Origin of the sequence: Pseudomonas marincola (assembly GCF_900682675.2) — a bacterium.
Lineage (GTDB): Bacteria > Pseudomonadota > Gammaproteobacteria > Pseudomonadales > Pseudomonadaceae > Aquipseudomonas > Aquipseudomonas marincola.
Genome location: NZ_LR215729.2, coordinates 4,568,921 through 4,683,715, shown reverse-complemented (window position 1 = coordinate 4,683,715; position 114,795 = coordinate 4,568,921). Strand labels below are relative to the sequence as shown.

General features: G+C 55.6%; 101 protein-coding genes and 4 pseudogenes (2 of these 105 only partly in view). 62 read left to right on the top strand and 43 right to left on the bottom strand.

What is annotated here, in order from left to right; genetic code table 11:
* The 3 genes from PMYSY11_RS21445 to PMYSY11_RS21435 form a co-directional block, all read left to right on the top strand.
* On the top strand, positions 1-123 hold the 3' portion of the coding sequence (locus PMYSY11_RS21445) for a hypothetical protein (RefSeq protein ID WP_069899976.1). It extends 237 nt beyond the left edge of the window; 123 of the gene's 360 nt are visible here — the last part of the coding sequence; the start codon falls outside the window, past its left edge; its stop codon occupies positions 121-123.
* 20 nt (positions 124-143) lie between these two features.
* Positions 144-320: a hypothetical protein gene (locus PMYSY11_RS21440; RefSeq protein ID WP_172970645.1), complete on the top strand. Its 177-nt coding sequence runs from the start codon at positions 144-146 to the stop codon at positions 318-320.
* A gap of 273 nt (positions 321-593) precedes the next feature.
* Positions 594-1,865 carry a serine hydrolase domain-containing protein gene (locus PMYSY11_RS21435; RefSeq protein ID WP_150549626.1) on the top strand — a complete coding sequence of 424 codons (1,272 nt, stop codon included), beginning with the start codon at positions 594-596 and terminating at the stop codon, positions 1,863-1,865.
* A gap of 78 nt (positions 1,866-1,943) precedes the next feature.
* Here PMYSY11_RS21435 and PMYSY11_RS21430 read toward each other — a convergent pair whose 3' ends face one another.
* The gene (locus PMYSY11_RS21430) at positions 1,944-4,850 is read right to left on the bottom strand and encodes an autotransporter family protein (protein WP_150547932.1); all 2,907 of its coding nucleotides are present in this window, start codon (positions 4,848-4,850) and stop codon (positions 1,944-1,946) included.
* A 144-nt stretch (positions 4,851-4,994) separates the two neighbouring features.
* Between PMYSY11_RS21430 and PMYSY11_RS21425 the strand changes: the two genes are divergently transcribed.
* Positions 4,995-5,405 (top strand): GFA family protein, encoded by a 411-nt coding sequence (locus tag PMYSY11_RS21425; RefSeq protein ID WP_150547931.1) that lies wholly within the window; start codon positions 4,995-4,997, stop codon positions 5,403-5,405.
* A 34-nt stretch (positions 5,406-5,439) separates the two neighbouring features.
* Here the strand turns inward: PMYSY11_RS21425 and PMYSY11_RS21420 are convergent, their stop codons facing one another.
* The 3 genes from PMYSY11_RS21420 to PMYSY11_RS21410 form a co-directional block, all read right to left on the bottom strand.
* Positions 5,440-5,898, bottom strand: coding sequence for a GNAT family N-acetyltransferase (locus PMYSY11_RS21420; protein WP_090512399.1), 459 nt, complete (start codon positions 5,896-5,898; stop codon positions 5,440-5,442).
* Between the two features lie 132 nt (positions 5,899-6,030).
* Positions 6,031-7,023: an asparaginase gene (locus PMYSY11_RS21415; RefSeq protein ID WP_150547930.1), complete on the bottom strand. Its 993-nt coding sequence runs from the start codon at positions 7,021-7,023 to the stop codon at positions 6,031-6,033.
* A gap of 67 nt (positions 7,024-7,090) precedes the next feature.
* Positions 7,091-8,539 carry an alanine/glycine:cation symporter family protein gene (locus PMYSY11_RS21410; RefSeq protein WP_150547929.1) on the bottom strand — a complete coding sequence of 483 codons (1,449 nt, stop codon included), beginning with the start codon at positions 8,537-8,539 and terminating at the stop codon, positions 7,091-7,093.
* A gap of 157 nt (positions 8,540-8,696) precedes the next feature.
* On the opposite strand from PMYSY11_RS21410, the gene PMYSY11_RS21405 reads away from it, so the two are divergent.
* Entirely contained in the window at positions 8,697-9,509 is an 813-nt protein-coding gene (locus PMYSY11_RS21405) for a helix-turn-helix domain-containing protein (protein ID WP_090512391.1), read from the top strand.
* An 11-nt stretch (positions 9,510-9,520) separates the two neighbouring features.
* Here PMYSY11_RS21405 and PMYSY11_RS21400 read toward each other — a convergent pair whose 3' ends face one another.
* Both PMYSY11_RS21400 and PMYSY11_RS21395 read right to left on the bottom strand, forming a co-directional pair.
* Complete coding sequence (locus PMYSY11_RS21400; RefSeq protein WP_090512389.1) at positions 9,521-10,789, bottom strand: dicarboxylate/amino acid:cation symporter; 1,269 nt, start codon at positions 10,787-10,789, stop codon at positions 9,521-9,523.
* A gap of 341 nt (positions 10,790-11,130) precedes the next feature.
* A complete protein-coding gene (locus PMYSY11_RS21395; RefSeq protein WP_069899970.1) occupies positions 11,131-12,555 on the bottom strand; it encodes an aspartate ammonia-lyase in 1,425 nt (474 codons plus the stop codon).
* A 217-nt stretch (positions 12,556-12,772) separates the two neighbouring features.
* On the opposite strand from PMYSY11_RS21395, the gene PMYSY11_RS21390 reads away from it, so the two are divergent.
* Positions 12,773-13,678 (top strand): LysR substrate-binding domain-containing protein, encoded by a 906-nt coding sequence (locus PMYSY11_RS21390; protein WP_150547928.1) that lies wholly within the window; start codon positions 12,773-12,775, stop codon positions 13,676-13,678.
* Positions 13,679-14,894: 1,216 nt separating this feature from the next.
* Here the strand turns inward: PMYSY11_RS21390 and PMYSY11_RS21385 are convergent.
* From PMYSY11_RS21385 to adhP, 4 genes are all read right to left on the bottom strand, one after another.
* A complete protein-coding gene (locus PMYSY11_RS21385) occupies positions 14,895-15,995 on the bottom strand; it encodes a polyamine ABC transporter substrate-binding protein (RefSeq protein WP_150547927.1) in 1,101 nt (366 codons plus the stop codon).
* A gap of 61 nt (positions 15,996-16,056) precedes the next feature.
* Positions 16,057-17,094 carry a histone deacetylase family protein gene (locus PMYSY11_RS21380; RefSeq protein WP_150547926.1) on the bottom strand — a complete coding sequence of 346 codons (1,038 nt, stop codon included), beginning with the start codon at positions 17,092-17,094 and terminating at the stop codon, positions 16,057-16,059.
* Between the two features lie 143 nt (positions 17,095-17,237).
* The gene (locus PMYSY11_RS21375) at positions 17,238-18,227 is read right to left on the bottom strand and encodes an AraC family transcriptional regulator (RefSeq protein ID WP_150547925.1); all 990 of its coding nucleotides are present in this window, start codon (positions 18,225-18,227) and stop codon (positions 17,238-17,240) included.
* A gap of 157 nt (positions 18,228-18,384) precedes the next feature.
* Positions 18,385-19,407 carry an alcohol dehydrogenase AdhP gene (gene adhP, locus PMYSY11_RS21370; RefSeq protein WP_150547924.1) on the bottom strand — a complete coding sequence of 341 codons (1,023 nt, stop codon included), beginning with the start codon at positions 19,405-19,407 and terminating at the stop codon, positions 18,385-18,387.
* 274 nt (positions 19,408-19,681) lie between these two features.
* Between adhP and purE the strand changes: the two genes are divergently transcribed.
* The 4 genes from purE to PMYSY11_RS21350 all read left to right on the top strand — a co-directional run bounded on the left by purE (position 19,682) and on the right by PMYSY11_RS21350 (position 22,343).
* Positions 19,682-20,173: a 5-(carboxyamino)imidazole ribonucleotide mutase gene (gene purE, locus PMYSY11_RS21365; protein ID WP_069899964.1), complete on the top strand. Its 492-nt coding sequence runs from the start codon at positions 19,682-19,684 to the stop codon at positions 20,171-20,173.
* Between the two features lie 87 nt (positions 20,174-20,260).
* On the top strand, positions 20,261-21,346 hold the full coding sequence (locus PMYSY11_RS21360; protein ID WP_150547923.1) for a 5-(carboxyamino)imidazole ribonucleotide synthase: 1,086 nt from the start codon (positions 20,261-20,263) through the stop codon (positions 21,344-21,346).
* A 175-nt stretch (positions 21,347-21,521) separates the two neighbouring features.
* Complete coding sequence (locus tag PMYSY11_RS21355) at positions 21,522-21,767, top strand: GlsB/YeaQ/YmgE family stress response membrane protein (RefSeq protein ID WP_069899962.1); 246 nt, start codon at positions 21,522-21,524, stop codon at positions 21,765-21,767.
* A 39-nt stretch (positions 21,768-21,806) separates the two neighbouring features.
* Entirely contained in the window at positions 21,807-22,343 is a 537-nt protein-coding gene (locus PMYSY11_RS21350) for a DUF3299 domain-containing protein (protein WP_090512366.1), read from the top strand.
* Between the two features lie 92 nt (positions 22,344-22,435).
* Here the strand turns inward: PMYSY11_RS21350 and PMYSY11_RS21345 are convergent, their stop codons facing one another.
* Positions 22,436-23,719: a glycosyltransferase gene (locus PMYSY11_RS21345; RefSeq protein WP_150547922.1), complete on the bottom strand. Its 1,284-nt coding sequence runs from the start codon at positions 23,717-23,719 to the stop codon at positions 22,436-22,438.
* A 139-nt stretch (positions 23,720-23,858) separates the two neighbouring features.
* Here PMYSY11_RS21345 and PMYSY11_RS21340 point away from each other — a divergent pair, with 139 nt between their 5' ends.
* Positions 23,859-24,344 (top strand): FAD/FMN-containing dehydrogenase, encoded by a 486-nt coding sequence (locus PMYSY11_RS21340; RefSeq protein ID WP_150547921.1) that lies wholly within the window; start codon positions 23,859-23,861, stop codon positions 24,342-24,344.
* A 2-nt stretch (positions 24,345-24,346) separates the two neighbouring features.
* Here PMYSY11_RS21340 and PMYSY11_RS21335 read toward each other — a convergent pair whose 3' ends face one another.
* The 3 genes and pseudogenes from PMYSY11_RS21335 to PMYSY11_RS21325 form a co-directional block, all read right to left on the bottom strand.
* Positions 24,347-25,252, bottom strand: a complete 906-nt coding sequence (locus PMYSY11_RS21335; RefSeq protein WP_150547920.1) for a D-hexose-6-phosphate mutarotase — start codon at positions 25,250-25,252, stop codon at positions 24,347-24,349.
* A gap of 517 nt (positions 25,253-25,769) precedes the next feature.
* Positions 25,770-27,145 (bottom strand): annotated as a pseudogene (locus PMYSY11_RS21330) (TRAP transporter large permease).
* Positions 27,138-27,683, bottom strand: a complete 546-nt coding sequence (locus tag PMYSY11_RS21325) for a TRAP transporter small permease subunit (protein WP_090512355.1) — start codon at positions 27,681-27,683, stop codon at positions 27,138-27,140. Before PMYSY11_RS21325 ends, PMYSY11_RS21330 begins: the two are co-directional and overlap by 8 nt.
* Before the next feature lie 396 nt (positions 27,684-28,079).
* Between PMYSY11_RS21325 and PMYSY11_RS21320 the strand changes: the two genes are divergently transcribed.
* The 3 genes from PMYSY11_RS21320 (at position 28,080) to PMYSY11_RS21310 (ending at position 29,984) form a co-directional block, all read left to right on the top strand.
* On the top strand, positions 28,080-29,180 hold the full coding sequence (locus tag PMYSY11_RS21320; protein ID WP_150547919.1) for a TRAP transporter substrate-binding protein: 1,101 nt from the start codon (positions 28,080-28,082) through the stop codon (positions 29,178-29,180).
* A 136-nt stretch (positions 29,181-29,316) separates the two neighbouring features.
* A complete protein-coding gene (locus tag PMYSY11_RS21315; protein WP_150547918.1) occupies positions 29,317-29,655 on the top strand; it encodes a type II toxin-antitoxin system RelE/ParE family toxin in 339 nt (112 codons plus the stop codon).
* Positions 29,656-29,660: 5 nt separating this feature from the next.
* Positions 29,661-29,984 carry a helix-turn-helix domain-containing transcriptional regulator gene (locus tag PMYSY11_RS21310; RefSeq protein ID WP_150547917.1) on the top strand — a complete coding sequence of 108 codons (324 nt, stop codon included), beginning with the start codon at positions 29,661-29,663 and terminating at the stop codon, positions 29,982-29,984.
* A gap of 91 nt (positions 29,985-30,075) precedes the next feature.
* Here the strand turns inward: PMYSY11_RS21310 and PMYSY11_RS21305 are convergent, their stop codons facing one another.
* Positions 30,076-30,477: an acyl-CoA thioesterase gene (locus PMYSY11_RS21305; protein WP_090512353.1), complete on the bottom strand. Its 402-nt coding sequence runs from the start codon at positions 30,475-30,477 to the stop codon at positions 30,076-30,078.
* A gap of 367 nt (positions 30,478-30,844) precedes the next feature.
* Here PMYSY11_RS21305 and PMYSY11_RS21300 point away from each other — a divergent pair, with 367 nt between their 5' ends.
* The 6 genes from PMYSY11_RS21300 (at position 30,845) to PMYSY11_RS21275 (ending at position 38,873) form a co-directional block, all read left to right on the top strand.
* The gene (locus PMYSY11_RS21300; RefSeq protein WP_150547916.1) at positions 30,845-31,813 is read left to right on the top strand and encodes a phosphate ABC transporter substrate-binding protein PstS; all 969 of its coding nucleotides are present in this window, start codon (positions 30,845-30,847) and stop codon (positions 31,811-31,813) included.
* Between the two features lie 170 nt (positions 31,814-31,983).
* The gene (locus PMYSY11_RS21295) at positions 31,984-34,269 is read left to right on the top strand and encodes an ABC transporter permease subunit (protein WP_150547915.1); all 2,286 of its coding nucleotides are present in this window, start codon (positions 31,984-31,986) and stop codon (positions 34,267-34,269) included.
* A gap of 75 nt (positions 34,270-34,344) precedes the next feature.
* Complete coding sequence (gene pstA, locus PMYSY11_RS21290) at positions 34,345-35,961, top strand: phosphate ABC transporter permease PstA (protein WP_150549625.1); 1,617 nt, start codon at positions 34,345-34,347, stop codon at positions 35,959-35,961.
* Between the two features lie 105 nt (positions 35,962-36,066).
* The gene (gene pstB, locus PMYSY11_RS21285) at positions 36,067-36,900 is read left to right on the top strand and encodes a phosphate ABC transporter ATP-binding protein PstB (protein WP_090512345.1); all 834 of its coding nucleotides are present in this window, start codon (positions 36,067-36,069) and stop codon (positions 36,898-36,900) included.
* A 214-nt stretch (positions 36,901-37,114) separates the two neighbouring features.
* Positions 37,115-37,861, top strand: coding sequence for a phosphate signaling complex protein PhoU (gene phoU, locus PMYSY11_RS21280; RefSeq protein ID WP_090512342.1), 747 nt, complete (start codon positions 37,115-37,117; stop codon positions 37,859-37,861).
* Positions 37,862-37,979: 118 nt separating this feature from the next.
* Entirely contained in the window at positions 37,980-38,873 is an 894-nt protein-coding gene (locus tag PMYSY11_RS21275; protein ID WP_069899947.1) for a response regulator, read from the top strand.
* Positions 38,874-39,030: 157 nt separating this feature from the next.
* Here the strand turns inward: PMYSY11_RS21275 and PMYSY11_RS21270 are convergent, their stop codons facing one another.
* On the bottom strand, positions 39,031-40,518 hold the full coding sequence (locus PMYSY11_RS21270) for an acetyl-CoA hydrolase/transferase family protein (RefSeq protein WP_069899946.1): 1,488 nt from the start codon (positions 40,516-40,518) through the stop codon (positions 39,031-39,033).
* Between the two features lie 234 nt (positions 40,519-40,752).
* Here PMYSY11_RS21270 and PMYSY11_RS21265 point away from each other — a divergent pair, with 234 nt between their 5' ends.
* Entirely contained in the window at positions 40,753-41,649 is an 897-nt protein-coding gene (locus PMYSY11_RS21265; RefSeq protein ID WP_069899945.1) for a peptidoglycan DD-metalloendopeptidase family protein, read from the top strand.
* Between the two features lie 180 nt (positions 41,650-41,829).
* Here PMYSY11_RS21265 and PMYSY11_RS21260 read toward each other — a convergent pair whose 3' ends face one another.
* On the bottom strand, positions 41,830-42,744 hold the full coding sequence (locus tag PMYSY11_RS21260) for a LysR substrate-binding domain-containing protein (protein WP_069899944.1): 915 nt from the start codon (positions 42,742-42,744) through the stop codon (positions 41,830-41,832).
* A 382-nt stretch (positions 42,745-43,126) separates the two neighbouring features.
* Here PMYSY11_RS21260 and PMYSY11_RS21255 point away from each other — a divergent pair, with 382 nt between their 5' ends.
* The 5 genes from PMYSY11_RS21255 to PMYSY11_RS21235 all read left to right on the top strand — a co-directional run bounded on the left by PMYSY11_RS21255 (position 43,127) and on the right by PMYSY11_RS21235 (position 48,879).
* Positions 43,127-44,617 carry an aldehyde dehydrogenase gene (locus PMYSY11_RS21255; protein ID WP_150549624.1) on the top strand — a complete coding sequence of 497 codons (1,491 nt, stop codon included), beginning with the start codon at positions 43,127-43,129 and terminating at the stop codon, positions 44,615-44,617.
* A 52-nt stretch (positions 44,618-44,669) separates the two neighbouring features.
* Complete coding sequence (locus PMYSY11_RS21250) at positions 44,670-46,052, top strand: aspartate aminotransferase family protein (RefSeq protein ID WP_069899943.1); 1,383 nt, start codon at positions 44,670-44,672, stop codon at positions 46,050-46,052.
* A gap of 141 nt (positions 46,053-46,193) precedes the next feature.
* Complete coding sequence (locus tag PMYSY11_RS21245) at positions 46,194-47,180, top strand: ABC transporter substrate-binding protein (protein WP_150547914.1); 987 nt, start codon at positions 46,194-46,196, stop codon at positions 47,178-47,180.
* Between the two features lie 71 nt (positions 47,181-47,251).
* A complete protein-coding gene (locus tag PMYSY11_RS21240) occupies positions 47,252-48,055 on the top strand; it encodes an ABC transporter permease (protein WP_090512337.1) in 804 nt (267 codons plus the stop codon).
* A complete protein-coding gene (locus PMYSY11_RS21235; RefSeq protein ID WP_069899940.1) occupies positions 48,043-48,879 on the top strand; it encodes an ABC transporter ATP-binding protein in 837 nt (278 codons plus the stop codon). The genes PMYSY11_RS21240 and PMYSY11_RS21235 overlap by 13 nt, the downstream gene beginning before the upstream one ends.
* A 78-nt stretch (positions 48,880-48,957) precedes the next feature.
* On the opposite strand, the gene PMYSY11_RS21230 is transcribed toward PMYSY11_RS21235, so the two are convergent.
* From PMYSY11_RS21230 to glcC, 7 genes are all read right to left on the bottom strand, one after another.
* Positions 48,958-49,752: a hypothetical protein gene (locus PMYSY11_RS21230; RefSeq protein WP_150547913.1), complete on the bottom strand. Its 795-nt coding sequence runs from the start codon at positions 49,750-49,752 to the stop codon at positions 48,958-48,960.
* A gap of 231 nt (positions 49,753-49,983) precedes the next feature.
* Positions 49,984-51,324: a hemolysin family protein gene (locus PMYSY11_RS21225; protein WP_090512335.1), complete on the bottom strand. Its 1,341-nt coding sequence runs from the start codon at positions 51,322-51,324 to the stop codon at positions 49,984-49,986.
* A 127-nt stretch (positions 51,325-51,451) separates the two neighbouring features.
* Positions 51,452-52,759 carry a phosphate regulon sensor histidine kinase PhoR gene (gene phoR, locus PMYSY11_RS21220; RefSeq protein WP_069899937.1) on the bottom strand — a complete coding sequence of 436 codons (1,308 nt, stop codon included), beginning with the start codon at positions 52,757-52,759 and terminating at the stop codon, positions 51,452-51,454.
* Between the two features lie 113 nt (positions 52,760-52,872).
* Complete coding sequence (gene phoB, locus PMYSY11_RS21215; RefSeq protein ID WP_069899936.1) at positions 52,873-53,562, bottom strand: phosphate regulon transcriptional regulator PhoB; 690 nt, start codon at positions 53,560-53,562, stop codon at positions 52,873-52,875.
* Positions 53,563-53,654: 92 nt separating this feature from the next.
* Positions 53,655-54,545 carry a 4-hydroxybenzoate octaprenyltransferase gene (ubiA, locus tag PMYSY11_RS21210; protein WP_150547912.1) on the bottom strand — a complete coding sequence of 297 codons (891 nt, stop codon included), beginning with the start codon at positions 54,543-54,545 and terminating at the stop codon, positions 53,655-53,657.
* A 116-nt stretch (positions 54,546-54,661) separates the two neighbouring features.
* Positions 54,662-55,216 (bottom strand): chorismate--pyruvate lyase family protein, encoded by a 555-nt coding sequence (locus tag PMYSY11_RS21205; RefSeq protein ID WP_150547911.1) that lies wholly within the window; start codon positions 55,214-55,216, stop codon positions 54,662-54,664.
* A 51-nt stretch (positions 55,217-55,267) separates the two neighbouring features.
* A complete protein-coding gene (gene glcC / locus PMYSY11_RS21200) occupies positions 55,268-56,041 on the bottom strand; it encodes a transcriptional regulator GlcC (RefSeq protein WP_069899933.1) in 774 nt (257 codons plus the stop codon).
* 254 nt (positions 56,042-56,295) lie between these two features.
* Between glcC and glcD the strand changes: the two genes are divergently transcribed.
* The 14 genes from glcD to PMYSY11_RS21130 all read left to right on the top strand — a co-directional run bounded on the left by glcD (position 56,296) and on the right by PMYSY11_RS21130 (position 73,009).
* Positions 56,296-57,795: a glycolate oxidase subunit GlcD gene (gene glcD, locus PMYSY11_RS21195; protein ID WP_069899932.1), complete on the top strand. Its 1,500-nt coding sequence runs from the start codon at positions 56,296-56,298 to the stop codon at positions 57,793-57,795.
* Positions 57,795-58,850, top strand: a complete 1,056-nt coding sequence (gene glcE / locus PMYSY11_RS21190) for a glycolate oxidase subunit GlcE (RefSeq protein WP_090512323.1) — start codon at positions 57,795-57,797, stop codon at positions 58,848-58,850. The genes glcD and glcE overlap by 1 nt, the downstream gene beginning before the upstream one ends.
* Before the next feature lie 2 nt (positions 58,851-58,852).
* Positions 58,853-60,070: a glycolate oxidase subunit GlcF gene (gene glcF, locus PMYSY11_RS21185; RefSeq protein WP_069899930.1), complete on the top strand. Its 1,218-nt coding sequence runs from the start codon at positions 58,853-58,855 to the stop codon at positions 60,068-60,070.
* A gap of 9 nt (positions 60,071-60,079) precedes the next feature.
* Complete coding sequence (locus tag PMYSY11_RS21180) at positions 60,080-60,481, top strand: heme-binding protein (RefSeq protein WP_069899929.1); 402 nt, start codon at positions 60,080-60,082, stop codon at positions 60,479-60,481.
* A gap of 45 nt (positions 60,482-60,526) precedes the next feature.
* The gene (locus PMYSY11_RS21175) at positions 60,527-62,701 is read left to right on the top strand and encodes a malate synthase G (protein WP_150547910.1); all 2,175 of its coding nucleotides are present in this window, start codon (positions 60,527-60,529) and stop codon (positions 62,699-62,701) included.
* A 172-nt stretch (positions 62,702-62,873) separates the two neighbouring features.
* On the top strand, positions 62,874-64,574 hold the full coding sequence (locus PMYSY11_RS21170) for an L-lactate permease (protein WP_069899927.1): 1,701 nt from the start codon (positions 62,874-62,876) through the stop codon (positions 64,572-64,574).
* 143 nt (positions 64,575-64,717) lie between these two features.
* On the top strand, positions 64,718-64,885 hold the full coding sequence (locus PMYSY11_RS21165) for a rubredoxin (protein ID WP_069899926.1): 168 nt from the start codon (positions 64,718-64,720) through the stop codon (positions 64,883-64,885).
* Between the two features lie 117 nt (positions 64,886-65,002).
* Complete coding sequence (locus PMYSY11_RS21160) at positions 65,003-65,170, top strand: rubredoxin (RefSeq protein WP_069899925.1); 168 nt, start codon at positions 65,003-65,005, stop codon at positions 65,168-65,170.
* 78 nt (positions 65,171-65,248) lie between these two features.
* Positions 65,249-66,397, top strand: a complete 1,149-nt coding sequence (locus tag PMYSY11_RS21155) for an NAD(P)/FAD-dependent oxidoreductase (RefSeq protein ID WP_069899924.1) — start codon at positions 65,249-65,251, stop codon at positions 66,395-66,397.
* 188 nt (positions 66,398-66,585) lie between these two features.
* A complete protein-coding gene (locus PMYSY11_RS21150; RefSeq protein WP_069899923.1) occupies positions 66,586-66,858 on the top strand; it encodes an HU family DNA-binding protein in 273 nt (90 codons plus the stop codon).
* 212 nt (positions 66,859-67,070) lie between these two features.
* Positions 67,071-68,276: a site-specific integrase gene (locus tag PMYSY11_RS21145; RefSeq protein ID WP_150547909.1), complete on the top strand. Its 1,206-nt coding sequence runs from the start codon at positions 67,071-67,073 to the stop codon at positions 68,274-68,276.
* A 12-nt stretch (positions 68,277-68,288) separates the two neighbouring features.
* Entirely contained in the window at positions 68,289-69,893 is a 1,605-nt protein-coding gene (locus tag PMYSY11_RS21140) for a site-specific integrase (protein WP_010490641.1), read from the top strand.
* The gene (locus PMYSY11_RS21135) at positions 69,894-72,551 is read left to right on the top strand and encodes a hypothetical protein (RefSeq protein WP_069899921.1); all 2,658 of its coding nucleotides are present in this window, start codon (positions 69,894-69,896) and stop codon (positions 72,549-72,551) included. It abuts the gene before it with no gap.
* A gap of 2 nt (positions 72,552-72,553) precedes the next feature.
* Positions 72,554-73,009 (top strand): hypothetical protein, encoded by a 456-nt coding sequence (locus PMYSY11_RS21130; protein WP_010490643.1) that lies wholly within the window; start codon positions 72,554-72,556, stop codon positions 73,007-73,009.
* Between the two features lie 242 nt (positions 73,010-73,251).
* Here PMYSY11_RS21130 and PMYSY11_RS21125 read toward each other — a convergent pair whose 3' ends face one another.
* Together PMYSY11_RS21125 and cadR are read right to left on the bottom strand one after the other, a co-directional pair.
* Positions 73,252-73,647, bottom strand: a complete 396-nt coding sequence (locus PMYSY11_RS21125) for a disulfide bond formation protein B (protein ID WP_069899920.1) — start codon at positions 73,645-73,647, stop codon at positions 73,252-73,254.
* A gap of 255 nt (positions 73,648-73,902) precedes the next feature.
* Positions 73,903-74,355: a Cd(II)/Pb(II)-responsive transcriptional regulator gene (gene cadR, locus PMYSY11_RS21120; RefSeq protein WP_010490645.1), complete on the bottom strand. Its 453-nt coding sequence runs from the start codon at positions 74,353-74,355 to the stop codon at positions 73,903-73,905.
* 235 nt (positions 74,356-74,590) lie between these two features.
* Here cadR and PMYSY11_RS21115 point away from each other — a divergent pair, with 235 nt between their 5' ends.
* The 4 genes from PMYSY11_RS21115 (at position 74,591) to PMYSY11_RS21100 (ending at position 79,319) form a co-directional block, all read left to right on the top strand.
* Complete coding sequence (locus PMYSY11_RS21115) at positions 74,591-76,873, top strand: heavy metal translocating P-type ATPase (protein WP_069900107.1); 2,283 nt, start codon at positions 74,591-74,593, stop codon at positions 76,871-76,873.
* A gap of 16 nt (positions 76,874-76,889) precedes the next feature.
* A complete protein-coding gene (locus tag PMYSY11_RS21110; RefSeq protein ID WP_029529713.1) occupies positions 76,890-77,249 on the top strand; it encodes a DUF3703 domain-containing protein in 360 nt (119 codons plus the stop codon).
* A 320-nt stretch (positions 77,250-77,569) separates the two neighbouring features.
* Entirely contained in the window at positions 77,570-78,895 is a 1,326-nt protein-coding gene (locus PMYSY11_RS21105) for an OprD family porin (protein WP_069899919.1), read from the top strand.
* Between the two features lie 190 nt (positions 78,896-79,085).
* The gene (locus PMYSY11_RS21100) at positions 79,086-79,319 is read left to right on the top strand and encodes a hypothetical protein (protein WP_010490653.1); all 234 of its coding nucleotides are present in this window, start codon (positions 79,086-79,088) and stop codon (positions 79,317-79,319) included.
* Between the two features lie 577 nt (positions 79,320-79,896).
* On the opposite strand, the pseudogene PMYSY11_RS21095 reads toward PMYSY11_RS21100, so the two are convergent.
* The 5 genes and pseudogenes from PMYSY11_RS21095 to PMYSY11_RS21075 all read right to left on the bottom strand — a co-directional run.
* Positions 79,897-80,692: pseudogene (locus PMYSY11_RS21095) on the bottom strand (arsenic resistance protein); the annotation flags it as partial.
* A 608-nt stretch (positions 80,693-81,300) separates the two neighbouring features.
* On the bottom strand, positions 81,301-84,423 hold the full coding sequence (locus PMYSY11_RS21090) for an efflux RND transporter permease subunit (RefSeq protein WP_010490656.1): 3,123 nt from the start codon (positions 84,421-84,423) through the stop codon (positions 81,301-81,303).
* Between the two features lie 11 nt (positions 84,424-84,434).
* Positions 84,435-84,776, bottom strand: coding sequence for a P-II family nitrogen regulator (locus PMYSY11_RS21085; protein WP_010490657.1), 342 nt, complete (start codon positions 84,774-84,776; stop codon positions 84,435-84,437).
* A 14-nt stretch (positions 84,777-84,790) separates the two neighbouring features.
* Complete coding sequence (locus PMYSY11_RS21080) at positions 84,791-86,380, bottom strand: efflux RND transporter periplasmic adaptor subunit (RefSeq protein WP_069899918.1); 1,590 nt, start codon at positions 86,378-86,380, stop codon at positions 84,791-84,793.
* A 133-nt stretch (positions 86,381-86,513) separates the two neighbouring features.
* The gene (locus PMYSY11_RS21075; RefSeq protein ID WP_239655511.1) at positions 86,514-87,797 is read right to left on the bottom strand and encodes a TolC family protein; all 1,284 of its coding nucleotides are present in this window, start codon (positions 87,795-87,797) and stop codon (positions 86,514-86,516) included.
* A gap of 537 nt (positions 87,798-88,334) precedes the next feature.
* Between PMYSY11_RS21075 and PMYSY11_RS21070 the strand changes: the two genes are divergently transcribed.
* From PMYSY11_RS21070 to PMYSY11_RS21970, 6 genes and pseudogenes are all read left to right on the top strand, one after another.
* The gene (locus PMYSY11_RS21070) at positions 88,335-89,009 is read left to right on the top strand and encodes a heavy metal response regulator transcription factor (RefSeq protein WP_010490660.1); all 675 of its coding nucleotides are present in this window, start codon (positions 88,335-88,337) and stop codon (positions 89,007-89,009) included.
* On the top strand, positions 89,006-90,406 hold the full coding sequence (locus PMYSY11_RS21065) for a heavy metal sensor histidine kinase (protein ID WP_029529717.1): 1,401 nt from the start codon (positions 89,006-89,008) through the stop codon (positions 90,404-90,406). The genes PMYSY11_RS21070 and PMYSY11_RS21065 overlap by 4 nt, the downstream gene beginning before the upstream one ends.
* 169 nt (positions 90,407-90,575) lie before the next feature.
* Positions 90,576-91,502: a LysR family transcriptional regulator gene (locus PMYSY11_RS21060; protein ID WP_069899917.1), complete on the top strand. Its 927-nt coding sequence runs from the start codon at positions 90,576-90,578 to the stop codon at positions 91,500-91,502.
* A 244-nt stretch (positions 91,503-91,746) separates the two neighbouring features.
* Entirely contained in the window at positions 91,747-92,979 is a 1,233-nt protein-coding gene (locus PMYSY11_RS21055; protein ID WP_036988411.1) for an OprD family porin, read from the top strand.
* Positions 92,980-93,328: 349 nt separating this feature from the next.
* Positions 93,329-93,661: a DUF2790 domain-containing protein gene (locus PMYSY11_RS21050; RefSeq protein ID WP_010490664.1), complete on the top strand. Its 333-nt coding sequence runs from the start codon at positions 93,329-93,331 to the stop codon at positions 93,659-93,661.
* Between the two features lie 157 nt (positions 93,662-93,818).
* Positions 93,819-94,019, top strand: a pseudogene (locus PMYSY11_RS21970) (OprD family porin); the annotation flags it as partial.
* Between the two features lie 155 nt (positions 94,020-94,174).
* On the opposite strand, the gene PMYSY11_RS21045 reads toward PMYSY11_RS21970, so the two are convergent.
* The 6 genes from PMYSY11_RS21045 to PMYSY11_RS21020 all read right to left on the bottom strand — a co-directional run bounded on the left by PMYSY11_RS21045 (position 94,175) and on the right by PMYSY11_RS21020 (position 99,016).
* Complete coding sequence (locus PMYSY11_RS21045) at positions 94,175-94,630, bottom strand: DUF411 domain-containing protein (RefSeq protein WP_069899915.1); 456 nt, start codon at positions 94,628-94,630, stop codon at positions 94,175-94,177.
* Positions 94,620-95,441 (bottom strand): c-type cytochrome, encoded by an 822-nt coding sequence (locus PMYSY11_RS21040; RefSeq protein ID WP_069899914.1) that lies wholly within the window; start codon positions 95,439-95,441, stop codon positions 94,620-94,622. The genes PMYSY11_RS21045 and PMYSY11_RS21040 overlap by 11 nt, the downstream gene beginning before the upstream one ends.
* 9 nt (positions 95,442-95,450) lie before the next feature.
* Entirely contained in the window at positions 95,451-96,497 is a 1,047-nt protein-coding gene (locus tag PMYSY11_RS21035) for a copper resistance protein B (RefSeq protein ID WP_069899913.1), read from the bottom strand.
* Entirely contained in the window at positions 96,487-96,774 is a 288-nt protein-coding gene (locus PMYSY11_RS21030) for a hypothetical protein (RefSeq protein ID WP_010490670.1), read from the bottom strand. Before PMYSY11_RS21030 ends, PMYSY11_RS21035 begins: the two co-directional genes overlap by 11 nt.
* A 12-nt stretch (positions 96,775-96,786) precedes the next feature.
* On the bottom strand, positions 96,787-98,610 hold the full coding sequence (locus PMYSY11_RS21025) for a copper resistance system multicopper oxidase (protein ID WP_069899912.1): 1,824 nt from the start codon (positions 98,608-98,610) through the stop codon (positions 96,787-96,789).
* A 199-nt stretch (positions 98,611-98,809) separates the two neighbouring features.
* The gene (locus PMYSY11_RS21020; RefSeq protein ID WP_010490674.1) at positions 98,810-99,016 is read right to left on the bottom strand and encodes a co-regulatory protein PtrA N-terminal domain-containing protein; all 207 of its coding nucleotides are present in this window, start codon (positions 99,014-99,016) and stop codon (positions 98,810-98,812) included.
* 314 nt (positions 99,017-99,330) lie between these two features.
* On the opposite strand from PMYSY11_RS21020, the gene bufA2 reads away from it, so the two are divergent.
* From bufA2 to PMYSY11_RS21000, 4 genes are all read left to right on the top strand, one after another.
* Positions 99,331-99,591, top strand: a complete 261-nt coding sequence (gene bufA2 / locus PMYSY11_RS21015) for a BufA2 family periplasmic bufferin-type metallophore (RefSeq protein WP_069899911.1) — start codon at positions 99,331-99,333, stop codon at positions 99,589-99,591.
* 45 nt (positions 99,592-99,636) lie between these two features.
* A complete protein-coding gene (gene bufB, locus PMYSY11_RS21010) occupies positions 99,637-100,479 on the top strand; it encodes an MNIO family bufferin maturase (protein WP_010490679.1) in 843 nt (280 codons plus the stop codon).
* Positions 100,470-101,285: an HvfC/BufC N-terminal domain-containing protein gene (locus PMYSY11_RS21005; RefSeq protein WP_069899910.1), complete on the top strand. Its 816-nt coding sequence runs from the start codon at positions 100,470-100,472 to the stop codon at positions 101,283-101,285. The genes bufB and PMYSY11_RS21005 overlap by 10 nt, the downstream gene beginning before the upstream one ends.
* Positions 101,286-101,448: 163 nt before the next feature.
* A complete protein-coding gene (locus tag PMYSY11_RS21000) occupies positions 101,449-101,841 on the top strand; it encodes a YkvA family protein (protein WP_069899909.1) in 393 nt (130 codons plus the stop codon).
* 130 nt (positions 101,842-101,971) lie between these two features.
* On the opposite strand, the gene PMYSY11_RS20995 is transcribed toward PMYSY11_RS21000, so the two are convergent.
* The 3 genes from PMYSY11_RS20995 to PMYSY11_RS20985 are packed head-to-tail and all read right to left on the bottom strand — an operon-like array spanning position 101,972 to position 103,791.
* Positions 101,972-102,634, bottom strand: coding sequence for a transmembrane anchor protein (locus PMYSY11_RS20995; protein ID WP_069899908.1), 663 nt, complete (start codon positions 102,632-102,634; stop codon positions 101,972-101,974).
* Positions 102,635-102,649: 15 nt separating this feature from the next.
* On the bottom strand, positions 102,650-103,384 hold the full coding sequence (locus PMYSY11_RS20990; protein ID WP_069899907.1) for a HupE/UreJ family protein: 735 nt from the start codon (positions 103,382-103,384) through the stop codon (positions 102,650-102,652).
* Between the two features lie 47 nt (positions 103,385-103,431).
* Positions 103,432-103,791 carry a hypothetical protein gene (locus PMYSY11_RS20985; RefSeq protein WP_010490690.1) on the bottom strand — a complete coding sequence of 120 codons (360 nt, stop codon included), beginning with the start codon at positions 103,789-103,791 and terminating at the stop codon, positions 103,432-103,434.
* A 118-nt stretch (positions 103,792-103,909) separates the two neighbouring features.
* Here PMYSY11_RS20985 and mreA point away from each other — a divergent pair, with 118 nt between their 5' ends.
* From mreA to PMYSY11_RS20960, 5 genes and pseudogenes are all read left to right on the top strand, one after another.
* On the top strand, positions 103,910-104,197 hold the full coding sequence (mreA, locus tag PMYSY11_RS20980) for a metal-sensing transcriptional repressor MreA (protein WP_075723354.1): 288 nt from the start codon (positions 103,910-103,912) through the stop codon (positions 104,195-104,197).
* Positions 104,198-104,206: 9 nt separating this feature from the next.
* Positions 104,207-105,334, top strand: coding sequence for a nickel/cobalt efflux transporter (locus PMYSY11_RS20975; RefSeq protein ID WP_069899905.1), 1,128 nt, complete (start codon positions 104,207-104,209; stop codon positions 105,332-105,334).
* Positions 105,335-105,338: 4 nt separating this feature from the next.
* A complete protein-coding gene (locus PMYSY11_RS20970; protein ID WP_010490696.1) occupies positions 105,339-105,779 on the top strand; it encodes a YqaA family protein in 441 nt (146 codons plus the stop codon).
* Positions 105,776-106,494 (top strand): annotated as a pseudogene (locus PMYSY11_RS20965) (TraX family protein). Before PMYSY11_RS20970 ends, PMYSY11_RS20965 begins: the two are co-directional and overlap by 4 nt.
* Before the next feature lie 107 nt (positions 106,495-106,601).
* Positions 106,602-106,736 (top strand): YHYH domain-containing protein, encoded by a 135-nt coding sequence (locus PMYSY11_RS20960; RefSeq protein ID WP_010490700.1) that lies wholly within the window; start codon positions 106,602-106,604, stop codon positions 106,734-106,736.
* An 87-nt stretch (positions 106,737-106,823) separates the two neighbouring features.
* On the opposite strand, the gene PMYSY11_RS20955 is transcribed toward PMYSY11_RS20960, so the two are convergent.
* Positions 106,824-109,394 (bottom strand): heavy metal translocating P-type ATPase, encoded by a 2,571-nt coding sequence (locus PMYSY11_RS20955; protein ID WP_069899904.1) that lies wholly within the window; start codon positions 109,392-109,394, stop codon positions 106,824-106,826.
* Positions 109,395-109,758: 364 nt separating this feature from the next.
* Here PMYSY11_RS20955 and PMYSY11_RS20950 point away from each other — a divergent pair, with 364 nt between their 5' ends.
* From PMYSY11_RS20950 to PMYSY11_RS20940, 3 genes are all read left to right on the top strand, one after another.
* Positions 109,759-110,364, top strand: a complete 606-nt coding sequence (locus tag PMYSY11_RS20950) for a DUF6088 family protein (protein ID WP_010490704.1) — start codon at positions 109,759-109,761, stop codon at positions 110,362-110,364.
* Positions 110,365-110,467: 103 nt separating this feature from the next.
* Positions 110,468-111,451, top strand: a complete 984-nt coding sequence (locus PMYSY11_RS20945) for an AAA family ATPase (RefSeq protein ID WP_010490707.1) — start codon at positions 110,468-110,470, stop codon at positions 111,449-111,451.
* 188 nt (positions 111,452-111,639) lie between these two features.
* Positions 111,640-113,988: a S8 family peptidase gene (locus PMYSY11_RS20940; protein WP_010490708.1), complete on the top strand. Its 2,349-nt coding sequence runs from the start codon at positions 111,640-111,642 to the stop codon at positions 113,986-113,988.
* A gap of 106 nt (positions 113,989-114,094) precedes the next feature.
* On the opposite strand, the gene PMYSY11_RS20935 is transcribed toward PMYSY11_RS20940, so the two are convergent.
* Together PMYSY11_RS20935 and PMYSY11_RS20930 are read right to left on the bottom strand one after the other, a co-directional pair.
* Complete coding sequence (locus tag PMYSY11_RS20935) at positions 114,095-114,295, bottom strand: heavy-metal-associated domain-containing protein (protein ID WP_029529721.1); 201 nt, start codon at positions 114,293-114,295, stop codon at positions 114,095-114,097.
* 156 nt (positions 114,296-114,451) lie between these two features.
* A protein-coding gene (locus tag PMYSY11_RS20930) for a heavy metal translocating P-type ATPase (RefSeq protein WP_079235564.1) crosses the window boundary here: on the bottom strand, positions 114,452-114,795 show its 3' end. Its footprint extends 2,023 nt past the window's final position; only the last 344 of its 2,367 coding nucleotides appear in the window; its start codon lies off the right edge, out of view; its stop codon occupies positions 114,452-114,454.

The following is a 114,795-nucleotide window of genomic DNA, read 5'->3' as shown; positions in this document are numbered from 1 at the left end:
TCCAGCATGAAGCTGCCTGAAATCGAAGCACGCATAACGTCTTGGTACGAAGCCAACCCAGACGGGCGCGACAAGCTGGTGATGGGTGTGCTCTGGAGAAATGTGGTTAAAGGTAATCAGTGACCGGCTCAGGAGACTCAGCAATGAACCGTTTCTATTCGGCTGTGGCTGCGCTGCTTTGTGCGGCTTTTATCTTGTCTGCTTGCGCGACTGTCGCGGGCGGTATGGTCGGGGGGGGTGTTGGCCGTATGGCCGGTGATGAGCAGGCCGGACGCATGATTGGTGCCGGCATCGGCATGATGATTGATATCTCGGACTGAACGCGTTCGGCCACCCGACACGTTATTGCATAAAGCCCTGGCGGCGGATTTATCAACGCGGATTCAGCGCGGATAAATCCGCCGTTTTGCGTTTGAGGCCACGCACTTTATGCGCGTCGCCCATTTTTTCAATGATGTCTTGAGTACACGACTTTTAGCCGCGTAGTTTCTGGGCGGCCATGGGATTGGCTGCTTCGGGACATCTCAAAATTTTTTAGTTAAGGTACGACGACAATCCATCTCCAAGTCAAAAAATAAGGACGCGTAATGTCGATGACACTTCGAGCCACTGGCAGCTTACTCACGTTGAGTATCAGCCTTCTGGTGAATGGTTATGCACAGGCAGCCACGGACTCAACACCCGCACCCAAAGATGCGGGTCTGGCGATCAATCACGAATACATTGGCCGCGGCCAAGACTTGTACGACCTGCCGCCGCTTTATCAGCCAGGTACGTATCGCAACATGGACAAGGTGTACTTCACCCGTTCTGTTGCGCGTGGCGAAAAGGTCTATGAGTTGCCGCAAGAGGGCAATCTCGAAGTCACCTACGAGGCCGATGGCGCGAAGCAAACCGTTGATGACTTCATGCGCCGTAACCGCGTTGGCGGCGTACTGATCATTAAAGACGGCAAAGTACGGTTGGAAAAATACGGCCTTGGCAACGATGCAGACACCCGCTGGACCTCTTTCAGTGTGGTCAAGTCGATCTCTTCGACCTTGGTCGGCGCGGCCGTGAAGCAAGGGCTGATCGATGTTAAGAAGCCGATCACTCAGTACCTGCCTGCGCTCAAGGGCGGTGCTTATGACGACGTCACGGTTGAGAATGTGTTGCGCATGAGTTCTGGCGCTGACTGGAACGAGACGTACCGCGATATCACCTCTGACCGCCGCAAAATGTTCGAACTGCAGCTGTCGAACACACCTGGCGCTTTGGTTAAACAGATGAGCCAGCTCAAGCGCAAATCCAAGCCGGGCACCGTCTTCAAATACAGCACGGGCGAATCGCACCTGCAGAGCGAATTGATTCACGCAGCGACGGGCATGACCACCAGTGACTATCTGTCTGATCGCATCTGGGCGCGTATGGGTATGGAGAAGCCGGCGTTCTGGCAGCTCGATGCACAAGCGGGTCAAGAGATTGGTAGCAGTGGTTTCTCGGCAACCTTGAAGGATTACGGCCGCTTCGGTCAGTTCATCCTCAATGACGGGGTTATCGACGGCGAACGCATTCTGCCAAAAGGCTGGCTGGATAAAGCCACTGAAGTGGACCCGGCTTCTTACTTGGCACCGGGCAAGCTGTATGGCGGCGATTACATCCTTGGCTACGGCTACCAATGGTGGCTGTTCCCCGCGGGCGAGGCTGCTTTGCCTCAACATGACGGAGCCTTTGAGGCGCAGGGTATCTTTGGTCAGTTTGTCTACGTTAACCGTAAGGAAAACGTAGTCGCGGTGGTTTGGAGTGCATGGCCAGAGCCGGAAATGGACAAGCAAGAGATGGAGACTTACGACTTCATCGCGGCGGCTATCAACGCGCTGAAATAAGCCGTAGTTGACTCAACCATACCTGCTCAAAGGGCCACTCATAAGAGCGGCCCTTTTTGTTTCAACGAACAGCGCCGCTTAAAACCCCAGTTGCCACTGCACCATGAACGCATGATTCTGGGAGTCACTGCCGAGTTGTCCGCTGTAGCCGATGCCAATGTTTTGCTTAGCATTGATACCAACATCCAAGCCTGCCTCAAGCAACGCACTGTCGCGATCCAGCGCACTGCCTTCAACGCTGAATGCCGTGCCGCCGCTGGCGAAGGACTGTTTGATATGACTGTCTACATCACCATAAACATGACGCCAACCGACGCCCAGACGCGGGGTGACGCTCATGCCGTTTTGCAGTGTGTCTAAATAGGCGAGGCGCACACCAAAGGCGCTGGTGACGTTGTCTTGATCCTCGGACTTCACGTGCAGTGCAGCCGGACCGCCGTTCTCCGTGTAGCTGTCTTGATCGTAGCGTTGATAGCCCAAGTTAGCGTAAGGCTCGGCCTGTAACTTGCCACGATTGATAGCGTAACCCAGCTCGACGAACGCTTGCAGGCTGTCAGCATCGTAATCACCGCGCACGGTGTCATCAAAGCCGTTGAATTTGATCTGGCGCTTACTGTCACCATCGTGATCGCTGTACGCCGCGCCGAGCCGCAGGTTGTATGGGCCGCGTTGGTGTAAGGCATACACACCGAGATGGTAGCTGTCGACGTTGCCATCGACACTGCTGCCCGCACCAATATCAGTGCTTGAATAACCGCCCACTAAGCCAACTCGCCATTGCGTATCCAGCGCCCAGTCTGCCCCCACTACAGCGCCTTGAGTGTCTTGGTCGAGGTCGTGGCTACCTGACGTAGCGTCAAGGTTTGCGCTGCTGCCAAGCGCCTGAATCCAAAGCCGGCCTTGGGCGTTAGGATCATTAAGATTGCGAGCTTCATTGGGCAACCCATTGGCAGCGAGAACAGGGCCGTCTAGCAAGTTAACCGAGCTTTGCAGATTGCCGCTCATGCCGCCACCTCGTTGTTGCATGGCACCAAGCATGGCGAGGCCGACCTGGTTGCTTGCAGCTAGAGTCACGTTGGCCAAGCTGGCATTACTGGCGCCCGAGAGTTGTTCGAGTCCGTCGCCCGCGGAGGTTACGTCACTGGTTAGGAGCGCGTTATACAAGACCGGTGTGCTGTCGGCTGTGATGCTGTTTGCGGCACTGGCACCGTTTTGGCTGATGGCGACATCTGCAAAGTCGATGTCGTTGCGCTGCAATTCAAGCTCGACGCTGTCGGCAGTATAGGAAAGTGTTGGCGTTAGAAAGGCAAAGTTGCTGCTGACACTGGAGAACTGCCCGTTAACCCCTTCAGCAGCATTGAGGACGCGGTAACTACTTTGCGCAGGATAGTTTCCAGCACCTGCGCGAATGTCCAGTTTGGCGCCGTTGATTTGTGCGTTGCCATTCACCTGGACGGGTGAGTGACTGCCGTCTGCCGCAACCGCAAAGCCCAAGGTTGAGCCTGCTGCCAGATTGAGATTTTGCAACTGCCCACTGCCGCTATAAACACCACCGGATGCAACGGTCAATGTGCCGCCAATGCGCCCTTGGTTGTTCAGCTCAGCGCCGGTAGAGACTTCGCCGCCTTGGCTAAAGTCGTCACTGCTGATCGTCCAGATGCCTTGCTGGACGGCCAGCCACTCAAAATTTCGGCTGTTGGAGAAGTGGCCACCTGCAGTGTCATTCAGTATGAGGCTGTCATGTCCCGCGCCACCGTCCACCAGACCGACGAATTGGCTGCCGGCGGTCAATGTTAATTGGTCGTCGCCGCCACCAAGGTCCAGCGCTAAGCCGCTGGTTCCACTGATGAGGCCCGCGTTGAGCACATGGTCTGCCTGATCGCCAATAATGCGTACGCCGTCGCCCTCCAAGCCGGTGATGCGCCCGTAGTTTTGTAAGTCGGTGGCGAACGGCGCCCCGCCCGTTGAGCTGTCATCAATCAAAATAGCGTTGGCGGCGCCGCTAATCGTGGCTCCTGCATGGTTGATGATGCTGCCACCGCCCATGGCAATGCCTTCGCCGCTATTGGCTGCGCCGTCTTTTTCGCCACCGGCGCCGGTGCCTTCGATGGTGCCGTAGTTTTCAATGATGCCTTGACCGTCGATATCGACGCCATCGCCGTCGCCGGTGGTGAGTTGTTCATTGAAACGGCCGCTAATAAGGCCGTAGTTGATCACTTTGCCGTTGCCGTCTGAGCCGAATCCCGAGCCATTGCGGCCGATCACCACACCGTCTGCGTAGTTAATCAGCTCTGCGCCAAGGTCAGTGGTAATGCCGTGGCGGCCGCCACTGATAAGGCCGTGGTTTTCAACTCGGCCGTTTAACGATTCATCAAAATCGATACCGTCAAATTTCTCGCCGTCTTCGGGTAAATCATCGCTGCTGATTTCGCCGTAATTGATCACGGTGGCATTGGCGCCCAAGCGCATGCCGTCGTCAGCGCCATGAATCAGGCCGGAATCACGGTTGATAATCCGAATGCTGACATCCGTTTGCAGTGCTTTGAGCATGATCGCGCGATCGGTTTGCGATGTGATGGTGCCCGCGTTATCGATACTGATGGTGCTGCCTGCAAAGTCGCCGTCAATGCGAATGCCTTGCTTGGCTGCATCGATGGTGGCACCTGCGCGATTGAGTATTTGATAGTGGCGGGCGCCACCTTCGTCATCGCTGTCGATGCCACGGTCTTTGCTTGATTGCAGTAAACCGCTGTTATCAATAATGACGCCGCCGTCGTGGGTGTCGCCCTCAAGGAGCACAGCCGGGTCTTTCTGGGTGATCACGCTGCCCAGTTTGCCAATTATGAGGGTGTCATCACCGGCAGCGGTCTGCGTTTCACTTTGGGCATCCTCAATACTCACAGAGGCCGCGAGTACGGGGGTGGATATTCCGGCACAGAAGCTCAAGGCGATACAGCGGGCAAGGCGGGTAGATTGGAAAAACATGACAACAGGCAGTCCTTAGCGTTTGGCGTAACCGCTGTTTATAACCATCTTGTCTTACAGTTTTGTAACAACAGAGTTTTTGTAATATTCGAGACTATGCAGTGGGCTAGAATTTTTCATGGTCGCGCCAACTTGGAGGCAAAGATGCAAGCGCAAAAGCTAGAGGGCGGTTGCTTGTGCGGGAGCCTGCGTTACACCGTTGAGGGCGAGCCGCTCATGGCGGCGATCTGTCATTGCACAATGTGCCGCCGTGCCCATGCTGCGCCCGCTGTTGCCTGGGCGTTATATCGGCAAGAGCAGGTTGGTTTTACTCAGGGACAGACCACGCTTTACGCATCCTCAGAAGATGCTCTGCGCGGCTTTTGTGCGACTTGCGGCACGCAAATTACCTTCACGGCGACGTTTCTGCCGGGTCTGATTGATATCAGTGTTGGCAGTCTCGACACGCCGCAACTTATCGAGCCGACTTTGCATTATTGGCATGCGGAGCATCTGGCCTGGGCGGAGTTTGCCGACGCCTTGCCGCGTTATCCCGAGTTTCCACCGCTGGAGTGACTCAACCCAGCGCAGGCACGCTGGGTTGATCAATTTATTTGAAGACTTTGCGGTACTGCAAAAAGCCGGAGCGCTCGGCCACACGCTCATAAAGCAGCATGGCGCGGCTATTGCTCTCGTGGGTGAGCCAGTAAGTTCGTGCGCAGCTGGCTTGCTTGGCCTGCTCATAAACAAACTCAATGAGCTTGCGTCCGGCGCCGTTGCTGCGCACGGCTTTGTTGATGAACAGATCCTGCAGGTAGCAGTAGTCTTCAACCGTCCAGGTTGAGCGGTGGTAAACCCAGTGCACCAAGCCAATGGCTTCGCCTTCATGCCAGGCCAGTGCTGCGTGCATCGGTTCGGCAGGATCAAGAAAGCGCTGCCAGTTGATGTCGCTGGTCTCGCTTGGAATTTCGGTCATATAGAAGCGCTGGTAACCCTGCCACAGCGGCAGCCACGCGGCGTGATCGTCAGCAGTGACGGGGCGAACTTCTATCTCGATACGAGCGGGCATGTTGCGTCCTCCTGTAATTATTGTTCGAGGAACTTTTGATTCAGCTGGCAGTGATGTTCACGGCCTTGGGGGAACAGGGTCAAGCGTTGAAAATGCCCCGGCAACCATGCTGCCAGGGGCTTCAGCGATGCCTTATTCGGCGCGTTCGCCGCAGAGGTCCAGAGCAAACCAGTGCTCGACTTCTGCAGGCGGCAGGCCCGCGCCCAACAAACAGAATAACTTGCCCAAGGCGGCTTCGCGAGTCATGCCACCCGCGGAGATCAGGCCAGCGTTGCGCAGTTGGCTGCCCGCCGCATACACGCCAAATTCGACATGCCCTTGCGGACACTGACTGATAGCGGCAAGCACCACGCCGCGCTCGTGAGCCGCTTTGAGCGTGGCCAGTAGTTCAGCGTTATCCGATGGGCCGGTGCCGCTGCCGTAGCATTCAAGCAGCAGTGCCTGAACTCCGCTGTTGAGCAATGCGCTGACATGGCTGGCCTGGATGCCTGGATAGAACGGCAGCACGGCAATATTCACCGGCTGGCGTTGTACGCGATAGTTGATCGCGTCGGGCAGTTGCGTCGCGCGCTCGGCTACGCGCTGGCGCGGCAAGACGGTAAAAGCGTCGAAGGCATCGCTCTGCAATTTGCTGACGCGAGCGCCGTGCATAAGCGCGCCATTGAAGTACACCTGAACGCCTTGCGCGGTGCCTTGATGCAATGCCTGCATGGCGCCAAACAGGTTAGCCCAGGCGTCACTGCCTTCAGCACCGGCCGGTAACATGGCGCCAGTGAGCACGACCGGCACCGGCAGGCCCAACAGCAAAAAGCTCAATGCGGCGGCGCTGTAGGCGAGGGTGTCGGTGCCTTGCAGAACCAGCACGCCATCGCAGCCGTCTTGTTCAATGCCGGTGCGAATAGCGGCGACCATTGCCAGCCAGTTGCTCTGGCTCATGTTGGCGCTGTCGATGGGCGGCAGCAGTTCGCGGAAGCACCAGTTGGGCAGATGCAGATCGCCAGCCTGTGCTTGTTGGGCACGTACGCGCGCCTCAAACCCAGAGGCCGGCGCCAGTCCGTCGGCGCTTTGCTGCATACCGATGGTGCCGCCGGTATAGAGCAGCAGGAGTTTTTCACACGCAGACATGTTGGCTCCTAGAAGAAGGCTAAAAAAAGGGGGCCGAAGCCCCCTTTTTTGCGAGTTGGCGACTCACTCAGCGCTGATGCAGAGGCTCGCTGGCAACTACAGAATCAGTGCGAGATGGCTCGGCTGCGACTGGCGCGCTCCAAACAGTTGGGTCGAGGTCCAGATCAGCAAAGCCTTTGGGGTCGAATACCGGAGACTTTACACCAGCTTTGATTTGCTTGTCGTAGTCACGCATCAAGCGCAGGCCGACCTTGAACAGCAATGCCAGGGCAATCAGGTTGCAGATGGCGAGCAGGCCCATGGTCACGTCTGCAAAGGCAAATACGGTGCCCAGGTCTTGTACCGAACCCCAGAACACCAGCCCGATAACCAGTACGCGGTAAACCACCACCGGTGAGCGCTTCTGGGTGAAGAAGCCCAGCGCGTTTTCGCCCAGGTAGTAGTTGTAGATCAAGGTGGTGAACACGAACAGCAGCAATGCAACGCTGATGAACACACGGCCCCACTCGCCGACTACGCTGGCAACGGCGGTTTGGGTGAGCAATACACCGGCCATTTCGCTGCCTGGCTGATAAACGCCGGAGAGCAGAATGATCAGCGCGGTGCAGCTGCACAGAATGATGGTGTCGATGAATACGCTGAGCGACTGCACGATGCCTTGCGCAACCGGGTGCTTGACCTCGGCAACAGCGGCAACGTTGGGCGCACTGCCCAGACCGGCTTCGTTGGAGAACAAACCGCGCTTGACGCCCATGATGATGGCTGCGCCGATGCCGCCGGCGAATGCGGGCTCAAGGCCAAATGCACTGCGCAAAATCAGCGTCAGGGTTTCCGGTACGCGATCTATGTTGCTGCCGATCACGAACAGCGCCATGGCGATGTAGGAGAACGCCATGACCGGCACCAGAATGTCTGCAAACTTGGCGATACGCTTGATGCCGCCGAAGATAATCAGGCCGATAACGGCCATCAGCACCACGCCGCTGATCTGGGTCGGTACGCCGAAGGTGTCATGCAGCGAGCTGGCGACAGTGTACGACTGCACGGCGTTGAAGCCGAAGCCGAAGGTCATCAGCAGCAGAATCGAAACCACGATGCCCAACCAGCGCTGCTTGAGGCCGTGCTGAATGTAAAAGGCCGGGCCGCCACGGTAGCTGCCGTCTGCGTCACGGCGCTTGTACAGCTGAGCCAGCGAGCATTCGAAGTAGCTGGTGGCCATGCCGACCAGCGCCACAACCCACATCCAGAAAATAGCGCCCGGGCCGCCGAGAATAATGGCCACCGAAACACCGGCAATGTTGCCTGCGCCGACGCGCCCTGCAACCGACAGCATCAGTGCCTGGAACGAGCTGAGCTGGCCAGGTTGGCGTTGGAAGGCTTCAGCGAAGATGCTGAACATGTTGCCGAAATAGCGAAATTGAACAAAGCGTGAGGCGATGGTGAAGAACAGGCCGAGGCCGATCAGCATCACAATCAGCAGCTTGCTCCAGATGAGGTCGTTGAGTAAGTCGAGCATGGGCGTGGTCACTCTTGTTGTTCTGGTTAGGAGATGGCCTCTGCGGGCGCTGCTAAATGGTTGACGATGCGATAGCGGCAAACAATTTCGCGGGTTGCAGTGAAGTGATGCTATTTGATGCTAATATCGCGTCACTCGCATCAGTATGGCGGCCCGCATGTCCGAAACCTTTGGTAACAACCTCAAGCTGCTGTGCAGTCATTACCGATCGATTGCCGAGGTGTGCCGCAAACTGGCGATCAATCGGGCACAGTTCAACCGCTATCTGGCGGGGCAGAGCCGTCCGACCGCGCATAACCGCAAACGCATTTGCGACTTCTTTGGGGTTGAGGATTACGAGCTGGCGCTGCCTGAGGATCAATTCGCCCGACTGGTGGGCGCGCGTGGCAACAGCCAGACGTCTGCATCTTCGGGGGCGCCGCTGCTGGAGTTGTTCGAGTCGATCAATCAACACGCCAGCGATCTTTCGCGCTACTGCGGCTACTACTTCGAATATTCAAATTGCATGTCGGTGCCGGGGCAGATCCTGCTCTCGCTGGTGCATTTGCGTGAGGAGCGCGGCAGCTTTGTATTCGAGCGTCAGGAACGCCAGGAGCGGGCGCGGGGCGGTAGCGCCGAAGACTGGGTGCGGTGTCGGTATCTGGGCGCAGCGTTCTATTTGCAGGATCGGGTGTTTCTGATCGACTACGAAAGCCTGACCGGCAACGAGATGAGCCAGACTATTTTGATTCCCAGCTTCAAGAGTCGCATCACTCGCCTGAACGGCATGAAGACCGGGGTTTCCAGTGGCGATCGGCGTACGCCAGCCTGCACGCGGGTGGTGTGGGAGTTTTTGGGCAGTGACATCAATCGCGTCAATGCCTACCGGCAAGTGATGCTTTATGCGGCGGATGATCCGCGTATCGATGAAGACGTGCGCCAACGCTTGGCTGGCGCACGCATTCGGCATGGCCTGTTCGAGATCGAATAGGCGCGAGGTGATCAGTCGTTGCCGTCGTGGTTGGGGCTGTCGAAGATCGCGTCATCCAGCTCTTTCTCGCTGCGGGCCACCAGCGTTGTGGTCATCAGGTCGCCTGCAACGTTAACCGCGGTGCGCATCATGTCTAGAATCCGGTCGATACCGGCAATCAGGGCCACACCTTCCAGCGGCAAGCCTGCGGCAGTCAGCACCAGACCGAGCATGATCAAGCCTGCGCCGGGTACGCCTGCCGTGCCAATCGAGGCCAGCGTCGCGGTGAGGATGATCATCATGTACTGGCCCGCGCCCAGATCAACACCGAAAGCCTGCGCGATAAAGAGCGCCAGTACGCCCTGATAAATCGCCGTGCCGTCCATGTTGATGGTCGCGCCAACCGGCAGAACGAAGCCTGCAACGCCTTCGGAGACGCCGAGATTTTTGCGCGCACATTCAATCGACACCGGCAGGGTGCCGGAGCTGCTCGACGTACTGAATGCCACCGCCAGAGCCGGGGCAATGCCACGGAAAAAACGCGCAGGATTGAGGCGCGCGAGCAGGCCAATGAGGCCGCCGTACACCAGAATTACGTGGGCGATACTGGCGAGGTAAATCACCCCGATCACCTGCGCCAGCGGCAGCAACACTTCGGCGCCGTGGCTGCCGACTACACCGGCGATCAGAGCGAACACACCATAAGGTGCCAGGCTCATGACCAGATCAGTGAGTTTGTAGAAGGTTTCGGCAAGGCCATCGAACAGCTTCACAACCGGCGCCGCTTTTTCCCCGACCAGATTCATGCTCACGCCAATCGCGATGGCGAACACGATGATTTGCAGCACGTTGCCTTCAGCAAACGCGGTTACCGGATTACTCGGCACCAGGCCGACCAGAATGCTCACCAGTGACGGTGCTTCTTTCGCCGTCTCGGTACCGCTGGCTACCATATTAAGGCCTTCGCCCGGGGTAAACACCGCGCCGAATAACAAGCCGATACTCACCGCGAATGCGGTGGTCACCATGTAAATGCTGATGGTTTTAATGCTAATCCGCCCAAGTTTGGCGGTGTCTTGCATGGAGGTGATGCCCGAGACCAGTGAGACGAAAACCAGCGGTACGATGAGCATCTTGATGGCATTGAGAAACAGCGTGCCGATCGGTGCGATTATCAGTGCATCCTGCTTGAAGACCGCGCCGGTGATCACCCCGAGTACCAGCCCGATCATGATTTTCTGCCACAGGGGCATACGTTTCCAACGGCCTAGCAGCGTCGTCTTCGAAGAACTCTGAGTCATGCGGTTTACCCTTTTGGTAACTGTTGCTGAGCAGGCCATCTAGGTGGCCTTAATGCGTGCTTTTATCGTGCAATGCAAAGGCGCTTGGTTGATTTAGGCCGGCACCGTTCAGCCCCATCAAGCCGCTTGTGAGAGACCAGGCCTGCACTAACACCATAGCGCAGCAGGCGATAAACCTACTGTGCAGGAATTGGGCGGATGATTCACATCGTGTAGCAGCAATCAGGGGATGTTGTGAAAGGCGCGCAGTTTACAGAGCGTTCGCTGCGTTTTCTCCCCCACAAATCCCCTGATTGAGCACTTTAGAGCGTGTTTCGTCGGAAATGATTAATGGCCAATTGCTAGGCTTTAAGCGGAACCAGGCGCGGTGCAATCATGTTTTCCGGGCGTAGGATGTCGCTGAGCGTGTCGTCATCCAACAGCTTTTCTTCGCGTACCAACTCGAGTACGCCACGGCCACTTTCCAGTGCCAGTTTGGCGATGCGGGTGGCGTTTTCGTAACCGATGTACGGGTTGAGTGCGGTGATCAGGCCGATGGAGTTCTCCATCAACTGGCGGCAATGCGCTTCGTTGGCGGTGATGCCGACGATGCAATGTTCGCGCAGCATGTCCATGGCGCGTTGCAGCAGCCGGATCGAGTCGAAAATCTTGTAAGCGATCAGCGGCTCCATCACGTTCAGCTGCAGTTGGCCGCCTTCCGCTGCAAGAGTCAGTGCCAGGTCGTTACCGATAACCTCGAAAGCCACCTGATTCACGGCTTCCGGAATAACCGGGTTGACCTTACCGGGCATGATCGAGCTGCCGGGCTGACGCGGCGGCAGGTTGATTTCATTAATGCCGGTACGCGGGCCGCTCGACAGCAGGCGCAGGTCGTTACAGATCTTTGACAGTTTTACCGCGGTGCGCTTGAGCATGCCGGAGAACAGCACGAACGCGCCCATGTCGGAAGTGGCCTCGATCAAGTCGGCTGCGGGCACCAATGGCTGGCCGCTGATGGCAGCCAGACGCTGTACAGCAAGCAATTGATAACCCGGGTCGGCGTTAATGCCGGTGCCGATTGCGGTGCCGCCGAGGTTGATCTCGGTGAGCAGTTCAGGGGCCAGGCTGCGCAGTCGGGCAAGGTCTTCGCTGAGGGTGTTGGCGAACGCGCGGAACTCCTGACCGAGGGTCATCGGTACGGCGTCCTGCAACTGGGTGCGGCCCATTTTCAGTACGTGAGAGAACTCTTCACCCTTGCTCGCGAATGCTTGAATCAGGCTGTCGAGGCTGGCCAGCAAGGTGTCGTGGCCCAGCAGCAGACCCAGACGGATTGCGGTCGGGTAGGCGTCGTTGGTCGACTGCGCCATGTTCACATCGTTGTTGGGGTGCAGGAATTGGTATTCACCTTTCTGCTTGCCCATCGCCTCGAGGGCGATGTTGGCGATCACCTCGTTGGCGTTCATGTTGGTCGAGGTGCCCGCGCCGCCCTGAATCATGTCGACGACGAATTCTTCATGGAAATCGCCACGAATAATCCGTGCACAGGCTTCGCTGATCGCGTCGTGCTTGGCGGGTGTCAGGTGGCCCAGTTCGCGGTTGGCGTCGGCTGCTGCTTGCTTGACCATGGCCAGCGCCACTACCAGTTTTGGGTAGTGGGACAGTGGCACGCCAGACAGGCGGAAGTTATGCACAGCACGCAGGGTCTGGATACCAAAGTAAGCATCGGAAGGTACTTCAAGGGTACCAAGCAGGTCTTTCTCTACGCGGAATGATGCAGCAGCGGACATGATCGTCTAGGTCTCTGATGGAAGCGGCAGGCGCCGCGATGCCTATAGATTAGGGGTTTCGACGGTTTGGCGGCCAATGCTGTTAAACGCTATGCTATGCACAATCGGCATAATGTGGGTGTGACTACTTGCGTTAAGCGAACGTGAGGCGAGCGCCCGAAGTGCAATATCGAGGTGCACGGATTTATGGCCAGCAGGGCGTATTGGTGGAGTTGAGATGAACCTTGAGAGCAAGTGGCTGGAAGACTTTGTGGTGCTTGCCGCCACGCGCAGCTTTTCGCGGGCCGCTGAAAAACGCTTCGTCACCCAGCCGGCTTTCAGTCGGCGCATTCGCAGCCTGGAGACGGTACTCGGGCTGACGCTGATCAATCGTTCATGCACGCCGATCGAACTGACTGAGGCCGGGCAGCTGTTTCTGGTGACGGCGCGGAGCATGGTCGAGCAACTCAGCGAAGTCGTCCGGCATTTGCATAACCTTGAGGGCAAGCAAGGCGAGGTCTTGCAGATATCCGCCGCGCATTCGCTCACGCTGGGCTTCTTCCCCGAATGGATTGCACGCTTGCGCCGCGAAGGGTTGCCGCTGAATACCCGATTGGTCGCAACCAACGTCGGCGAGGCGGTGCACTCCTTGCGTGAAGGCAGCTGCGATTTGATCCTCGCCTATTACGACCCCGATGCAGCGCTGCAAATGGACCCTGAAATTTTCCCGTCGCTGCACATGGGCCGCACCGAGATGCTGCCGGTGTGCGCCGTGGATGGGCAGGGGCAAGCACTGTTCGATCTCGATTCAGGCCAGACCGTGCCGCTGCTGGCCTACACCGCAGGTGCATTCTTGGGCCGCTCGGTAAACCTGCTGCTGCGCCAACGCGCGCTGCGCTCGGTTACCGTTTACGAAACCGCGATGGCCGACAGCCTGAAAAGTATGGCGCTACAAGGCATGGGCGTAGCGTGGGTGCCGCGCCTGAGCGTCACCGCCGAACTGGCGCGTGGAGAGCTGGTGGTATGCGGCGGCGAGAGCTGGCAAGCACCGCTGGAAATCCGCCTGTATCGCTGCGCGTTAGTCCGCAAAGCCGCCGTACGATTGCTCTGGCGCAAGCTCGAAACAGGCGAAGTCGGCCGTTAACGCAGAGCAATATTGGGAGTGGTTCATACGGCGTCGAAGCACAGTCGCTGCGCGCCGTAACCGCACCGCGACCACAAGCAAACCGCACCCAGCAGAAAGTCCGCCATGACGGAAGCCGCGACGCGGATTCCATCCTCCACAGCCCACGCCCAGATAATCACAAACCCCCGGAGGATGGATAGCGGCGCGAAGCAACGCAATCCGTCGGACGATTTGCGCCACGCCACCAATCCCGAGTCGATTCGTTAAAAGCCATGAAGCCGCCCGGCCACGCCCCCCGATAATCACAAACCCCGGAGGATGGATAGCGGCGCAAAGCAACGCAATCCGTCGAGCAATTTGCGCAACACCATCATTCCCGAGTCGATCCGTAAGAACGCCATGACGCCGCCCGGCCACGCCCCCGATAATCACAAACCCCCGGAGGATGGATAGCGGCGCGAAGCAACGCAATCCGTCAGACAATTTGCGCAACACCACCAATCCCGAGTCGATACCCCAATCCGCCATAAAGCAGCGAAACCAAACATCCCCAAGCCAATCAGCAAAAGCCCAAACACCGCAAACGCCCCATTCCAGCCGGCCAAATGCAATCGTTGTGCAGAGGGTTGAGCCGCATGGATGCGGCGAGAGTTGCGTTGGGCCAAGGACGGCCCATCGCGACGTGCCCACGGAGCAACGATGGAATGCGGGAAGCCGAGCGCCGCGAGGCCCAATGGAGGGGCAAGATCTTTTGGTCACTTTTCAATCGATTGTGAAAAGTGACTCGCCGTAAGGGCGAAAAGGTGACGAGAGAACGCCCGAAATTCAGGCTTAGCGCCAGCGTTCAAAACCCAAAAACCAATCAAGAGCAGAACGAGAACCGCAGGCCATCCGCCATGACGGAAGCCGCGATGCGGATTCCATCCTCCGCAGGCCGCGCCCCCGATAATCACCAACACCCGGAGGATGGATAGCGGCGCAAAGTAACGCAATCCGTCGAGCAATTTGCGCCACGCCACCCATCCCGAGTCGATCCGTGGAAGCCATAACGCCGTCCCGACATGTCCTCGATAATCACAAACACCCGGAGGATGGATAGCGGCGCGTAGCAACGCAATCCGTCGGACGATGTGCGCAACACCACCAATCCCAAATCGACCCGCGAAAACGCTATGGCGGAAGCTGCGATGCGGATTCCGTCCTCCGGCTGGTCATTGCGCTTAGCCGTATCTACTCAAGTCCCCGATTTAATCTTGGTCCAGGCACGGGTTCTTGCGCGTTCGGCTTTCTGCGGCAGAGGCTGCAACACATACAGGGTTTTCTGCGCTTCGGCGGTCGGCGTCAGGCCCGGATTGTCGCGAATTTCAGCCTTGATCAATGGCATCGATGCCTTGTTCGGGTTCGGGTAGCCGAGGAAGTTACTGGTTGGGCCGATCACTTCCGGGTCGAGCAGGTTGTTGAGGAACTCATGCGCTTCAGCAACGTTCTGTGCGCTTTTCGGAATGGCGAACGAGTCGAACCACAGCGGCGCGCCTTCCTTCGGCAAACGCCAGTCCACCACTACGCCATTACCGGCTTCCTTGGCACGGTTGGCGAATTGATAGAAGCTCCCCGAGTAGCCGACTGCAACGCAGATGTTGCCGTTGGCGATGTCGGTCATGTATTTGGCCGAGTGGAAGTAGGCGATGTTCGGACGGATCTTCAGCATCAGATCCGTGGCCTTTTTATAGTCGGCCGTTTTGGTGCTGTTTGGGTCCAGACCAAGGTAATGCAGGGCAATCGGCATGATATCGCCGGGTGAATCGAGCATCGCTACGCCGCACTGCTTGAGCTTGCTGATGTTCTCCTCTTTGAACACCAGATCCCAGCTGTCCACCGGCGCATCGTCACCCAGTACCGCTTTGACCTTTTCCGGGTTGAAACCGATGATCACGGTGCCGTACATGTAAGGCACGGCGTGTTCGTTGCCCGGGTCATTGGCGGACATCAGCTTTAGCAGCTGTGGGTCGAGGTTTTTCCAGTTAGGCAGCTTGCTCTTGTCGAGCTTCTGGAACACGTCTGCCTTGATCTGGGTGTCGAGGAAGGTGTTGCTCGGCACAACCAAGTCGTAGCCCGAGTTACCGGCGAGCAATTTTGCTTCCAGCGATTCGTTGGTATCGAATACGTCCCAAGTCAGCTTGATGCCGGATTTCTTGGCGAAGTCTTTGGGCACTGAAGGCAGAATGTAGTCGGCCCAGTTATAAACCCGTAACTCACGCTCCGCAGCATGGGCTGCGCTGGCCAGCATGGCGGTGCCGCAAATTGCGGCGCCAATCAAAGTGCAAAGCTTCTTCATAGTGATGCGTCCTTGTTAGTTTTATTAGAACCGCGAATCCCTGAGCGGGACTTGCGGTCTTTTAGGGGCGGCAGACTGTTTCAAAACCTTTGAGTACGTTGACGGCATTGATGCCGATTTCTTCGACGGCGTAACCACCCTCCATTACAAACAGAGTCGGTTTGCCGAGCGCCGCAATTCGTTCGCCCATTTTTAAGTAGTCCGGGCTGTCGAGCTTGAACTGCGAAATTGGGTCTTCTTTGAATGTATCGACGCCCAGCGAGACGATGATCACGTCGGCGTCGTAGCGGCTGATCTCTGCGCAGGCTTGTTCCAGCGCGGCGCTCCACTCGCTCCAGCCGCTGCCGGCAGGGAGTGGGTAATTGAAGTTGTAGCCTTCACCTTCGCCTTCACCCGGCTCATCGGCATAGCCCAGAAAGAATGGAAACTCTGCAGCCGGATCGCCGTGGATCGAGGTGAACAGCACGTCTTTGCGGTTGTAGAAAATCGACTGGGTGCCGTTACCGTGGTGGTAATCGACATCGAGAATGGCCACGCGCTTGCTGCCCTGATCGAGGAACGCCTGCGCTGCGATGGCGGCGTTGTTGAGGTAGCAATAGCCGCCCATTACATCGCCGGCCGCGTGGTGGCCAGGTGGACGACACAGGGCAAATGCTGTGTGCGAGCCGTTGCTGATTTCACGTTGTGCGGTCAGCGCGACCTGTGCGGCGCTGTACGCGGCTTGCCATGTGCCCGCGGTGATTGGAGCACCGCCGTCGAAGCTGTAATAGCCCAGCTCACCGTGCAAATGGTTGGGCAGCTTCTGGCGCAAATTGCGCGCGGCGAAGGTGTACGGCATTAAATCGCTGGTGCCGCCCTGAGCCGCCCAACGTGACCAAGCACCTTCGAAGAAGTCCAGATATTCACGGGTGTGAATCCGCAGCAATGGTTCGCGACCGAAGTCTTCCGGGCCGCGTACCTCACCCAAGTTCTGATTCTGCACACGCTGCAAGATATGGTCGGCGCGCTGCGGTTTCTCAAAACAGGGCATCAATTGCCCGTCGATCAACTCGCATTTGCCGTGATGCAAGTGGTGGTCGTCACTGTAGATGGTCAGCATGGCTGGGCTCTCGGTGTGTACTTGTTATGCCCCATTGTTTGCCTAAGTTGCGTTTGCGAAAACGTCGATAGTGGCCAAAAGGGGATAAATCTGGCCAAATTTTGCGGCCATGCTTGTCCATCAGTTGTTTTTGAGTGAATGAATCAAGGGCGAAAATGGCTCGGTGCGATGCCACTCCAGCGTTGAAAGGCATGCCGGAAACTGGCGCTTTCACTAAAGCCAAGTTCCTCGGCAATCCGACCCACCGGCCAGCCTTCCTGGCAGAGCAAGTCTTTGGCTCGCTCAAACCGCAGGTCATCCAGCAGCTCTTGATAATGCGTGCCGAGCGCCTGCAAGTGGCGGCGCAGGGTGCGTGGTGAGCAGTGCATCTGCTGCGCCAGTTGTTCTAGGCCTGGCGAGTCGGCCAGTTGTCCGGCGAGCAGTTCGCGAATGCGTGCCAGCCATATCTGTCGGGCCGACAGTTCGCTGTTCAGCTTGCGACAGCACATGAGCGTGTCTTGATGAGTAATTGCGTCCGCCAGCGGCAGGCGTTTTGTCAGCCAGCTGGCAGGGAAGGCGAACGCATTGCTGGGCGCATCAAACCTAACCGGGCAATCAAAACTGTTGGCATAGCGGTTTGAGTACGTCGGCTCACTGTACCTAAATTGCGCGGCGCTCAAAGGCAGGACTTGGCCGAGCAAGTCGGCGCACACCGTTCGCAGTGAGGCGAGGCACATCTCGACATTGAAAACCTCAAGCTCAGGGCGCTGCTGGTAGTTGCTGGCGCTGACCCAGGCCAGCTCACCCTCAACGTTCAAGTCCAGTTTGAAGTAGGTGCCGAGCAGCGCCGGATACTCGAGCATAAGCCGCCAGGCGTCACCAAAAGTGGCACTTGATAGCGCGGCGTAACCGAGAATGCCGTAAGCGGAGATGTGCATGCGCTGGCCCAGTTCGAGCCCGAGATCTTCACGCAAGGTCAGGCCGTTGGCGCACACCTGAAGTTCCTGATGGGGCGTGATGCGGCTGTTGTTGCCACTCAGGTCGGCAGGCTGGATGCCGCTCGCTTCGAGCAGGCGCGAGACTGGCACAGCCGTGTCGGCAAAATATTCGAGGGTCATGGACACTACGTGCAGAGTTGTCACTTGGGCGTGCATCGTTGCCGAATCCAATGGCTGAGATTGGCCAATAAACAGCAAGATGTATGCCGCCGTCCGCGTGCAGGACGCCAACAGCAGAGCAGAGGGGTGAATCAGGTGGGACGAGAAGAAATGCCTGGGCTAACCGCGCGACGAGGCATTTCTTCTCACGGTTTTAGAACTCCAGTACGGTGCGGCCTTCAATTTTGCCGGCGCGCATCTGGTCGAGGATGATGTTGATGTTGTCCAGTTTATCGGTGGTGCAGGTTGCCTTGACCAGGCCTTCTCCGGCGAACTCCATGGCTTCCTGCAAGTCTGCGCGGGTGCCGACAATGGAGCCGGTAATGCTGATGGCTTTTAGCACCACATCGAAAATCGGCGCAGGGAAATCACCTGGCGGCAGGCCGACCAGAGCAACCGTGCCGCCGCGCCGCGCTGCCCCAATGGCCTGACCAAACGCGCTGTTAGACACCGCGGTAACCAGTACGCCGTGAGCGCCGCCAATGTCGCGCTGAATCACCGTTGCGGGGTCTTCATTGCGTGCGTTTACGGTGAGTTCTGCACCGAGTCTGCGCGCGAGGTCGAGTTTGCTGTCGTCGACATCAATGGCCGCAACATGCAGGCCCATGGCGCGTGCGTATTGCACGGCAACGTGGCCCAAACCGCCGATTCCAGAGATCGCGACCCACTGGCCAGGGCGTGCGCCGGTGATCTTCAGGCCTTTGTAAACAGTCACGCCCGCACAGAGAATCGGCGCGATTTCTACAAAGCCAATGTTCTTCGGCAAAATCCCCACGTAGTCAGGGTCTGCCAGTACATATTCGGCGTAGCTGCCGTTTACCGAGTAACCGGTATTTTCTTGGCTTTCGCAGAGGGTTTCCCAGCCAGTAATGCAGTGCTCGCAGCAACCGCAGGCGGTATACAGCCACGGCACGCCGACGCGATCACCTTCCTTCACCCGGGTGACGCCACTGCCCACGGCAGCCACATAACCCACGCCTTCGTGGCCCGGTATAAACGGCAGGCTTGGCTTCACGGGCCAGTCTCCCTCGGCGGCGTGCAAGTCGGTATGGCAAACCCCGGTGGCTTCGATTTTGACCAGAATCTGGCCCGGCCCGGGCATTGGCACTTTGACTTCTTCAATGCGTAAAGGCTCACCGAAGGTATGCACCACGGCTGCTTTCATGGTCTGTGGCATGTTGAAACTCCCATGACAATGTAATCGGTGGAGTTTGCTCCGCTGGTAAGCGAGACAATTGACACAGAACATAATCTAGTCAGTTTGCACTGGCGGCCCGCAGACTCTGGACAAACGGTCAGTGGCACTGCTCATTGCCATCACCTTTGCGGTATACTGCGCGGCCTTTGGCTGGCAGAGCCCAGCCTGAACTATTCACAAGCCACGCGAGTTTGACTCACGTGGCTTGTTGGTTTTAGACGCGCCAGCGGGCGCACAATGAAGAGGCACGACGATGAGCGCACTGGTTGGCGTGATCATGGGCTCCAAGTCCGATTGGTCCACCCTTAGCCACACCGCCGAGATGCTGGACAAGCTGGGCATTCCTTACGAAGTTAAAGTGGTGTCTGCCCACCGCACTCCGGATCTGTTGTTTCAATATGCTGACGAGGCAGAAGGCCGTGGCATTCAGGTGATCATCGCCGGTGCCGGTGGTGCAGCCCACCTGCCGGGCATGTGCGCCGCCAAGACCCACTTGCCGGTTCTGGGTGTGCCGGTGCAGTCGTCCATGCTCTCGGGTGTCGACTCACTGCTGTCTATCGTGCAGATGCCAGCCGGTGTTCCGGTGGCGACGCTGGCGATTGGCAAGGCCGGTGCGGTCAACGCGGCATTGCTCGCGGCGAGTATTCTCGGCCACCAGCATCCGCAGTTCCACACGGCGCTGAAAGCGTTCCGTGAAGAGCAAACCGAGACCGTTCTGGCAAACTCGGACCCGCGCAACGCATAAGTTTAACGGGCCCTCGCGGCCCGTTTTCAATGGCGTTGTAGCGGTAAAATTTTGGTTGATCTGCCACCTGCGAAAAGGGGCCTTGCAATGAAAATCGGTGTAATCGGTGGCGGCCAGTTGGGCCGTATGTTGTCACTGGCGGGCACGCCGCTGGGCATGAACTTCGCCTTCCTTGATCCGGCCCCGGATGCTTGCGCGCAAGCGTTGGGCGAGCATATCCGTGCGGATTACGCGGATCAGGATCACCTGCGCCAACTGGCCGACGAGGTTGATCTGGTCACGTTCGAATTCGAAAGCGTGCCGGCTGAGACTGTCGCCTTTCTTTCGCAGTTCGTGCCCGTATATCCAGGCGCCGAAGCCCTGCGCATTGCCCGTGACCGCTGGTTCGAAAAGTCGATGTTCAAGGACCTGGGCATTCCGACCCCCGCGTTCGCCGATATTCAGTCGCAAGCCGATCTCGACGCCGCCGTTGCCAGCATCGGCCTGCCTGCCGTGATGAAAACCCGCACGCTGGGTTACGACGGCAAGGGCCAGAAAGTGCTGCGCAGCGAGCAGGATGTAACCGGAGCATTTGCCGAGTTGGGCAGCGTGCCGTGCATTCTGGAAGGCTTTGTACCCTTCACCGGTGAAGTCTCGCTGGTGGCTGTGCGTGGCCGTGATGGCGAAACGCGGTTCTATCCGTTGGTGCACAACACGCACAACAGCGGGATTCTGGAACTGTCGATTGCCAGCACCGATCACCCCCTGCAAAGCCTCGCCGAAGATTACGTTGGCCGTGTGCTCAAGCAGCTGGATTATGTCGGCGTGATGGCGTTCGAGTTTTTCGAAATCGATGGCGGCCTTAAGGCCAACGAGATTGCCCCGCGCGTGCATAACTCTGGCCACTGGACCATCGAAGGCGCCGAGTGCAGCCAGTTCGAAAACCACCTGCGTGCGATCGCCGGCCTGCCACTGGGCTCAACCGCCAAAGTGGGCGAGAGCGCCATGCTCAACTTCATCGGTGAAGTGCCGCCTGTGGATAAAGTGACCGCCATTGATGACTGCCATCTGCATCACTACGGCAAGGCATTCAAGGTTGGTCGCAAAGTCGGTCACGCTACGTTGCGTTGTGCTGACCGCGCCACGCTTGATCAGAAGATCAGCCAAGTGCAGAGCCTGATCAAAGCCGTTTGATCCGCCCAATGCGCGCCTCGCTCCGTGGCGCGCATTGAACCTCTGAGGTTGTAGGCTATCTGATAGCCTGTCGCCATGTTTGAACTAGAATAATTCCTGTTCAACACCGCAGAGCCGCAGCGCAAGGCCGTTAGCTGCCTGCATTGGACGACCCCATCTACACGGAGAGCACGCTATGGGCATTATCGGCACGATTTTCATCGGACTCATTGTTGGGCTGCTTGCACGCTTCCTCAAGCCGGGCGATGACAGCCTCGGCTGGATCATGACCATCATTCTGGGTATCGCCGGTTCAGTGGCAGCGACCTATGGCGGTCAGGCGCTGGGCATCTACCAGGCCGGGCAGGGCGCAGGGTTTATCGGTGCCGTTGTGGGTGCTGTGGTCCTGTTGTTCATCTACGGTATGATCAAGAAGAAATAATCGGCTGAAACCGCCTACTGCATAAGGAAACTCGAGTTGATGCGCCGTCTGTGGATAACTTCGCTGTTGTTGGCCAGTAGTGTTGCGATGGCGCAGTTACCCGAGACGGACTGGCTGGAGTTGATGCCGCCGGACGATCGTCAGGCGCTGGAAGACATGCCAGAAATCACGCATGACACCCCAGAGCAAGACGGTACGTTCTATTCGCCGGGCGGCCTCAAGCAGCAGGATAAAGAGCTGCCAGCCGTGATGTACTCGGCTAAAACCGTGGCCGCCCTCGATGGCAAGGTCATGCGTTTAGGCGGATACCCAGTGCCGCTCGAAACCGACAATCAGGGCCGCAGTACCGAGTTCTTCCTCGTGCCTTATCCGGGCGCCTGCATTCATGTGCCGCCTCCACCGCCCAATCAATTGGTGCTGGTGCGTTATCCACAGGGCATCGAACTCAGTGATATCTACGCGCCAATCTGGATCAGCGGCAAGTTGCAGATCGAAACCGTGAATAACGACCTCGCCAACGCGGCTTACGCCATGACCGCCGACAGCGTGCGGATGGTGGAAGAAGACGACCTCTGACGCTGTTGATTCATGGCTCGCCGGTACTCACCGCTCAGGTGTACAGGCTTCTTTGGTTGCGCCGCTATCTCAAGCACAGCCGTTTGCAGCGCCTACTTTGCCGCGGTTTTGGCGGCTATCCATTGCGACATGTATTGAGTGCTTTTGAGCGTGTGATGGCGCAGCATGCGGCCAATAAAGTTATCCACACGGTGTTGTTCGCGCTGCTCAAATAGCCGCTGGAGCCGCGCAATCAACTCATCGCCCAACGGTTCACGCGCAAAGCGTTGCTCAAGAATGGTCCGGCCATTGTCCTGAGCTTGCTGCCACAACGTCGGGTCTTCATGCAGCGCTACAGCCGCCTCGGCAAATGCCTCGGCATCCGCCACGATTGCCCCGCCCCAGGCCAATTCACCGTGCATGCCTTCGCTGCCAATGGCCGTGGTGACATTGGGCGTGCCGCAGGCCATTGCATCCGCCAGCTTGCCTTTGATGCCCGCGCCAAAACGCAGCGGCGCGAGGCATACGCGTGCGCGCGTCATCACTTCATGCGCATCATCCGCCCAGCCCAGCACCAGAAAACCCTGTTTGGGGTTATGCAATGCGGTGGCTTTCGGCGGTGGATAAGCGCCATAAACATGCAATTGCGCATTGGGCAGGCGTTGGCGCACCATTGGCCACAGCACGTTCTTCAGCCATAACACCGAATCCCAGTTAGGCGCATGGCGGAAGTTGCCAATGCTGATGAAGTGTTGGCGCTGCTCGAAAGGTAACGGCTCAACCACCGGCGGAATCAGCATTAACGGGTTGTGCATGAGCAATGCTGGCGGCACGCCAAAGCGCTGTTGCAGCAGTTGCACCTCGAAATCAGAAATCATCAGCGTCAGGTCGCTGCGGTAGATCGCGGCGATTTCGCGCTGGGCCATGTCATGGCTCGCCATCACCTGATAGAGCGTGTCCATGTCGGCCGTTACTGCCGGCACCTGATGGCGTTTAGCTTCCGAGTCGCAGGCTTGCTGGGCGGTTTTCAGCAGATGCTGGCGGGCATCGCGCAGGCAATGCAGGTCACTGGTATCGAGCACGCGCAGGGCTTGCGGCCAGGCCCGTTCCACCCGCCAGGCGAATTGTTCTTCGGTGAAGTAACGGTCAAACAGCACCATGTCTGGCTGCAGCTCGCTCACCAGCGCATCAAAGCTGTCGCAGTTGAGGGCGATTTGCAGCTCCGGGATTTGCAGAGAGCTGAGGTCTGCACGGTGCTCTGATAACGCCGCAGCACTGGCAAAACTCACGCTCCAGCCCTGCTTTCGGAACAGTTCGAGCAACTCGATCATGCGGCTACCCGCCGCAGATGAGCGGGGTTCGGGCCAGACGTAACCGATTACCAGAATTTTGTGCATGCGGGCGCTTATCAAAAGGAGCTGAGGTCGGCGATTATACAGAGGCTGGCTTGGATATCCGGCAGGCATTGTGGCCCATCGGGAAGCCGTAATCAGTGCTTTAATCTGCCTGCGGCTAATTGGTTAACGGGAGTGAGTCATGAAAGCATTGATGCTGTTGATGTTGTGCCTGCTATCGAGCGCGGCGCTGGCGCTGGAGAAAGGAGAGCGCCTGGAGTCCTGGACCTTGCTGGATCAGTTCGAGCAGCCCTACACATTGGATAACCAACTGCAGGTGCTTTTGGTCGCTCGCGACATGGAGGGCGCCGAAATGCTTGAAGCGGCGTTGCAGGGTCAGCCCAAAGGCTATTTGCAGCAGCGTAACGCGGTGTTTCTCGCCGATATCAGCAAGATGCCCAGCTTGATTGCCAAGATGTTCGCAGTGCCTGCCATGCGCGATTACAACTATCGGGTGCTGCTCGATCGCGAGTCGCGGGTGGTGCCGCGCTATGACGTCGCAGAATCGACCGTACTATGGTTGCAACTCAAGGATGGCCGGCTGGAAGAGCTGCATCACTTTACCGATGCAGCTGCATTGCGCGGCGCATTAGAGGCCGCCCCGCAAGACAGCGGGGCGGGCGACTGAAATCAGTCGCTATACGCCTCACTCCACAGGCTGATCGCCAGATGGTGCTCGGCCCCGGGCTTTAGTTGCACCAAGTCGTCCATCACGTTGGCGTGCTCAATACAGAGCATGTCGAGCCAGGCGTTGTCGGCAAACTCGCTGAGCTGCTGGGCTTTTTTGACCCAAGGATTCCACACCACCGCCGAGCGCGTGCCGCTGCTGCTCATGCGAATCCGGCGCTGCCAATGGCTGTCGACGATGCTCAGCTCGTTCGGCGTGTTGAGGTAGATTCGGTCGGTTTCGCCGTGGAACTTGATATTGCCGCGCTGCTCGCGAATCTCCCAATCCGCCAGCGTTTCGATGTAGCGGCAATCGGCGAGGCCTTCAACTTCAACCTGACGAATATCGCTCACTGCAAAGTAGCTGTGCAGCGCCTGGCTGATATTCAACTGGCTGTCGCCGATGTTCTTGCAGTGCAGGTCGATATGCAGCTTCTCGTCGAGCCGGATGTGCAGGCGCAGATCCGCCTGATGCGGCCAGCCTTCCAGCGGCGTCTCGGCGGTGTTAAGGCTGAACTCCAGCGTTACCCCGGCAGCACTGCTTTCGATGTCGACCAACTGCCAGTCGATGTTCCGCACCAGGCCATGAAAAGGCGCATTCTGCGGGTCGGCGTGCATGGCTTGAGTAATCGCCGGATTGCGCTGCAAATCGCCAAACCACGGCCAGCAAACCGGTACGCCACCCCGTGGACTCTTGCCAGCTTGCAGCTCAGCCAAATCACTCAGCCAGATCACCGGCGGCTCACCGTCGCGCTGATAACTGAGAATTTGCGCGCCTTGCTGAGTCACCAATAACTCGGCAGCGCCGTAGCGAACCTGCCAGCAATTCAATCCGCCCAGTTCGAGCCGTTCAACGTTATATGTCGTCATGAGCGTATTCCTGAAAAAGCATTGATGACCATTGGAACGCAGCCGCCCCCTAAAAGCAAAACGCCCATCGACTGACGGGCGTTTGAGTAATGCGGCTACCGCTCTGATTCTGACTGTGACCAGGTTGTTCCATCTGGTCTTTTGCCAGAGTCAAAAAAACGCTCTTGCCCTTAACCATCTCTAGCACGGCTTTTCGCCCATAAAAAAACGCCCATCAAATGATGAGCGCTTTTGCTTCTAACCAAATGTCACCGAAATGGTGGAGTCAGGTTCGTGTACCTGAGGTGCGGCACTGACGTGGCTTGTATCTAAGCTGCTTTCGCAGGGCTATTCGCCAATCTCTAAATGCCCATCAAAAAAAGCGCTCTTGCCCTTAACCAAGCTATCACCGAATTGGTGGAGTCAGGTTCGTGAGCCTGAGGTCCTGAGACAAGGCGCTGCACCGAGCCATAGCCATCTATGGCGAGGTGCAGCAACGCAGTATCAGGCCCTCAGGGGCCGAACCTGACCCGCCAATTTAGTTGCCGTAAACCTGCTCAGGCAACCACGTGATTAAGCCTGGATACATGTAGGCAATCACCAGCAGGAACAACTGAATCAGGATAAACGGCACGACACCTTTGTAGATCGTGCTGGTCGGAACCGACTGTGGCGTAACACCACGCAGGTAGAACAGCGCAAAACCAAACGGTGGCGTCAGGAAGGATGTTTGCAGGTTGAGTGCAATCATGACCCCCAACCAGATCGGGTCGAGACCCATCGCCAGCAACACCGGGCCCACAATCGGCACCACCACGAAGGTGATTTCGATGAAGTCGAGGATGAAGCCGAGGAAGAAAATCACCACCATCACCAGGAAGAACGCACCCAGTACGCCGCCAGGCAATTGCGCGAATACGTCCTCGATCAGGATTTCGCCGCCGAAGCCACGGAATACCAGGGAGAACAGCGAGGCGCCGATGAGGATCATGAAGACCATCGCGCTGATTTCGGTGGTGCCGTAAGCCACTTCACGCAGTTGGGTGAAGTTCAGCTTGCGCTTCACGGTTGCCAGAACCATTGCGCCCAAAGCACCCAGCGCCGCAGCTTCTGTCGGAGTGGCGTAACCGGCAAGGATCGAGCCCAGCACGGCCGCAATCAGAATCAGCGGCGGGATAAGTGCATTGGCCAGCTTGCCCCACTCGATCGGACCGAGCTCTTCCTGCGGCAGCGCTGGCAGTTTTTCGGCTGAAAAATGGCTACCGCGATGATGTACAGAATGTACATGCCCACCAGCAGCATGCCGGGCAGGAACGCGCCAACGAACAGGTCACCCACCGAGACGGTCTTGGGCGAGAAGATGCCCATCTTCAACTGTGCTTGTTGGTAGGCGCTGGACATTACGTCACCCAGCAAAACCAGCACGATCGACGGTGGGATGATCTGGCCCAGCGTGCCGGTCGCGGCGAGTGTGCCAGTCGAAATGGCCGGGTCGTAACCGCGACGCAACATGGTTGGCAATGCCAGCAAACCCATGGTGACTACGGTTGCACCCACGATACCGGTGGAAGCGGCAAGCAGTGCGCCTACCACGCAAACCGAGATGGCCAGACCGCCACGCAGAGTGCCGAACAAACGCGACATCGACTCCAGCAGGTCTTCAGCAACCCTGGACTTCTCCAGCATCACTCCCATGAACACGAATAGCGGCACCGCCAACATGGTCTGGTTGTTCATGATGCCGAACAGGCGGTTGGGCAGGGCGCTCAGATACGTTGCATCAAAGGTGTTGGTCAGCACGCCAATACCGGCGAAAACCAGCGATACACCACCGAGGGTGAACGCCACCGGATAGCCGGCCATCAAGGCCACGCAGATACAGATAAACAGCAGAATCGGCATCAGCTCAGCCATGTTTCACCTCCGGCTCGGGCAGGCGACCGGCGAGCAGATAAATACCTTTGATCAGATCGGAGATGCCTTGCAGAACCAGAGACACAACCAACACCAGAATGATGCTTTTTTGCAGATAAACGTAATGCAGGCCGCCGGACTCGCTGGACGCTTCATGCGTTGCCCACGAGTTGGCGACGTAATCCCAGCTGCTCCAGCCGAGGAACAGGCACAGCGGCAGCAGGAACAGCAGCGTGCCGCCGATGTCGACCAGCGCCTGACGTTTCGGGCTGAACTTCTGGTAGAAAATATCCACTCGAACGTGGGCATTGCGTTGCAGTGTCCAGGCGGAGGCACCCATGAACACAAGGGCGTGTGCGTACAACACAGCTTCTTGCAGGGCGGTGGCGCCAATCCCGAAACCGTAACGCAGAACCACAACGATGGCTGTGCCAAGCACCAGAAATACGGTGAGCCAGGCACACGCCTGACCGAAGCGCATGTTCAGTGCATCGATGAAACGAGCGATTGCTAATGGAAGTGGGGGCTTGTCGGACATAAGGAGTCCTTATCGTTATAGGGTGAGAATTGCAGGCACAGGCTAGCTGAAACCACGACGCGCGATCATGTAGCAATTAGTTGCAGTGATATTGTTGTTCAGTTTCTACTCTGCAGGCACTAAAAAACTGCCCAAGGCAGTTATCAGATTGTCCCTAATCTGCAGAGGGGCCAGGCCCGGAGCAAAAGTTGAGCGTATTTCAGCCCATTTTCGCCACGCAAAACTGTACGCAGTGAAAAGTCAGGCGATTCTAGGCACCTGTTGATAATGCGGCAATGGCACTACAACTTTAGTCGAATCTACTAGGCTTGAGCGCTAGTTCACCCTATGTTAGTCAGGCGTGGTCTGCCAACAGTGATCCTGTGGTCAGACCAATACAACAAGAAGGAGCATTGAATGAAACGTCGTCAAATACTCGCGGCCGCGGGTGTAGGTCTGGCAGCTACTGCTTTGGCAGGCTGCAAAGAAGAGGCTAAAACTGCTGGCGAACCCCAAAAAGGCGCGGGTGGTGAGACTTTTAACTGGAAGATGGTTACTTCGTGGCCAAAAAACTTTCCGGGCGTTGGCGTAGGTGCCGAACGTTTCGCCACGCTCGTCAATGAGATGAGTAATGGTCGTCTGAAGGTCAAGGTTTACGCCGCTGGGGAGCTGGTGCCGGCACTTGAAGTCTTCGACGCTGTTTCGCGTGGTACTGCTGAAATGGGCCACGGTGCTCCTTACTACTGGAAAGGCAAAGTGCCTGCTGCCCAGTTCTTCTGCGCCTTGCCATTTGGCCCTAATGCCCAGGAAATGAATGCCTGGCTGCACAAGGGTGGCGGCATCGAATTGTGGGAAGAGGCGTATAAGCCTTTCGGCGTACTGCCAATGGCGTGCGGCGCTACCGGCGTGCAAACCGCTGGCTGGTTCAACAAAGAAATCAACTCGGTTGATGACTTCAACGGCCTGAAAATGCGTACTCCGGGCCTGGGCGGCGAAGTGCTGACCAAAATGGGCGGTACTGTGGTCAACATGCCGGCGGGTGAAATCTTCACCGCACTGCAAACCGGCGCCATCGACGCTACCGAGTGGATTGGTCCGTACAACGACCAGGCGCTGGGTCTGCACAAAGCAGCCAAGTACTACTACACACCAGGCTGGCAAGAGCCGAACGTAACGTTCGAACTGGACGTCAACATCAAGGCGTGGGAAAGCCTGCCAAAAGACCTGCAAGCCATCGTGCGTGCAGCGGCTCGTGATGTGAACGGCGACATGCTCGACGATTACAACACGCGCAACATGGAAGCCATGGAGCAGCTGAAGAAAGAAGGCGTCGACGTGCGTCGTCTGCCGGATGAGGTGCTGGCCAAGCTCAAGGAAGTGGCATCGGGCGTCGTCGACGCCACTGCAGCAGCCGACCCGGTTGCGGCCAAGGTTTGGGCTCAGCAGAGCGCATTCCTTGAGCGTATGTATGAATACGCCGAGGCCAACGAGAAAGACATCTACAACATCCGCGGCTAATTTAGCGGATATGCAAAAACGCCGACTTTCGAGTCGGCGTTTTTGTGTCTGGGGAAAATGCCGCGCGCTGGGACTCAGCCAGCCACTATTGCCGTAGTTCGTTTGCTTGTTGGTAACATATTAGTTACCATTATTTATGGCGATAACTGTTGAAGAATATTTGCGCGAGGATAACTCAAGCCCTTTTAACGCATGGTTCTGTGCGTTGGATGCGCAAGCTGCGGCCAAGGTTTCCACCGCAATTGTGCGTATGGAAATGGGCAACACTGCCAATATCAAATGGTTCGATGGGCTGGGCGAGTACCGCATCAATTGGGGGCCAGGCTACAGAATCTATCTGTTAGAAGAAGACTCGCGGCTGATCATTCTCTTTGCTGGTGGCACCAAGGCCAGCCAGAAAGCCGACATTAAACGTGCAGCACAGTTATTGCGCGAGTACAAAAGCCGCAAGCGTGCGGCAACGCGAAAGAGGTAACCGATATGGCGCTCACCCGCAGCTTCAAACATTCCATCGCCGAGCGTGCGCAGCGCGATCCAGAGTTTGCTCTGTCGCTGCTTGATGAGGCCGCAAGCCTGTTCCTCAACGGCGAACCTGAAACCGCCCGAGTAATTCTGCGCGATTTAGTCAACGCGACTGTCGGATTTGAAGAGCTTGCCAGGCAAACCAGCAAGCCCAGCAAAAGCCTGCATCGCATGCTGTCTGCCAGCGGTAACCCCAGCATGGATAATCTGGCGGCGATATTGGCGGTTATTCGATCCAATCTGGGCGTCGAGATTCAAGTGCGAGCGGTGCGCGCAGCTTGAGCTAACTCCCGCCCTTAAACGTACGCATGCAAAAACGCCGACGTTGGAGTCGGCGTTTTATTGTGTCTGTTGGCTGTGCTTTACAGACTGCTCAGCGGCGCGGAGGGAGTGAGCGGGTTCTCCCGCTGCCATCAATCGCGACGAACACAAAAACGGCTTCGGTTACCTTGCGCCACTCGCTTGAGAGCGGATCATCGCTCCAAACCTCGACCATCATCTGGATCGAGCTGCGGCCGACTTCCAGCGCCTGAGTATAAAAAGATAATTGCGCGCCAACGGCTACCGGCACCAGAAACGCCATGCGGTCGATTGCAACGGTTGCAACACGTCCGCCAGCAATCTTGCTGGCCATCGCCGTGCCTGCCAAATCCATTTGAGCTACCAGCCAACCGCCGAAAATATCACCAAAACCATTGGTTTCACGGGGGAGGGCGGTGATCTGAAGGGCCAGATCGCCTTGTGGTATCGGGTCTTCCTGTTCGAAATCGTTCATCTAATTAACGGCTCTCAGCGCGGTTATTGTTATCAGCGCGTATCAGCACGGTAAAAATGCTTGCGAGGCACCTGAGTGCGACGCATAAACCGGCACATGCTTGGCGCTGGTCTAAAGGCTGCGCTGTCAAATAGCTAGCAGACCCTCAAAGCATGGGCATGCAGAGTATACCGACTGAGCAGTCGCTGGGCGACTGCCAGCACAGCTTATGTCGTGCTGTTCGCCGACTTTTGCCATGTTTTAAGCATAAAAAGTGGCAAAAGGATGTCACGGTCATCTAACTGTCACATTGCTTTCATAGATTGGTCACAAGGCCTGCAGATAATGGCCCCGTTCTTTCCAACACCCTTTCTGCTAGGAGCAAGGCATGAATCTGAAGCGTTTGATGGCGGCCATGACTTTCGTCGCCGCTGGTGTCGCCACCGCCAATGCGGTAGCCGCTATCGACCCGGCACTGCCGACCTATGAAAAGACCTCGGGCGTCTCGGGTAACTTGTCGAGCGTAGGCTCTGACACCCTGGCCAACCTGATGACTCTCTGGGCTGAGAACTACAAAAAACTTTACCCCAACGTAAATATCCAGATTCAGGCTGCTGGTTCTTCTACCGCGCCACCTGCGCTGACTGAGGGCACTTCCAACCTCGGCCCGATGAGCCGCAAGATGAAAGATGCCGAGCTGCAGGCTTTTGAAGAAAAGTATGGCTACAAGCCAACTGCAATCCCGGTAGCTATCGACGCCCTGGCTGTATTCGTACACAAAGACAACCCGATCAAAAGCCTGAGCATGCAACAGGTTGACGCGATCTTCTCGAGCACCCGTCTTTGCGGCGAAGCTAAAGAAATCAAGACCTGGGGTGATGCTGGTCTGACTGGCGACTGGGCTAGCAAGCCGGTACAGCTGTTCGGTCGTAACTCGGTATCCGGCACTTACGGTTACTTCAAAGAAGAAGCCCTGTGCAAAGGTGACTTCCGCTCGAACGTGAACGAGCAGCCGGGTTCGGCTTCGGTTGTGCAGTCGATCTCGAGCACGATCAACGCCATCGGTTACTCGGGCATTGGCTACAAGACCTCCAGCGTTCGTGCTGTCGCGCTGCTGGACAAGAACGGTGTGGCTGAAGAGGCTACTGAAGGTAACGCTCTGGCAGGTAAATACCCGCTGTCGCGCTTCCTTTACGTCTATGTGAACAAGGCTCCAAACAAGGCTCTGAGCCCGCTGGAAGCTGAATTCGTGAAGATGGTTCTGTCCAAGCAAGGTCAGGAAGTTGTGGTCAAGGATGGTTACATCCCGCTGCCTTCCAAAGTGGTTGCCAAGACCATGAAGGACCTGGGCCTGTAAGGCGTCTTCAAGACTTCTTATAGCCTCAAGCAGCAACGCCCGCCCTCCTTTGGAGAGGTGGGCGTTGTCGCGTCACCTCTCTGTAATCTTTCTGTCACACAAGATCGTTAAATTCATGCTTCCGCTTTAATCAGCGGCGCGAGTGCGTAACCCGCCCCAGAGATTTTTGTATGAACGACTTGGCCAATGAAACCATGACCGCTCCTTCGAACAGCAGCCAACGGCTGGACTTCAATACGCCCGCCTTGCTGCGCAAGCGTCGCTCACGTGCGCTCAAAGACCGCATGGCGCGCTGGTACGTTTCAATCGGCGGCCTGGCCGTTCTGGCTGCAATTACCCTGATTTTTTTCTACCTCGCCTACGTGGTTATGCCGATCTTCTCTGGCGCCAGTATCGAGGCAAAAACCGAACAGCAGCCTGCCTGGTTGGCTGGCGAAGGCAAACCGCTGATGCTCGCGGTGGAAGAGCAGAACAAGGTTGCCATGCGCCTCAATACTGAAGGCCACGTGCAGTTCTTTGCTATGAAAGATGGCTCGGCCCTGACCAACTTTGATCTGCCGCTGCCAGAAGGTGCCACCATCACCTCGCACAGTGAAGATCAGCCGGGCAGCCGCCGCACGATCATTGGTCTGTCGAATGGACAGGCGCTGGTGTTCAAGCAGAATTACGCCGTCAGCTACCCCAACAACGTAAAAACCATCACTCCGGTTCTGCAATATCCATTCGGTGAAGATCCAATCGCCCTTGACCCGCAAGGTCGCCCGCTTGAGCACGTGGCGATGAACCTGAATGGCGATAACCTGATTATTTCGGCATCGACCGGCAATGAATTGCACGTGTTGTCGATGACCAATGAAGAAAATGAATTCACCGGCGAAGTCTCGCAGTCGCAAGAGCGCCTTAACCTGCCGCAGATGGCTGAGCCGATCAGTTCGATGCTGATCGACCCGCGTCAGCAGTGGCTTTATGTGTTCAATGGCAAGTCTGCCGCCAGTGTGTTCGACCTGCGCAGCAAAACCCTGAATGGCCGTTACAACCTGCTTTCGGGCAATGCCGAAGTAACTGCAGTGAGCCCACTGCTGGGCGGTATTTCGCTGCTGATTGGTAACAGCCTGGGCGGTATTGATCAGTGGTTCATGGTGCGTGACAACGACGGCAAGTCGGTACTGACGCACATTCGCGGCTTCCAGATGAGCGACAGCCCGATTACCCAATTCATGCCGGAAGAGCGCCGCAAGGGTTTCATGGCGCTGGACGCGAAAGGCAATATGGGTATTTTCCACAGCACCGCTCACCGCACCCTGCTGGTTGAAAAGGTTGCTGATGGCGATGCAGTCGCGGCCCTGTCACCGCGTGCATCGCGTGTGCTGGTCGAGTCGAATGGCACGCTGCAAACTTACAAGATTGATAACCCGCACCCGGAAGTTTCCTGGAGTTCGCTGTGGGGTAAGGTCTGGTACGAAAACTACGACGAGCCCAAGTACATCTGGCAGTCGACCTCGGCCAACAGTGATTTCGAGCCGAAGCTGAGCCTCGCGCCGCTGACGTTCGGTACTTTGAAAGCAGCCTTCTACGCGATGCTGCTGGCTGCGCCACTGGCAATTTGCGCCGCAATCTATACCGCCTACTTCATGGCTCCGGCCCTGCGCGGCAAGGTCAAACCGGTCATTGAGCTGATGGAAGCATTGCCGACGGTTATTCTCGGTTTCTTCGCCGGCCTGTTTCTGGCGCCGTATGTCGAAGGTCATCTGCCCGGCATATTCAGCTTATTGTTGCTAACGCCAATCGGCATTCTGCTTGCCGCCTATGGCTGGGGCCGCTTGCCTGAGCGTATCCGCCTGATCGTTCCGGATGGCTGGGAAGCCGCTCTGCTGATTCCGGTGATTCTGCTGGTAGCCGGCGGTTCGCTGAGCATGAGCGGACACATGGAAAACTGGTTCTTCGGCGGCGACATGCGCCTGTGGCTGAGCAACGATCTGGGTATTGCCTTCGATCAGCGCAACGCACTGGTGGTCGGTCTGGCGATGGGTTTTGCGGTCATTCCGAACATTTACTCGATTGCTGAAGACGCCGTGTTCAGTGTGCCCAAGAGCCTTACATTTGGCTCCCTGGCACTGGGCGCAACGCCATGGCAGACCCTCACCCGCGTGGTGATTCTGACAGCCAGCCCGGGTATTTTCTCGGCACTGATGATCGGTCTGGGCCGTGCGGTTGGTGAAACCATGATTGTACTGATGGCCACCGGCAACACCCCAATCATGGACATGAACATCTTTGAAGGCCTGCGTACGCTGGCCGCCAACGTCGCGGTGGAAATGCCGGAATCGGAAGTGGGCAGTAGCCACTACCGCATCCTGTTCCTGTCGGCGCTGGTGCTGTTGAGCTTCACCTTCGTGATGAACACGCTGGCTGAAATCATTCGTACCCGCCTGCGTAAGAAATACGCTTCGCTCTAAGACTCGGGAAGGTAGACGTCTGTGAAAAAGAAAAACCTCAAATCCTGGTTCAAGAGCGGTTCTCCTTGGGTCTGGATGACAGCCGGCGGTGTTTCCATCGCCGTGATCATGACCATCGGCCTGTTAGCTGTAATTGCCACGCGTGGTCTGGCGCACTTCTGGCCAGCCGATGTAATTGAAGCCACTTATCAAATCCCGGGCGAAGCGCCACGGGTGATGGCCGGTGAACTGGTGCAGGCTGAAGAAGTTCCGCGTGCTCGTCTGGCGGCTGCCGGCTTGCCGGTGGATGTCAAAGGCGGCGAGTTCATGACCCGTGAACTGTTCAAGGTCGGTAACCGTGATGTTTACGGCGCGGACTTCAGCTGGGTGGTCGATGAGTGGATGAGCGACAAGAAGACTCCAGAAAACATGGTGGTCATGGAGCGCCGTGAGTGGGGCAACTTCTACGGCTATCTGGTCAATGTCAAAGAGTCCGGCAATTTGGTCGCTGAGGGCGATGCAGCATGGGATGAGCTGCAAAAGCGCATCACCCGCATCGACGAGCTGCATGCCGAGATCACCAAACTTGAGAAGAAAGACATCGGCCGCATCAACTACGGCTTGGAAGGCCTGCGCCTGAAAAAGCGTAGCCTCGAACTCAAGGATGAACTCAGCCCGGCCGCTCAGGCGGATCTCGACGCTGAGCGTGCGCAGTGGGATGCCGAGTACAAAGTGCTCGAAACCCAACTGGTCGCGCTCAACAAGGAGTTCAATCGCGACACCGTAACAGTGAAGACTGTTGATGGCCGCGAGCAGGAAATCAGCCTGGGCAAAGTGGTTCGTGCTTATCAGCCTAACGCCATGGGTATTGGCCAGAAACTGAGCTTCTATGGCGCCAAGGTGTGGGAGTTCGTCAGCGATGACCCGCGTGAGGCTAACACCGAAGGCGGTATCTTCCCGGCGATTTTCGGCACCATCATGATGACCTTGATCATGGCGGTCATCGTTACCCCGTTTGGTGTACTGGCGGCGATCTACCTGCGTGAATACGCCAAGCAAGGGCCGCTGACCCGCACGATCCGTATCGCGGTAAACAACCTTGCCGGGGTTCCGGCGATTGTTTACGGGGTGTTTGGTTTGGGCTTCTTCGTCTATGTACTGGGCGGCTCGCTCGACCGGATCTTCTTCCCCGAGGCCGCACCGGCACCTACTTTCGGTACGCCTGGCTTGTTATGGGCATCGTTGACGCTGGCCATTCTGGCGGTACCCGTGGTGATTGTGGCGACCGAAGAAGGCCTGGCACGGATTCCCCGCGCTCTGCGTGAAGGCTCACTGGCGCTCGGCGCAACCAAGGCTGAAACCCTGTGGAAAGTGGTGCTGCCAATGGCCAGCCCGGCAATGATGACCGGTCTGATTCTGGCGGTTGCCCGCGCAGCCGGTGAAGTGGCACCGCTGATGCTGGTGGGTGTGGTCAAGCTGGCGCCGTCGTTGCCGGTTGATGGCAACTACCCCTACTTGCACCTCGACCAGAAGATCATGCACCTGGGCTTCCATATTTATGACGTTGGCTTCCAGAGCCCTAACGTCGAGGCTGCCCGCCCGCTGGTATACGCCACAGCGCTGTTGCTGGTGCTGGTGATTGCGCTGCTTAACCTCAGCGCGGTATTCATCCGTAACCACCTGCGCGAGAAGTACAAGGCGCTGGATCATTAATCATTTTTTCGCAGATGCCCGCATCTGCGCAGATAGAAACCGCTGAAACCTGATTGCCTGAGTTTCAGTGGTTTCTCAACAAATTGTTAGCGTAGGGAGCATCCCATGCAGCACGGAACACCCACACACGGTATCGACATTTCAGCCCTTGGCCGCGAAAAGCAGAGCCTTGATCTCGCCTCGGAAACGACAGCGATCGAAGTGCCGGGCCTGAACCTTTATTACGGCGACAAGCAGGCTCTGTTTGACGTCAGCCTGAACATTCCGAAGAAGCGTGTTACTGCCTTCATCGGTCCGTCGGGTTGCGGCAAGTCGACCCTGTTGCGCACCTTCAACCGCATGAATGACCTGGTTGATGGTTGCCGCGTTGAAGGTGAAGTGAACCTCGACGGCACCAACATCTACCGTAAGGGCGAAGACGTTGCCGACCTGCGTCGTCGCGTTGGCATGGTGTTCCAGAAGCCGAACCCATTCCCGAAAAGCATCTATGAAAACGTGGTCTACGGCCTGCGTATTCAAGGCGTGAACCAGAAGCGCATTCTCGATGAAACCGTTGAGTGGGCACTGAAAAGTGCAGCGCTGTGGGATGAAGTAAAAGACCGTCTGCACGAGTCGGCACTGGGCATGTCCGGTGGTCAGCAACAGCGTCTGGTGATCGCGCGTACCGTTGCGGTACAGCCAGAAGTTCTGCTGCTCGATGAGCCTTGCTCAGCCCTCGATCCGATCTCGACGCTGAAAGTTGAAGAGCTGATCTACGAACTGAAATCCAAGTACACCATCGTCATCGTGACCCACAACATGCAACAGGCGGCGCGGGTTTCCGACTACACCGCGTTCATGTACATGGGCAAGTTGATCGAGTACGGCGACACCGATACGTTGTTCACTAATCCAGACAAAAAGCAGACCGAGGATTACATCACCGGTCGCTACGGTTGATGATCGCTTCGGCCCCTTTCAGGCGCACTGAGCGGCGGCTGGCCTTCTTGCTCGGCACTGCCTGACAGGGCCCGACTCCGGCGAAGCGCCCAAGGCTTGAGCCCTTGGATCAAGCGTCGGGTTCGACTTTGATGAGTAGCGCTTTGGTAGTGGGTTTGAGATTTGGCTTTCGGTTTTTTGGGTTTAACTAATTTCGCGTCGCAAGGGCTTGAGCATGATTAATAAAGACAGTCTTACCCATCACATTTCTCAGCAGTTCAATGCGGAGTTGGAAGAGGTGCGCAGCCATCTTCTGGCGATGGGTGGGCTGGTTGAGAAGCAGGTTAACGATGCGGTGACTTCGCTTATTGAAGCGGATTCCGGTCTGGCGCAGCAGGTGCGCGAGATGGATGAGCAAATCAATAAGATGGAAACCAACATCGACGAAGAGTGCCTGCGCATTCTTGCCCGTCGCCAGCCGGCGGCGTCTGATTTGCGACTGATCATCAGCATCTCCAAGTCGGTAATCGACCTGGAGCGCATTGGTGATGAGGCGAGCAAGATCGCCAAACGCGCCATCGAGTTGTGCGAAGAAGGCGAAGCGCCGCGTGGTTATGTTGAGGTTCGCCACATTGGTGATCAGGTACGTCGCATGGTGCAGGAGTCGCTCGATGCCTTTGCCCGCTTCGACGCTGATCTGGCGCTGAGCGTTGCCCAGTACGACAAGACCATCGATCGCGAGTACAAGACGGCGCTGCGTGAGTTGGTGACCTACATGATGGAAGACCCGCGTTCGATTACCCGCGTGTTGAGCATTATCTGGGTGTTGCGCTCGCTTGAGCGTATCGGCGACCACGCCCGCAATATCTCCGAGCTGGTGATTTATCTGGTACGCGGTACCGATGTTCGCCACATGGGCCTCAAGCGCATGGCGGAAGAAGTTGAAGGCACCGCCAGCAACCCAGACAACAAAGGCCAATAAGCTTTTTAGCGGCCTCTCATACGCAAGTTGAGGGGCTGCTAATTTATACTGCGATAGCGCTGGTGTTTTTAGCTGCACTGCCGATACCTTGCAGGTAACTGTTTGCAAGGTAGGTCTGATGAGCAAAGTCCGAGTGCTGGTAATTGATGACGCCAACTTCATCCGCGATCTGGTGAAGAAGGCGTTGCGCGACCATCTGCCCGGCGTGCAGATCGAAGAAGCGATTAACGGGCGCAAAGCCCAGCAGTTGCTCAACCGCCAACCTGTAGAGCTGATCCTGTGTGACTGGGAAATGCCGGAAATGTCCGGCCTTGAGCTACTCACCTGGTGCCGTGGACAGGACAGCCTGAAGACCACGCCGTTCATCATGGTCACCAGCCGCGGTGACAAAGAGAACGTGGTGCAGGCCATTCAGGCCGGTGTTTCCGACTTCATCGGCAAGCCGTTCTCCAATGAACAACTGATTACCAAGGTTAAAAAGGCTCTGCATCGTTCCGGCGTTTTGCAGAATCTGGAGCCACGCACGCCACCGAAAATGCTCAGCAGTGGCTCTTTCGCCAATGACTCGCTGTCGGCATTGACCGCCGGTAAGACCGAAAGCGCGGCGCCCCCAAGCGCTGCGCCGACGCAGGCGCGTGAGTCTGTTGCACCGCCAATACCGAAGAAGACGGCCGCCGGTTACGGTCAGGGTCAGTTGCGCCTGGCTGATTCAAGCACGGCTTGCGTGATCAAGGCGCTGAGCCTCAAGGAAGCCTTGCTGGTGGTCAAGCGCACTGAGTCGTTGCCGCAAGTGCTGGCCAGCGCAGTGCTGGATCTGGAGCAGGGCGATAACGCCGAAGTTGCCCGCTTGAATGGTTACCTGCATGCCGTTGCCGCCTTCGAGCCGAAGCCGGACAGCGAATGGCTGCAACTGACGCTGCGCTTTGTTGACAGTGACGCGCAGAAACTCGATTACCTGTCGCGCATGATCGCTCGCGGCTCCCCGCAAAAGCACTTCATCCCCGGAGCTTGAGAACGCCTTGCAGGTGAGTTGCGCAACTCACAGCTTGCCCACTGGTGCAAACCACCGGTTTGGGGTTTTTGCTGCGGCCAATGGCGAATAGGTAGATCGTGCGATTTGGCGAGGGTGACAAAACAAGGCCCGCATTGCGCGGGCCTTGTTTTAGGTTTTAGCTGGCAAGCATGCGTCCGCATTCTTCCAGATTGATGTGCCAGCTCATGGCCTCGCGCAGCAAGTGTGGCGTATGCCCGCCCTTGGCGCACGCACGGTCGAAATAATCCTGCAGCGGAGCGCGGAAGTCCGGGTGCACACAGTTTTCGATAATTGCCCGGGCCCGTTCGCGCGGTGCCAGACCGCGTAGATCCGCCAACCCTTGCTCGGTGACCAGAATGTCGACGTCGTGTTCGGTGTGGTCAACATGGCTGACCATTGGCACCACGCTGGAGATCGCGCCAGCCTTGGCAATCGACTTGGTGACGAAGATCGCCAGGTGCGCGTTGCGGGCGAAGTCACCCGAGCCGCCAATGCCATTCATCATCTTGGTGCCGCCCACGTGAGTCGAGTTGACGTTACCGTAGATGTCGAACTCCAGCGCCGTGTTGATCCCGATGATGCCCAGACGGCGAACCACTTCCGGGTGATTGGAAATCTCCTGCGGGCGCAGTACCAGTTTGTCTTTGTACTTGTCCAGATTGCCGAATACATCGGCATTACGCCGGCCCGACAAGGTGATCGAACTGCCCGAGGCAAAGCGCAGCTTGCCCGCGTCGATCAGGTCAAAGGTCGAGTCCTGCAGCACTTCGGAGTACATGCTCAGGTTCTCGAATGGCGAGTCGATCAGACCGCACATCACCGCATTGGCGATGCTGCCGATACCCGCCTGCAACGGGCCGAGTTCGTTGGTCATGCGCCCGGCAGTCACTTCGGCTTTGAAGAACTCGATCAGGTGATCGGCGATGCCCTGGGTTTCGGCGTCTGGCGGCAGCACGGTAGACGGCGAGTCTGGCTGATTGGTGATCACGATCGCGGCAATTTTCGCCGGGTCGATGGCGATGGCCGGTGTGCCGATGCGCTGTTGTACATCAGTCAGTGGAATCGGCGTGCGGGTCGGCCGGTACGTCGGGATATAAATGTCGTGCAGGCCTTCGAGATTCGGATTGTGCGCCATGTTGATCTCAACAATGATGCGCTTGGCGAAAATCGCGAAGCTGGCCGAGTTGCCCACCGAAGTGGTCGGCACAATATGGCCCTGCTCGGTGATGGCGACAGCCTCGATAACGGCAATGTCCGGCAGCTTGAGTTGGTGATTACGCAGCTGCTCAACCGTCTCCGAAAGGTGCTGGTCGATGAACATTACGCTGCCGTCGTTGATTGCCTTGCGCAAGGTCGAGTCCACCTGAAACGGCATGCGGCGGGCCAAAACTCCGGCTTCGGTGAGTTGCTTGTCGAGATCGTTGCCCAGGCTGGCGCCCGTCATCAGGGTAATTTGCAGCGGCTGCAAGCGAGCGCGCTCAGCCAATGCTTGAGGAACCGCCTTGGCTTCGCCGGCACGGGTGAAGCCGCTCATGCCAACGGTCATGCCGTCTTCGATCAGCAGGGCGGCGTCGGCCGCACTCATTACTTTGTCCATCAGGGCGGGTAGGCGAACACGGTGCATGCAAAACCTCAGAACACGGCCTAAATAAAGGGCCGCAGTCTAGGCGCACCGCGCCGTAAAGCCTCTAGTACATAAGTCCAATAGCCCGCTCTATTCTGCCTGTTGTGGATGACCGGTCGTCGGTTTTGCCCGAGAGATAGCGCACAACATCGGCCCGCGCATCTCGCACCCAAACAACGGGGCTGCTAGTCTGCAAATCGGCATATCTCACAAATACATAAGATCAGAATTTTTATGCTAGGGCGTTTCATACTGTTGTGCATGATGCTGGTTGCAGCCGGGGAGGCTGCGGCTCTGACAATCTACAAATACACCGACGCAAATGGGGTGGTGACATACACCGACCAGGAAACGGCGGGTGCCAAGGTGTTCGTGTTTCGTGACCGAATGGTTGAGAAGCTGGATAACCAGGTCAAACTTGAAGTGAAAAAGCATCAGGCCGGTGAAACTCTGATTGTGCGCAACGACCTCTATGCGCCCGTGCAAATCCGGCTCAATCTGAGCAACCTGAGTAATGTCACCGGCGTATCCGAAGGCCCGATTGAATGGATTCTGCAGCCACGCAGCAAGATTCGTCTGGCCACGCTTGCAGCGCTCGACCCAACCAAACCCTTCAAATACAAAACCTCACTCAACTATGCACTGGGTGATCCGCGGCTACTGCCAACCCAGAAAAAGTATCCATTACCCTGGCGCGGAGGCCCATTCCGCCTGTCTCAAGGGGCCAACGGCAAATACTCGCACTTCACCCCCAAAGGGCGTTACGCACTGGATATAGCCATGCCCGTCGGCACCCCGATTGTTGCGGCGCGCGGAGGCGTCGTGGTGAAAACCGAAAATCAGCAAAGTGGTCGCGGAAACAACCCCTCCGGCAACTACGTTCGCGTCCTCCACAGCGACGGCACAATGGGCGTCTACCTGCACCTCAAAAAAGGCTCAGTGAAAGTCCACGAAGGCCAGCACGTCAGCACCGGGTCACTCCTGGCGCTGTCCGGCAACACCGGCAACAGCAGTGGCCCGCATCTGCACTTCGTCGTGCAGCGCAACGTCGGGCTGGCGCTGGAGTCGATTCCTTTTGACTTTAATCAGCCTGTGAATTCGCTACCGAACTTTGCCGTAGGCGGCGACTAGATTGCTTCGAGGGGCTGTGAGCGTGTGATGCTGCGTTACTGCACAGCTCATTTGGAAGACCAAACTTCGCTGCTTGCGCCTTGCCTCACCCAGCCCACAGACCCTCGATATTTTTAATGGAGGGCAGGGGCGGTGATTGGGTAGAGCAGATTTTGGGTGATTGAGCGGAGCAGAGTTGGTTTATTCCTGAGCTGCGGGCGTTAGCTGCTCTTTGCAGTACTCGACAAATAACTGCGCGGGTTTGGTTAGTTGTGAGCGTTTTAGCCAGGCGGCGATCAGGCCGGAGCCGGTGACGGCGTCGGCGATGTCGACGGTGACGACTTTCTGGCCGTCGTAGGTGCATTCGGAGTGCGGTTTGGTGACCAGCACTGAGAAGCCAAAACCCTGGCCGACCATGCCGCGGACCATTTCAATCGAGGGGGAGCTGAAGCCGATGTTCGGGTTCAGCCCAAGTTCTTCGAACAGGCTGACGAAGTAGGTACGGCTGGGCTGTACGTCGAGCAGGATCATGGGTTCGAGGACCAGATCACGCAGGGAAACTTTGGCTTGTTGGGCGAAGCGATGGCCCGCAGGCAGCAGCGCGTAGGGCGGCTGCGGCGGCATCAGGGGTGCAGTTTCGATGGTGGCGTCGAGGTCGTGGTCGTAAACAATTGCCAGGTCGAAGCGTCCGGCGGTCAGTCCTTGTACCAGTTCCTGTTGTTCGCCATCGAAGATGCGAATTTCAACGCCGGGATAGAGTTTGCGAAAGCCGGCAATCAGGCGCGGCAGGTAGAGCGGGGCGACGGTTTCGAAGCAGCCGATGTCGATCTGGCCGCTGACTACATCGTTGTCGGCGAGGGCGTTTTGCTCGAACTCGTGCGACATGCGCAGCAGTTCCTGAGCCTTGCGGTAAAAGCGTGCGCCACTCGGTGTGAGTGACACGCCCTGAGCGTGGTGACGGATGAACAGCTGCACGCCAAAGCTTTCTTCCAGGCCTTTGATGGCGGTCGAGATCGACGGTTGGGCGATGTACAGCTTGCGGGAAGCCTCGGCCACACTGCCGCATTCGACGGTGGTTACAAAGTATTTGAGTTGACGCAGGGTATAGGTTGCCACGGTTAGCCTCGAACGTGCCTCTGAGAAGTCTCAGGATGGGGCACGGGGTTAGTCACTATCTGCAGTTTGCATTGATCAGGTTCAAGCAAGGAGTGCGCCTTGCTGCCTGTGGATAACCCTCAATGCGCTGGTTTTATTGGGTTTCGTATTCATTGCAGCGCGGTAACGGCTATTGGGAAACTGACGCTACTGTCGCGACCGCTGTGATATGCACAATAACCCAGCATGGCGCACTTTGTTGGTGCTTGCCTGACCAGTTTTTTCATATACCCCGAAGACATATTTACTAATTTTCCTTCTTGTCCGCTTGAGCCACCATCTGCCTCATCGTAATTCAACTCGCCAGTACGCTTTGAATGTGGCACGGGAAGGGGATGTGAAAGTGTTGGAACTGACTGATTGGCAACAACGCGCTCAAGCGCTGAGTTTCATCGACAAGGCGCTGATCAATGGCGAGTTTGTAGCGGCCGAGTCGGGTGCCACTTTTGCCTCGGTCAACCCGGCCACTAATGAGTTGCTGGCCAATGTTGCAGCGTGTAGTGCAGGCGACGTTGACCGCGCTGTGAGTGTTGCCCGCGACACGTTCGAGAACGGTCCCTGGGCGCGGATGGCGCCGGTCGAACGCAAGCAGATTTTGCTCAAGCTGGCTGATTTGATGATGGCCAATCGCGAAGAGCTGGCGCTGCTCGACTCGTTGAATATGGGCAAGCCGGTGATGGATGCCTGGAACATTGATGTGCCGGGTGCGGCTAACGTGTTTAGCTGGTACGCCGAGAGCGTCGACAAGATCTACGATCAGGTCGCGCCGAGCGCTAGCAATGTACTGGCCACGATTACCCGCGAGCCGCTGGGCGTAATCGCCGCCGTTGTGCCGTGGAACTTCCCGCTGGACATGGCCGCCTGGAAGCTGGCGCCGGCGCTGGCTGCCGGTAACTCGGTGATTCTGAAACCCGCCGAGCAGTCGCCATTTTCGGCGCTTCGTCTTGGTCAGCTGGCGCTGGAGGCAGGTGTTCCGCCGGGCGTATTCAACGTGCTGCCAGGGCTGGGCGAAGTCACCGGCAAGGCCTTGGGCCTGCACATGGATGTCGATTGCCTGGTGTTTACCGGCTCGACCGAAGTGGGCAAATACTTCATGCAATACGCCGCGCAGTCCAACCTCAAGCAGGTGTGGCTGGAGTGTGGCGGCAAGAGCGCCAATCTGGTGTTTGCTGATTGTCAGGACCTCGACCTGGCAGCGGAAAAAGCGGCGTTCGGTATCTTTTTCAATCAGGGCGAGGTGTGCACGGCCAACTCGCGCTTGCTGGTTGAGCGTTCGATTCATGATGAGTTTGTCGAGCGGCTGATCGCCAAGTCTCGCCAATGGCTGCCAGGTGACCCGTTGAATCCGGCGAGCACCGCGGGTGCAATTGTTGATAGTCGTCAGACCACGCAAATTATCGCCGCGATTGAAACCGCTCGCAGCGAAGGGGCGCAGGTCGTGTGTGGCGGCAAGCAAAGCAGCCATAACGGCTCGAGCAATTTCGTTGAGCCGACGATTATCTGTGGCGTTAGCAACGACATGCGCATTGCCCGCGAAGAGGTGTTTGGGCCGGTGCTGGCGGTGATTCCGTTCGATGACGAAGACGAGGCCATCCGCCTTGCCAATGACTCGATCTACGCACTCGCCGCTTCAGTGTGGAGTGATGATTTGAACCGCGCTCATCGTGTTGCCCGCAAGCTGCGCGCCGGCACGGTGTCGGTGAATACCGTGGATGCGCTGGATGTCACCGTACCGTTTGGTGGCGGCAAGCAGTCCGGCTTTGGCCGCGATCTGTCGCTGCATTCATTTGATAAATATACCCAGCTGAAGACCACCTGGTTTCAGCTGCGATAAGGCGATCGGCCTAACGATGCCAATCCCGAGAACTGTGTAGAGGAGCCTTGCAATGACTGCCCCGATCAACCCGCAACGTACCACCGAAGATTATCAGGCACTGGATGCTGCTCACCATATCCATGCCTTTGTTGACCAGAAGGCGCTGAATGAAGAAGGCGCACGGGTCATGGTCAAAGGTGAAGGCCTTAGCCTTTGGGATAACGACGGCAAGCGTTATCTAGACGGGATGTCCGGGCTGTGGTGCACCAATCTGGGCTATGGCCGCAAAGACCTAGCGGCCGCTGCGACGCGCCAGCTGGAGCAGCTGCCTTACTACAACATGTTCTTCCACACCACGCACCCGGCGGTTATCGAGCTGTCCGAATTGCTGTTCAGCTTGCTGCCGAGCCACTACAGCCACGCCATTTACACCAACTCGGGTTCCGAGGGTAACGAAGTACTGATCCGCACCGTGCGCCGTTACTGGCAGGTGCTCGGCAAGCCGCAGAAGAAGATCATGATTGGCCGTTGGAACGGCTATCACGGCTCGACTCTGGCCAGCACCGCGCTGGGCGGCATGGGCTTTATGCACGAAATGGGCGGCATGCTGCCGGACTTCGCGCACATCGGTGAGCCTTACTATTTCGCCGATGGCGGCGACATGACCCCGGCAGAATTCGGCCTCAAGTCGGCGCGTGAACTGGAAAGCAAAATCCTCGAACTGGGCGCCGAGAACGTGGCGGCATTCGTGGCCGAGCCGTTTCAGGGCGCTGGCGGCATGATCTTCCCGCCGGAATCCTACTGGCCGGAAATTCAGCGAATTTGCCGCAAGTACGACGTGCTGCTGTGCGCCGATGAAGTGATCGGTGGCTTTGGCCGCACCGGCGAATGGTTCGCTCACCAGCACTTCGGTTTCGAGCCCGACACCCTGACCATCGCCAAGGGCCTGACCAGCGGCTACATCCCAATGGGCGGTCTGATTCTGAGCAAGCGCATGGCTGAAGTACTGGTCGAGCAGGGTGGAGTTTTTGCCCACGGCCTGACTTACTCCGGCCACCCGGTTGCGGCGGCGGTGGCGATTGCCAACCTCAAGGCAATCCGCGATGAGCAGATCGTCACGCAGGTGAAAAACGACACCGGCCCGTATCTGCACAAAGCCCTGCAAGAGAACTTTGCCAACCATCCGCTGATTGGTGAAATTCAGGGCACTGGCCTGGTTGCGGCGTTGCAGTTCAGCGAAGACAAAGCCAGCCGTAAACGCTTCGCCAATGAGGGCGACCTCACCTGGAAATGCCGAACCTACGGCTTTGAGGAAGGGGTGATTATCCGCTCGACGCTGGGCCGCATGATCATGGCGCCGGCGCTGGTTGCCAATCACGCTGATATTGATGAGCTGGTCGAGAAAACCCGCCGCGCCGTCGACCGTACTGCCCGCGATCTGGGCCTGCTGTAACCCTCCAAAAAGCCCCGTCAGAGGGCACATGCAATAACAAGGCGCCTGTCATCACGACAGGCGCCATGGAGAAACTTTGGCCTTTGGCCTGCTCTGCCACATCTAAACCAATAACAAGCCGAGAGGCTGTGGGAGTGCTCCATGAAGAAAACCTTGCGTAAAACACTCACCCGTTCCATCGCTTGCGCCGCTCTGGCCGCTGGCGTCAGTGCTACCGCTCAGGCGGGTACGCTGGAGATCGGCCACACCACTTGGGTCGGTTACGGCACCTTGTATCTTGCGCGTGATCTGGGCTACTTCAAGGAACAAGGCCTCGATGTAAAACTCACCACCATCGAAGAGGCGGCCATGTACATGGCGGCTCAGGCGTCCGGCCAGTTGTCGGGCTCGGCTTCGACGCTGGACGAGGTGCTCAAGTACCGCAACAAGGATTTCTGTTTCAAGGCGGTTGCCGCGCTGGATGAGAGCTATGGCGGCGATGGCGTTCTGGTCGGCAACGACGTGAACAGCCTGAGTGATCTCAAGGGCAAGTCGGTGGCGGTCAACGAGGGCTCGGTTTCGCAGTTCTGGTTGTCGTATTTGCTCAAGCAGCAAGGCATGAAAATGTCTGATCTGGATATCCAGAACATGACCGCCGATGACGCCGCTACCGCGTTTATCGCCGGGCGTATTCCGGCGGCTGTGACGTGGGAGCCGCATTTGTCGATGGTGCGCGCCAAAGGCGAAGGCAAAGTGCTGGTCGACAGCAGTAAAACGCCAGGCGTAATTGTCGATGTCGTGGCGTTGTCCTGCGATGTGATCGACAAGCAACCGGACGATGTGAAGGCGCTGGTGACTGGCTTGTACAAGGCGGTTGAGTACACCAAGGAGCATCCTGAGGACGCCTACAAGATCATGGCCAAGGGCGTCGGTGGTTATCTTTCCGATCCGGCAGAGCTGGCGGAAGCAGCGAAGGGCGTGCGTTTCTATGACCAGGCGATGAGCGAGAAACTGCTCGGCACCGCAGGCAAGGAAGGCGATATCAACACCATCATCAAGATGGCTAACGAGACGTGGAGCGAGCTGCAAGGCAAGACTTACAACGTTGCCTATGACGAGTTGGTCGATAACAGTTTCGTCACCCAGTAAGCGTCTTTCGTGCGCAGCGCCACGGCACTGCGCACGGCTGCTATTTCTTAGCCTGATGTGGAGGTGGCGCAATGGCCACGCAAAAATCCTGGGTGCAGCGCTGCCTGACGCCCAAGGTCGATCTGCCGCATAAACTCACCCTTGCCGCCGGCGCACTCTGCTGGATTGTGGTGTTTGGTTTGTGGGCGATTCTTTCGTATGGCGCCATGGTGCCGAGCATGTTCCTGCCAACGCCCGGCGATGTGATCAGCGCCGGTGTGCGCCTCGCGAGCGATGGCACGCTGGGCAAGCATGTATTCGCCAGTGTTGAAGTGGTGGTTATCGGCTTTGTTGTTTCATCGCTGGTCGCTGTACCGCTGGGGTTGCTGATGGGCAGCTTCCGTATTGTTCAGGCGGTGCTTGAGCCGCTGGTCAACTTTATCCGTTACTTGCCAGTGACCTCATTCGTGCCGCTGTTCATCTTGTGGATCGGCATCGGTCTTGAGCAGCGCGTCACGGTGATTATCTTCGGTGTGTTCTTCCAGCAGCTGGTGATGATTGCCGACGTGTCCAAAGGCATTTCCAAAGACCTGCTCAACGCCAGCTACACCCTCGGCGCGAGCCGTCGTGATGTGGTCATGCATGTCTTGGGCCCGGCATCGTTGCCAGGCGTGCTCGACACCCTGCGCGTGACCATGGGCTGGGCCTGGACGTATCTGGTGGTGGCCGAGCTGGTAGCCGCATCCAGTGGCCTCGGCTACATCAGCCTCAAGGCCATGCGCGGCTTCCAGGTGGATGTAATTTTCCTGGCGATTGCGATTATTGGTTTGCTCGGTCTGATGACCGATCAACTGTTCCGAATTCTCCGACTGAAGGTGGCGTCATGGGCTCAGTAGCAGCGATGCAACTCGAACTTCCTACCTCGCTTGCAGCGCCGGATACAGCGCCCGCGCGACTGCGTGTAGACAACGTCAGCCTGCGCTATCGCACGCCGTCGGGCAGTACGTTCAGCGCGCTGGAAAATGTCTCTTTCGAGGTGCCGGATCAGCAGTTTGCGGTCATTGTCGGGCCGTCCGGCTGCGGCAAGTCCAGCCTGTTGTATCTCACCGCTGGCCTCGCTGAACCGAGTGACGGTGAAATCTATGTGGGCGGCGCCAAGGTCGACGGGCCCGGTGCGGATCGCGGCATGGTGTTCCAGAGTTACACCCTGTTCCCGTGGCTGACCGTACGCGAGAACATCGAATTTGGCCTCAAGCGCAAACGGATTGCCGCTGCCGAGCGTAAGGAAATTGTCGACTTCTATCTCAATGAAGTCGGCCTGAATAACTTTGCCGATAACTATCCAAAGCAACTGTCGGGCGGGATGATGCAGCGTGTGGCAATTGCCCGTGCGCTGGCCAATGATCCGCAAATCTTGCTGATGGACGAACCATTCGGTGCGCTCGACAGCCAAACCCGCATGCAGATGCAGCAATTGCTGCTGCGCATTTGGGAGCACAGCAAAAAGACCGTGGTGTTCGTCACGCACGATATCGATGAGGCTGTGTTGCTGGGTGATCGGGTGTATGTGATGGGCGCCCGGCCGGGGCGGATCAAGGAAATTCTCGATGTGCCTATCGAGCGGCCACGGACCATGGACATGGTCATGGAGCCGGACTTTATCCGCATGAAGCGCCAGATTCTCGGGTTGCTTCACGATGATCTGCAAGAGGCGCATTAAGTTATAGCAAGACTGCGACTCGGGTTATCCGCAGCTACGCGCTGGCTGTGGATAACCCGAGTTGCGCGATGGCTGTTATCAGTCAAGAAATTGCAGGTTCAGGCTCATGAAAACTTGCCATTCAGGCTGGCCCGGCCCTCTGTCGGCAACTGATACCTGAGGCTCGATGAAAAAGTTGTAGACCGTTTTCTTTTGCTTGAATACCTGGCCGATACCGAGACCCAGCGGCACGCTGTAGTTGTCGTTCTCGATGTTATAAGTCCAGATCGGCGCCGCCCGCAGGTACGTGCCGCCGCCGAGTTGGTAGAAGGCGAATGGCTGGAACGCCGCTATATTCACGTCCTCGCGACTTTCATTGCCGGCGAAGCTTTGTTGCCACGACAACAAGTAGCCGTATTGAAATTTGGGCGAGCTGGCATTGAACAGCACGTTAACCAAACCCCCTGACCACTTCTCACTGCCGAGTTCGTCATCGGTTGCGGTGCGCGCGGTCAATTGTGGGCCCACACCAAAGCTGACAGCAGGATCGCCAGTGTCGATCAGGTAGGCGGCAAACAGGTTCAGGTCACCAATACCTGTGGTGCGACCACTGCTGGTGGCAGACGGGAAACTGTTGATTGGTAACGAGGCACGCAACAACCAATTGCTTTCACCAACACTGAAGGGCTTGGCGTAGCGAAACCAGAACTGGTCCGCTGACTTATCCGATTCGGTAAGTTCGCCGATGTAGTAGTTCTGCAGATTGAATGCCGTCATATTGGCGAGCGGGTTGTTCGCTTGCGCGGCGGAGTCGGTGGTCTCTTCTGCTGAAAGTGCGCCTTGGGAGAGCGCAAAAGCAGCGGCAGCAAGGGGGTATTTGAGCCTCGTAATCATCGCGTGAGTCCTTTTGTTTCCAATCAAAAATTCGCAATTCCAGTGCACGGATCAAGCGTTACATGCCCTCAAATTAGCTTGGGCTTTGGGCGCTTTCAATGATTAGTTCAGATTAGACTCTTTCAGAATGAGTGTCGGAAAAAGTCTGAACTAAAGTGCTGTTGAGGCCAGACAGCACTTAGTTCACAGGCAGGAAGTTGCGGTTCTGACAAAGGCTCAGCGCCTTTGTTATCAGTCGACTTTGAGGACTTTGGCGAGGATTATCTTTGGCCCTTTCATTTTTTTAACGATGATGCGCAAGCCATCGCTTTCGATCACTTCTTCTTCTTCTGGCATGCGCTTGAGGGTTTCGTAGATCAGGCCGGCCAGCGTTTCAGCGTCGAGGTGGTCAAGGTCGATGCCGAGCAGGCGTTCAATCTTGAACAGTGGTGTATCGCCGCGTACCAACAATTTGCCTGGCTGATAGGCGACGATGCCGCGCTCGGTTTTGCGGTGTTCATCCTGAATGTCGCCGACCAGTGCTTCTAGCACGTCTTCCATGGTCAGGTAGGCGATAACCTTGCCGTCGGCTTCCTCGACCAACGCAAAGTGCGAGCCACCCTGACGAAATTGCTCAAGCAGATTCGACAGCGGCATATGCCGGCTGACGCGTTCGATCGGGTGCATCAGTTCGCTGATATTCAGCGCCGACGGGAGCATTTCCAGCAGCGACAAGTGCAGCAGCAAGTCTTTGATATGCAGCACGCCGACATAGTCTTCGCGTTCGCTGTCGTACACCGGATAGCGGCTGTATTTGTGCCGGCGAAACACCGAGAACACTTCATCCAGCGGCGCCTTCAGGTCGATATGCACCAGGTCTTCACGTGAGTTGGCCCAGTCAACCACCTCCAGTTCACCCAGTTCGACGGCCGACGCCAGCACGCGCATGTCCTGATCGTTGGGGTCTCTGGCGCGGCTTGAGTGAAGGATTAGTTTCAGTTCGTCGCGGCTGTAGTGATGGTCGTGATGCGGGCCGGGTTCACCCTGACCGGCCACCCGCAAAATCGCGTTGGCGCTGGCGTTGAGCAAGAAAATCGCCGGGTACATGGCCCAGTAGAACAGGTACAACGGCCCTGCTGTCCACAGCGACAGCAGCTCGGGTTTGCGGATGGCCCATGACTTGGGCGCAAGCTCGCCGACCACGATGTGCAGGTACGAAATAATGAAGAAGGCGGTGAAGAAGGCGATACCGCTGACCAGCTTCGGCGAGTCGATCCCGATGCTGCCCAGCAGTGGTTCGATCAGGTGCGCGAACGCCGGCTCACCGACCCAGCCAAGGCCGAGCGATGCCAGGGTAATACCCAATTGGCAGGCAGAAAGATAAGCGTCGAGTTGATTGTGTACGGTGCGCAGAATGTGCCCGCGCCAGCCGTGTTTGGCGGCGAGGCTTTCCACTTTGGTCGAGCGTAGCTTGACCATGGCGAACTCGGCGGCAACAAAGAAGCCGTTGAGAAACACCAGAAAAATAGCGAACAGAACAAGCCCGAAATCGGCGAAGTAGGATGCAGCAGAGTAACTAGAGGAGGGGTCCATTAGGGTTTCAGTTGGCCAATGAGGACATTAGATTGGGGGCTTTGGCCCGGCTTTTCAAGAGCCAGATGCGCAAGTCAGATGCCTGAGCGGATTAACCGGTACAGGCACCTGCTGGCGCGTCAGTTGGCTATTGGTTACGCCGGACCATCTGCGCGCTGGGGAAATGGCAGGTGAACGTGCTGCCCTTGCCCTGCGTGCTGCTGATGTCAAGCGTGCCGCGATGGCGCAGCAATACGTGCTTCACAATCGCCAGACCGAGGCCGGTGCCGCCTGTGTTGCTGGCGCGGCTGGAGTCGACCCGATAGAAACGCTCGGTCAGGCGCGGCAAATGTTTGGCCTCAATGCCCAGCCCCGTGTCTTTGACCTCCATGTGCGCGCCGCGCTCATCGCCCCACCAGCGGATGTGGATTTCGCCTTCGTCCGGGGTGTACTTGACCGCATTGAACACCAGATTGGAAAACGCACTGCGCAACTCGGCTTCGCTGCCTTTGAGCTTGAGGTGCGGGTCTGCTTCCAGCGTGATGCGGTGATGGCGCTCAGCCGACAAGGCCTGCGCATCGTTCTTGATCGACAGCAGCATCAGGTCGATCGTCACCGGCGCGTTATCCGACGGATAATCTGTGGCCTCGAGCTTGGCCAGCAGGAGCAAGTCATTGAGCAGATTCTGCATGCGCCCACCTTGCTGCTGCATCTGTTGCAGCGCCCGCAGCCAGCGCGGATTGATGGCATCCACGTTGTCGAGCAAGGTTTCGAGGTAACCGGAAATCACCGTCAGTGGCGTGCGCAACTCATGCGATACGTTGGCGACGAAGTCTTTGCGCATCTGCTCCAGCTGATGCAGACGGGTCACGTCGCGCACCAACATCAAGTGCTCACGGTTGCCGTATTGGGTGATATGGAACTGCAAGCGGCGGCGGTCATTAACCGGCGAGGGCAGGTCCAGCGGCTCGGCGTAGTTCTCGCCGTCGAAGTATTCCTTGAAGCGCGGATCACGCACCAGGTTGGTAATCGGCTGGCCGCTGTCTTGTGGGGTTTTAAGCCCGAGCAAGGTTTCGGCGGCAATGTTCCACCAGTCCAGATTGCCATCGCTGTCGAGCATCACCACGGCGTCTTTCAGGGCAGTGGTGGATTCCTGTACCCGGTCGATCACCGCTTGCAGGCGGCCACGCACGCGCTGGTCGCGACGTTGCAGGTGGTAGATGCTGTCGAACACTTCACCCCAAAGGCCGTAGCCCACGGGCGGTGCTTCGTCGCCTTGCTGGGTCTTCAGCCATTCATGCAGGCGCAGCAGTTGGCGGAGGTTCCAGAACAGGTAAATGCTCAGGCCTGCGAGCAGGGACCATGCGTAATAGCCCGTCACCATGCCGACCAGTGAACTGACGAGTACGATCAGGATTACGCGTCGGATGATGATTGCACGCCAGTTTTGATTCACTTAGAGCTCATCCGCCAATTAGTCCTTATTGCCGGTTAGTTCACCGGTAGCCCCGGTAAGCATCCACTCTTGCTGCCAGCCGCTTGATGGCGGCGCACAGGGTTGTCGCTGATTCAGCTCTTGGTCGAAAAGCGGTAGCCAGTGCCGCGTACCGTTTGTACCAGATTTTCATAGGCATCGCCGAGGGCTTTGCGCAGACGGCGGATGTGCACATCGACTGTACGTTCCTCGACGTAGACGTTGCCACCCCAAACCTGATCCAGCAATTGGCCGCGGGTATAGGCGCGTTCCTGGTGAGTCATGAAAAATTGCAGCAGGCGGTATTCGGTCGGGCCCATTTCGGCAGGCTTGCCGTCGATGGTCACGCGATGGCTGACCGGGTCGAGCAGCAGGCCGCCAATCTCGATCGGACCTTCGCTGTCGCTTGGCCCGGCGCGGCGCAATACAGCCTTGAGCCGTGCAACCAGCTCGCGCGGCGAGAACGGTTTGGTGATGTAGTCATCGGCGCCGACTTCAAGACCCTGGATCTTGTTGTCTTCCTCGCCTTTGGCCGTGAGCATGATGATCGGGATGTCGCCGGTCAGCTCGTCACGCTTGAGACGGCGCGCCAACTCGATACCCGAAGTGCCGGGCAGCATCCAGTCGAGCAATATCAGGTCGGGCTTACGGTCGACGATGATCGTGTGCGCCTGTTGGGTGTTTTCCGCTTCCAGGCATTCATAGCCTGCCATCTCCAGCGCAACCGCGATCATTTCGCGGATTGGCGCCTCGTCATCGACGATCAGAATACTCTTGCCAGCCATGGTTAAGCCTCGGTCCTTAAAACTGTCATGCGCCGCATTAGATAACGGAATTATTGCAGTGATATGACAGTGTGACGTTGCTTTGTCTGCAATCAGCGCATTGCGTAGTCGATAACCAGACCCAGAAAGATCGCTAAACCGGCCCAATGGTTGTGCAAAAATGCTTTGAAACAGACCATCGGCTCGCGGTTGCGGGTGCTCCAGAACTCCCAGATAAAGCAAGCCGCAGCGCCGATCAGGCCCAGATAGAAGTACAGGCCGAGCTCGAAACGTGCGCCCGCCATCAACAGGCAAAGCAGTGCCAGCGATTGCAGCAGCAGAATGACGATGCGGTCGGCATCGCCAAACAGAATGGCGGTCGATTTAACCCCGATTTTCAGGTCGTCTTCGCGATCGGCCATCGCGTAATAGGTGTCGTAGCCCACTGTCCACAGCAGGTTGGCGATATACAACAGCCACGCTGCGGGCGGCACGTTGCCGGTTTCGGCGGTAAATGCCATCGGCATGCCCCACGAAAAAGCCGCGCCCAGCACCACCTGTGGATAAAACGTATAGCGCTTCATGAACGGGTAGCAGGCCGCGAGCGCCAGCCCGCCAAACGACAGCCAAATGGTATTGGCGTTGGTAAACAACACCAATATGAAACTCAACGCCACCAGCACGGCAAACAACACCAGCGCCTCACGGCCTTTGATCTTGCCGCTGGCCAGGGGCCGAGCCTGTGTGCGTTTTACGTGGCCATCGAAATTGCGGTCGGCGTAATCATTGATCACACAGCCGGCAGCGCGCATCAGAACCACCCCGACCACGAAGATCAGCACGTTCTTCACGCTCGGGTTGCCGTCGCCTGCAATCCACAAGGCCCAGAGTGTTGGCCACAGCAGCAGGTAAATGCCGATGGGCTTTTCCATGCGCGTCAGCTGGATAAAGTCCCAGGCGCGTGGGTGCAGGTGGTTGAGCGATTGCAGCAGGCGGGTATACATCTAATGCGTCTCCGTGGGAGTTGCGCGGATTATACGGATGCGCGCCGCACAATCGTAGAACACATGCCGGCGCTGTGGCGCAGTCGAGTTATCCACAGGCGCGAGGTGTGTGCGGGTTAACAGTCGACTTTTGCGGCGAGCCAGAAGTCCGGTAGGAATACCTCGGCCACCAGCACTGCCAGTTCGCCGCGACTAAAGCACGAACGCCGCGCCCACAGCCGCTCGGCGCGAACCTCTGGCGGCAAGTGCGCGGCCGGATAATGGCATGCCTGAAGTTCGCCGCGATCAAACGCCGGGTTGCTGAACAGCAACTCACCCAGCGAGCGGCTGCCGAGCTTGCCCAGATCAAAGCCGGAGCCTTGCAGGGCGCTGCGTGCGGCTACGCTGCGGGCAAATACCCAGGGTTGTTCATGGCCGCGCAAGTACACCTCGCGCACCCAGCCCTGGCTGCCTTCCGGCACATTCAGCGCGCTGCATTCATCGGCCCGCAGGCGCTGCCAGCCTTCATCCAAAGGCACTACGCTGAAATTGTTCGCCGACAAGCCAATCAGGCGCTGGGTCAGCGAGTCCTGATTGATGAACAGCCAGTTGTGCACGCCGGCGCTGGGGGCCGGTTGCAGTTGTTTGGCGGTTAGCCAGCGGGGCGGGTGAGCTAATACGGCGTGGGGCACGGGATTATTTCACGGCAATTTGGCGGGCTGCGAGTTTATCACGCAGCCGCATCACGACCAGCCTTCGAGGCGCATGGTGGCCCGAACCAGACGCTGTTCTTCGAGCTCGATGTCTTTCAGGTTGTCGCGGATGCTGTGGATATGTTCGCGGGCAGCCCGCTGCGCCTGCTCGGGCAAGCGCTCGATAATCGCGTGATAAAGCCGCGAGTGCTGGCGGTCGATCTGGCGCTTTTGCAGCGGCCGGTGATAGAGGTTGTTGACCGAGGCAAACACCGTGTTGAGCATCAGGTCGGTGAGCGATTGCAGGGTGTACAGCAGCACCGGGTTGTGTGAAGCGTCGCAAATCGCCAGGTGAAAGGCATGGTCGAGCCGCGCATGTTCGCTGGGCTCCAGTGGCACTGGTTGGCTGTGTGCGGCGACCATTTCTTCATAACAGCGTGTCAGCAAAACAAAGTCTGCATCGGTGCCACGCAGCGCTGCCAGGCGTGCCGATTCGGCTTCCAGCAATGCGCGCACTTCCAGCAGGTCGAACAATGTGCGCGGTTGCGAGCTGAACAGGTGCATCAGCGGTGTGCTGTCGCGCGGCCCGCTGAGGTCGGAGATTCGTGAGTTGCGGCCTTGCGCCGTTTCGATAATGCCGCGCCCGCGCAGCACTTTAAGGCCTTCACGCAGCGCTGAGCGCGAGATGCCCAGCTTCTCGCACAGGCGTCTTTCCGAGGGCAGGGGCTGGCCGGCCTTGAGTACACCGTCGACGATCAGGCGCTCGATTCGTTCAGCGACGACATCGCTGACCTGACGGCGAGCAGCAGGTGTGTTTTCGGTCATTTATTGAATTTCCTACAACTGGTCGTACCAGTTTATACAAGCCTGTCTGTTTCGTCTTGCCGCATTCTCTCTGGCCGCTGACTATGGGCTATACAGGCACCTGTTGTGCAGTATGGCTGATTTTAAACTGGTATGACCAGTAAGTGTTTGAGTAGACGCCAGCGGTTCATCGGCTTATTTATGTTGGCATACCGCACGCTGCACTACGTCTGCTGCGCGCAATAAAAATGAACGTTGCCTGATTCGAGCCTGCCATGAGCATTCTGTACGACGAACGAGTCGACGGTGCGCTGCCCAAAGTCGATAAACCGGCTTTGCTCAGTGCTCTACGTGAGTCTCTGCCTGATCTTGAGGTGTTACACACCCAGGAAGACCTCAAACCTTACGAGTGTGACGGTCTTTCCGCCTATCGCACCACGCCGATGATGGTGGTGCTGCCCGAGCGCCTGGAGCAGGTCGAAACCTTGCTTAAGCTTTGCTACAAGCGGCAGGTTCCGGTGGTCGCACGCGGCGCTGGCACTGGTTTGTCCGGCGGTGCATTGCCATTGGAGCAGGGCATTCTGCTGGTCATGGCGCGCTTCAACAAAATTCTCGAAGTTAACCCGCAAGGTCGTTTTGCCCGGGTGCAGCCCGGTGTGCGCAATTTGGCGATCTCGAATGCGGCCGCCCCTTACGACATGTATTACGCGCCGGACCCGTCTTCGCAAATCGCCTGCTCGATTGGCGGCAACGTTGCCGAGAACGCAGGTGGCGTGCACTGCCTGAAGTACGGCCTGACCGTGCATAACCTGCTCAAGGTGGAAATTCTCACCGTTGAAGGCGAGCGCATGACGCTCGGCAGCGATGCGCTGGATTCGCCGGGCTTTGACCTGCTGGCGCTGTTCACCGGCTCCGAAGGCATGCTCGGCATTGTTACCGAAGTTACCGTCAAGCTGTTGCCTAAGCCGCAGGTTGCCAAGGTTTTGCTGGCCAGCTTCGATTCGGTTGAAAAGGCCGGCCGCGCCGTCGGCGACATCATCGCCGCGGGCATCATTCCGGGTGGTCTGGAGATGATGGACAACCTGGCGATTCGCGCCGCAGAAGACTTTATCCGCGCCGGTTATCCGGTCGAGGCAGAAGCGATTCTGCTGTGTGAACTTGATGGCGTCGAAGCCGATGTTCACGACGAATGCGAGCGTGTGCGTCTGGTGCTTGAGAAGGCCGGTGCGACAGAAGTGCGTCTGGCCAAAGATGAGGCCGAGCGCGTCAAGTTCTGGGCCGGTCGCAAGAATGCATTCCCGGCAGTTGGGCGTATTTCGCCGGACTACTACTGCATGGACGGCACCATTCCGCGCCGCGAATTACCCGGCGTTCTCAAGGGCATTGCCGAAATTTCCGCTGAGCACGGCCTGCGTGTCGCCAACGTATTCCACGCCGGTGACGGCAACATGCACCCGCTGATTCTGTTTGATGCCAACCAGCCAGGCGAGCTTGAGCGTGCTGAAGCTGTAGGCGGCAAGATTCTCGAATTGTGCGTCAAGGTCGGTGGCAGCATCACCGGCGAGCACGGTGTAGGCCGTGAAAAAATCAATCAGATGTGCGCGCAGTTCAACAGTGATGAGCTGACCTTGTTCCACGCCGTAAAAGCCGCCTTCGACCCGAGTGGCTTGCTTAATCCCGGCAAGAACATTCCGACTTTGCACCGTTGCGCCGAGTTTGGCTCGATGCACGTGCACCACGGCCAGCTGCCATTCCCTGAACTGGAGCGTTTTTGATGTCTGCATTCGATGCCAGCCAGGCGCTGCTGGAACAGGTTAATCATGCCCTTAACAATCAGGGCACATTGCGCATTCAAGGCACCAACAGCAAAGCATTTCTCGGCCGCCCGGTAAGTGGTGAAGTGCTCGACATGCGCAGCCACAGCGGTATTGTCAGCTACGACCCGACCGAGCTGGTGATTACCGCTCGCGCCGGTACGCCGTTGGCAGAGCTTGAGGCGGCGCTGGACGCAGCAGGGCAAATGCTGCCATGCGAGCCGCCGCACTTTGCCGAAGGCGGCACGGTCGGCGGCATGGTGGCTGCCGGTATTTCCGGTCCGCGTCGGCCATGGGCGGGCTCGGTGCGTGATTATGTATTGGGTACACGGGTCATCACCGGGCACGGCAAGCATTTGCGCTTTGGCGGCGAAGTAATGAAGAACGTCGCCGGTTACGACCTGTCGCGTTTGCTGTCCGGTAGCTTCGGTTGCCTTGGCGTGCTCACCGAAGTGTCGCTCAAAGTGCTGCCAAAACCCCGCCAATGCCTGAGCCTGCGGGTGGAAATGGACACTCAAACCGCGTTGCTGAAACTGGCTGAATGGGGCCAGCAGCCTGTGCCGATCAGCGCCGCCTGCCATGACGGCAGCGCACTGTATTTGCGTCTTGAGGGCGGTGAGGGTTCGGTTGCAGCGGCGCGTGAGCGCATTGGCGGTGAAGAGCTGTCAGCCACATTCTGGAGTGACCTGAACGAGCAGCGTTTGCCGTTCTTTGCAGGCGCCAAGACGCTGTGGCGTTTGTCGGTGCCGAACAACACCGGGGTATTGGAACTTGAAGGTGAGCAGTTGCTCGACTGGGGTGGCGCGCAGCGCTGGCTCAAGTCTGATGCCGACGCGCAGGCGATTCGCGCGGCCGTGAGCAAGGTTGGCGGCCACGCCACTTGCTTCACTGCGGGCGCCAGCGACAGCCCGTTCCAGCCTTTGGCAGCGCCACTGCTGCGTTATCACCAGCAGCTCAAAGCGCAACTCGACCCGCAGGGGATTTTTAACCCCGGGCGTATGTATTCGGAAGTTTAAGTATGCAGACTAATCTAAGCGAACAAGCCAAGCGTCTGCCGCGCGCCGCCGAGGCAGAAAGCATTCTGCGCTCCTGCGTGCACTGTGGTTTTTGCAACGCAACGTGCCCGACCTATCAATTGCTTGGCGACGAACTAGACGGCCCGCGTGGGCGTATCTATCTGATCAAGCAGGTGCTCGAAGGCAACGAAGTTACCGCCAAGACTCAGCAACATCTCGACCGCTGCCTGACCTGCCGCAACTGTGAAACGACCTGCCCGTCGGGCGTGCAGTATCACAACCTGCTCGATATCGGTCGCGCCGTGGTCGATGCCGCAGTACCGCGCCCGTTGGGTGAGCGCATGCTGCGTGAAGGCCTGCGCATGATGACGCCGAACCCCGGCGTGTTCAAAGCCATGACCCAGCTCGGTCAGGTGTTCAAGCCGGTGCTGCCGGAAGCCCTGAAGAACAAGCTGCCGCGTGAAGTACGCCCGGCCAAGCCCCGCCCTGAGATGCGTCATGCACGTCAGGTATTGATGCTCGAAGGCTGTGTGCAGCCCGGTTTGTCGCCTAATACCAATGCGGCGACTGCGCGGGTTCTCGATCGTCTGGGCATCAGCGTCAAGCCGATTGCTCAGGCCGGTTGCTGCGGCGCGGTGGACTATCACCTGAACGCGCAGGAAGCTGGTTTGCAGCGGGCGCGGCGCAACATCGATGCCTGGTGGCCAGCCGTCGAGGCGGGCGCAGAAGCCATCGTGCAGACCGCCAGTGGCTGCGGCGCATTCGTCAAAGATTACGCGCACATGCTCAAGGACGACCGCGAGTATGCGAAGAAAGCCGAGCGTATCAGCGCCCTCAGCAAAGATCTGGTCGAGGTTCTGCGTGAAGAGCCATTAGAGACATTGACCGGCACGGCAGGCAAGCGTCTGGCGTTCCATTGTCCATGTACCTTGCAGCACGCCCTGAAGCTGGGCGGCGAGGTCGAGGCGGTGCTCAGCAAGCTCGGTTTCAGCCTGACCCAAGTGCCAGACAGCCATCTTTGCTGCGGCTCTGCCGGTACCTATTCAATCACCCAGCCAGAGCTTTCCAAGCAGCTGCGTGACAACAAGATGAATGCCCTCGAAAGCGGTAAGCCCGAGGTTATCGTCACCGCCAATATCGGTTGCCAGACCCACCTCGACGGAGCCGGGCGTACGCCTGTGCGCCACTGGATCGAGCTGGTCGAAGAAGCCCTGAACTAGGAGATTTACATGCAAACCAAAGCCGTACTGGGTCTACAGGAAGCCAGCCAGATCATCGCCGCCGCACGTGCCGAGGCCGAAGCCAACAACTGGGCTGTGGCCATTGCAGTAGTCGATGACGGTGGCCATCCGCTGGCGTTGGAGCGTCTCGACGGTTGCGCGCCAATCGGTGCGTACATCGCTCAGGAAAAAGCCCGCACCTCTGCGCTGGGCCGCCGCGAATCGAAAATTTATGAAGACATGGTCAATGGCGGTCGCAATGCGTTCATTTCAGCGCCATTGCTGACCTCGCTGGAAGGCGGTGTACCGGTTGTCGTAAACGGCCAGATCGTTGGTGCCGTGGGCGTGTCCGGCGTTCGCGCCGATCAGGACTCGCAGATTGCCAAGGCGGGTGCTTCGAGCGTGGCATAAGCAGCTGCTCGCACCCCTTGCAACCCATTGAAAGGAGATTTTGAAATGACCGATCGAGTTAATTGCCATGGCCTGCAAGTGGCCAGCAACCTGCAGCGTTTTGTTGATGAAGAAGTGCTGCCGGGCAGCGGTCTGGAGCGCGAAGCATTCTGGAGCGGTTTTGCGGCGCTGGTGCATGACCTTGCACCGAAGAATCGCCAGCTGTTGGCCGAGCGTGATCGCCTGCAAATTGAACTAGACCAGTGGCACCGCGCCAATCCGGGCCCAGTCAAGGACATGCCGGCTTACCGCAGCTTCCTTGAGTCGATCGGTTATCTGTTGCCGCAACCTGCAAGCGTGCAGGCCAGCACCGCCAATGTAGACTCGGAAATCGCCACTCAGGCAGGCCCGCAGTTGGTCGTGCCGGTGATGAATGCGCGCTACGCGCTCAACGCCGCCAACGCCCGTTGGGGTTCACTGTATGACGCGTTGTACGGCACTGACGCTATCTCCGAGGCTGACGGCGCAAGCAAAGGGCCGGGCTACAACGAAGTGCGTGGCGCCAAGGTTATTGCCTTTGCCCGCGGTTTTCTCGATCAGGCAGCGCCGCTGGCCAAGGGCTCGCACGTTGATGCCGTGCGCTACCAGATTGCCGATGGCCAACTGCTGGTGAGCTTGCGTGATGGCAGCGAGAGCGGCCTGCGTGAGCCACAGAAGTTTGTCGGCTATCAGGGTGAAGTTGCTGCGCCTACCGCGCTGCTGCTGAAGAACAACGGCCTGCATGTCGAGATTCAGATCGATGCGCAAAGCCCGATCGGCAAAACCGATCCGGCTGGCGTCAAAGACCTGCTGATCGAGGCGGCGCTGTCGACGATTCTCGATTGCGAAGATTCGGTTGCAGCAGTTGATGCCGACGACAAAGTGGTCATCTACCGCAACTGGCTCGGCCTGATGAAGGGCGATCTGCGTGAAGACCTGGAGAAGGGCGGCAAGGTTATTACCCGTAGCCTTAACCCTGATCGTCAGTACACCGCGGTGGATGGCTCGGCGCTGACCCTGCATGGTCGTTCATTGCTGTTCGTGCGTAACGTCGGCCACTTGATGAGCAACCCGGCGATTATCGACGCTGAAGGTTTTGAAATCCCGGAAGGTATTCTCGATGGCGTGATGACCACGCTCATCGCCATGTATGACCTGCAGCGCAAAGGCAACTCGCGCACTGGCAGCGTCTACATCGTTAAGCCGAAGATGCATGGCCCGGCAGAGGTGGCGTTCGCCAACCAACTGTTCGGCCGCGTTGAAGCGCTGTTGGGCCTGCCAGCCAACACCGTGAAAATGGGCATTATGGATGAAGAACGTCGCACCTCGGTCAACCTCAAGGCGTGTATCGCTGAGGCCGCTGCGCGCGTTGCATTCATCAACACCGGCTTCCTCGATCGCACCGGTGACGAGATGCACACAGCGATGGAAGCGGGCCCGATGCTGCGCAAAGGCGACATGAAGAGCAGCGCATGGATTCAGGCTTACGAGCGCAATAACGTGCTGGTCGGTCTTAACTGCGGCCTGCGCGGCAAGGCGCAGATCGGTAAAGGCATGTGGGCCATGCCGGATCTGATGGCTGCGATGCTCGAGCAGAAAATTGGTCACCCGAAAGCCGGTGCCAACACCGCCTGGGTGCCATCGCCAACGGCTGCGGTATTGCATGCATTGCACTATCACCAGGTTGATGTTCAGGCGGTTCAGCGTGAGCTGGAGATGATTGATCTCAACGCTCAGCGCAACAGCTTGCTCAATGATCTGCTGACAGTGCCGGTAAGCGCTGAGCGTAACTGGAGCGCAAGCGAGATTCAGCAAGAACTCGACAACAACTGTCAGGGTATTCTCGGCTACGTTGTACGTTGGGTTGAACAAGGTGTTGGTTGCTCGAAGGTGCCGGATATCCACAACGTCGGCCTGATGGAAGACCGGGCCACGCTGCGTATTTCCAGCCAGCATATTGCCAACTGGTTGCGCCACGGCGTGATCAGCGAAGCGCAGGTTGAGCAAAGCCTGCTGCGCATGGCCGAGGTGGTTGACCAGCAGAACGCGGGAGATCCGGTGTATCGTCCAATGGCAACCAATCCACAGCAATCCGCAGCCTTCCAGGCTGCAAGTGATCTGGTATTTAAGGGCTGTGAACAACCCAGTGGTTATACCGAACCTTTGCTGCATGCTTGGCGTTTGCGCTTCAAGCAGCAGTAAAGTGACATAGCAACAAGATTCGCCCCGCCAATTAACGTTGGCGGGGCTTTTGAGCATTAGCCCATACAGTAACTCTGTTGGGCTTCGGGGCAGAAGGAATGCCCTAGATGCGTGGCGCCGGGTTATCGCCCGGGAAATTAGCGGTTCACAAAAAAAATAAGGGACCCACAAAATGAGTCAAACCTTGCTCTCGATCCTGGCATTCGTGCCGTTGGTGCTGGCGGGTGTTTTGCTGATCGGCTTTCGCTGGCCAGCCAAATACGCAATGCCGGTGGTTTTTTTACTTACGGCAATCATCGGGTTAACCGCCTGGGACATGTCACTGGTACGGGTAGTGGCTTCAAGTCTGCAAGGCTTGGTGCTGACCGCGTCGATCCTGTGGATCATCTTTGGCGCGATCTTGCTGCTCAACACACTCAAACATTCGGGTGGCATCAGCGCCATTCGCCGTGGTTTTTCGGGCATCAGCCCGGACCGTCGCGTGCAGGCACTGATCGTCGCCTGGCTGTTTGGTTGCTTCATTGAAGGGGCATCCGGCTTCGGTACGCCGGCTGCGGTGGCTGCGCCATTGCTCGTCGCGCTGGGTTTCCCGGCTCTGGCAGCAGTGGTTTTGGGGATGATGGTGCAGTCGACTCCGGTATCCTTCGGTGCCGTGGGTACGCCAATGTTGGTGGGTGTTGCGGGTGGTCTGGATAAAACCGGCCTGACCGAACAGCTGGCAACACTGGGCAGCAGCTGGGACATCTTCTTCCAGATGATCGTCTCGCGTGTGGTAATCCTGCACGGCGTGATCGGTCTGCTGATGCCGCTGTTCATGCTGTCGATCATGACCCGCTTCTTCGGTAAGAATCAGTCGTGGAAGGAAGGCCTGCAAATGGCCCCGTTCGCGATCTTTACCGGTCTGGCTTTCTCGCTGCCGTACATGGCTGCTGGGGTATTCCTGGGTCCTGAGTTCCCGTCGATGATCGGTGCTCTGGTAGGTCTGGCAATCGTTATTCCAGCGGCCAAGGCCGGTTTCCTGCTGCCAAAGGAAACATGGGACTTCGCTGACGCCAAAGACTGGCCAGCCGAGTGGATGGGCAAGATCGAGATGAAACTCGATGACATCGCCGGTAAAACGCCGATTTCCGTGCCGATGGCATGGGCGCCGTACCTGCTGTTGGCGGTGTTCCTGGTTGCATCGCGGGTGTTCCCGGACTTGAAGAACGCGCTCAGCGCAGTGAGCTTCGGTTGGACTGACATTCTCGGCGAAGCCGGCGTGTCGGGTGCCATCCAGCCATTGTATCTGCCAGGCGGGATTCTGTGCATGGTGGTGTTGGTGACCTTCTTCCTGCACCGCATGCGCTTCTCCGAACTGACCGCTGCCATCAGTGAATCGAGCCGCACCCTGCTGGGCGCTGGTTTCGTGCTGATCTTCACCATTCCGATGGTGCGTATCCTGATCAACTCCGGTGTCAACGGTTCTGATCTGGTGTCCATGCCGGTGGCGATGGCGCAGTTGGTGGCTGACAGCGTGGGCGGTATTTACCCACTGTTCGCACCTGCAGTTGGCGGTCTCGGCGCGTTTATCGCCGGTTCGAACACCGTTTCCAACCTGATGCTCTCGCAGTTCCAGTTCAACGCAGCAGGCCTGCTGGGCGTGTCGGGTGCGATGATGGTGGCCGCGCAGTCGGTAGGTGCCGCAGCCGGTAACATGATCGCGATCCACAACGTGGTCGCAGCTTCGGCAACGGTCGGTTTGCTTGGTCGTGAAGGGATTACCCTGCGCAAAACCATGCTGCCAACGCTGTACTACCTCTTGGCTGCTGGCAGCCTGACGATGATTGCGATGTATGGCATGTCCATCGTTGATCCGTTGATGGCGGCTAAGTAAGCGCTTGAGTCAGGTGCCTGGCGGTCTTTGTGGGCGTCAGGCACCTGGTGGATTAATACACGTTCGTCGTGGCGGTGCTTGGCGGGTTCGGCTAATTACGTTAGTTTGCTCGCGCAATTACCCTGCGATTACCTGAGGTTGAAATGAAAAAGTGGCAATGTGTAGTCTGTGGGCTGGTATACGATGAAAGTCAGGGCTGGCCTGATGAAGGCATCGCCGCCGGCACAGCATGGCAGGATGTACCGGAAGACTGGCTTTGCCCGGATTGCGGTGTTGGCAAGATGGATTTCGAAATGATCGAAATCGGTTAATTCAGATTTCCCCAACGGCGGCCCTTGGCCGCCGTTTTTATTGGTGGTTCTGGCCAAGCGTGGCCACTGCGATAGACAATAGAGCAATGATTACCGGCAACTCTGGCGGAGGTTCACATGCGTAAGTGGCAATGTGTGGTCTGCGGTTTCATCTACGACGAAGCCGAAGGGCTGGTTGATGAAGGCATTGAGCCCGGTACCGCGTGGGAAGACATACCAGCAGACTGGGTGTGCCCGGATTGCGGGGTTGGCAAGGCCGATTTCGAGATGATCGAAATCAGCTGAAACCGGGCCAACCGACTATTGCTTAACTGTTTTTTGGCTGGTTGCAGCCGTTATAAATCTAATCAAGAGGCGTAAATAATGACTGCACCGGTCGTAATTATCGGCACCGGCCTGGCTGGCTATAACCTGGCGCGTGAGTTCCGCAAGCTCGACAGCGAAACCCCTTTGTTGCTGATTACGGCAGACGACGGCCGCTCCTATTCCAAGCCAATGCTTTCCACCGGTTTCGGCAAAAACAAGGATGCCGACAGCCTGAGCATGGCCGAACCCGGCGCGATGGCCGAGCAGTTGAATGCCGAGGTGCGCACCCACACCCAGATCACCGGAATTGACCCTGGCCACAAACAATTGTGGATCGGTGAAGAAGCGGTGGCGTACCGCGATCTTGTCTTGGCGTGGGGCGCTGAAGTGATTCGGGTGCCGGTTGAGGGCGATGCCAGTGAGCAGGTATTCCCAATCAATGACCTTGAAGACTACGCACGCTTTCGTGCGGCGGCCGAAGGCAAAAAACGCGTGCTGTTGCTCGGCGTCGGCCTGATCGGCTGTGAGTTCGCCAACGACCTGATGCTCGGCGGCTATCAAGTCGAACTCGTGGCGCCTTGCGAGCAAGTGATGCCCGCGCTGTTGCATCCGGCCGCCGCAGCGGCCGTGCAGGCAGGGCTTGAAGGGCTTGGCGCGCGTTTCCATCTGGGGCCGGTGCTCACGCGTCTCAACCATAAAGGCGAGGCGCTTGAAGCGGTGTTGTCGGATGGCACGGTGATCGAATGTGATCTGGTGCTTTCAGCAATTGGCTTGCGCCCGCGCACGGCGCTGGCGATGGCGGCAGGTCTGGAGGTTAATCGTGGCGTGGTGGTTGACCGTGAACTGCGCACCTCGCACAGCAACATTTTCGCGTTGGGCGATTGCGCCGAAGTCGACGGTCTCAATTTGCTCTACGTCATGCCGCTCATGAGTTGCGCACGGGCGCTGGCGCAAACATTGGCCGGTAACCCGACTGCAGTGAAGTACGGCGCCATGCCGGTTACGGTCAAAACCCCAATTTGCCCTCTGGTTGTGTCGCCAGTGCCGCACGGTTTGCAGGGTGAATGGACGGTTGAAGGCAGCGCTGGCGACATCAAAGCCCTGTGCCGAAATGCCTCGGGAGAACTGCTCGGTTACGCACTAACTGGGACTGCCGTTCAGGAAAAATTGGCACTGAATAAGCTACTTCCGGCCCTTTTGGCGTAATTAGCTTCCTTTCTGTCGGGTACGCCACAAAATCATCTTATTTTCCTGTAGGACGATGCTGGCATATCCCTTGAACGCATGCCATCCTCCAACGTGATTGCAGCAGCGTAGAGCCGCTGCATCGCCTTGGGCGCTGTTCAACTGGAACAGCCCGGACAAAACAACAACAAACCGTCATAGGGGCATTTATGCGTAAACCAGAACTTGCTGCAGCGATTGCAGAAAAAGCTGATCTGACTAAAGACCAGGCAAACCGCGTATTGAACGCTGTGTTGGAAGAAATCACCGGTGCACTGAACCGTAAAGACAGCGTCACGCTGGTCGGTTTCGGTACATTTGTGCAGCGTCATCGCGGTGCGCGTACCGGCAAGAATCCGCAAACCGGTCAGCCTGTGACCATCAAGGCCAGCAACACCGTCGCTTTCAAACCGGGCAAGTCCCTCAAAGATGCGGTAAATTAAACACAGAGTGTTTCATTTTCTGTGGATAAGTTCTGCAAAGCCCCGTGATTCGGGGCTTTGTGCTATCTGGGGTAAGTGAAAGTATCGAAACAGTGTTTCATTAAGTATTCAAAAGAAAAAGTGATCGCATTGAAGCAGTAGCGTTTCATTCTTGACGCCCATTTAGCCTGTCTATAGGCTTCCGTGCTCGTGAAAAAAGCGCGGTGTTTCATTTGAACAATTCAGTCTTTTCACTCACTACCGTCGTCTTTGATAAATTGGGCGGTATAAAACTAAAGTTAGTAACTGAAAGTAGCCAGGTTGATATATTTGCCGGCGCGTATGCTTTGCAACGATTCGACAATGGCTCGAAGCCAAACACCATAAGAGTTGATCAGAGTTCTATTTTGATCCTCTATCGATTCTGTGAAATTCAAAAAATAAATTTGATTGAGCGCGTTGCAAATCTTAATCCTCTTACAATCGGGGAGATTGAAGCTTTCTCATCGTATTGCGGCTTTGCTCAACAGACTGGCGAACAAGTTAATCCAAATTGGTATGGTGCCCGCATGCGAGGCGCAAAAAAATTTGTAGATTACCTATGGCTGTTCTATGAGGGGCGGTGTGCTCGAAACTTAGAACAACTTAAAATTGCTAAGCGTTCGTTTGAGAGGATGACTGCCGGCTTCAAGTTGTATATGAAAGCTCCTTACAGGGGCGATAAAAAAGACAGGATTGGCCTTACTCCTGAGCTTCAGGCTAAGTTCATTGCCATTATTGCCCCTGATGCAAGCAATAATTTAAATCCTTGGAAAATTTATAAGGTGCGATGGAGAAATTATATTCTCCTGCTTCTTTTGATGTTGGGCGGAAATCGTAAAGGTGAGACGTTGTTGTTGAAATTGAACAATTTTCAGCTCACAGGGATGCGAAAGTATTACGATATCGTCAAGAGTAAAGATGTGATTGATTATCCCCGCGCTGAGTCTCCTTCAGTTAAAACCCTCGGTCGGCAGGTAGTGTTACATGATCAGCTCGCTGCGCTGGTTGAACACTACATTGTGAATATCAGAAAAGAATTCATCGGCTGGCAGTCAACAAGCTATGTCTTCTTGTCTTACCGGGATGGGCGTCCTCTTTCAGTGCAGACTCCTAATTCAATTCTTAATGAGCTAATTAAACAATATCCAGAGTTTGTGGGCCTTCTCAGCCCTCATCGTCTTCGAAATACATTTCATGATCTTTTGAATCAGGCACTGGATAGAAAATTTAAAGGTGAAAGCGGTTTAAGTCGTAAGCTATTAAAAGCCCCTATTCAGGAAGCGGCAGGCGGCTGGGCTAAGAACAGTAATATGCCAGATCATTATGCAAAGGGATCGATACAAGCCAAAGTAGCTGAGTTACAAGCTCTGCTTCAACAAGAAACGCTTAAGGCGTAATCGGTTAATTAAATGAATGGACTTCAGACTCAGTGGGCGTTGGCTGCAAACGATGAGCTTTCAGATCTGTGGCCAGGAGGAGCTTTTGTAAAAAGTCGGCTTGGCTATGAAATCGAACTATTTGATGATCATGGGGGATTTCGATCTGTAATAAAATTGCCAGATGATACGGGTGAGTTTATTTATCTTAAATCACAGTATCTTAATCTTCTGGATACTGAATTAAGAGAGGTTGTGAGGAGTTACCTAAGGTATATATTGGAGCGGTATCACACTTCAACCGTTAGAATTAAATATAAATTTCTGGATTTTTTTGCCTGTGAGATTTCTAAAGGAGTTCATATCAACGACTTCTTGGGCGGACTTTCTGTGCTTGAAACTAAAGAAAAGGCGGCATTCATCTCTGCTTGTAAGGAATTCTTGAATTTTCTATTGCTTTGCGGATATGAAGATCTTTCGTTAGAGTCATATGAGGAGTTTCATAAGCTCCGAAATTATTCAGGTAAAGTAAATTCGTATTTAGCTCTATTTGTAATGGATGAAGCCAGAGGCCCATTTACAAGAGAGGAAATTTCCGTACTGTCGGATCAGGTTAATAATCAGCAGCTTCCGTTAGAATTTCGTTTGCTGTTAGATCTATGTTTATGTTTTGGATTGAGGCCGATACAAGTTTCTTTATTGAAACGAAAAGACTTCATTAAGGACGGTAAAAGCGGATTAAAATATCTTAACGTGCCGCGCGTGAAGCAAAATTCGCGCAATCGGCGAGTTCAATTCAGCTCTCGAATACTTACAGAAAGAACTGCAAGTCTTATCCAGGCTCACATGGTTTCTACAAAATTACCTGATGGTATTAATCCCGCAGAGCTTCCACTTTTTATTAGTTCAAATCCGATACATTTAGAAAGAGACGGCAATTCCTTAGGAAGTCACTACTGGGAAGATACAGAGCGGCTGTCAAGTGACTATTTTTCAGATGAGTCAAAGCGAGCCGTACTTTACCAAAAGTCGAGTGCCAGAATTAATTATATTCTCTGGGGAAATGAACATAGGCTGCCATTTTCCCCTCGTACCGGAAAGCAATTCAATTTATGTGCATATAGATTTCGTTATACGGTTGGCACGCAAGCAGTAATGTCCGGCTGTTCCCCAGAAGAGCTTGCCGATTTACTTGATCACAATGATACAAACAGTATTAAACACTACTTCAGATTCACTCATGAGATGTGGGAAATTCTCGAAAATGCCACGTTGAGTCGCATTGAACAGAAGCAATTCACAGCTGCTTGGATGAGAGAAGGTGACCTTGTAAATAATATATATAGTCATGTATGTGAGCCAAGAAATTTTAATGTTATAGGGAAGTGCGCGGCTCAATCAGTATGCTTCGAAGAACCAGCGGTAGCTTGCTATTCGTGTGACAGATTTTGCCCTAATAAAGATGTAGCAGCTCATGAAAGTGCTTTAGAGGGTTTGGTCGAGCGAAAAGATCAATTGTTAACTGTCAGCACCGCTAATGTAGTTTCAGTTATTGATCAGGCAATAGCTGGTTGCCGTGCTGCAATTGCCTACTCTGACGGGCAGGACGTGGTCCTAATTAATGTTAAGGAAATCTGAATGCAAAATGTAATGGCACAGGATATTTTGCATGAGGAGCTTCGGATTAAGCTAAGCCGTCTTGCCAGCATAGCTGAAGTGAGATTTTCAAAACTCGCATGCTTTAAAGGATCAAAGTGGGAGGATTTTTCCTGGTTATATAACGGCAGGCATAATGTTTATTTATTGGCTCGTGGAGAAACTAACCCAGAGTTAATGCTGCTGAACAAGGTCTTCTTGGTAAGTTATCTCTGGGGCAGAAGGTCGGATCACAATGGGATAACGGCTGGCCGTGTTATGGACTTGGCTGCTGCTGTTAAGTACATGGCTGTTCAGGGTGTTGTCAGCCTTAGAGGGATTGATCAATCTTCCTACATGACAACGTTCAAATATCTTATAGCTCACTATAAGTCACCTGCTGGAGCGTGTAGAGCGCTAAATTATTTTATTAGATTTGTCTTCGATTCTTCCTTGATCGTTAGCAATTTTGACCTCATAGGTATACAGGATTTACAAGATAAAGATAAGTATGGCCGTGTTGCCCTTGGAGAAAAACTGCCGCTTCCTGAGTTGGTCAAAACAATCATTGCGTTGAAGTGGGCGGTACAAGAGCAGTGGGATGGCAGCTTTCGTGCTCAGATGGATATGCTGTCTGTTCTGACTCAGGCATTTCAATATGGTTTAGGCTTAAGAATTGGCGAGGTTTTGCGGTTACCTAAGAATTGCTTAGTTACAATAAGTGGCGAACTGTATTGTAGAGTATGGACAGAAAAGGGTACGGCGCCGATCGCTAGGTATGTCCCTACTATCTGGAGAGATGCAATCTGTGAAGCGGTTCTGCGAATTGATGAAATTTGCGGACCCTATAGAGAGCAAGCGTTGAGCATTGAAGATGGTTCCTATGCCGAAAATCTGGATAATCGGTTTCAGACAAGAATAGAAGCGATTGATCGGCATGTTCAGTCTGCTTTAGACCGTCTTTATAAAAAAATTGAGTCTAATGCCTCAGAGGCTGAGAGGCAGTTGCGTCTTCTTAAGTATCTGCCTGATGATGAACTTGTCGAACTTAAAAATTTGGGTGAATACTTACCATTTGCCTCAAAATCAAGAGACTCAAATGCGCTCCTCAAATTTTACAAAAAAAACGGCTTTAAGGTGACTTCAAAATCGCTAGGAAAAGTAAAGTGTGCTTATTATTTACGAGGCTTTGATGTTAAGCAGCGTCTTGTCCAATTGATAGAGCTCCGCCGAAATGTTGTTTTATATTCTGAGTTTTTTGAGGTGCTTCATAATCGTAAACCTGAAGGAAGTCGTTCTAAGGATGTGCACGCTCTAAAAGATAGGTTGAAGTCGCAAAACCTGGCTTCTCTGGAGGCCTTTGCTTTGACAGGTGAGCCGTGCCTTCATGGCGCAAGAATCGTATATCTTAGTAGTGACGACGCAGTCGCAGCAATACGCACTATTGTCAGTGGTGGTTATAATTACGATGCTTATATCCCGATATTAGATGCTGAAAAGCTCTACCCAGAACTGTTTAACCAGAAGACTATGACCTCCATCGCAAATGGTAGTGAAACTGGATTTTACTCGTTTTTAAGAGTCACAGAGGAGCGAAAGACTTTTTACAGACCGGCCCCGGATAACATTAGGCTAAAATATCATGCCGTATCTGGGTTCTTGGTTGAACAGGCCAGCATTAAAAGCGCCGTCGTAGATGCTTTTGTATCAGTTAATACGAAAGTTAAATCAGAACTAATACAGGGAATTAAAGAGGAGCTTCTAGCGGATGGAGTAGAGATTGGTTCGGCTACATTTGGGATAAATCAAAAGGTCTCTGATTATTTATTTGTTGTTCCAAGCAATCTTGGCGGTGTGTATAACGAACACATTCCATCTACCCTTGGTTATTTCTCTGTTCTATATGCGATAAAACCAGCTAGGCAGGGGCAGTCAGCGTTTCTCCGTTACGGTGTTGTAGCCAATGAAGAGATTGTAAGTACGTTTCAGACCCACAAGGGACGACATTGGCAAACTAATTCACTTTTCCGGGCCGGTTTGGCTGCAAGTATTGTCAATAAGTGGATGGGAAGATCTGACAGTCAAGGTGAGCATTACGATCATCAGACTGCTAAAGAACGTGCTGAGAAGGTCGGTGAACTTATGCTTTCTGAGCAGTCCCGATTTATTGGTGATTTGGCGAATAAGGTCAAGATTTGGAATGACAATAATATTCCGACCCAGAATGTGCAGGCTTTTTTGACTGATATGCTGCAAACCGTACATTACGGTCCGCTTGGACATTGTTTTCGTGATATTAATTTGAAGCCCTGCGAATTTCATCTGAAGTGTCTGACCGGTAATTCAGGAAAGGGCTGTAGAGAGTTTGTTGTAGATCTTTTAGATCCAGTTCAAATTAAGCAAGTCGAGTCAGAGCGTAATAGAGCAGAAATGGAGTTGGCGCGGCTTTTTGAAGCCTTGAATAGACCCGGTATCCCGGTAGAGTCTGTTGAAATGCATATTGAACATCAAATGGCGATTTTTAGAAATGCTTCTTATATTTTAGATAGTTCTGAGATGGTGCTTAACGACATTCAAGTTGAAAAGAGTAAGGACTATCAACCATTTAAGACCGGTGGCTCTGTTCCAAGCGACTGTGTATTCCAATGTGGAGTAGCTTGATTGTGACTACGTCTACTGAGCAATGGGGTAAAGCTTTCTCGGTCTTGCAGCAATTTGAAAGGCAGCTTATAGATCCTTCCGACTTTGGGTGGAAGTATATTACCGATAAGTCTGGTGTGTCTAAGCCGACCCTGTGGCGAAATAAGGAATTTGAAAAAGAGTTTCAGCGTATTAAGGGAATTGTTAAAAGTTATGCTCGTGGTGAGAAACAGTTCGATCAAGAGGTTTCGCTGAAAGCGGCCAGAGATCGTGATCGAGATCACCAGATCGAAATGCTCAAGGCACAGGTCCAGGAATTGACGAAGCAATTGAATAGGGAGCGAGAAAGACTTATATACGCCTCTATGATTGCTCGCCGTAAGAATATCGATCCTGCGGAATTCTTAGATGATAGCCCTGTGTTTCGTAAGCCTGCCAAAGGCGGCTCAGTGATCAAGCTGCCGTCAAAGGGTGGCTAGCCAATGTCGGTTGCCTTCAACTGGCTTTGTTTCTGCACTTCATGCATATCTACCCTTACGGGTCAGCAGCGTGCGTGCGATAACATCCAGTAAAGACTGCGTAGTAGCCTGAGTTGAGGTCATGCTGTTGACCGGAAATCTCTAGCAATAACTGACACTGCCCAGTCCGCTGGGCTTCTTTTCCTGATGCTCGCCGGTCGGTGGACAGATGCAAGAAGTACAGGGCCATGTCGTCGTGTGCTTTATTTGGAACTTGGAGAGAGGGCGAAGTACTGCGCAGTTATGACTCCAAGATCAGCATGTCGGCCCCGAAACAGGAGGTCCCGGGGCTGAACGGCTTGAGGTTTTCCCGAATCACCCCCATGAACAGCAGGCAGTGATACAGGGCTATTGCCCGACCCGATAACGGCCAGGGATAAGGCGAACAGCCAAACGGCGAAGTCCGCGCGGTAACAGGCGACCGTCAGCATTACCGCCAAAGGAAACATGAAGATGCGCTGGAACCAGCACAGCACGCACGGGGTTTTGCCCATGACTTCACCGATAAACAAGGCGGCTAGGGTCGCGGCCAACGCCAGCAGCCACACGGCGAGCAGCAAACCCCAGGGGTTAGCGGAGGGGGCTATCTGGCTTCTCATCGTTATCTACTCGCCCTTTTCCTTATATGGGGATGGCACGTTAGCGGGCCCGCAGCAGCTGTCGATTGGCTTTGTGTTACAGCATGCGTCTTGCACAGGCACCGGTCGACTCGCTTGGCGTTGCAACCAGCAGGCACAGCAGCTATCGAGCTGGGCGTTCATCTTGATGACGAAGCTCCCATTAAGGCGGGGGTTGGCAACTACAACGTGAATCGCGTGTGGGGGAATACTTTCCGCGCTCTTTTGTGGTAATGGTCAATGGCGGTGACTTTTCCCAACATGGGTGTGCCCATCATCTGGAAGCGCACTGACTCCGCCAGTAGTGTTCAGGCGCTGAAGGATTCCGCACTCGTCTACGCCCCGCTCAGAGGCACAGCGATGCCGTAACTCAACCAGTTGTTGTTGCAGTGCCAGCAGGCTGGTCACGCGCGCTTGCACATGCTCGATGTGCTCATCCACTAAGTTATTCACACCCTCACAGTTCTCTTCTGGCCGATCCATCAGCGCCAGCAAGCTTCTGATCTCGTCTAGGGTCATGTCTAAGGTTCGGCAGTTACGAATGAACGTAAGCCGCTCAAGGTGCTCGCTGGTGTACAGGCGGTAATTACCCTCGCTGCGGGCCGGAGCCGGCAACAGCCCCTCACGCTCGTAATAGCGAACCGTTTCAACCTGGCAATCGGCAAGCTTGGCAAGCTCTCCAATTTTCATCAAATACCTCTTCGACAAATGCTTGACCCTGTAGTGGCTTCAGGGTGTTCACTCTGCACAACTGATCAACGAGGATACCCCCATGGCTGGCTGCTGCGGTGACGAAAAAAAATCTGAAGCGGTTGCAAAGGATGTCTGCTGTGACTTCAACGAAGCAAGTAAAAACTCCACCACTGGTGCTGCAGCGCTAGGCCCCGCAGCCGGTTCCAGGCTCAGCAGCTTTCGTATTGAGCAAATGGACTGTCCCACCGAGCAGACGCTGATTCAGGACAAGCTGAGCAAGCTGGCGGGCGTAGAAAAGCTCGATTTCAACCTGATCAATCGCGTTCTTGGGGTATGGCACAACTTGCCGTCGACCGCGCCTATCGAAGCGGCGATTTCGTCCCTGGGTATGCTAGCAGAACCGCTCTCTACTGAGGGGCAAGCCCGCGTCAAAATCGAACAGATGGACTGCCCGACGGAAGAAAAGCTGATCCGCGACAAGCTGTCCTCACTGCCTGGCATCAGTGCACTGGAGTTCAACCTGATCCAGCGCGTACTGACGTTTAGCCACACAGTAGACGCACTGCCCGTCGCGCTGGCAGCGATTAGCGACCTGGGTTTCACCCCAGTGATCGAGGGCTCAGCAACGGCAAACGGTGAAGCGCCAGCCGCGCCGCGCAAGAAGTCCTGGTGGCCTTTGGCACTATCCGGTGTGGCCGCTGTATCGGCTGAAGTGCTGCACTTCGCCGAGCTTGCGCCTGAGTGGGTGGTGGCCGGCGTGGCTTTGCTGGCCATTCTGCTGTGCGGCCTGACGACTTATAAGAAGGGCTGGATCGCCCTGAAAAACCGTAACCTGAACATCAATGCGCTGATGAGCATCGCGGTGACCGGTGCGGTGCTGATTGGGCAATGGCCAGAAGCGGCCATGGTCATGTTCCTTTTTTCTGTCGCCGAGCTGATCGAAGCAAAGTCGCTGGATCGGGCGCGCAATGCCATTCGTGGGCTGATGGACCTCACCCCAGAGCGCGCCACGGTGCAGCAAGCTGACGACACATGGCTTGAGGTCGAGGTTAAAAGCATCGCCCTAGGCGCATTGGTGCGGGTTCGCCCTGGCGAGCGGATCGGCCTCGATGGCGAGGTAACGGCTGGCAACTCCACCATCAACCAAGCGCCGATCACAGGGGAAAGCCTGCCCGTCGAGAAAACCATTGGCGACCCGGTTTTTGCTGGAACCATCAATGAAGCCGGCTCGCTGGAATACCGCGTTGTGGCCGCAGCCGGCAACACCACGCTGGCCCGCATCATTCACGCAGTCGAGGAGGCGCAGGGCTCACGTGCGCCGACCCAGCGCTTTGTCGATCAATTCGCCAAGGTGTACACACCGGTTGTATTTCTTTTCGCCCTGGCTGTCGCCATCGTGCCACCGCTGTTTATGGCCGAACCGTGGTACGACTGGATCTATCGCGCCCTGGTGCTGCTGGTCGTCGCCTGCCCTTGCGCCCTCGTCATCTCGACGCCCGTCACCATCGTCAGTGGCCTGGCGGCGGCGGCGCGCAAAGGCATCCTGGTCAAAGGCGGCGTCTATCTGGAGATCGGCGGCAAGCTTGGCTTCCTAGCACTCGACAAGACCGGCACCCTAACCCACGGCAAGCCGGTACAAACCGACTACATGCCGCTGGTTGAGCAGGACGCCGCGCTCTACCACGCCCATGCCGCCAGCCTCGCCAGCCGCTCTGACCACCCGGTGTCGCAAGCGATAGCCAAACACGCCACTGAAAACGGCCTGCCAAACTCTGCCGTTGACGGCTTCGAAGCCCTGCTGGGCCGAGGTGTTCGAGGCCGCATCGACGGCGTGGATTTCCACCTGGGCAACCACCGCTTGGTTGAAGAACTTGGCCTGTGCTCCCCCGAGCTGGAGGCAACACTTGAAGGCCTCGAACGCCAAGGTAAAACCGTGGTGGTGCTGTGCAATCCACAGCGTGCCATTGCCCTGTTCGCCGTTGCCGATACCGTCAAAGACTCCAGCCGCCAGGCCATCGAAGAGCTTCACGCGCTGGGTGTGAAGACCACCATGCTGACCGGCGATAACCTGCACACCGCAGAAGCTATCGCGCAACAGGTAGGCATCGACGAGGCGCGCGGCAACCTCCTGCCCGTCGACAAGTTGCAGGCGATTGAAGCGTTGCAAACCCGTGGTTACGTGGTCGGGATGGTCGGCGATGGCATCAACGATGCGCCGGCGCTGGCGAAAGCTGAAATCGGTTTCGCCATGGCCGCCGCCGGCACAGACACCGCCATCGAAACGGCCGATGTAGCCTTGATGGACGACGACCTGCGCAAGATCCCGGCCTTCATTCGGCTGTCGCAACAGACCGCCGTAATCCTCAAGCAGAACATCGTACTGGCGCTGGGAATCAAGGCCCTGTTTCTCGCCATTACCCTGACGGGTCAGGCGACGATGTGGATGGCCGTCTTCGCCGACATGGGCGTCAGCCTATTGGTGGTATTCAACGGCCTGCGCCTGCTTAAAAAATGAGGTGGGAGGATTGCAGATCAGGGCAGCATTGCAATTCGCAATTGAGCAGGCCTTTCAAGAGGCCGAGCACGCCATGCAGGAAAAGCGCAGTGCAACTGCCTTTCAATGGCTAGAGCGAGTGCACATCCTGACCCAGCGCCGCCCCTTGCTGCATGCCAAGTCACACTGGCTGATGCTCGTGCTCGGCTGGCAGACTGGCGATTATCGAGAGGTTGCCGGACAAGTATCGCGCATTCTCGCGGCCTTGTTGTTCTCTAAAATTTGGGTCCCGGTAGGCAACACAGGCCGCGCAAGAATTAATGCTTTCAGGTCCTTGCCAGTCCCATCAGATCTGCAGGCTCTGCTTGCAAGTGATGATCAGGCGTCATTTAAGTGACGGGCGCTGACCTTCAAGCCCTACTGTGAGCTTACTGAAACTTCTCAAGCATCATCCATCCAATTTACGCCTGAAGCTTCTCGTGGCCGTTACATTGAAATATCGCTGAAAACCACAAGAAAATGTCGCTTTAAGACAACTTATTACTAGTGGTCAATTAAGATTACAAAATTGTAATTTTACAATCATCTTCAAGTTATCTCCACCTTGCAAGGATATGGCTCAGCACCGATGGTGCGGAGCACTTGTGGGTGCGCAACCTATAAAAATGCAATGGCGAAGAATTATATTTATAACTGCCAATTATAAAGGAGCAATAAATGCTAAATAAAACCAAGATTTCCCTTGCAGTATTTTCGGCGATTGTCAGTTCAACTCCTCTCATTGCAGTTTCAGAAGAACAAGCTGATGGGTTTGTCGAGGGCAGCAGTTTCAATATCCTCAATCGAAACTTTTACATGAACCGTGACTTCCGGAAGGGCCAGTCAAGCAACACAGGTAACGGTTACACTGAAGCTTGGGCACATGGAATCATTGGTCAGTTTGAGTCGGGCTTTACCCAGGGGACTGTAGGTTTTGGTATTGATACTTTTGCCATGCTTGGCCTAAAACTGGATACTGGTGATGGGCGCTATGGCCCCGGAGGCAGTGTGAACCTATTACCTGTTAATAGTGAAGGGGAAGCCGAGGACAATTATTCTAAAGTTGGTGGTGCAGTAAAAGTTCGCTTGCTCGATACGGTTGTCAAGGCAGGTGATGTATTCCCCATGACTCCGGTGGTTCACTACGGTGATTCTCGCCTGTTACCGGAAAGCTTTCGTGGTGTAACCCTTGAAAATAGTAGCTTTGAGGGACTTACCCTTCAGGGGGGGCGTTTGCATGCTATGAGCCAACCGCAAGTCAGCACAATGCGCGATGACTTTGAAACTTTTTACGCTGGCCCAGTAGATTCGTCATGGCTTGCCTATTTCGGTGGCGACTATTCAGTGAGCGATAATCTGAGTTTTAGCCTTTACAGCAGCAAACTTAAAGATGTTTGGGACCAATACTATGCAGGGACAGCCTTTAGTCGTCCGTTGACTGATGATATTTCGTTGTTTGGTGGCTTGAACTACTACAAAGCTGTCGACGAAGGCCAACAGCAGTTGGGTGAATTCAATAATAATATCTATAGCGGTAAAGTAGGCGTGCAATTTGGAGCCCACAGCGTCGCTTTGTCTTACCAGCGTAATAATGGTGATAACGACTTCGATTACCTGCGCCAATCCGACTCTATCTATCTCGACAACTCGATCCAGTACAGCGATTTCAACTCACCGAATGAGCGCTCTTGGATGCTTCGCTACGATCTAGATATGGCAAGCTACGGAATCCCTGGGCTGAGCTTCATGACTCGCTATGCACAGGGCTCAGATGCTGACTACTCCAGTGCAAACGAAGTCTATATGCGGCGTGATGACGATGGTAACCCGCTAACTGATCAGAAGCGCTGGGAGCGAGATATTGAAGCTAAGTATGTCCTGCAAACAGGCTCATTGAAAGATATGTCTTTCCGCGTTCGTCAGATGACTACGCGTGCTACCGCTTACGAGTCTGATTTGGATGAGGTTCGTCTAATCGTTGAATATCCCCTTAGCGTACTGTAAATAATTATGGCTGGGCGGGAGGGCCCCCCCCCGCTCGCTCATGCGCGGCATCCAAGTAATGATTAGATATCAATAATGTAATTTTCAGCTCACGCTGGTGTTAGGTTTCCTCTTGTAAAATTTTCCAGTCCTTGCGAGCTTTTCACTAAGGTTTCTCAAGTTGCTTGTTTACTTTTACGAGGCCAGTCTTATGAAGATTTTGAAATCCCTGATTATTGGATCGGTACTTCTTGTCGGCTCTACACTGACTTATGCAGAAGATGGCTATGATCGCTCAATGAACGCGCAAGAAAAATTCAGAGCCGATCAAAAACGAATTCACGGAGTTGAGTCTACCGCTAAACCAGCAGACGATTTAAATGTTAATTCTAACGACCAAGATCGGACTGAAACCGATATTAATAAACAAATTAACGCTGAATAATTGCTCAACTCCATACGATGTTCACCTCTAGTAGCTCCCGAGCTCCTTTGGAAAGAGGTGTACCCTAAGCGCCCTTCGTGGCGCTTTTTTTAATACACGATTTTTATATCTCACAGCATTTCTTTGGATATATTGATTTCTGATGAAACTAGGCACTCACTTAAGTGAGGATGCTGGTCAGTAAGGAGTCTGATGACCAAGTAGCGTCTGGGCTACATACACGAGTTGATGTACAAAGCTGACTGCTTGGTGTTCGATCAGGGCTATAGTTACTATGAGATAGTCCAGTCACTTTTTTGGTTGATTCTGTTCGGAATCGCTGGTTTAAAAAGCTCCAGCAAGGGGGGGTACTGAAAAGCAAAGCCGTGCTGTATGAGCAACAAAAAATGAGGAGCAAATAGCGGGGGTTTGTCGATAGAAACGTTAGAAATCAACTTTAAAAAGCTTGTCGCGCCCATCATGGTGGAAAATTGTTCGGGTTAGCCCTGTACTCCGTCAAGAGGAGCCAGCATATCTATTGTACTTTGTGGTTGAAGTGTAAGCGCCCGGCCAACCCGTATTGCGCCAGGCGACCTATTTAGGCCGCTGTCGACGCAAAACCGGGCTTCCCTCGCCAAACGATCGCCGGTACTGCGCGAATGTAAATCAGCTCACATACCAACTCGATCAACGTCTGTGTTATTACTGCTGCGGCAGCAAGCCCTCGAATATCTTCAGGCAATGCTAATGCCAGAGGCAGAACAACCAGGGAGTTTCGAGTTGTTGAGCTAAAGGTAACCGTTCGTGCTGTCGTGGCTGGCAATTTGGCAGCTCTTGATCCCAGCGCTCCCATTCGTGGAGCCAATACCAGAAAGCTATATACACAGGTATAACTGGAGCAAGCAGGGTAATGTCACGTACCACCGAAGATATCTGAGTTCCAACCACCACGATTAGAACCGAAGCCATTTTAGGAACGGGTAGCCATGCCCACACTGCGTTCCACCCGGCGACAAGATTTGACCGTTTGGCCTCAGCAGCTGTAGCTACCGCCAAAAACATCGGTGCGATAATTAGAAGAGGAAACGCTTCAACGAATGGGCCGATGGAGATTACGACTTCGGACTACCGTACCAGCATGAAGGCCAGGTAAAAAGGCAGCAATACAAGCTGTACCAACACCAGAACCGGGGTGGCCGAAAGAGTCGCGCGCGAGTCGCCTTTGCCAATATGAGTTAAGACCACCACGTAGTCGATGCAGGGTGTTAGCAATTTCAATAGTGCGCCACGAGTATGGCCGGGTGGTCTACAAGGTCTCTAGTGATGCCCCAAAGCAATTACGGAATAAGTACGAAATTGGTGATGAGAAGCGCCGACATGAAGTATGTCTTTGCTCCTGACTCCCCCCTCCAGAACGAAAATGGTGCAAAGCTAGCATACCTGCCTGAATAAAGTGCCCAGCTATGCGGCAGCGGTTCACCGATCTCACATGCCCGCTGAGTCGGCAGGCGAGGAAGCCATACCGTTGATTTAGTCAGGGTAGATGGTCAGCGCAGATCAGCCGTTGGACTAGTGGCCAGTCCTATTTTACAAAGCATTCCACATCTGATTAGTGAGGACGGCATGCTAATTGGCGATTCAAGGTGCGTAAGTTGATGTGCAAAGTGATCTTTATTAGCAACCAACTTTGTACCTATAGCTGAAAAAAACAACACTAGACCGGTACGATAATACTATTGTGCTTGGCCTTGAATTCCCTGTTGTATCTTGGCTAAGTGTTCGAGCGGGATATTCAGAACGTAGCTCTTATCTCTCCGGCTTAAAGATTTAGCTGAGGCGGATCGCATGCTCGACGGATCTGTTAAGACTCACTGCAGCATGCGGTCTAATCTGACATAAAGGTACAAAACGCCCGGTGCTTTACGTCGGGCGTTTTGAGAGCGTAATAGGTGTAAACCTATTACGGGATTAGACACTCTGTTAAGTGAGCAATGTGCCGTCCTTAACGCAGTCGATGAGCCAATCGGTAGAGCAATGGCAGCACCAGTAGCGTTAGCGTCGTAGATGATAATATTCCCCCAATTACCACCGTGGCCAATGGCCGTTGAACCTCAGCCCCTGTCCCAATTGCAGTAGCCATTGGAATAAAGCCTAGAGAAGCCACCAAGGCAGTCATCAGTACCGGACGTAGACGCGTCAGCGCACCTACGCGGATGGCTTCGTCCAGCCCCATGCCGTTCTCACGTAAACTACGAATAAAGGAAATCATCACCAAACCGTTGAGCACTGCGACGCCTGACAATGCAATGAAACCTACACCTGCCGAAATAGATAGCGGAATATCACGCAGCCACAAAGCCATGACCCCACCTGTCAGTGCAAAGGGCACGCCAGTAAATACCAGAAGGCCGTCTTTGATATTTCCGAACATCATAAATAGCAGAGTGAATACCAGTAGAAGTGACACTGGCACGACAATTTGCAGGCGTTTAGCAGCCGACTGCAATTGCTCGAATGTACCACCCCATGTCGTCCAATAACCTGTAGGGATGCTGACTGATTCAGCGATTTTGCTCTCGGCCTCAGCAACAAAAGAACCTATATCTCGACCGCGCACGTTGGCGGTGACGACCACGCGACGCTTTCCGCTTTCACGACTTATCTGGTTTGGTCCCGGTGCGGCAATTACAGTAGCGACGTCCGCTAAGCGCACAAATCCCGGACTGTCCTTGTTATCACCATTGGCCAGGCGGATAGGCAATTGCTGAATTTTGTCGGCATCATTGCGCCACTCATCTGATAAGCGGACTTGAATGTCGAAGCGACGGTCGCCTTCATACAACGCACCTGCCTCGCGTCCGCCGATTGCGGTGGAAATAGCGTCTTGGATCTCTGATACATTTAAACCGAACCGTGCGGCTTTTTCGCGGTCGATTTGCACGCTGAGCATCGGGAGCCCCGTGGTTTGTTCAACCTTCACGTCAGCTGCACCTGAAATACCTTCCAGCACCTCTGCGATTTGCTCGGCAGTCTCGTTCATGACATCCATATCATCGCCAAAGACCTTGACCGCTACGTCACTGCGCACACCGGAGATCAGTTCGTTGAAGCGCATCTGAATTGGCTGAGTAAACTCATAGTTATTGCCGGGGATCTGCTCGATTGCTTTTTGAAGCGCAGCAACCAAATCTACTTTACTGAGACTCGGATCTGGCCATTGATCTCGCGGTTTGAGCATTACAAAGTTGTCCGCCACATTTGGCGGCATTGGGTCGGTTGCAACTTCAGCGGTTCCCAGCTTGGCGAATACCGTATCAACTTCAGCAAATGACTTGATTTTTTGTTCGAGCTGCACCTGCATGTCAATTGCTTGAGAGAGGCTGGTACCTGGGATACGCATAGCATGTAAAGCGATATCACCTTCGTCAAGACTTGGCACGAACTCGCTACCCATTCGCGAAGCAGCCAAACCAGACAACACCATTATGACCGTCGCTATAGTCAACACCAGCGGTTTGCGGACCATGACCCAGTCCAGTAATGGCTCGTAACCCTGCTTTAACCAAACCATCAAACGGTTTTCTTTTTCACTGACGCTGCCATTGAGAAACAATGCAACTGCCGCTGGAACAAACGTGACAGAAAGGACCATAGCGCCTAGCAACGCTGTCACCACGGTGAATGCCATCGGATGGAACATCTTGCCTTCAACGCCCGTCAAGGCAAAAATCGGTAGGTACACCACCATAATGATCAGTTGCCCAAATAGCAGCGGGCGACGTGCCTCCTTCGAAGCAGCGAAAACTTCGTGGAAGCGCTCGTTACGCGTCAACGTTCTTCCCGCAGTAGCTTGCGCGTGAGCCAGGCGACGCACGCAGTTTTCAACAATCACGACTGCGCCATCAATGATGATGCCGAAGTCGAGCGCACCGAGGCTCATTAGATTCGCGCTCACCTTGTTGCTTACCATGCCTGTGAAAGTGAATAACATCGACAGCGGGATCACCATCGCAGTTATGAGGGCTGCACGGATGTTGCCCAAGAATAGAAAGAGGATCGCGATAACCAGCAGAGCACCTTCGATTAGGTTCTTCTTTACCGTGTTGATTGCTTTGTCGACCAATACGGTGCGGTCATATACTGTCTTCGCTAGTACACCCTTCGGAAGATTTCGATTGATCTCCTTTAGCCGTTGATCGACAGCCTGCGATACATAGCGGCTATTCTCACCAATCAACATAAACACCGTGCCGAGCACTACCTCTTGGCCGTTTTCGGTGGCTGCACCGGTACGCAGCTCTTTGCCTAGGCCGACATCAGCTACATCACCGATGCGCACTGGGACACCATTGGTGCTCTTGATAATAATGTTAGCGATATCCGCGATCGAGCCTAACTGCCCAGGGGCGCGGATCAGGTACTGCTCGCCGCTCCGTTCGATGTAGCCCGCCCCGACGTTTGCGTTGTTATTTTCCAATGCATCCACAATGTCAGGCAAACTGAGGTCATGGGCAACCAAGCTCCCTGGAATGGGCGATACTTGGAATTCTTTAGCATAGCCACCAATGGTGTTGATCTCAGTAACACCTTTTACTGTTCGTAGTTGAGGCTTTACGATCCAGTCTTGGATTTCTCGCAGGTCCATCGGCGTGTAGGAGCTTCCATCTGGCTTTTTTGCGCCGTCTTCCGCTTCTACGGTCCACATGTAGATCTCACCTAACCCAGAGGCGATTGGTCCCATGCTTGGCGACAGTCCACGAGGAAGGTTTCCTCGGGCTTCTTGTATTCGCTCATTCACTAACTGGCGCGCGAAGTAGATATCCGTGCCATCTTCGAAGATTACAGTTACTTGCGATAATCCATAACGCGAAATGGAGCGAGTTTCCTGTAACTTGGGCAGCCCCGCCATGACTGTCTCAATCGGGAATGTCACACGTTGCTCGGTCTCTAAAGGTGAGTATCCCTTTGCTTCAGTATTGATTTGCACCTGCACGTTGGTAATGTCGGGAACCGCATCAATCGATAGCTTTTGATAGCTGTAAATACCCAATGTTGCCATGCCGAGCACAGCCAGCAAGATCAGCCAGCGCTGATCGATGGCGAAGCGAATTAATCGTTCGTACATGTTAGTTTCCCCTAAAGCGAAGCATCACCGCGCTCTCCGGTACGGATGCGCAATACGTCGGTCAAAGGGGCCACGGCGATGATCCCATCGCCGGGTACACCTGTGTGAGCGGCCTTCTCGATGGCCTTGACGATCCCATCTACAATTTCGTCGCCGCAGAACGCTACCAGTACGAGATGTTGGTGAGCGTCGGGGTTCCATTCGTCAGCGATATAGCTGTGATCTTTACCGTGACCACGAGGATGGCCTTGTGCAGGTAGAATTGTGAAGCCGGGTAGATGTGGCAGTGCGTGTAGCGCTTGCTCGACAGCCTCAAGCCGGATCGGACGAAATATAGCTGTAACTTGTTTCATGGCTCGACTCCAAATTAGTGGTCATGGCTCGCGCCGGCTTTGCCAAGCTCAGCCTTGATCAGGAAACTGTTCTTCAGTGCGTAGCGATCACCCGCTTTTAGACCCGAAATAACCTCGACGAAGCGTCCATCAGTCTTGCCCAGCTCAATAGGTCGGGCCTCCAACTGGTTACCAAAACGGCCAAACACCACTTGCCAATCGCGAACGGTCTGGATCGCTTCTACTGCCACAGCAACTGGCACGTTGCTTTCCTCAGCAACCACTTCGACCGTGACCGGTAAGCCAGGACGCCATACCCGCTCTGGGTTGGCGAGCACAATGCGGGCAGTGGCTGAGCGGGTTTGGGCCCCAACCAATGCGCTGACATACGAAATTCTGCCCTCAGCCTTGTAAGCGAATGCGCTGGAACTCACGACTACTGCTTGCCCTTCGGCGATTACCCCCAAGTCTTTCGCCGCGACTGTTGAGTCCACCCAAACTGTCGACAGATCCGACACGGTAAATACCGCAGAATCCTCTTTCAGAACCTCTCCAACCGATATGCTTTTGCTGGTGATAACTCCGTCAATTGGGGCGCGAATCTCGAACTCGGTAAGATTTTGACCTTTGGCTGGTGCGCTACCTAGTGAGGCAATCTGTTGCTGAACGCGTTGCACTGCGATAGCTGATTCCTGCATGGCAACCTTTGCCTGCAAAAAGTCCTGTTCGGCGGATATCTTCTCTTCCCACAACTTTTTTTCACGGATATAGGTTGTGCGAGCAAGCGCCGAACGCTGCTGGGCAGCAAGTAGCTCACCACGCATGTCGGCCAGGGTTTGGCTGGATATTTTGGCCAGTAGCTGGCCCTTGCGGACAGTTTCACCAGCGCTGACCGCCACAGAATCAACGCGTCCGGCAAGTTGCGGTGTCACCTGAACAGTACGATCGCCGTTGTAACGAACCTCGCCCAGTATCTGCAGTGTGGATGCAATTTTCGAAGGCCCCGCGGTAGCAATTGTGACGCCACCCTGAGAAAGCTGCTCATCTGTCATGGACACGCGTGCCTCAACCTGCTCGTAATCAAACGAGTAGCTATTGTTACTGTGCTTCGCACTGATAGAGACTTGGAATGAATGTGGCTCTACAACTGAGGAATTACCACGCAGGTATTCATTCTCTTTGCTGAACTTGATAAGTTGCGCAGGTTGACCTAAGCGTGACAATGTCATGTTCACCGTGCTGTCCGCAGGGTCTAGAATCTTGCCATTTAGGTAGGTATACAGCCTGAACTGAGGCTCCTCGCCTTCCTCAAAAATTGTTACTTCAAGTGCGTAATTACCCTCAGAGAAGAGCTTACCGCCGTGCTCACCTTCAGTGAATTCTGAGCTCTCATGATGCTCTTCATCTGTATGCTGGTCCGCCTCCTCATGTTTCTCTGACGAAGGATTCCCGTGGTGCTCTGGATCTGCATGAGCTGATGCATCTTTATGACTTTCATCATGACCATGGCCTTGCTCTCCGGATTTACTAGGGCTGCCACTTAATATCAGAGCCGCCACGGTCAAACCGATTGCGACAACTGCCGCAATCATTAGCCACTGCTTTCTGGGAGCTGTTGATGCCATTGGTAACTCCATATAAATAAGAATATTAAATTTGACTCAAGCACATCCGGTGTCCAGACGCGCTCTACTGGCAGGAAAAGCTCCATGCTGTATAACGCGACCGTTCAAGGCGTTATGTGGGCGCGTGGGAAGATTATTGTTTGAATTCGACGTTCATCTGCGAGCCGTAGATTTTCTCCAGACTTACCCAAGCCGAAATGGCCTCATCCAATGAATTGAGATATTGAGAGCGCATGCTTACAAGGGTGCGCTGAGCATCTAGCACATCGATAAATGCAAATTTACCCATCTCAAACCCCCGGACGGCACCCTCTACCGCTTGCTTCGCAGTCGGAAGCAAGGTGCCGCTGATTGAATCGACTTCACTTCTCGCGCTTATCCATTGCTCAAACGCCTGCTTTGCCTCCGCGCGTAATCGAAGCTCTGTGGCGTTGCGTAAGTCGCGCGCGCGATTAGCTTCTTGAGCCGCGGCCATCACATTGCCCTGATTGCGGTTAAACAACGGGAGAGGTACTGACAATCCGAGCAAGTTGACACGCTCGCCAAGACCCTCGTCGTATTGGCTTCCAACACTGACGTTGATATCGGGAATGCGCTGAGACTTTTCGAGCTCTAAGGAGGACTCGGTACGTTGGATTTGCATACTAGCTAGCCGCAGGTCGGCTGTATCCGTTATGCGTGCGAGCATATCTGCCTTCGATGGCAAATCTGGCAGGCGCTCAAGATCTCCTTCGACATAATCGAAATTCGGCGTCGTGGCGCCCGTTACAAGTGCTAGTTGTTTGTAGGCGTTACTTCGGTTGAGCTGAGCACGATTCAACTCCAGTTGAATCTCGGAGAGCTGCATCTGAGCGCGCGACACTTCGATCGGGGAAGCCTTGCCGGCTTTTACACGTCCTTCGACCACCTGAAGCCCGCGACTGGCCAGCTCCAGTGACTGAGTGGATAGCTGAAGCCCTTCTTGGGCTCGCAGTGCCGAGTAAAAGGCTCGAATGACTTCTGCGCGTAGAGTGTTTTTCTTGCGCTCAAATTCAATAGCTACAGCGTCCTGATCGCGCTCAGAAACATCGATTCTTGCACCTCGCTTACCGCCTAGTTCAATTGGTTGAGATACCTGAATGCTAGTTATCCGTGAATCACGACGTGTGTCCTCAACGCTCCAAGACAGCTCGGGGTTTGGGATTAGCCCGGCTTGAGTGCGAGCGCCCTGGGCAATGCCTGTATTCCATTGGGCTGCCGCGAACTCTGGGTTTTCTGATAGTGCTTGCGCTAAAGCCTCATCAAACGTTATAGGTCTCCCAGCTAATTCCGCAGAATCTGCTGTAACGGGCATAGCTAACAATATTGCCAGTAAGCCTAAAAGCATACAGAACTTATCGATAACTACTTTATAACCGCCGATTGTTTTTACGTACACTTAAAGCCCTCCGCAGCATATATTCTGCTGGAATAGATTAAGGCTGGGCTACTTACTGAGCCTGAGAGAGTTTGTGGATTAGTACTCGGGAGAATAAGTAGGGCGCCAATTCTTGGCAGAATGTAGTGCTTTAGGTCTATCAACAAGGTGACTGAAAAATTACAATTATGTTATCCGGCGCTTTTTCAAGTTGGCCTGTATTAGTATTGCCATCACTCAAGAAGGTAGATGATATCGATGATGCGCAACATCTAGAAACATATGCGCTCAAGAAAGGCTTGTCATGCCTGTATTGCCTCCCAGTTAAAGGCTGAGTTTTGCAGGCGAGTTAAAGCGCTGCGAAGGGTTGTCGCACAACCATTCGGAATGATGAGCAATGGCGAAACAGATTGACCCTAAAGCCGCTACAGGCTTTAGGATATGAAAAATATCAGTCCTCGTAGGTCGTGTCCGTGACCGTCGATGAAAGAAATTAACCCCTGCCGCCAAAACAAATAATATTAATCAATAACGGCTGTAAATTTTAAGGTGAATTTTATGCGAATCCTTATTGTCGAGGACGAGCCAAAGACTGCCGAATACTTGCACCAAGGATTAAGCGAGAGTGGCTATATTGTTGATAGGGCCGCCACTGGTGTAGACGGTCTTCACTTAGTTCGACAACATGTTTATGACTTAGTAGTGCTCGATGTAAATCTTCCTGAGGTTGATGGCTGGAGAGTACTAGAGAATATACGAAGTACTAGCAGCACCCGGGTATTAATGTTGACTGCACGCGGACGATTAGTAGATAAAATTAAAGGTCTAGATTTGGGAGCGGATGATTATTTAGTCAAACCGTTTGAATTCCCTGAATTGCTTGCGCGAATCCGAACTCTACTGCGGCGCAGTGAGCAAATTCCAGTTCCAGAAGTGTTACGGGTAGCTGACCTTGAACTTGATCCGGCTAGGCACCGCGCGTTTCGCGGTGAGCAGCGTATCGACCTAACTACCAAAGAATTTGCACTATTGCACCTGCTAATGCGCCGCTCTGGAGAGGTGCTTTCTCGCACCCAGATTATCTCGCTGGTCTGGGACATGAATTTTGACTGCGACACGAATGTCGTCGAAGTTTCCATCCGCAGGCTACGCGCAAAGATTGATGACCCGTTCGATAGCAAGCTAATCCACACCCTTAGGGGTGTCGGGTATGTTCTTGAGGAACGGGCATGAGACCGACGAGTCTTTCAATGCGCCTTGGCCTTTCGGTCAGCGTAATGGGAGCAGCGTTGGTGGTTTTGCTAGCGGCGCTAGCATACTTCGCGCTTACCCATGAGTTGGATTCCTTGGCTAAAAAGAGTCTAGACGGGAAACTGGAGCAAATTCGGCATAGCCTAGCTGAGGATATGAGTGCTCATGCAATTTCCCAGCAGCCTCACGCGTTGTTGGATTTAGTCATGGGGCATGACAACCTTCACTTGACGATTTACGAAAATAAATCAGGCATCAAGTTACTCTTGAACCTTGGAGAGCGGTCATTAGAGCCCATGCTTTCCAGCATTCCTGCCACCGACACTACGAGTTATCAGCGTTGGTCGGATTCTGAGGGAAAGAATTTCCTAACCGCATCCAAGGTGATGCAGCTTAATGATGGCGATATTGTTAGAGTCTTGCTTTCTATCGATCGATCTGCAGACGAAGCGCTGCTCAGCGCTTACCTGAAGTCAACCTTGATTTTGCTCCCGTTTTTACTCGCTCTGATTGGCATGGGGGCATGGAGGATCGTGAAGCGAGGCCTCTCACCGCTTCGGCAATTCCGACAAGTTGCATCTCTTATATCCACGCAGGATCTGACCCATAGAATTTCCGTGGATAAACTGCCCCAAGAGCTCAGCACGCTAGCTCATGGAATCAACTTCATGTTGCATCGGCTTGATAGCGGCGTTCAACAGCTATCGCAGTTTTCTGATGATTTGGCTCATGAATTGCGTTCGCCCATTAGCAACCTCATGGGAAAGGCACAGGTAACGCTATCAAGAGAGCGTCCACCAGAAGAGTACAAAGCCGTACTGGAATGCTGCACAGAGGAGCTTGAGCGCGTCACCAGAATCGTAACTGATATGCTGTTTCTCGCTCAAGTTAGCCACCCAGCATCCCTTGTGCCCTTCGAAAAAATTATTTTGGAAGATGAGGTAAGGCGTGTTGTTGATTTGTTCAGCATCTCCGCAGAAGAGAAGCAGATCAATCTGAGAATCGCCGGAGGGGGGCGTACTTTCGGTGATCGGTTAATGGTGCAGCGCGCTATTTCAAACCTATTGTCAAATGCCATTCGACACAGCCCTATCGGTGCAAACATCTCGTTGCTGGTAGAGAGGCATAGCGAAACCGTATGCGTATCGGTTGGGAACCCCGGGGTTGGTATTCCCGCGCAGCACATCCCTCATTTGTTTGAGCGCTTCTATCGTGTCGATACAAGCCGCTCTCGTGCCGAAGGTGGAACTGGGCTAGGACTAGCTATTGTGCGCTCGATAATGAGCCTCCATCAGGGTGCTGTCGAGGTTAGCAGCATCCCTGGTAGCTTCACCGTTTTCCGCTTGATCTTCCCCAAAGTACCCGATGGCTCACCGTGACTTGCTAAAGCTAATCATGGTGCTGTGACGCAACTTAAATCAGAGCGGATAAGTTCATTTCACTATGTCAGATTACAAAGAAGTAATAATTCAGCGATCCTAGCGTTATGTTCGTGTCGTTAAGCTCAAAGTGCATCTAATTACTTGGAACGAACTTTGACTGCTTATCATGTCTGACTCACTATCCATTGACCGTCAATTAGCACAGATTTTCATGACTAGCGCGCGCTGCGCCTGCTTTAGGCAGGCTGCGCGCAGCTTAAACATGCAAGTTGTGCCGATGCGCAAAAGACTCAGAAAGTTAGAGGAAAGCGTAGGTAGCCCGCTTTTCTTATATAAGGGGCGCGAGTTGAGCCTGAGTGCGACAGGTCGTCAACTGCAGCAGACGCTAGCGAGACAATTTGGCGACTTGCATCCAGAGGGCGCCAGTATCCAACGACCGCTGGTACGTCTTGCTGTGCCAACAGCATTGCTCACCGACCTTCTGGCCCGGGACTTGATCTCCTGGCTACGTAAGCACGCTGCAGCGAGACTAGAAATCATCCCTCTGGAGGGCGAACCCGAGGAGCTGGTGGATGTCATGGTCTGGATCGCCGACCCCGCCAAATCAAGGCCTAATCCAGGCTTTGCAATGACCAAGCCATTGCAGCTTGCGCGCATTTCTTATTGTGCTTATATGGCAAAACGTTATGCGGGGAAACGTCTGCCAAGATCAGTTGCGGATCTCAATGATTTCATGCTGGTTCAGTACGCGGGAAATACAGCGGTTGACAGTTTCGAGCCATGGAATCAGTTAATACGCCAGCGTCAGAGCTCGGTCGTTCAGGTGCACTCACAAGAGTGGGTAGCGGATTTGCTCAGAAATTCCTCTTGTATCGGGCTACTACCGAACTATATCTCCAATATAGATCGAAACCTGTTACCTCTTGACGAGCTATTCGAGCTCGCCTTAGCGCGGGTCGTGTGGGTCTCCACCTCTCCGCTGACATCGGGGCGGCAAGAAGTGCAGGAGTTGTTATCGCTCATCCGCAAAGCCTTCGATGATCGCCATACCTGGTTCACTAAGCAATCCTGTAGAGAAATATCAGAGTTATGATCCTCAAATTGTAATATCTCTGAAACAAACATAAATCTTATCGCTAGCGCTAAAACTCTTGCCCTGCCTAGGCTTCGTTCGACTCTAGATTAGAGAAACAATAATGTCATCAGAATAACACATAAATGCAATACCTCTCCCTGAGCCTGCGCCACGTCCACCACAACACGTCCAACAAGGAGAGTACATGTTTATTGCCATACCTAAAGTTCAATGGCTTAGCCGTCCCACTATTGGCCTCTTAATGAGCACTGGAATTATGGGCCTCAGCCAACCTGCGACCGCTGACTTTTTTGAGGACAACAAAGTTGGTTTGGAAGCACGTAATTTCTATTTCAATAGAGATTTTCGTCAAGACTCAGCCAAGCAATCAAAACAAGAGGAATGGGCCCAGGGCTTTCTGCTGCGCTACGAGTCCGGTTTCACTGAGGGGACAGTCGGTGTTGGCATCGACGCCATCGGCATGCTTGGCCTCAAGCTGGATTCCAGTGCCGATCGTTCAGGCACTGGTCTGCTCAAGCGCGATAAAGAAGCACCACGTGCCGCGCAGGATGAATATGGCGAGATGGGCTTAACTACGAAACTGCGCGCCTCCAACAGCGTACTGAAACTGGGTACGCTTCAACCTAGGTTGCCAACCGTCCAAGCGAACGATTCGCGCCTGCTTCCACAGACGTTTCAGGGAGGGCATCTCAACTCGTTGGAGATTGACGGCCTAACCTTCGATGCAGGCCAACTCAAGCAGGTAAGTCAGCGTGACTCCTCTGATAGCGAAGACCTCAGCATTACCAGTGGTGCAGCGCGCGCTATCAGTGGCGGCGGCACCCAGACCAGCGATGAGTTCAACTTCGCCGGTGCGACCTACAAATGGAACAGTAACCTGACCACTGGCTACAACTATGGCAAATTAGACGACTTCTACAGGCAGCATATTTTCACTGCCCTGCACATCTTGCCACTAGGTGACAAACAATCGCTGAAAACTGATCTGCGCTATGCCCGCTCTACCGACGAGGGCAACAGCAACGTCGACAACAAGGCATTCGGAGCGATGTTCACTTATGCCTTTGGCGGTCACGCACTTGGCGTTGGCTACCAGAACATGAGCGGAGACACCGGTTACGCCTACATCAATGGCACCGATCCGTTCCTAGTCAACTATGTGCAGATCGGCGACTTTGCCAACAAAGACGAGACCTCATGGCAGGCCCGTTATGACTTCAATTTTGCCAGCATTGGTATCCCAGGGTTGACGTTCATGACCCGTTACCTTACCGGCGACGATATTGATTTAGGTGCTGGCATTTCCGATGGCAAGGAATGGGAGCGCGATACTGACATCGCCTATGTCTTCCAAGACGGTGCGCTAAAAAATCTTGGCGTGAAATGGCGCAACGCCACATTGCGCTCGACCAACTTCGGCAATGACGTTGACGAAAACCGCTTGATCGTCAGCTACACCCTTCCATTGATGTAGTCGTCAATACCGTGCGCTGCACTGGTTCTGCAGCGCACGCATTTGGCAGTATGCACGGACGAAGATTATCTGGAGTCATCAAGACTGCACTACTACCAACCTGGTCGAAGCAATGATCTCCTCAGCAAAGCGGTCATTTCCAATAACCTACTTACCAATGCGGAGGATGAAGTCGCTATCTTGTGAAGCTAATGTCTGCAACCATTCTGGGGGGCGCAACAAACTGATACGCCAAAATTTCTCCTACACAAAGTGTTTAGATCCGTTACAGGAATGTAATTCTAGCTTCACGTTTATGACAGGGTCTTGGGCTTACACTTTAAGTACTACTTAAAAGGAGTTATTAAATATGAAAGGCTTAAGAACTGTCGCTGCGCTTTCGATCTTGACCATTTCTTCTTTTGCTGTGGCAGAAGGAGGTTCTGATCGTGTTTATGGTCGGATGATTCAAGCCAATGAGCAAGCCATGCAAGAGTATGCTGAAGCTAATGGGATGAATCCGCCCGAAGTTATTCATTACCGCTACGGCATGAAGCTTGATGTCGCAAGGGTCGTTGCCACTACCTCAACGGACTCTAGCTGTAATGTTATGCCGGCTCAGATGACCTACGAGGACTCCAACGGTGATCTGAATATTCTTGAGTATCGGGTAGCCGGGACAGGCTGCCGGAGCCAAAATTAATGAATGACATCACGCTGACTGAAAAGTAATTTTCAAGTCCCCCCTGACGTTATTTGGCATGTGCAAATATGGCCAAAGCGCGCCTAGTTATGCCCGGCGCGCTTGGTATATGGATGCGACCACACAATGACAACTGCCAATGACATCAGAAGCATTTATGAATAGCAGGACCCTGTTAGGAATTTCTCTACTTGCTCTAAGCATCATTATCTGGCAAGCCGCAATGGCTGCCGACGAGAAGTGCGAAAGATTTATTGAAGGCAGTAGCCTGACCATCCTCAATTGAAATCTCTACTTCAACCGTGACTTCCGCAAAGGCCAGTCTAGCAGCTTGGGTAGTCGTTATTCGGAAGAGTGGCGTACGCCCGTTCGCGTCGTGGTCCTGCTGTTCCCTCACAGTGCTCCTTTGGTTTGTAGGCAGCCCTCGGCGCCCTCGGGAGCCCTTTCTACTTATGGGTAGTTTGAAGAAGAATCGGCCACACCAGACGTAAGCAACCGTGCTGGCAGGCAGTACTATTTCACGGGGTATTCTGCAACGAACTGATCGGTCCCCGCCTTGGTCAAGCCAATGACCTGGTAGGAATGCTTTACGCCATCGACTTCCATGCCGGGGGAGCCCGCCGGCATCCCGGGAACAGCGATGCCCACGAGATCATCGCGCTTGGTGAGTTCGATGACCTGAGCCGCCGGCACATGACCTTCGACGAACTTGCCGTCAATCACCGCGGTGTGGCAAGACGCCAGCCGCGGCGAGACGCCCAGACCTTGCTTCACTGCTGTCATGTTGCTTTCGATATGGTCAACGACTTTGAAGTCATTCGCTTCGAGGTGCGAGATCCACTTCTTGCAGCATCCGCAATTTGCATCACGGTGCACTTCAATTGTCAGGGCATCAGTAGCGTTAACTGCTGAAGTCATGAAAAAGGCGGCCAGCATTGCCACTCGCGCTACTTTACTTTTAGCTGTCATGTAGGTGCTCTTTGCCATTGGCGTGAGTGTGGGTTTTGGGAGCGGTCGGGGCCTGCTCCTGTTGAGTTGGCTCAGTTGCGTGATAATCAGCGTTACTATTATTTGATGGCATCATATCGGCCTCATGGTGGACCGTAGTACTCGTCGAATCACCGTGATGATTGGCGCCGGTGCTTGTATCTAGAGTATTCGAAGCATGATGATCAGGCGAAGTTTCTGGTTGGGCGTGATGACCTGCTTTGGGGCTGCTGTGTTGGCCCTCGTGATTATGCATCCGGGTCTCACCGCCGCCATGCTCGTGACCACCGCTCGACGCAACCAGCGCTTGATACTGCTGGGCATCCATTTTCGGGAACTGGTTGAGGAATGCGACCATGCCCCAGATGTACGGGTCACCCATACTCTTGCCCCAGGCCGGCATGCCAGTGGCCTTGATGCCATGCTTGATCACCCAGAACGCAGCGGCTGGACTGCCATCGATACCCACCTTCGCAAGGTTAGGCGGAGCGGGGTAAAGTGCTTGGCTTAGCTCAGTTTCCGCGACGCCCGGTGCCAAATGGCAGCCGATGCACATCGAGTTGTAGTTGCCTGCGCCAGCTTTAATCAGCGTCTCGTCATTGAGGTTAGGTACCGCAATATCCTTGGAGCGCACTTCGATAGAGCGATCACGGACCATCGCCAGGAATGCATGCACTGCAGGGAAGTGAGGATCATCAGCCCCCACGTTGACCAGACCCAAATAGGCCACGGCCCCTACCGCGATACTTCCGGCTACGCTCGCCGCAACGAGGGTTTTAATTGTTTTTTTCATTTTCGTTTCTCAAAACCACATCCGGATACCGGCGACAAATCGTGCGTCTTCAATATCGCCACCTTCATCGCGCACTAGGTCGGCAGTATTGCCATAGGAGCGACTCCATGAAACGCCGATATAAGGTGCGAATTGACGAATAATCTCGTAGCGCAATCGAAGACCGACCTCGGCGTTGGCCAGACCGGAGCCGATTCCTCGCTCCGAATCGTTCTTGCCGTAGAAATTCACTTCAGCGGTCGGCTGAAGGATTAGGCGATTGGTCAGCAGGATGTCGTACTCGCCCTCTAAGCGCGCAGCCGTCTGGCCGTTCTCGCCGACAAAGGCAGTGGCCTCCGCCTCAAAGGCATACAGCGCCATACCCTGGATGCCGAATGCGGCCCAAGTCTGTGGCGTCTCTGGCTTGAAGTCTTGGCGAACACCCGCGACCACATCCCACCAAGGACCAATCGAGCGCCCGTACAAGGCCTGCAATTCAGCATCCTCAGTGACGCCATTGGTGCGTTCACCTTCGGAGCGCAGCCAGAGACGATTGATGTCTCCGCCGATCCAAGCGGACGCATCCCAAGCCAAGGTGCTGCCTTCATCGGCATCTTGGTATTCGAGCTGATCGAGCAGGAAAAAGCTGTTGATGGCGCTGTCGTGAACCTTGTGGCCTGGCAAAGGCGGGAACGCTGCTTCACGATCCGCATCTGTCAGTACCGGGATAGGCGTGCGACTGGTGGTTCTCGGGGCTTCAGCGGAACCATGGTTCATCTTTGTATGATCCATACCCTCCATCTGCCCTTGCATGGCGCCGTGACCCATCTTGCTGTGGTCCATAGCCGGAGCTTTTTTGGGGGGCTGGCTTTGGCTGTGACCCATCTGGCTATGATCCATGCCCGGCATCGGTTCTTTGGTAGAGCCGTGGTTCATCTTGCTATGGTCCATCGGCATGGAACCGTGGCCCATGGCCGAATGATCCATTTCCTCTGCAGCGTGAGTTAACCCGCTGCTAAGCACGCTCAGCGACACTGCCAGTGCTATTAGGGACGGGTGTAAAAGCCTAGTGGTCATGGTTCGAACCTGCTTCGGCTTCGCTGCCGCCATGCTTATCCATCATGTTTTCGTGGTCCATGCCGCCATGATCCATTTGCTGGCTAGCCGCAGCCTTTTCTTTCGCGTGCGCGGTATTTTTTTCACTTGCGGCTTCAGACGCAGGGGCTTGAGTCGCGTGTTGTTCGTGCTCACTGTGACCTGCACCGGCCAATGACAGCGGAGCATACAGAACAGCCGAAAGGCTCAACATAACAGCGCTGCCAACCAGGGCTTTTCGCTTCATAAAAGTGCTCATCAGATATCTCCTTTACTCATCCACACGAACTTCACGGAACATGCCCATTTCCATGTGGAGTAGCAGGTGGCAGTGGTAGGCCCAGCGACCCAATGCATCAGCCGTTACTCGATAGCTGCGTTTGGAACCTGGCGGCATGTCGATGGTGTGTTTTCGAACCATAAAGTTGCCGTTCGCATCCTCCAGATCACTCCACATTCCGTGAAGGTGGATGGGGTGCGTCATCATGGTGTCGTTGACCAGCGTGATGCGCACGCGCTCGCCGTACTTAAGGCGCAACGGCTCGGCATCCGAAAACTTGATGCCGTCGAATGACCAAGAAAATTTCTCCATGTGCCCGGTGAGGTGCAGCTCAATGGTTCGGCTGGGCTCACGGCCATCCGGATCGGGGAAGGTGCTTTTTAAGTCGGAATAGGTCAGCACGCGACGACCATTACCACGCAATCCGATGCCCGGATCGTCCAGCTTGTGGGTTGGGGTCATGGTCTGCATGTCGACCAGCGGGTTATTGGTTTCAGAGGCTGGGTGCGCTTGCATTGATGCGCCTGCGCCCATCCCCGCCATACCTGAATGGTCCATGCCGGCCATTTTGCTGTGATCCATGCCCGCCATGTCACCTTGCATGGCACCAGGGCTCATTCCAGCCATCTTGCTGTGGTCCATGCCGCTCATGTCGCCTTGCATGCTGCCATGGTCCATACCCGCCATGCTGCCGTGATCCATACCCATGTCGCCCATGGCGATCAGGGGGCGAGGATCCGTTTCGGGTATTGCAGCGCTCAAGCCCTCTCGTATAGCCAGAGTGCCGCGGGCATAGCCGGTGCGATCCATGGACTGAGCAAAAATGGTGTAAGCCTCTTGCTCGGCGAGCTCGACAATCACGTCGTAGGTCTCGGCAACGGCGATACGGAACTCGTCGACACTGACCGGGCTTACGTACTGGCCGTCGGCGGCCACCACGGTCATCTTCAAGCCGGGGATACGTACGTCGAAGTAGCTCATCGCCGAACCGTTGATAAAGCGCAAACGGAGCTTTTCACCCGGCTTGAAGATACCGGTCCAGTTGCCATTAGGTGCCTGGCCGTTCATCAGGTAGGTGTAGGTATAGGCGCTGACGTCGGCGAGATCGGTGGGGCTCATCTTCATTTCAGCCCACATCTTGCGATCTGCAATTGTTGCCGACCAACCTTGCTCGCTGACGTCGTTGATAAAGTCGCCAACGGTGCGTTTATGAAAGTTGTAGTAGTCCGACTGCTTTTTGAGCTTGGCCAATAACCGGGTTGGGTCTTCATCGGTCCAGTCAGTCAGCATCACCACGTAGTCACGGTCATAGCTGAATGGCTCAGGCTCTTTGGCATCAATCACCAAAGCGCCGTAAACGCCAATCTGCTCCTGCAACCCCGAGTGGCTGTGGTACCAGTAGGTACCGTTTTGATTGACCTTGAACTTGTACTCGTACATGCCATCGGGCGCGATGCCGTGGAAGCTCAAGCCAGGTACACCATCCATGTTGGCGGGCAAAATGATGCCGTGCCAGTGAATCGAGGTGTCTTCGGTCAAGCGGTTTTTCACCCGCAACGTGACGGTGTCACCTTCCTTCCAGCGCAAAATTGGCCCTGGAATAGACCCGTTAATAGCCATCGCGGTCCGGGTTGCGCCGGTTATGTTTACTGGCGTTTCACCAATGAACAAGTCGAAGTCGGTGCCAGTCAATACGTTGGGCTGACCTGGGCTGGTCACCGCCCAAACGGGAGTGCGCCACAAGCCAAGGCCTCCGAGAATGCCGGTGGCGGCCAAGCCTTTAACGAAGGTTCGTCTTGAGGTTTTGCAGTGCATACCGTTATATCCAATCAGTTGGAGGAACCAGGGGTAACCAACCGTGACGTCAGGTTGATTGTTAGTTTCATCCTGGGAGGGGTTTCCCTATCAGCCTTGCCCACTGTCGTGATTTTTCAAATCGTTGCGACAGCGAGCTTGAGAAATTGCCATATCTCAACCGGCTAAGTGATTACATTTCTGTCAGGTTGACCGCGAACTAGCAGTTGGCGTGATCGGCTGTTTTGGCTTTAGTACCAGCTACCGGCGACTCGTTTTTCTGTTGTTGGGCCAGTTGATAGGCTTCCATCGAGACCTTGCTGGCCTGTTCCATGCGCGCAAAAGTACGGTCAGCACCGCCTTCTGCCATTGCCAACGAAGACGCGGCAAGCGCGATAACCACGAACAGGGATTTAATTGATTTCATCTGGACAGTCCTCGATTTAGTTCAGTTAGCCTAGTGACCCTGATTGGGTCGCCATCAGGCATTGAGCTTCAGGCTCGAAGTAACCTTAACCAGAGTGCCCTGTCATAAACCTGAGCTGAACATTACAGTTCTGTCAGGTTGCTACTTCTTTCTTGTGGAGACTCTGCAGGGCTCTGTAGTGTCTGTTCATGCCTGCTAATGAAGCCTGTGCGGATTCGTTTTATGGCATGCCTGGCAGCGATGCCTAAGCTTCTTCGGGTCAGTGGCACTAAATAGTCCTGACCTCCACATAACCCTCAAGAGAGATTGCCACTATGTCGACCACAAATACCGTTGCTACCGGTGCCGCATTGGCACTCGTTGCCGCCAGCCTATTTGCCATCCTGCCTGCACAAGCGGCTCAGGATGCGAAAACTGCCGAAGTAAAATGCTTTGGTGTGAATGGCTGTAAAGGCCAAAACGATTGCATGACTGCAAAGAACGCCTGCAAAGGCCAGGGAGAATGTAAAGGTCAAGGCTTCAACTTGATGACCCAAGAAAAATGCGATGAGGCCGGCGGTAAAACCAGCGAGTAAGCCCATCCAAGGGAGTGCAAGTCACTCCCTTGACTCGGAGTTCTAATGAGTAAAAGCAACATGCTGGGCTTTGGCTTGGGCTTGCGTAGCGAGTACTACCAGCAGATTTTGGAGCAACGTCCCGCAGTCGACTGGTTCGAGATCATCTCCGAGAACTACATGGTCGGAGGGGGAAAAGCTCTCTACTTCCTCGATGCGATCAAAGAGCAATATCCGCTGGTTATGCACGGGGTTTCCCTGTCGATTGGCGGTCCTCATGAGATCGACGCTGACTACTTGCGGCAATTGAAAAATCTAGCCGACCGAGTTCAGCCCCGCTGGGTTGCTGATCATCTGTGTTGGAGCAGGGGCAGTGCTCACCAGCTGCATGATCTACTTCCACTGCCATTCACCCAAGAGAGCCTGCTGCATGTCGCATCAAGGGTTCGGCTGGTTCAAGATATATTGCAACGACCTCTTGTGCTTGAGAACGTGTCGGCCTACGTGCAGTGGAAAACGTCCTGCATGAGCGAGTCCCAGTTTCTGGCCGAGCTGAGTAGCCTGACGGGCTGCGAGATATTGCTCGATGTGAACAATGTCTACGTCAGTTCACGCAACCAGGGATTCGACCCTTGGCAATTCATCATGGAGCTGCCCCGTGAGCGGATTCGCCAGATCCACCTAGCCGGCCATAGCGACTACGGTCACTATCTTATCGACACCCACGATCAGCCGATTGCCGGTCCGGTTTGGGCCCTGTACGGCGAAGCGTTGAACTACCTGGGTGCTACTGCCACCCTGATTGAGCGAGATGATCATTTCCCGCCTTTTGACGAGCTCTTAGCTGAGTTGTCCAAGGCGCGCTCTATCTCCGCCAACGTTCTAGGGGCTGCCGCACCATGCGTCTGAGTGCTCAGCAGGAAGCGCTGGAGCGTTACCTGGCCACAGGCGATAGCGCGATCCCACCTGGGCTGTTGGAGCAGATCCAAGGTAGCAATACGCTGCCTGCCACAGATGGCCTGATGATTTACCACAACGCTTATCGCGCCAGGCTTCTTGGCGTCATGAGGGAAGACTTTCCAGCGTTACATCGCTGGATGGGTGACGAATCATTCGAACAGCTGGCGTTGGCTTACATCAGTGCGTGGCCGCCAAGACATTTCAGTTTGCGCTGGCTGGGTGAAAAGCTGCCAGAGTTCATCCGTGGTTATGTTGCCGAGCCACAGCGCTCTCCTATGCTGGAACTCGCCACACTTGAGTGGACCTTTACGCTGGCCTTCGACGCACCCGATGCAGTACCGCTGTCGCTGGATGTGATGGGTGGTTTTTCCGCCGATGACTGGGTCAGTCTACGGGCGTGTCTCATCCCCTCAGTTTGTTGGTTGCAGCTACAGCACAACACGGTGGATATGTGGAAGTCCGCCAAGGCAGAAATCGGTATTCCTGATGCTGTTGTTCTGTCTGCCCCCATGAACTGCCTGGTTTGGCGGCATAAGTTGGTGTGTCAGTACCGCACTCTAGAGCCAAGTGAAGCCTCGGCTTTGCGGTTGCTCACCGATGGAGGCTCGTTCGCTTCGATGTGTGAGTACCTGCTAAGTACGCATGGCGAACAGTCACCGTTGCAAGCTGCTATCTGGCTTAAAAGCTGGATCAGCGATGGGCTTCTGGTACGTACATGCCGAATAGGAACTTCGGACACAATTTTTCTGAATTGAGCTGATCGCTACGTTGCAAGGGGTATGGTCAACGACACAGCCAAGTTCATTTCAAGCACGTTGGTGGGTGTACTCTGGACAGCTGTATCGCCAGTGATAGCGTTTACGGTGGCGGCGTTATTGATGTCCACCGGTACTTCCGCTCTGATCCGGTTTCTCGAAAGTGAGCAACGTATTGCAACGAGTTCGCGGCTGGGCCAATGCCCTGAAACGGCAGGTGATGATGTTGTGGTTTAGTTACCGGCATCCGCAAACGCCATGGTTGCCGAAAGTGGTAGCGATCATCGTAGTCGCTTATGCCCTGAGCCCCATCGATCTAATTCCAGACTTCATTCCGATCCTTGGCTACCTGGACGATGTGATCTTGCTACCTTTGGGTATCTGGATAGTAATCAAGCTGATGCCTGCGGCTGTACTGGAGGAATGCCGGCAGCTGACCCTAGCGTGGGAAAAGACCCAGCAACCGCGTCCGGTAAGTCGAGTCGCAGCAATAGTGATCATTTTGCTCTGGTTGGCACTGTTGGCCGGACTCTGGAAGTTTTACACCCGCTACTGAGTCGGGGTTGCACTCCGACATTTGGGCTCATGAGTGAAACTACTTGATGTGTTGAGTGTGTAAAATCTTGGTGGTTTCCGACTAGTTCGCTGAGCGTTGAGGACATCAACGCCCAGCATTGCTGCGTGTTTTAAATAACTCGTTTGACGCTCAGGTATTCGCCCTTGGTCTTGAGCGTGATGGTCACGTCGCTGTTGCTGCGGTTGCGCCAGAACCAGCCGTGGGTGCCGTCGAAGATGGCGGTGAATTCACCTTTGTCGCCTTTAACCTGTTTACCCTTGCTGTAGCTGTGGAAGTAGCCATTCGGGCCGTTGTAGGGCTCACCGTGGGTATCGTGGTTGACCGGTACGCCATTTGTCGTCCACTCGTAGCTGATCGTGGCCTTGTCCAGCATTTCCAGCTTGATTTCACTAGCCTCGCCCGGCTTCAGCGTGACAGTCATCTCATCGGACTTCAGGGTTAGCTGAGGCTCTACTGCCGGTTCCGCCACGGCTGCTGCCGCAACTTGTTGTTGAGGTGCCGGCTGAGCAGGCACGGGGGCCTGTACGACTGGTGCCGTCGCTGGCTGAACAGCTGCATCCGTTGCCGCTTCTTCGGCCAGGGTTATTTTCAATTCGCCCATCTGGGTCAGGCCGAGCAAGCGGCCAGCTCCAGTTGGGTCGATGGCGTATTCCGATGGCATAACCACGGTGACCAGCAAGGCAGCGGCAACACTCACGGCGATCACGGTGGAGCGCAGCAGTTGGCGGCTGGTCGGCAATTCGCTGTAGGTTGGAAGCTTGGTATTGAACATGTTGAGAATTCCTTATTAAGACACGATCAGGCCGATGAGCTGGTAACCCATTAAGAGGAAACCGGCGCTCATCATGGCGACGTTGGCGGTGTAGGCATGACGCCAAAAGCTGGCGGTACGACGCCAGTAGCCCATAACAATCAGAATGGCACTCAGGGCCAGCAGCTGGCCAATCTCGACGCCGACGTTGAAGGCGATCAGGTTGGTGATCAGGCCATCTGCCGAGATCTCGTACTCCTGAATCTTGGTCGCCAGACCAAAGCCATGCAGCAAGCCGAATATCAGCGTGGCCGCTTTGGTGTTCGGCTGATGACCGAACCAGCGCTGGAACGCGCCCAGGTTATCCAATGCCTTGTACACCACCGAGAAACCGATGATGGCGTCGATCACGTATGAGCTAATGCTGATTTCCGCCAATACGCCGAGCAGCAGCGTCACCGTGTGGCCCACGGCGAACAGGGTGACGTAGAGCCCTACGTCTTTCAGGCGGTAGAGGAAGAAGATCACACCGAAGAGGAACAGCAGGTGATCGTAGCCGGTGATCATGTGCTTTGCGCCCATGTAGATGAACGGCAGCGCCATCACCCCCGAGCTTTCTTGGATAAAACCCTTGTCGCCCTCGGCAACAGCGTGGGCCAGTGCGTCAGGCATGCCGAGAAACAGCAATGCCGTGAACAGCAGCAACAGTAGTAACGAGCGATTCGGGCGCACGGTCGATGCGTCCATTGCGCTCATAAATAGCGAATGCATGGTTGAGTCCTAAATTGCAGTGGTCTTGGGCCGCACGGCGGCCAGTGTCAGAGCACGAATATGGGACGTGGTGGCCGTTCGATCAGAAAGATCGGGCTGGGGGGGATGGAGTAGCGAAGGGCTTCTATCGGCTGCGCACGATCTGGCTGTGTGGTGATACTCAGCAGCGTGGTCAGGTGCGGTGTTTCATGCAGATGGTCGGCGGTCTGAGGCGAGTGGCAGTGATCCCCGTACGCCGCACAGGCCAGCGCCTCGTCACCATGGGTATGCGAATGATCGGTGTCGCCACCATCCCAAGCCTGCTGGCTCGATCCCATAAACAGCGCAGAGGTATGTCCTGCCCAAGCCATCATGATGGCGAGAGCAAGGGCAAAAATCACCTTGGTGCTGACGGGGTGGCTGAGCATGTCGTGGTTCTTTCGATACCTAAGCGGGCGGCTTATCTGGAGAGGCTGTCGGTTTGACCGTATCCCCCCCAGGGGGATAGCATGCGAGCGTAATTCATTGATGCATGAGACTCAAGGCATGAGCGATCACGAACACGGCCACCAGCACCAAAGTCATAGCGATATCGTCAAAAGGTTGAAGCGAGCGGAGGGCCATCTGCGCAGCATCGTCACCATGATCGAAGATCATCGGGCCTGCGTCGATATCGCTCAGCAGCTGCATGCTGTTGAAAAAGCCGTCTGCCAGGCCAAGCGTGTGCTTATCCAAGATCACATTGACCACTGCCTGGAGCACACAGTCGAAGCACTCGCAACAGGCGAGCGCACATCTCTTGAAGACTTCAAGCAAATCACCAAGTACCTCTAGGTTCCTCTCATGTCGAGCTTCGCCGAACTGCTACAACAGGGGGCCTCGCAGGCCTGGCTGTACTTTCCCAGCGCTATCCTTCTAGGAGCCTTGCACGGTCTTGAACCGGGGCATTCAAAGACCATGATGGCAGCGTTCATCGTGGCCATTCGTGGTTCAGTGAAGCAAGCGGTGCTCCTGGGATTGGCCGCAACGCTCTCGCACACTGCGGTTGTGTGGGCTGTGGCAATGGCCGGCATGTACCTCGGTCAGAACCTGGACGCCGAAACCACCGAGCCGTATTTCCAGCTAGCCTCTGCCGCGATCATCATTGTCATCGCGGTGTGGATGCTTTGGCGTACCTGGCGGGGCGAGCAGATGTGGCGCTTCGAGGAAGGTGATGAGCATCCGCATGAACATCACGATGAAACGCACCGCATTGACACCGGGCACGGTCGTGTCGAGCTGTCGATCTTCGAAGAAAGCGTCCCGCCGCGCTGGCGATTGAGGAACCTGGCTGGCCATGACTGGCCAGCTGCTGAAGTGAGCCTGCTGACGACTCGCCCCGATGGGTTTGCCCAACAGTTTCGCTTTGCGGATCAGGGTGACTACCTAGAGTCACTGGACGAGATTCCCGAGCCTCATGAGTTCACCGCACGCCTGAGCCTGGGCCATGCCGGTCACTCCCACGACTATGACTTGGAGTTCCGCGAGCACAGCCACGGTCATGATAAAGCGCATACCGAGCGGGAGGGGCTGGAGCTGTCGCTAGAGGGCTATCAGGATGCCCATGAGCGCGCGCATGCCAATGACATCCGTACGCGCTTCAGCAACCGTAACGTCACCACTGGCCAGATCATCATGTTCGGCCTTACGGGCGGCCTGATTCCCTGTCCAGCAGCAATCACCGTGCTGCTGCTCTGCCTGCAAGTTAAGGAGGTCGCGCTCGGAGCCGTCTTGGTGCTGTGCTTCAGCATTGGTCTGGCCATTACCCTAGTCACTGTTGGTGCCGCCGCCGCTCTCGGCGCACGCCAAGCGTCCAATCGTTGGCCTTGGTTTGGCACCGTGGCGCGTCGGGCCCCGTACCTGTCCAGCCTGTTGATTATCGGCGTGGGGATTTACGTCGGCGTCCATGGTTGGAACGGCCTGAACGCCTAGCGTGATGTTGGAGTTATCCGGCTATGTCGGCCTGTTCCTCGCCGCCTTCGGTGCCGCCACGCTGCTACCCATGCAGTCGGAAGCGGTGCTGGTCGGATTGCTGCTGACTGACCGTTATACGGTCTGGACACTACTGGCGGTGGCGATAACGGGCAATGTATTGGGCTCCGTACTGAATTGGCTGCTGGGTCGGTCTATCGAACATTACCGGCACAAACGCTGGTTTCCAGTCAGCGAAAGCCGACTAGAAAAGACCCAGCAGGCTTATCACCGCTTCGGTCGTTGGTCGCTGCTGCTCAGCTGGGTGCCGATCATTGGTGATCCACTCACCGTTGTGGCGGGTGTCATGCGCGAACCCTTCTGGAGTTTTCTGTTGATTGTGACGCTGGCCAAGGCCGCCCGCTATCTGCTGCTGGCGGGCGTTACGCTGGGGTGGCTCGGATGAGCCCGCAAGGGCGCGACGCCAACCTGGATCTGATCAAGTGGCTGGCGATGCTGACCATGCTCTTGGATCACTTACGCTACCTCTGGCCACAGGCGGCTGATTGGCTATTCATAATTGGTCGGCTTGCCTTTCCGCTGTTCTGCCTGGGGATTGCAGCCAATGTCGCACGCCCTCGATCTGGGGGGGGTACACCGATGACAATGTTCGCTATCTGGGCTGGATGGCTGCGTTTTCGGTGATTTCTGAGCTGCCCTATCACCTGCTTTCCAGTGACAGCAGCACGCACAATGTAATGCCCTCACTGATGCTGGGCCTGCTTATCGTCTGGGGGGCGCATCACCGTGGGCGCGACGGTTTTGTCCTGGCTCTGGCCGGCGTAACCGTGGCTGTGCTGATTCAAGAGCGCCTGATGTATGGGGTTTTCGGCGCTCTGCTGCCGGCAGCATTGCTACTAGCTATTCAGCGTCCCGGCCCTGTGTGGCTATTGCCTGCTGCACTTTGCGTACTAGCCAACAGTCGCAGCCGATGGGTCGCGGAGTGGGAGGTGCAGCCCTATACGCTGCTAATCATGTTTACAGCGTTTGCCGCCCCCTTGCTTGGACTATGGCTGCTGCGTCGGGTGCGTCATTTCAGGGTTTGGCCGGTCAAGCGCTGGGGCTATTGGTTCTACCCCGGCCATCTAGCAGCTCTGCACCTGATCCGCTCGCTCAGTTAGTGATGATGCCTCTCTTCAGAAACCTTCTTGCGCAATGAAGGCCTTTTGCCATACCGTTAAAGCGTGACGTGTGTCACATATAACAAGAGACTGAAAAGGAGTTCCTCATGAAGAAGTTTTCTGCTGTCCTGATTGCTGCTGTTCTCGCTTTAACCTCCGTGGCAGCCCTTGCCCACAGCGGCGGTACGGATTCCAAAGGCTGTCATCGCAACCACAAAACGGGCGATTACCACTGCCATTAAGCATTTGCCAGTAGCGGCTAGCCGCCTTTCATCTGTGGCGGCCAGTTAACTTCCTTATTCGTCAGTCATGGTTTCTGATCCCTAGGATTAACGACTATTCACCAGGCGTGGTTTGTTCGATGTCGTACTGCTAATCGGCGTCTCGGTACGAGTTTCGGCGGTCATGGGGGCCCTGAATTGCTTGAGCCGGAGTGCATTCCCGAGCACGAAGACACTTGAGAAAGCCATCGCGGCAGCCGCAAAGATTGGCGAAAGCAGCGTGCCGTTCACCGGGTAGAGCGCGCCCGCTGCGACCGGAATCAGCACGGCGTTGTAGGCGAAGGCCCAGAACAGGTTCTGCTTGATGTTGCGGATCGTTGCCTGGCTGATCGCGATGGCGTTCGGCACGCCACGCAGGTCACCCGACATCAGTACTACGTCAGCTGCCTCGATCGCCACATCGGTTCCCGTCCCGATGGCCAGCCCAACGTCCGCTTCTGCGAGTGCCGGCGCGTCGTTGATACCGTCGCCCACGAAGGCGACCCGCGCGCCATTGGTCCGGAACTTCTTCAGTGCTGCGACCTTGCCGTCGGGCAAGACCTCGGCAGCGACTTCATCGATGCCGAGCTGCTTGGCGATCGCTGCGGCTGTAGCAGCGTTGTCACCGGTGATCATCGCGACTTTGAGCCCGAGCGCGTGCAGCGCCTTGATCGCCGCGGGCGTCGTTTCCTTGATCGGATCGGCGATCGCGATAACCGCCGCCAAGCGGCCGTCGATCGCGGCATAGAGCGGACTCTTGCCTTGCTCGCCAAGACGCTGGGCGGCTGGCAGGAAACTCGACACATCAAGACCGAGCTGCGTCATGAACCGGTCCGCGCCGACAGCGACGGTCCGACCGGCGACCTTTGCCGACACGCCGAAGCCTGGTGTCGCCTCGAAGCCCTCGATGGGTGCGAGCGCGAAATTCGCCTGCTTTGCGGCTGCGACAATCGCTTCTGCGATTGGATGCTCGGAGCGGGTTTCGACCGCAGCAACGAGAGTCAAGACCTCGTTGTATTCGAAGCCCTCGGCAGGGACGAGGTCAGTCAGTTCGGGGCGTCCTTTAGTCAGTGTGCCGGTCTTATCGAGAGCGATCACGCTCACATCGCGCAGCGCCTGCAAGGCTTCGCCCTTGCGGAAGAGAATGCCGAATTCGGCCGCGCGGCCAGTACCGACCATGATCGAGGTCGGCGTGGCCAGCCCCATGGCGCAAGGGCAGGCGATGATGAGAACCGCGACCGCATTCACGAGCGCGAAAGTCAGCGCCGGGTCTGGGCCGAAAATCAACCAGACCAGGAAGGTCAGCGCGGCCGCCGCCATCACCGCCGGGACGAACCACATAGTCACTTTGTCGACCAGCGCCTGTATCGGCAACTTGGAGCCCTGCGCTTCTTCGACGAGGCGGATGATCTGCGCGAGCATCGTGTTCGCGCCGACCTTGGTTACGCGGAAACTGAAAGCGCCCGTCTTGTTGATCGTACCGCCGACGACCTCGGCTCCCGCTCCCTTCGACACGGGCACCGGCTCGCCGGTGATCATGCTCTCGTCAACATAAGAGGTTCCGTCGACGACCTCGCCGTCGACCGGAACCTTCTCGCCCGGACGAACGAGCACGACGTCACCTGTCGTTACCTGATCGAGCGCAATTTCGATCGTCTCGCCGTTGCGCTCGACACGCGCGGTCTTGGCCTGCAGCCCGACGAGCCGCTTGATCGCCTGCGACGTTCGCCCCTTGGCGCGCGCCTCCAGCGTGCGCCCGAGCAGGATCAAGGTCACGATGACCACGGCAGCTTCGAAATAGACGTTGGCTGTACCTTGCGGGAGCACTTTGGGGATAAAGGTCGCGACCACCGAATAGCCGTAAGCAGCCGCAGTGCCGAGCGAGACCAGCGAGTTCATGTCGGGAGCAATGCGCAGCAACGCCGGTACGCCCTTGCGGAAGAAGCGCAGGCCCGGGCCGAACAGGACCAGGGTGGCAAGCGCGAACTGTATATACCAGCTCGTCTGCTGGCCCAGGACCCCCATCACCCAATGGTGCATGGCGGGAATGAGGTGAGAGCCCATCTCAAGGATGAAGACTGGCAGGGTGAGGATGGATGCAACAAGCAAATCGCGCCGCAGCGCCCTCGCCTCGCTCTCACGACGCTCGGCGTCCTGATCGCCCGCAGTCGGCGTTTCGGCAGACACGCGGCGGGACTTGTAACCCGCCTGTTCGACCGCCGCTTCAAGGTCGGCGATGGAGGCGACACCGGCAAGGTGGCGCACCCGCGCGCTCTCGGTCGCCAGGTTGACAGTGGCTTCAAGCACGCCAGGGACTTTTGCGAGCGCCTTCTCAACCCGGCCCACACATGATGCGCAGGTCATGTCCTCGATCGCGAGCTCGGTGGTCTCTTCGCGAACGGTGTAGCCGGCGCTCTCGATGGCGCGCACAGCGGCCTGCGAGTCGGCCAAGCCCGTGAAAGTGATGTCGGCGCGCTCGGTGGCCAGATTGGGCGAGGCCATCTGCACGCCGGTGACCTCTTTCAGCGCGCGTTCGACGCGGCCAACACACGAGGCACACGTCATGCCTTCGATAGGCAGACTCAGGCGAGTGACTGAGGGCATGGATGGATTGACGTCTTGTTGGGCAACGGAAGCCATTGAAATATCCCTTGAATGTTTCTGTTGAGGAGAAGTTTCAAGCTTCCCCGTGTGGGAAGGTCAAGGCCTGTGGGCGATTTAATTCACGGCGCGTCAGTTCGAACTGCCGTCGACACTGCCGCAGCCCGTATCTGCTTCTGGGCAGAGCCCGCACGCTAAGAACTTTTGGGTGACAGCTGCTTGGTCCACGCCTGTTCCGCATGCGCGCGCAGTTGTGCCGCTTTAGCTGTCGCGCAGTCGTGACGTTCAGCGCAGCCTAGAAAGAGCCGGTTAGCCCAATCCTGGCGACAAAAGACGAACGGTCATTGCTCAAATGTCAGAAGTGTAATCAAATATCTGACATTGATATGAGCCGAGCTTTCATATGCGATCGATCCCGCAAGCGATCTTGGAACGCAGCCAATCCCTAAGCGAAGGTGGGGTTCTTGCGCCCAAGGAGTTTCTTCATCTTGGAAGTCGTGCGGCGGTTGATCAGGCGTTTTGTCGCTTGGCTAAAGCCGGGCAACTGATGCGAATAGCGCGCGGTATTTACGTCGCGCCGGTGCGTGAAAAAGACCAGACCAGGGCACCGTCGGCAGAGTCATTGGCGAAATCAATCGCCGCTCAGGGTAAGCAGTGCATCTCGCTCGATGGCGCACAGGCCGCGAGATCAATGGGGTTGACGCTAGCTGCTTCTACTAAAGAGGTGTACCTGACCACAGGGCGCAGTAAGCGGTTGGTAGTCGGCTCCCGGACAATTTACTTCCAGCACGCTCCCTACTGGCTGTTCTCATTGGGGGCGACGCCAGCCGGGGATGCGCTCAGGGCGATGGCCTGGGTGGGTAAAGATCAGGCTGAAAATTCGGCCCAGAAACTTCGTCGACACTTAGCGGAAGTGGAGTGGGAAAGCCTGGGTTCGGTCCGTGCGAGCCTTCCCAGCTGGATGGCCACCGCCCTTGGCAGGGCCGCGATGTTAAATGAATTGCGTTGAACTCAGGCCAGACACTGATTGCTTGTGCGAATAAAAGTTGACGTATTCAAGGCCAGAAGCGGGTCTTAACGATTAAACTAACCCCTACGCAAAGGTAGAAACCATGGCTAGCGGCGAACAACTGAAAGCGCTTCTGCGCTCGCATATCAAGGGAGATGACACGCATTTCCTTGCCGTTGCTATGCAGATGGCGGCCCATGAGGCTAAGCAGGGTCACGGGAAGCTTGCAGAAGATTTGCGGGCTCTAATTGATTCGGCCAAGAAAAATCGTCTGCCTTCCGGTCAGCCGGTGCCCATCGGGCAGCCTCGCGGCGAGCTGAGTAACCTGCTGTCAGTAGCTCTTCCAAAGACCCGCTTTTCGGAAATGATTCTGGACGAGGCCACTCATGCCCGTCTTGGAAGAATCATCAATGAGCAGCGCAACTTCGAGAAGATTCGCGCACACGGCCTCTCCCCTCGCCGCAAGCTGCTTTTGGTTGGGCCACCTGGTACCGGCAAGACCATGACCGCCTCGGCGCTTGCCGGCGAGCTCGGGATTCCGCTCTACATCGTCCGCCTTGATAGCCTCATCACCAAGTACATGGGTGAGACCGCAGCCAAGCTGCGTCAGATTTTTGATGCCATTCGCGATACTCGCGGCATTTATTTTTTCGACGAATTCGATGCCATCGGTTCCCAGCGTGGTCTTGCCAACGACGTGGGCGAAATCCGTCGCGTCCTGAACAGCTTTCTGCAGATGATCGAGCAGGACCAATCCAATAGCCTGATCATCGCTGCCACCAATCACCCTGAAATTCTTGACTACGCCTTGTTCCGACGCTTCGATGATGTTATCGAATACGGACTGCCCAATCAGGAACAGACCAAGGCTGTGCTCAAGAATCGACTAGCGAACTTTTCCAAGTCGATTCGCAGCTGGGACAAACTCTGCAAGGTCGCAGAGGGGCTCAGCCATGCAGAACTTGCGAGGGCGGCAGACGACGCGATCAAGGACACGATCATTCATGACCGTACCGAGATGGCGGTCAAAGACGTGGAAAGGCACCTTGAAGAACGGAAGACTTTCCACGGGAGACGGCACTCCTAACGTAGTAGAGCATTTAGATGACGGAATCGATCAACGGACAACGGCCTCACTTTCATCTTCAGGGACAGGGACTACCCGAACGGTTCCGATCCACAGCATCAGCAACACGAGACCCTCGCTACCCCACGCCAAACCGAGGGGCTCATGGCGGAAAACTACTCGCTCAACTCCAACATGTCAGCGGTCAGATGGCCTCTGCAGTGCAGCTGCAGCGCGAAGCATCTGAAAGGCAAATGCGACAAGGAGACAGGTCTGAAGGTGGGTACGGCCTGCAAATCGAATTCCGCAGCGAGCCTGGTTACGCGCTTGCATTCGAAGGCCTTGCCCGAGGCGCTCAGCGCATTGAGCTCATGAACCTGCGTCATGACCCCGCCACGAATACTGACTTCGCCACGGTATTCGTTCCAGATGGTCAGCTCAAAGCCTTTGAGAACCTCGTCAGGCAATACCTGGAGGTGGAGACCTCCAAGGGGAGTCCGCGCAACGCTCCGCTCCTGAATCCAATCCAAGAAATCCGAGTCGCAGCTTTCAACGCCCTGTGGACTGATGATCCCGCAGTGTTGCCGCCAGATGAAAACGAAACCATTTGGTGGGAATTCTGGTTGCCTATCAGGGAAGGCCGTGAAGCAGTGCTAAATCGCTTTAAGTCGGTTGCCGAAGCATGTGGCTTTCATACATCCGAAAAAGAGCTGAAGTTTCCTGAGCGGACAGTGCTCAACGTTTATGCCTCGCGAGCAGCCATCACTCGGTCACTCTTGCTGCTCAATGAAGTCGCCGAGATTCGTAGAGCCAAGGACACCGCCGAATTTTTTGATGCCCTTGCGCCGCTAGAACAAAGAGAATGGGTAGAGAACCTGCTTGAGCGAACCACCCCCGCAGGGGGCGGCAGTATCCGCGTCTGCCTTCTAGATACCGGAGTCAATCGGGGCCACCCACTCTTAACTCAGCACATTGACGCGAATGACCTCTACACCGTCAACCACAACTGGGGTCTTGCGGATACTACGGGTCATGGCACACAGCTCGCAGGAATCGCCCTTTATGGTGATCTGTTTGACCCTCTCAACGGACAGAACCCGATTTCGATCGAGCATCGCCTTGAGTCGGTGAAATTGCTCCCCGCAGCCCAGGGAAATCAAAAGGAGCCCTACGGCGCTTTGATGATCGACGCCGTAACCCAGGCGGATACCGCCAAGCCGGAAGTGCGCAGGGTCTACAGCATGGCGATCACCAGCCTCGACGACCGAGATCGCGGCCGCCCCTCCGCATGGTCAGCTGCAGTTGATGAGCTCGCATCCGACGTGTTGGGAGAGAGAGCTAACCCTCGGCTTATCGTCGTGTCCGCCGGCAATGCGGACAAGAACCAGGCCACCCACTACCCGCATAACACCACCACCGACGGAATCCATGATCCGGCCCAGGCCTGGAATGCACTGTGCGTAGGCGCTTACACCCAGAAGGTCACTATCGACCCTCCCAACCCTGGATTGCGCCCGATCGCTGCCGCAGGCAGCCTCAGCCCATACAGCACGACTTCGGGGACCTGGAGCAACTCGGCTTGGCCCTTGAAACCCGATGTAGTGTTTGAAGGAGGTAACCTGGCCACAGACGGGCAACAAGCATACACCGAGCCCTGTCTTTCCCTGGTAACCACGGCACACGAACCAGAACAACGGCTTTTGACGACGACCAGCGCCACCAGCGCAGCATCCGCGCTAGCAGCTCGCATGGCAGCACAAGTATCGACGAACTACCCACAGTTCTGGCCCGAGACTGTACGAGCTTTAATCGTGCACTCAGCTGAGTGGCCTGATCGCATGCGGCAGGACTTCCTTGCTGCCGGTACCAAGGCCGGCTACGAAAATCTGGTCAAGCACTGCGGCTTTGGCGTGCCAGACCTAAATCGTGCCCTGTGGAGTGCTGGCGACTCCTTGACCATGATTGTCGAGGACCATCTCAGGCCGTTCATGAGGCAGGGCACCAAGCCGCCCACCGCGCGGGATATGCATCTTCATCTGCTTCCCTGGCCGCAGGAGGAACTGCTCAACTTAGGCAACATCGATGTGGAAATGCGAGTGACACTTTCCTACTTCGTAGAGCCAAACCCCGGTATAGCCGAACGCGGTATCAAGGGGCGTTATCGCTACGAGTCGCATGGCCTACGCTTCGATGTCAGCCGCCCAAACGAAGACCGTGACCAGTTCCGCCAGCGTATCAACAAGCGTGCACGGGATGAGGAAGAAGGTGGCTACCAGGGCGGCGGCTCAGATCCGAACTGGCTGCTCGGTACCCAGACACGGCATCGAGGCTCACTCCACTCGGATATCTGGCGAGGTACTGCAGCCGAACTGGCAGGACGGGGAATGCTTGGTATCTATCCCGCACTGGGGTGGTGGAAAACGCTTGTTAAGCAGCAGCGATATGACGACACCGTGAGGTACAGTCTGGTGGTGTCGATCAGGACTCCGCAAACGGAAGTTGACCTCTACGCGGCAGTGGAATCTCTGATCGAAGCACAGGCAGCGGTCCTGGTCTGAGATCAAGGGTTTCAAATGAGGCCATGGCCCTGAAGCCATGACCTCATCGCTCGCAAAAGCTCGGATTGAGGGTGTCAAAAGGAGTCGATCACAACCCAGTCGACTCTTACGGGCTGACCTGCGCGGTATAGCCCAGATCCTGAATCACCTTGCGGATAGATTCCGCGGGTTCTTGGCTGTCTACCGATACCTTACCGGCAGCACGGTCAATCTCCACTTTTGCGGTTTCATCTACCGCCTGAATTGCCTTTGTGATCTTGCTTACGCAACTGCCACAACCCATTCCTGATACCTGTAAAACGAACATAAATCACCTTGTTAGTTAGGCGGCAAAGATGCCGTAACCTGAGCATCGACCTTGACACGTTGGTAAGGTCAAGCCTGTTGTTTAGCGCCAGTAGATGTTCTTTCGGAGTTGATTGAATTCCGGTGCCTGCCAGCTGGCGTTAGATACATGCTCATTTCAGTCGATGCGGGTTTTCCGCAGTCTCAATGCGTTGAATACAACCGATGCTGAACTGATGCTCATAGCCAATGCCGCAATCATGGGCGACAGCAAGTGGCCAGTCAGGGGATAAAGCACCCCTGCTGCGAGTGGAATTCCCATGGCGTTATAGATGAAGGCAAAGGCTAGGTTCTGCCGCATGTTCTTTACCGTGGCCACGGACAATGTTCTTGCCCGTAAGATGCCCATCAGATCACCTTTGACCAGGGTCACCTGAGCACTGTTCATCGCCACATCTGTACCGGTTCCCATCGCAATACCCACATCGGCACGAGCCAGCGCGGGGGCGTCGTTGATACCAT

What these genes read in the sequence shown, in the direction of transcription:
- mreA (WP_075723354.1), top strand. Translation starts at nt 103,910, where the DNA reads ATGAGCGATCACGAACACGGCCACCAGCACCAAAGTCATAGCGATATC.
- PMYSY11_RS21310 (WP_150547917.1), top strand. Translation starts at nt 29,661, where the DNA reads ATGGCGCTCACCCGCAGCTTCAAACATTCCATCGCCGAGCGTGCGCAG.
- PMYSY11_RS21405 (WP_090512391.1), top strand. Translation starts at nt 8,697, where the DNA reads ATGTCCGAAACCTTTGGTAACAACCTCAAGCTGCTGTGCAGTCATTAC.
- PMYSY11_RS20985 (WP_010490690.1), bottom strand. Translation starts at nt 103,791, where the DNA reads ATGCTCAGCCACCCCGTCAGCACCAAGGTGATTTTTGCCCTTGCTCTC.
- PMYSY11_RS21380 (WP_150547926.1), bottom strand. Translation starts at nt 17,094, where the DNA reads ATGCTGACCATCTACAGTGACGACCACCACTTGCATCACGGCAAATGC.
- pstB (WP_090512345.1), top strand. Translation starts at nt 36,067, where the DNA reads ATGCAGCACGGAACACCCACACACGGTATCGACATTTCAGCCCTTGGC.
- PMYSY11_RS21180 (WP_069899929.1), top strand. Translation starts at nt 60,080, where the DNA reads ATGCAAACCAAAGCCGTACTGGGTCTACAGGAAGCCAGCCAGATCATC.
- PMYSY11_RS21300 (WP_150547916.1), top strand. Translation starts at nt 30,845, where the DNA reads ATGAATCTGAAGCGTTTGATGGCGGCCATGACTTTCGTCGCCGCTGGT.
- PMYSY11_RS21065 (WP_029529717.1), top strand. Translation starts at nt 89,006, where the DNA reads ATGAGACCGACGAGTCTTTCAATGCGCCTTGGCCTTTCGGTCAGCGTA.
- PMYSY11_RS21030 (WP_010490670.1), bottom strand. Translation starts at nt 96,774, where the DNA reads ATGAGCACTTTTATGAAGCGAAAAGCCCTGGTTGGCAGCGCTGTTATG.
- PMYSY11_RS21250 (WP_069899943.1), top strand. Translation starts at nt 44,670, where the DNA reads ATGACTGCCCCGATCAACCCGCAACGTACCACCGAAGATTATCAGGCA.
- PMYSY11_RS21160 (WP_069899925.1), top strand. Translation starts at nt 65,003, where the DNA reads ATGCGTAAGTGGCAATGTGTGGTCTGCGGTTTCATCTACGACGAAGCC.
- PMYSY11_RS21035 (WP_069899913.1), bottom strand. Translation starts at nt 96,497, where the DNA reads ATGACCACTAGGCTTTTACACCCGTCCCTAATAGCACTGGCAGTGTCG.
- PMYSY11_RS20960 (WP_010490700.1), top strand. Translation starts at nt 106,602, where the DNA reads ATGAAGAAGTTTTCTGCTGTCCTGATTGCTGCTGTTCTCGCTTTAACC.
- PMYSY11_RS21355 (WP_069899962.1), top strand. Translation starts at nt 21,522, where the DNA reads ATGGGCATTATCGGCACGATTTTCATCGGACTCATTGTTGGGCTGCTT.
- adhP (WP_150547924.1), bottom strand. Translation starts at nt 19,407, where the DNA reads ATGCCACAGACCATGAAAGCAGCCGTGGTGCATACCTTCGGTGAGCCT.
- PMYSY11_RS21430 (WP_150547932.1), bottom strand. Translation starts at nt 4,850, where the DNA reads ATGTTTTTCCAATCTACCCGCCTTGCCCGCTGTATCGCCTTGAGCTTC.
- PMYSY11_RS21125 (WP_069899920.1), bottom strand. Translation starts at nt 73,647, where the DNA reads ATGAGAAGCCAGATAGCCCCCTCCGCTAACCCCTGGGGTTTGCTGCTC.
- PMYSY11_RS21235 (WP_069899940.1), top strand. Translation starts at nt 48,043, where the DNA reads ATGGGCTCAGTAGCAGCGATGCAACTCGAACTTCCTACCTCGCTTGCA.
- PMYSY11_RS21025 (WP_069899912.1), bottom strand. Translation starts at nt 98,610, where the DNA reads ATGCACTGCAAAACCTCAAGACGAACCTTCGTTAAAGGCTTGGCCGCC.
- bufA2 (WP_069899911.1), top strand. Translation starts at nt 99,331, where the DNA reads ATGTCGACCACAAATACCGTTGCTACCGGTGCCGCATTGGCACTCGTT.
- PMYSY11_RS21080 (WP_069899918.1), bottom strand. Translation starts at nt 86,380, where the DNA reads ATGGCATCAACAGCTCCCAGAAAGCAGTGGCTAATGATTGCGGCAGTT.
- PMYSY11_RS21420 (WP_090512399.1), bottom strand. Translation starts at nt 5,898, where the DNA reads ATGCCCGCTCGTATCGAGATAGAAGTTCGCCCCGTCACTGCTGACGAT.
- PMYSY11_RS21040 (WP_069899914.1), bottom strand. Translation starts at nt 95,441, where the DNA reads ATGAAAAAAACAATTAAAACCCTCGTTGCGGCGAGCGTAGCCGGAAGT.
- PMYSY11_RS21115 (WP_069900107.1), top strand. Translation starts at nt 74,591, where the DNA reads ATGGACTGTCCCACCGAGCAGACGCTGATTCAGGACAAGCTGAGCAAG.
- glcD (WP_069899932.1), top strand. Translation starts at nt 56,296, where the DNA reads ATGAGCATTCTGTACGACGAACGAGTCGACGGTGCGCTGCCCAAAGTC.
- PMYSY11_RS21020 (WP_010490674.1), bottom strand. Translation starts at nt 99,016, where the DNA reads ATGAAATCAATTAAATCCCTGTTCGTGGTTATCGCGCTTGCCGCGTCT.
- PMYSY11_RS21100 (WP_010490653.1), top strand. Translation starts at nt 79,086, where the DNA reads ATGAAGATTTTGAAATCCCTGATTATTGGATCGGTACTTCTTGTCGGC.
- glcE (WP_090512323.1), top strand. Translation starts at nt 57,795, where the DNA reads ATGTCTGCATTCGATGCCAGCCAGGCGCTGCTGGAACAGGTTAATCAT.
- PMYSY11_RS21390 (WP_150547928.1), top strand. Translation starts at nt 12,773, where the DNA reads ATGAACCTTGAGAGCAAGTGGCTGGAAGACTTTGTGGTGCTTGCCGCC.
- PMYSY11_RS21270 (WP_069899946.1), bottom strand. Translation starts at nt 40,518, where the DNA reads ATGCACCGTGTTCGCCTACCCGCCCTGATGGACAAAGTAATGAGTGCG.
- PMYSY11_RS21265 (WP_069899945.1), top strand. Translation starts at nt 40,753, where the DNA reads ATGCTAGGGCGTTTCATACTGTTGTGCATGATGCTGGTTGCAGCCGGG.
- phoB (WP_069899936.1), bottom strand. Translation starts at nt 53,562, where the DNA reads ATGGCTGGCAAGAGTATTCTGATCGTCGATGACGAGGCGCCAATCCGC.
- PMYSY11_RS21060 (WP_069899917.1), top strand. Translation starts at nt 90,576, where the DNA reads ATGTCTGACTCACTATCCATTGACCGTCAATTAGCACAGATTTTCATG.
- PMYSY11_RS21340 (WP_150547921.1), top strand. Translation starts at nt 23,859, where the DNA reads ATGAAAGCATTGATGCTGTTGATGTTGTGCCTGCTATCGAGCGCGGCG.
- PMYSY11_RS20945 (WP_010490707.1), top strand. Translation starts at nt 110,468, where the DNA reads ATGGCTAGCGGCGAACAACTGAAAGCGCTTCTGCGCTCGCATATCAAG.
- PMYSY11_RS20950 (WP_010490704.1), top strand. Translation starts at nt 109,759, where the DNA reads ATGCGATCGATCCCGCAAGCGATCTTGGAACGCAGCCAATCCCTAAGC.
- ubiA (WP_150547912.1), bottom strand. Translation starts at nt 54,545, where the DNA reads ATGTATACCCGCCTGCTGCAATCGCTCAACCACCTGCACCCACGCGCC.
- PMYSY11_RS20995 (WP_069899908.1), bottom strand. Translation starts at nt 102,634, where the DNA reads ATGTTCAATACCAAGCTTCCAACCTACAGCGAATTGCCGACCAGCCGC.
- PMYSY11_RS21400 (WP_090512389.1), bottom strand. Translation starts at nt 10,789, where the DNA reads ATGACTCAGAGTTCTTCGAAGACGACGCTGCTAGGCCGTTGGAAACGT.
- PMYSY11_RS21385 (WP_150547927.1), bottom strand. Translation starts at nt 15,995, where the DNA reads ATGAAGAAGCTTTGCACTTTGATTGGCGCCGCAATTTGCGGCACCGCC.
- PMYSY11_RS21245 (WP_150547914.1), top strand. Translation starts at nt 46,194, where the DNA reads ATGAAGAAAACCTTGCGTAAAACACTCACCCGTTCCATCGCTTGCGCC.
- glcF (WP_069899930.1), top strand. Translation starts at nt 58,853, where the DNA reads ATGCAGACTAATCTAAGCGAACAAGCCAAGCGTCTGCCGCGCGCCGCC.
- PMYSY11_RS21140 (WP_010490641.1), top strand. Translation starts at nt 68,289, where the DNA reads ATGAATGGACTTCAGACTCAGTGGGCGTTGGCTGCAAACGATGAGCTT.
- pstA (WP_150549625.1), top strand. Translation starts at nt 34,345, where the DNA reads ATGACAGCCGGCGGTGTTTCCATCGCCGTGATCATGACCATCGGCCTG.
- PMYSY11_RS20935 (WP_029529721.1), bottom strand. Translation starts at nt 114,295, where the DNA reads ATGTTCGTTTTACAGGTATCAGGAATGGGTTGTGGCAGTTGCGTAAGC.
- PMYSY11_RS21395 (WP_069899970.1), bottom strand. Translation starts at nt 12,555, where the DNA reads ATGTCCGCTGCTGCATCATTCCGCGTAGAGAAAGACCTGCTTGGTACC.
- PMYSY11_RS21175 (WP_150547910.1), top strand. Translation starts at nt 60,527, where the DNA reads ATGACCGATCGAGTTAATTGCCATGGCCTGCAAGTGGCCAGCAACCTG.
- PMYSY11_RS21090 (WP_010490656.1), bottom strand. Translation starts at nt 84,423, where the DNA reads ATGTACGAACGATTAATTCGCTTCGCCATCGATCAGCGCTGGCTGATC.
- PMYSY11_RS21325 (WP_090512355.1), bottom strand. Translation starts at nt 27,683, where the DNA reads ATGTCCGACAAGCCCCCACTTCCATTAGCAATCGCTCGTTTCATCGAT.
- PMYSY11_RS21425 (WP_150547931.1), top strand. Translation starts at nt 4,995, where the DNA reads ATGCAAGCGCAAAAGCTAGAGGGCGGTTGCTTGTGCGGGAGCCTGCGT.
- phoU (WP_090512342.1), top strand. Translation starts at nt 37,115, where the DNA reads ATGATTAATAAAGACAGTCTTACCCATCACATTTCTCAGCAGTTCAAT.
- PMYSY11_RS20955 (WP_069899904.1), bottom strand. Translation starts at nt 109,394, where the DNA reads ATGGCTTCCGTTGCCCAACAAGACGTCAATCCATCCATGCCCTCAGTC.
- PMYSY11_RS21360 (WP_150547923.1), top strand. Translation starts at nt 20,261, where the DNA reads ATGAAAATCGGTGTAATCGGTGGCGGCCAGTTGGGCCGTATGTTGTCA.
- PMYSY11_RS21295 (WP_150547915.1), top strand. Translation starts at nt 31,984, where the DNA reads ATGAACGACTTGGCCAATGAAACCATGACCGCTCCTTCGAACAGCAGC.
- PMYSY11_RS21165 (WP_069899926.1), top strand. Translation starts at nt 64,718, where the DNA reads ATGAAAAAGTGGCAATGTGTAGTCTGTGGGCTGGTATACGATGAAAGT.
- PMYSY11_RS21135 (WP_069899921.1), top strand. Translation starts at nt 69,894, where the DNA reads ATGCAAAATGTAATGGCACAGGATATTTTGCATGAGGAGCTTCGGATT.
- PMYSY11_RS21050 (WP_010490664.1), top strand. Translation starts at nt 93,329, where the DNA reads ATGAAAGGCTTAAGAACTGTCGCTGCGCTTTCGATCTTGACCATTTCT.
- PMYSY11_RS20940 (WP_010490708.1), top strand. Translation starts at nt 111,640, where the DNA reads ATGGCCTCTGCAGTGCAGCTGCAGCGCGAAGCATCTGAAAGGCAAATG.
- PMYSY11_RS21225 (WP_090512335.1), bottom strand. Translation starts at nt 51,324, where the DNA reads ATGGACCCCTCCTCTAGTTACTCTGCTGCATCCTACTTCGCCGATTTC.
- PMYSY11_RS21415 (WP_150547930.1), bottom strand. Translation starts at nt 7,023, where the DNA reads ATGTCTGCGTGTGAAAAACTCCTGCTGCTCTATACCGGCGGCACCATC.
- PMYSY11_RS21305 (WP_090512353.1), bottom strand. Translation starts at nt 30,477, where the DNA reads ATGAACGATTTCGAACAGGAAGACCCGATACCACAAGGCGATCTGGCC.
- PMYSY11_RS20970 (WP_010490696.1), top strand. Translation starts at nt 105,339, where the DNA reads ATGTTGGAGTTATCCGGCTATGTCGGCCTGTTCCTCGCCGCCTTCGGT.
- PMYSY11_RS21240 (WP_090512337.1), top strand. Translation starts at nt 47,252, where the DNA reads ATGGCCACGCAAAAATCCTGGGTGCAGCGCTGCCTGACGCCCAAGGTC.
- PMYSY11_RS21150 (WP_069899923.1), top strand. Translation starts at nt 66,586, where the DNA reads ATGCGTAAACCAGAACTTGCTGCAGCGATTGCAGAAAAAGCTGATCTG.
- PMYSY11_RS21275 (WP_069899947.1), top strand. Translation starts at nt 37,980, where the DNA reads ATGAGCAAAGTCCGAGTGCTGGTAATTGATGACGCCAACTTCATCCGC.
- bufB (WP_010490679.1), top strand. Translation starts at nt 99,637, where the DNA reads ATGAGTAAAAGCAACATGCTGGGCTTTGGCTTGGGCTTGCGTAGCGAG.
- PMYSY11_RS21345 (WP_150547922.1), bottom strand. Translation starts at nt 23,719, where the DNA reads ATGCACAAAATTCTGGTAATCGGTTACGTCTGGCCCGAACCCCGCTCA.
- PMYSY11_RS21105 (WP_069899919.1), top strand. Translation starts at nt 77,570, where the DNA reads ATGCTAAATAAAACCAAGATTTCCCTTGCAGTATTTTCGGCGATTGTC.
- PMYSY11_RS21410 (WP_150547929.1), bottom strand. Translation starts at nt 8,539, where the DNA reads ATGCTCGACTTACTCAACGACCTCATCTGGAGCAAGCTGCTGATTGTG.
- PMYSY11_RS21045 (WP_069899915.1), bottom strand. Translation starts at nt 94,630, where the DNA reads ATGACAGCTAAAAGTAAAGTAGCGCGAGTGGCAATGCTGGCCGCCTTT.
- PMYSY11_RS21440 (WP_172970645.1), top strand. Translation starts at nt 144, where the DNA reads ATGAACCGTTTCTATTCGGCTGTGGCTGCGCTGCTTTGTGCGGCTTTT.
- PMYSY11_RS21055 (WP_036988411.1), top strand. Translation starts at nt 91,747, where the DNA reads ATGAGCACTGGAATTATGGGCCTCAGCCAACCTGCGACCGCTGACTTT.
- PMYSY11_RS21170 (WP_069899927.1), top strand. Translation starts at nt 62,874, where the DNA reads ATGAGTCAAACCTTGCTCTCGATCCTGGCATTCGTGCCGTTGGTGCTG.
- PMYSY11_RS21230 (WP_150547913.1), bottom strand. Translation starts at nt 49,752, where the DNA reads ATGATTACGAGGCTCAAATACCCCCTTGCTGCCGCTGCTTTTGCGCTC.
- PMYSY11_RS21350 (WP_090512366.1), top strand. Translation starts at nt 21,807, where the DNA reads ATGCGCCGTCTGTGGATAACTTCGCTGTTGTTGGCCAGTAGTGTTGCG.
- PMYSY11_RS21155 (WP_069899924.1), top strand. Translation starts at nt 65,249, where the DNA reads ATGACTGCACCGGTCGTAATTATCGGCACCGGCCTGGCTGGCTATAAC.
- PMYSY11_RS21335 (WP_150547920.1), bottom strand. Translation starts at nt 25,252, where the DNA reads ATGACGACATATAACGTTGAACGGCTCGAACTGGGCGGATTGAATTGC.
- PMYSY11_RS20975 (WP_069899905.1), top strand. Translation starts at nt 104,207, where the DNA reads ATGTCGAGCTTCGCCGAACTGCTACAACAGGGGGCCTCGCAGGCCTGG.
- PMYSY11_RS21375 (WP_150547925.1), bottom strand. Translation starts at nt 18,227, where the DNA reads ATGCACGCCCAAGTGACAACTCTGCACGTAGTGTCCATGACCCTCGAA.
- PMYSY11_RS21315 (WP_150547918.1), top strand. Translation starts at nt 29,317, where the DNA reads ATGGCGATAACTGTTGAAGAATATTTGCGCGAGGATAACTCAAGCCCT.
- PMYSY11_RS21435 (WP_150549626.1), top strand. Translation starts at nt 594, where the DNA reads ATGACACTTCGAGCCACTGGCAGCTTACTCACGTTGAGTATCAGCCTT.
- PMYSY11_RS21070 (WP_010490660.1), top strand. Translation starts at nt 88,335, where the DNA reads ATGCGAATCCTTATTGTCGAGGACGAGCCAAAGACTGCCGAATACTTG.
- cadR (WP_010490645.1), bottom strand. Translation starts at nt 74,355, where the DNA reads ATGAAAATTGGAGAGCTTGCCAAGCTTGCCGATTGCCAGGTTGAAACG.
- purE (WP_069899964.1), top strand. Translation starts at nt 19,682, where the DNA reads ATGAGCGCACTGGTTGGCGTGATCATGGGCTCCAAGTCCGATTGGTCC.
- PMYSY11_RS21320 (WP_150547919.1), top strand. Translation starts at nt 28,080, where the DNA reads ATGAAACGTCGTCAAATACTCGCGGCCGCGGGTGTAGGTCTGGCAGCT.
- PMYSY11_RS20990 (WP_069899907.1), bottom strand. Translation starts at nt 103,384, where the DNA reads ATGCATTCGCTATTTATGAGCGCAATGGACGCATCGACCGTGCGCCCG.
- PMYSY11_RS21005 (WP_069899910.1), top strand. Translation starts at nt 100,470, where the DNA reads ATGCGTCTGAGTGCTCAGCAGGAAGCGCTGGAGCGTTACCTGGCCACA.
- PMYSY11_RS21085 (WP_010490657.1), bottom strand. Translation starts at nt 84,776, where the DNA reads ATGAAACAAGTTACAGCTATATTTCGTCCGATCCGGCTTGAGGCTGTC.
- glcC (WP_069899933.1), bottom strand. Translation starts at nt 56,041, where the DNA reads ATGACCGAAAACACACCTGCTGCTCGCCGTCAGGTCAGCGATGTCGTC.